Origin of the sequence: Streptomyces sp. NPDC057424 (assembly GCF_042803315.1) — a bacterium.
Taxonomy (GTDB): Bacteria; Actinomycetota; Actinomycetes; order Streptomycetales; family Streptomycetaceae; genus Streptomyces.
The window spans coordinates 83,201-196,370 of the sequence record NZ_JBHVCP010000004.1; the positions used below are offsets into that span (position 1 = coordinate 83,201).

General features: G+C 69.1%; 104 protein-coding genes, 3 tRNA genes, 3 pseudogenes and 1 riboswitch (2 of these 111 cut by a window edge). Of the genes and pseudogenes, 49 read left to right on the top strand and 61 right to left on the bottom strand.

The window, feature by feature from the left end; genetic code table 11:
- A protein-coding gene (gene paaN / locus ACFU3E_RS05500) for a phenylacetic acid degradation protein PaaN (RefSeq protein ID WP_384152455.1) crosses the window boundary here: on the top strand, positions 1-402 show its 3' end. 1,290 nt of this gene lie to the left of the window's left edge; the window shows 402 of its 1,692 coding nt (coding positions 1,291-1,692); its start codon lies off the left edge, out of view; its stop codon occupies positions 400-402.
- Between the two features lie 95 nt (positions 403-497).
- On the opposite strand, the gene ACFU3E_RS05505 is transcribed toward paaN, so the two are convergent.
- The 3 genes from ACFU3E_RS05505 to ACFU3E_RS05515 are packed head-to-tail and all read right to left on the bottom strand — an operon-like array spanning position 498 to position 3,372.
- Positions 498-1,247 carry a TrmH family RNA methyltransferase gene (locus ACFU3E_RS05505; RefSeq protein ID WP_384152458.1) on the bottom strand — a complete coding sequence of 250 codons (750 nt, stop codon included), beginning with the start codon at positions 1,245-1,247 and terminating at the stop codon, positions 498-500.
- Entirely contained in the window at positions 1,244-2,455 is a 1,212-nt protein-coding gene (locus ACFU3E_RS05510) for an HTTM domain-containing protein (protein WP_384152461.1), read from the bottom strand. Before ACFU3E_RS05510 ends, ACFU3E_RS05505 begins: the two co-directional genes overlap by 4 nt.
- A complete protein-coding gene (locus tag ACFU3E_RS05515; RefSeq protein WP_384152911.1) occupies positions 2,452-3,372 on the bottom strand; it encodes a DUF5819 family protein in 921 nt (306 codons plus the stop codon). The genes ACFU3E_RS05510 and ACFU3E_RS05515 overlap by 4 nt, the downstream gene beginning before the upstream one ends.
- 381 nt (positions 3,373-3,753) lie before the next feature.
- On the opposite strand from ACFU3E_RS05515, the gene ACFU3E_RS05520 reads away from it, so the two are divergent.
- The gene (locus tag ACFU3E_RS05520; protein WP_384152464.1) at positions 3,754-4,887 is read left to right on the top strand and encodes an acyl-CoA dehydrogenase family protein; all 1,134 of its coding nucleotides are present in this window, start codon (positions 3,754-3,756) and stop codon (positions 4,885-4,887) included.
- Between the two features lie 200 nt (positions 4,888-5,087).
- Here ACFU3E_RS05520 and ACFU3E_RS05525 read toward each other — a convergent pair whose 3' ends face one another.
- The 4 genes from ACFU3E_RS05525 to ACFU3E_RS05540 all read right to left on the bottom strand — a co-directional run bounded on the left by ACFU3E_RS05525 (position 5,088) and on the right by ACFU3E_RS05540 (position 8,743).
- A complete protein-coding gene (locus ACFU3E_RS05525; protein WP_384152914.1) occupies positions 5,088-5,417 on the bottom strand; it encodes a rhodanese-like domain-containing protein in 330 nt (109 codons plus the stop codon).
- Between the two features lie 53 nt (positions 5,418-5,470).
- A complete protein-coding gene (locus ACFU3E_RS05530; protein WP_384152467.1) occupies positions 5,471-6,298 on the bottom strand; it encodes a hypothetical protein in 828 nt (275 codons plus the stop codon).
- Between the two features lie 192 nt (positions 6,299-6,490).
- The gene (locus tag ACFU3E_RS05535; protein WP_384152470.1) at positions 6,491-7,930 is read right to left on the bottom strand and encodes a DUF2252 domain-containing protein; all 1,440 of its coding nucleotides are present in this window, start codon (positions 7,928-7,930) and stop codon (positions 6,491-6,493) included.
- A gap of 132 nt (positions 7,931-8,062) precedes the next feature.
- Complete coding sequence (locus tag ACFU3E_RS05540; protein ID WP_384152473.1) at positions 8,063-8,743, bottom strand: ScbR family autoregulator-binding transcription factor; 681 nt, start codon at positions 8,741-8,743, stop codon at positions 8,063-8,065.
- 159 nt (positions 8,744-8,902) lie between these two features.
- Here ACFU3E_RS05540 and ACFU3E_RS05545 point away from each other — a divergent pair, with 159 nt between their 5' ends.
- Both ACFU3E_RS05545 and ACFU3E_RS05550 read left to right on the top strand, forming a co-directional pair.
- On the top strand, positions 8,903-10,159 hold the full coding sequence (locus tag ACFU3E_RS05545; protein WP_384152477.1) for a ScbA/BarX family gamma-butyrolactone biosynthesis protein: 1,257 nt from the start codon (positions 8,903-8,905) through the stop codon (positions 10,157-10,159).
- Positions 10,156-11,079: an NAD-dependent epimerase/dehydratase family protein gene (locus tag ACFU3E_RS05550; protein ID WP_384152480.1), complete on the top strand. Its 924-nt coding sequence runs from the start codon at positions 10,156-10,158 to the stop codon at positions 11,077-11,079. The genes ACFU3E_RS05545 and ACFU3E_RS05550 overlap by 4 nt, the downstream gene beginning before the upstream one ends.
- On the opposite strand, the gene ACFU3E_RS05555 is transcribed toward ACFU3E_RS05550, so the two are convergent.
- The 3 genes and pseudogenes from ACFU3E_RS05555 to ACFU3E_RS05565 all read right to left on the bottom strand — a co-directional run.
- A complete protein-coding gene (locus tag ACFU3E_RS05555; protein WP_384152483.1) occupies positions 11,024-12,364 on the bottom strand; it encodes a cytochrome P450 in 1,341 nt (446 codons plus the stop codon). The two genes, ACFU3E_RS05550 and ACFU3E_RS05555, sit on opposite strands and share 56 nt — an antisense overlap.
- A 119-nt stretch (positions 12,365-12,483) precedes the next feature.
- Positions 12,484-13,152 (bottom strand): ScbR family autoregulator-binding transcription factor, encoded by a 669-nt coding sequence (locus tag ACFU3E_RS05560; protein WP_384152486.1) that lies wholly within the window; start codon positions 13,150-13,152, stop codon positions 12,484-12,486.
- Between the two features lie 116 nt (positions 13,153-13,268).
- Positions 13,269-13,587, bottom strand: a pseudogene (locus ACFU3E_RS05565) (sensor histidine kinase); the annotation flags it as partial.
- An 87-nt stretch (positions 13,588-13,674) separates the two neighbouring features.
- Between ACFU3E_RS05565 and ACFU3E_RS05570 the strand changes: the two are divergent.
- The 3 genes from ACFU3E_RS05570 to ACFU3E_RS05580 all read left to right on the top strand — a co-directional run bounded on the left by ACFU3E_RS05570 (position 13,675) and on the right by ACFU3E_RS05580 (position 15,422).
- The gene (locus ACFU3E_RS05570; RefSeq protein ID WP_384152489.1) at positions 13,675-14,067 is read left to right on the top strand and encodes an FtsX-like permease family protein; all 393 of its coding nucleotides are present in this window, start codon (positions 13,675-13,677) and stop codon (positions 14,065-14,067) included.
- Entirely contained in the window at positions 14,064-14,597 is a 534-nt protein-coding gene (locus tag ACFU3E_RS05575) for a winged helix-turn-helix transcriptional regulator (protein ID WP_384152492.1), read from the top strand. The genes ACFU3E_RS05570 and ACFU3E_RS05575 overlap by 4 nt, the downstream gene beginning before the upstream one ends.
- A 420-nt stretch (positions 14,598-15,017) precedes the next feature.
- Complete coding sequence (locus ACFU3E_RS05580; RefSeq protein ID WP_384152494.1) at positions 15,018-15,422, top strand: helix-turn-helix domain-containing protein; 405 nt, start codon at positions 15,018-15,020, stop codon at positions 15,420-15,422.
- 398 nt (positions 15,423-15,820) lie between these two features.
- On the opposite strand, the gene ACFU3E_RS05585 is transcribed toward ACFU3E_RS05580, so the two are convergent.
- Positions 15,821-15,904, bottom strand: a tRNA-Leu gene (locus ACFU3E_RS05585).
- A gap of 471 nt (positions 15,905-16,375) precedes the next feature.
- On the opposite strand from ACFU3E_RS05585, the gene ACFU3E_RS05590 reads away from it, so the two are divergent.
- The 7 genes from ACFU3E_RS05590 (at position 16,376) to ACFU3E_RS05620 (ending at position 24,950) form a co-directional block, all read left to right on the top strand.
- The gene (locus ACFU3E_RS05590) at positions 16,376-17,245 is read left to right on the top strand and encodes an FhaA domain-containing protein (protein ID WP_384152497.1); all 870 of its coding nucleotides are present in this window, start codon (positions 16,376-16,378) and stop codon (positions 17,243-17,245) included.
- Positions 17,246-17,255: 10 nt separating this feature from the next.
- Positions 17,256-17,768, top strand: coding sequence for an FHA domain-containing protein (locus ACFU3E_RS05595; RefSeq protein ID WP_384152501.1), 513 nt, complete (start codon positions 17,256-17,258; stop codon positions 17,766-17,768).
- A gap of 140 nt (positions 17,769-17,908) precedes the next feature.
- Positions 17,909-19,462, top strand: a complete 1,554-nt coding sequence (locus tag ACFU3E_RS05600) for a Stp1/IreP family PP2C-type Ser/Thr phosphatase (protein ID WP_384152505.1) — start codon at positions 17,909-17,911, stop codon at positions 19,460-19,462.
- Positions 19,463-19,484: 22 nt separating this feature from the next.
- Positions 19,485-20,942 carry an FtsW/RodA/SpoVE family cell cycle protein gene (locus ACFU3E_RS05605; RefSeq protein ID WP_384152508.1) on the top strand — a complete coding sequence of 486 codons (1,458 nt, stop codon included), beginning with the start codon at positions 19,485-19,487 and terminating at the stop codon, positions 20,940-20,942.
- Positions 20,939-22,417 carry a peptidoglycan D,D-transpeptidase FtsI family protein gene (locus ACFU3E_RS05610; protein WP_384152511.1) on the top strand — a complete coding sequence of 493 codons (1,479 nt, stop codon included), beginning with the start codon at positions 20,939-20,941 and terminating at the stop codon, positions 22,415-22,417. The genes ACFU3E_RS05605 and ACFU3E_RS05610 overlap by 4 nt, the downstream gene beginning before the upstream one ends.
- 169 nt (positions 22,418-22,586) lie before the next feature.
- Complete coding sequence (gene pknB / locus ACFU3E_RS05615; protein ID WP_384152514.1) at positions 22,587-24,614, top strand: Stk1 family PASTA domain-containing Ser/Thr kinase; 2,028 nt, start codon at positions 22,587-22,589, stop codon at positions 24,612-24,614.
- A 186-nt stretch (positions 24,615-24,800) separates the two neighbouring features.
- Positions 24,801-24,950 (top strand): hypothetical protein, encoded by a 150-nt coding sequence (locus ACFU3E_RS05620; RefSeq protein ID WP_384152517.1) that lies wholly within the window; start codon positions 24,801-24,803, stop codon positions 24,948-24,950.
- A 116-nt stretch (positions 24,951-25,066) separates the two neighbouring features.
- Here ACFU3E_RS05620 and ACFU3E_RS05625 read toward each other — a convergent pair whose 3' ends face one another.
- Entirely contained in the window at positions 25,067-25,492 is a 426-nt protein-coding gene (locus tag ACFU3E_RS05625) for a hypothetical protein (RefSeq protein ID WP_384152520.1), read from the bottom strand.
- 41 nt (positions 25,493-25,533) lie between these two features.
- On the opposite strand from ACFU3E_RS05625, the gene ACFU3E_RS05630 reads away from it, so the two are divergent.
- Complete coding sequence (locus ACFU3E_RS05630) at positions 25,534-25,830, top strand: restriction endonuclease (protein WP_384152523.1); 297 nt, start codon at positions 25,534-25,536, stop codon at positions 25,828-25,830.
- A 94-nt stretch (positions 25,831-25,924) separates the two neighbouring features.
- Here ACFU3E_RS05630 and ACFU3E_RS05635 read toward each other — a convergent pair whose 3' ends face one another.
- Genes ACFU3E_RS05635 through ACFU3E_RS05660 form a run of 6 tightly spaced genes read right to left on the bottom strand, consistent with a single transcriptional unit; the run spans position 25,925 to position 30,178 of the window.
- On the bottom strand, positions 25,925-26,674 hold the full coding sequence (locus ACFU3E_RS05635; protein WP_384152526.1) for a class E sortase: 750 nt from the start codon (positions 26,672-26,674) through the stop codon (positions 25,925-25,927).
- Between the two features lie 13 nt (positions 26,675-26,687).
- The gene (locus tag ACFU3E_RS05640; protein WP_384152529.1) at positions 26,688-27,851 is read right to left on the bottom strand and encodes a class E sortase; all 1,164 of its coding nucleotides are present in this window, start codon (positions 27,849-27,851) and stop codon (positions 26,688-26,690) included.
- On the bottom strand, positions 27,848-28,486 hold the full coding sequence (locus ACFU3E_RS05645; RefSeq protein ID WP_384152532.1) for an aminodeoxychorismate/anthranilate synthase component II: 639 nt from the start codon (positions 28,484-28,486) through the stop codon (positions 27,848-27,850). Before ACFU3E_RS05645 ends, ACFU3E_RS05640 begins: the two co-directional genes overlap by 4 nt.
- A complete protein-coding gene (locus ACFU3E_RS05650) occupies positions 28,483-28,680 on the bottom strand; it encodes a hypothetical protein (RefSeq protein WP_037668147.1) in 198 nt (65 codons plus the stop codon). The genes ACFU3E_RS05645 and ACFU3E_RS05650 overlap by 4 nt, the downstream gene beginning before the upstream one ends.
- 17 nt (positions 28,681-28,697) lie before the next feature.
- On the bottom strand, positions 28,698-29,375 hold the full coding sequence (locus ACFU3E_RS05655) for a class E sortase (RefSeq protein ID WP_384152535.1): 678 nt from the start codon (positions 29,373-29,375) through the stop codon (positions 28,698-28,700).
- A 20-nt stretch (positions 29,376-29,395) separates the two neighbouring features.
- Positions 29,396-30,178 (bottom strand): DUF881 domain-containing protein, encoded by a 783-nt coding sequence (locus ACFU3E_RS05660; protein ID WP_384152538.1) that lies wholly within the window; start codon positions 30,176-30,178, stop codon positions 29,396-29,398.
- A gap of 139 nt (positions 30,179-30,317) precedes the next feature.
- Here ACFU3E_RS05660 and crgA point away from each other — a divergent pair, with 139 nt between their 5' ends.
- Complete coding sequence (gene crgA, locus ACFU3E_RS05665) at positions 30,318-30,572, top strand: cell division protein CrgA (RefSeq protein ID WP_221755573.1); 255 nt, start codon at positions 30,318-30,320, stop codon at positions 30,570-30,572.
- Positions 30,573-30,826: 254 nt separating this feature from the next.
- Here crgA and ACFU3E_RS05670 read toward each other — a convergent pair whose 3' ends face one another.
- Complete coding sequence (locus ACFU3E_RS05670) at positions 30,827-31,717, bottom strand: rhomboid family intramembrane serine protease (protein WP_384152541.1); 891 nt, start codon at positions 31,715-31,717, stop codon at positions 30,827-30,829.
- Positions 31,718-31,806: 89 nt separating this feature from the next.
- Complete coding sequence (locus tag ACFU3E_RS05675) at positions 31,807-32,334, bottom strand: peptidylprolyl isomerase (RefSeq protein WP_384152544.1); 528 nt, start codon at positions 32,332-32,334, stop codon at positions 31,807-31,809.
- 338 nt (positions 32,335-32,672) lie between these two features.
- Here ACFU3E_RS05675 and ACFU3E_RS05680 point away from each other — a divergent pair, with 338 nt between their 5' ends.
- Entirely contained in the window at positions 32,673-33,374 is a 702-nt protein-coding gene (locus ACFU3E_RS05680) for a DUF5324 family protein (RefSeq protein WP_384152547.1), read from the top strand.
- Between the two features lie 156 nt (positions 33,375-33,530).
- Here ACFU3E_RS05680 and ACFU3E_RS05685 read toward each other — a convergent pair.
- A tRNA-Ala gene (locus ACFU3E_RS05685) sits at positions 33,531-33,603 on the bottom strand.
- Between the two features lie 182 nt (positions 33,604-33,785).
- Between ACFU3E_RS05685 and ACFU3E_RS05690 the strand changes: the two genes are divergently transcribed.
- Together ACFU3E_RS05690 and ACFU3E_RS05695 are read left to right on the top strand one after the other, a co-directional pair.
- Positions 33,786-34,334, top strand: a complete 549-nt coding sequence (locus tag ACFU3E_RS05690) for a DNA-binding protein (protein WP_175433579.1) — start codon at positions 33,786-33,788, stop codon at positions 34,332-34,334.
- Between the two features lie 246 nt (positions 34,335-34,580).
- Positions 34,581-36,068 (top strand): protein kinase, encoded by a 1,488-nt coding sequence (locus ACFU3E_RS05695; protein WP_384152550.1) that lies wholly within the window; start codon positions 34,581-34,583, stop codon positions 36,066-36,068.
- A gap of 50 nt (positions 36,069-36,118) precedes the next feature.
- Here ACFU3E_RS05695 and ACFU3E_RS05700 read toward each other — a convergent pair whose 3' ends face one another.
- Both ACFU3E_RS05700 and ACFU3E_RS05705 read right to left on the bottom strand, forming a co-directional pair.
- Positions 36,119-37,390, bottom strand: a complete 1,272-nt coding sequence (locus ACFU3E_RS05700) for a hypothetical protein (protein ID WP_384152553.1) — start codon at positions 37,388-37,390, stop codon at positions 36,119-36,121.
- A 229-nt stretch (positions 37,391-37,619) separates the two neighbouring features.
- Positions 37,620-37,748, bottom strand: a complete 129-nt coding sequence (locus ACFU3E_RS05705; protein WP_003999697.1) for a DLW-39 family protein — start codon at positions 37,746-37,748, stop codon at positions 37,620-37,622.
- Positions 37,749-38,085: 337 nt separating this feature from the next.
- Here ACFU3E_RS05705 and ACFU3E_RS05710 point away from each other — a divergent pair, with 337 nt between their 5' ends.
- Positions 38,086-38,451, top strand: coding sequence for a DUF6344 domain-containing protein (locus tag ACFU3E_RS05710; protein ID WP_384152556.1), 366 nt, complete (start codon positions 38,086-38,088; stop codon positions 38,449-38,451).
- A gap of 499 nt (positions 38,452-38,950) precedes the next feature.
- On the opposite strand, the gene ACFU3E_RS05715 is transcribed toward ACFU3E_RS05710, so the two are convergent.
- Positions 38,951-39,343, bottom strand: a complete 393-nt coding sequence (locus ACFU3E_RS05715; protein ID WP_384152559.1) for a hypothetical protein — start codon at positions 39,341-39,343, stop codon at positions 38,951-38,953.
- A gap of 542 nt (positions 39,344-39,885) precedes the next feature.
- On the opposite strand from ACFU3E_RS05715, the pseudogene ACFU3E_RS05720 reads away from it, so the two are divergent.
- The 3 genes and pseudogenes from ACFU3E_RS05720 to ACFU3E_RS05730 all read left to right on the top strand — a co-directional run.
- Positions 39,886-40,536, top strand: a pseudogene (locus ACFU3E_RS05720) (replication initiator); the annotation flags it as partial.
- Positions 40,533-40,721: a helix-turn-helix domain-containing protein gene (locus tag ACFU3E_RS05725; protein WP_384152562.1), complete on the top strand. Its 189-nt coding sequence runs from the start codon at positions 40,533-40,535 to the stop codon at positions 40,719-40,721. The pseudogene ACFU3E_RS05720 and the gene ACFU3E_RS05725, both read left to right, overlap by 4 nt.
- Positions 40,721-41,878: a tyrosine-type recombinase/integrase gene (locus ACFU3E_RS05730; RefSeq protein WP_384152565.1), complete on the top strand. Its 1,158-nt coding sequence runs from the start codon at positions 40,721-40,723 to the stop codon at positions 41,876-41,878. The genes ACFU3E_RS05725 and ACFU3E_RS05730 overlap by 1 nt, the downstream gene beginning before the upstream one ends.
- Positions 41,879-41,933: 55 nt before the next feature.
- On the opposite strand, the gene ACFU3E_RS05735 is transcribed toward ACFU3E_RS05730, so the two are convergent.
- The 9 genes from ACFU3E_RS05735 to dnaA all read right to left on the bottom strand — a co-directional run bounded on the left by ACFU3E_RS05735 (position 41,934) and on the right by dnaA (position 55,066).
- Positions 41,934-42,010, bottom strand: a tRNA-Ile gene (locus ACFU3E_RS05735).
- Positions 42,011-42,122: 112 nt separating this feature from the next.
- Positions 42,123-42,929 carry a DUF3566 domain-containing protein gene (locus ACFU3E_RS05740; protein WP_384152568.1) on the bottom strand — a complete coding sequence of 269 codons (807 nt, stop codon included), beginning with the start codon at positions 42,927-42,929 and terminating at the stop codon, positions 42,123-42,125.
- A 19-nt stretch (positions 42,930-42,948) separates the two neighbouring features.
- Entirely contained in the window at positions 42,949-45,543 is a 2,595-nt protein-coding gene (gyrA, locus tag ACFU3E_RS05745) for a DNA gyrase subunit A (protein WP_142161928.1), read from the bottom strand.
- A gap of 42 nt (positions 45,544-45,585) precedes the next feature.
- The gene (gyrB, locus tag ACFU3E_RS05750; RefSeq protein ID WP_384152571.1) at positions 45,586-47,658 is read right to left on the bottom strand and encodes a DNA topoisomerase (ATP-hydrolyzing) subunit B; all 2,073 of its coding nucleotides are present in this window, start codon (positions 47,656-47,658) and stop codon (positions 45,586-45,588) included.
- Between the two features lie 407 nt (positions 47,659-48,065).
- Positions 48,066-48,599, bottom strand: coding sequence for a DUF721 domain-containing protein (locus ACFU3E_RS05755; protein WP_384152574.1), 534 nt, complete (start codon positions 48,597-48,599; stop codon positions 48,066-48,068).
- Positions 48,596-49,717, bottom strand: a complete 1,122-nt coding sequence (gene recF / locus ACFU3E_RS05760; RefSeq protein ID WP_384152577.1) for a DNA replication/repair protein RecF — start codon at positions 49,715-49,717, stop codon at positions 48,596-48,598. The genes ACFU3E_RS05755 and recF overlap by 4 nt, the downstream gene beginning before the upstream one ends.
- A 54-nt stretch (positions 49,718-49,771) precedes the next feature.
- Positions 49,772-50,647 carry a phosphogluconate dehydrogenase (NAD(+)-dependent, decarboxylating) gene (gnd, locus tag ACFU3E_RS05765; RefSeq protein WP_384152581.1) on the bottom strand — a complete coding sequence of 292 codons (876 nt, stop codon included), beginning with the start codon at positions 50,645-50,647 and terminating at the stop codon, positions 49,772-49,774.
- 208 nt (positions 50,648-50,855) lie between these two features.
- The gene (gene dnaN, locus ACFU3E_RS05770) at positions 50,856-51,986 is read right to left on the bottom strand and encodes a DNA polymerase III subunit beta (RefSeq protein ID WP_384152584.1); all 1,131 of its coding nucleotides are present in this window, start codon (positions 51,984-51,986) and stop codon (positions 50,856-50,858) included.
- Positions 51,987-52,954: 968 nt separating this feature from the next.
- Entirely contained in the window at positions 52,955-55,066 is a 2,112-nt protein-coding gene (gene dnaA / locus ACFU3E_RS05775) for a chromosomal replication initiator protein DnaA (protein ID WP_384152588.1), read from the bottom strand.
- Between the two features lie 374 nt (positions 55,067-55,440).
- Between dnaA and rpmH the strand changes: the two genes are divergently transcribed.
- The 9 genes from rpmH (at position 55,441) to ACFU3E_RS05820 (ending at position 62,393) form a co-directional block, all read left to right on the top strand.
- Positions 55,441-55,578 (top strand): 50S ribosomal protein L34, encoded by a 138-nt coding sequence (gene rpmH / locus ACFU3E_RS05780; protein ID WP_005482975.1) that lies wholly within the window; start codon positions 55,441-55,443, stop codon positions 55,576-55,578.
- Between the two features lie 21 nt (positions 55,579-55,599).
- On the top strand, positions 55,600-55,971 hold the full coding sequence (gene rnpA, locus ACFU3E_RS05785; RefSeq protein ID WP_078625383.1) for a ribonuclease P protein component: 372 nt from the start codon (positions 55,600-55,602) through the stop codon (positions 55,969-55,971).
- Positions 55,968-56,342, top strand: coding sequence for a membrane protein insertion efficiency factor YidD (gene yidD, locus ACFU3E_RS05790; RefSeq protein ID WP_384152592.1), 375 nt, complete (start codon positions 55,968-55,970; stop codon positions 56,340-56,342). The genes rnpA and yidD overlap by 4 nt, the downstream gene beginning before the upstream one ends.
- Positions 56,343-56,345: 3 nt before the next feature.
- Positions 56,346-57,632 (top strand): membrane protein insertase YidC, encoded by a 1,287-nt coding sequence (yidC, locus tag ACFU3E_RS05795; protein WP_384152595.1) that lies wholly within the window; start codon positions 56,346-56,348, stop codon positions 57,630-57,632.
- A 15-nt stretch (positions 57,633-57,647) separates the two neighbouring features.
- Positions 57,648-58,160 carry a R3H domain-containing nucleic acid-binding protein gene (locus ACFU3E_RS05800; RefSeq protein WP_053670147.1) on the top strand — a complete coding sequence of 171 codons (513 nt, stop codon included), beginning with the start codon at positions 57,648-57,650 and terminating at the stop codon, positions 58,158-58,160.
- A gap of 125 nt (positions 58,161-58,285) precedes the next feature.
- Positions 58,286-59,002 (top strand): 16S rRNA (guanine(527)-N(7))-methyltransferase RsmG, encoded by a 717-nt coding sequence (rsmG, locus tag ACFU3E_RS05805; protein ID WP_384152598.1) that lies wholly within the window; start codon positions 58,286-58,288, stop codon positions 59,000-59,002.
- A gap of 289 nt (positions 59,003-59,291) precedes the next feature.
- Entirely contained in the window at positions 59,292-60,368 is a 1,077-nt protein-coding gene (locus ACFU3E_RS05810; protein ID WP_104779124.1) for a ParA family protein, read from the top strand.
- Complete coding sequence (locus ACFU3E_RS05815) at positions 60,365-61,465, top strand: ParB/RepB/Spo0J family partition protein (protein WP_384152601.1); 1,101 nt, start codon at positions 60,365-60,367, stop codon at positions 61,463-61,465. The genes ACFU3E_RS05810 and ACFU3E_RS05815 overlap by 4 nt, the downstream gene beginning before the upstream one ends.
- 310 nt (positions 61,466-61,775) lie before the next feature.
- Positions 61,776-62,393: a GNAT family N-acetyltransferase gene (locus ACFU3E_RS05820; protein WP_384152604.1), complete on the top strand. Its 618-nt coding sequence runs from the start codon at positions 61,776-61,778 to the stop codon at positions 62,391-62,393.
- An 89-nt stretch (positions 62,394-62,482) separates the two neighbouring features.
- Here ACFU3E_RS05820 and trxA read toward each other — a convergent pair whose 3' ends face one another.
- From trxA to ACFU3E_RS05855, 7 genes are all read right to left on the bottom strand, one after another.
- Entirely contained in the window at positions 62,483-62,815 is a 333-nt protein-coding gene (gene trxA, locus ACFU3E_RS05825) for a thioredoxin (protein WP_030847066.1), read from the bottom strand.
- Positions 62,816-62,860: 45 nt separating this feature from the next.
- Entirely contained in the window at positions 62,861-63,829 is a 969-nt protein-coding gene (gene trxB / locus ACFU3E_RS05830) for a thioredoxin-disulfide reductase (RefSeq protein WP_384152607.1), read from the bottom strand.
- A gap of 158 nt (positions 63,830-63,987) precedes the next feature.
- Positions 63,988-64,896 (bottom strand): anti-sigma factor family protein, encoded by a 909-nt coding sequence (locus tag ACFU3E_RS05835; protein WP_384152610.1) that lies wholly within the window; start codon positions 64,894-64,896, stop codon positions 63,988-63,990.
- Complete coding sequence (gene sigM, locus ACFU3E_RS05840; protein WP_384152613.1) at positions 64,893-65,618, bottom strand: RNA polymerase sigma factor SigM; 726 nt, start codon at positions 65,616-65,618, stop codon at positions 64,893-64,895. Before sigM ends, ACFU3E_RS05835 begins: the two co-directional genes overlap by 4 nt.
- Positions 65,619-65,645: 27 nt before the next feature.
- On the bottom strand, positions 65,646-67,343 hold the full coding sequence (locus ACFU3E_RS05845) for a protein kinase family protein (RefSeq protein WP_384152616.1): 1,698 nt from the start codon (positions 67,341-67,343) through the stop codon (positions 65,646-65,648).
- Between the two features lie 140 nt (positions 67,344-67,483).
- Complete coding sequence (gene murJ / locus ACFU3E_RS05850) at positions 67,484-69,778, bottom strand: murein biosynthesis integral membrane protein MurJ (protein ID WP_384152619.1); 2,295 nt, start codon at positions 69,776-69,778, stop codon at positions 67,484-67,486.
- Between the two features lie 43 nt (positions 69,779-69,821).
- Positions 69,822-72,206, bottom strand: coding sequence for a DUF6049 family protein (locus tag ACFU3E_RS05855; RefSeq protein WP_384152622.1), 2,385 nt, complete (start codon positions 72,204-72,206; stop codon positions 69,822-69,824).
- Between the two features lie 266 nt (positions 72,207-72,472).
- Here ACFU3E_RS05855 and ACFU3E_RS05860 point away from each other — a divergent pair, with 266 nt between their 5' ends.
- Positions 72,473-73,918: a CCA tRNA nucleotidyltransferase gene (locus ACFU3E_RS05860; protein WP_384152625.1), complete on the top strand. Its 1,446-nt coding sequence runs from the start codon at positions 72,473-72,475 to the stop codon at positions 73,916-73,918.
- Between the two features lie 100 nt (positions 73,919-74,018).
- Here ACFU3E_RS05860 and ACFU3E_RS05865 read toward each other — a convergent pair whose 3' ends face one another.
- The 4 genes from ACFU3E_RS05865 to ACFU3E_RS05880 all read right to left on the bottom strand — a co-directional run bounded on the left by ACFU3E_RS05865 (position 74,019) and on the right by ACFU3E_RS05880 (position 77,816).
- Complete coding sequence (locus ACFU3E_RS05865; protein ID WP_384152628.1) at positions 74,019-74,531, bottom strand: hypothetical protein; 513 nt, start codon at positions 74,529-74,531, stop codon at positions 74,019-74,021.
- Positions 74,532-74,653: 122 nt separating this feature from the next.
- On the bottom strand, positions 74,654-75,916 hold the full coding sequence (locus ACFU3E_RS05870; protein ID WP_384152631.1) for an MFS transporter: 1,263 nt from the start codon (positions 75,914-75,916) through the stop codon (positions 74,654-74,656).
- 89 nt (positions 75,917-76,005) lie between these two features.
- Positions 76,006-77,088 carry an inositol-3-phosphate synthase gene (locus tag ACFU3E_RS05875; RefSeq protein WP_384152634.1) on the bottom strand — a complete coding sequence of 361 codons (1,083 nt, stop codon included), beginning with the start codon at positions 77,086-77,088 and terminating at the stop codon, positions 76,006-76,008.
- Between the two features lie 44 nt (positions 77,089-77,132).
- Positions 77,133-77,816 (bottom strand): PadR family transcriptional regulator, encoded by a 684-nt coding sequence (locus tag ACFU3E_RS05880; RefSeq protein WP_384152637.1) that lies wholly within the window; start codon positions 77,814-77,816, stop codon positions 77,133-77,135.
- Positions 77,817-78,581: 765 nt separating this feature from the next.
- On the opposite strand from ACFU3E_RS05880, the gene ACFU3E_RS05885 reads away from it, so the two are divergent.
- Positions 78,582-80,852: a transglycosylase domain-containing protein gene (locus tag ACFU3E_RS05885; RefSeq protein WP_384152640.1), complete on the top strand. Its 2,271-nt coding sequence runs from the start codon at positions 78,582-78,584 to the stop codon at positions 80,850-80,852.
- Between the two features lie 127 nt (positions 80,853-80,979).
- The gene (locus tag ACFU3E_RS05890; protein WP_384152918.1) at positions 80,980-82,491 is read left to right on the top strand and encodes a glycosyltransferase family 87 protein; all 1,512 of its coding nucleotides are present in this window, start codon (positions 80,980-80,982) and stop codon (positions 82,489-82,491) included.
- 100 nt (positions 82,492-82,591) lie between these two features.
- On the opposite strand, the gene ACFU3E_RS05895 is transcribed toward ACFU3E_RS05890, so the two are convergent.
- From ACFU3E_RS05895 to ACFU3E_RS05905, 3 genes are all read right to left on the bottom strand, one after another.
- Complete coding sequence (locus ACFU3E_RS05895; protein WP_358280276.1) at positions 82,592-83,623, bottom strand: alanine racemase; 1,032 nt, start codon at positions 83,621-83,623, stop codon at positions 82,592-82,594.
- An 82-nt stretch (positions 83,624-83,705) separates the two neighbouring features.
- The gene (gene femX / locus ACFU3E_RS05900) at positions 83,706-84,827 is read right to left on the bottom strand and encodes a peptidoglycan bridge formation glycyltransferase FemX (protein WP_384152643.1); all 1,122 of its coding nucleotides are present in this window, start codon (positions 84,825-84,827) and stop codon (positions 83,706-83,708) included.
- Positions 84,828-84,995: 168 nt separating this feature from the next.
- Positions 84,996-85,301: a hypothetical protein gene (locus ACFU3E_RS05905; RefSeq protein WP_384152646.1), complete on the bottom strand. Its 306-nt coding sequence runs from the start codon at positions 85,299-85,301 to the stop codon at positions 84,996-84,998.
- A 264-nt stretch (positions 85,302-85,565) separates the two neighbouring features.
- Between ACFU3E_RS05905 and rpsF the strand changes: the two genes are divergently transcribed.
- The 4 genes from rpsF to rplI all read left to right on the top strand — a co-directional run bounded on the left by rpsF (position 85,566) and on the right by rplI (position 87,268).
- Entirely contained in the window at positions 85,566-85,856 is a 291-nt protein-coding gene (gene rpsF / locus ACFU3E_RS05910) for a 30S ribosomal protein S6 (RefSeq protein ID WP_104779105.1), read from the top strand.
- A 71-nt stretch (positions 85,857-85,927) separates the two neighbouring features.
- Positions 85,928-86,521: a single-stranded DNA-binding protein gene (locus ACFU3E_RS05915; protein WP_384152650.1), complete on the top strand. Its 594-nt coding sequence runs from the start codon at positions 85,928-85,930 to the stop codon at positions 86,519-86,521.
- A 45-nt stretch (positions 86,522-86,566) separates the two neighbouring features.
- Positions 86,567-86,803, top strand: coding sequence for a 30S ribosomal protein S18 (gene rpsR, locus ACFU3E_RS05920; protein WP_003949403.1), 237 nt, complete (start codon positions 86,567-86,569; stop codon positions 86,801-86,803).
- Positions 86,804-86,821: 18 nt separating this feature from the next.
- Positions 86,822-87,268 (top strand): 50S ribosomal protein L9, encoded by a 447-nt coding sequence (rplI, locus tag ACFU3E_RS05925; RefSeq protein ID WP_033309881.1) that lies wholly within the window; start codon positions 86,822-86,824, stop codon positions 87,266-87,268.
- 174 nt (positions 87,269-87,442) lie between these two features.
- On the opposite strand, the gene ACFU3E_RS05930 is transcribed toward rplI, so the two are convergent.
- The gene (locus tag ACFU3E_RS05930; protein WP_384152654.1) at positions 87,443-88,780 is read right to left on the bottom strand and encodes an MATE family efflux transporter; all 1,338 of its coding nucleotides are present in this window, start codon (positions 88,778-88,780) and stop codon (positions 87,443-87,445) included.
- Positions 88,781-89,240: 460 nt separating this feature from the next.
- Here ACFU3E_RS05930 and dnaB point away from each other — a divergent pair, with 460 nt between their 5' ends.
- Complete coding sequence (dnaB, locus tag ACFU3E_RS05935; RefSeq protein ID WP_384152657.1) at positions 89,241-90,722, top strand: replicative DNA helicase; 1,482 nt, start codon at positions 89,241-89,243, stop codon at positions 90,720-90,722.
- 444 nt (positions 90,723-91,166) lie between these two features.
- Here dnaB and ACFU3E_RS05940 read toward each other — a convergent pair whose 3' ends face one another.
- Complete coding sequence (locus ACFU3E_RS05940) at positions 91,167-92,183, bottom strand: RNA-binding protein (protein ID WP_384152660.1); 1,017 nt, start codon at positions 92,181-92,183, stop codon at positions 91,167-91,169.
- 101 nt (positions 92,184-92,284) lie between these two features.
- Here ACFU3E_RS05940 and ACFU3E_RS05945 point away from each other — a divergent pair, with 101 nt between their 5' ends.
- Positions 92,285-93,670: a serine hydrolase domain-containing protein gene (locus tag ACFU3E_RS05945; protein ID WP_384152663.1), complete on the top strand. Its 1,386-nt coding sequence runs from the start codon at positions 92,285-92,287 to the stop codon at positions 93,668-93,670.
- 56 nt (positions 93,671-93,726) lie between these two features.
- Here the strand turns inward: ACFU3E_RS05945 and ACFU3E_RS05950 are convergent, their stop codons facing one another.
- Entirely contained in the window at positions 93,727-94,179 is a 453-nt protein-coding gene (locus ACFU3E_RS05950) for a GNAT family N-acetyltransferase (protein WP_384152666.1), read from the bottom strand.
- A 68-nt stretch (positions 94,180-94,247) separates the two neighbouring features.
- The gene (locus tag ACFU3E_RS05955; protein ID WP_384152669.1) at positions 94,248-94,712 is read right to left on the bottom strand and encodes a MarR family winged helix-turn-helix transcriptional regulator; all 465 of its coding nucleotides are present in this window, start codon (positions 94,710-94,712) and stop codon (positions 94,248-94,250) included.
- A 141-nt stretch (positions 94,713-94,853) separates the two neighbouring features.
- Between ACFU3E_RS05955 and ACFU3E_RS05960 the strand changes: the two genes are divergently transcribed.
- Together ACFU3E_RS05960 and ACFU3E_RS05965 are read left to right on the top strand one after the other, a co-directional pair.
- Positions 94,854-96,062, top strand: coding sequence for an MFS transporter (locus ACFU3E_RS05960; RefSeq protein WP_384152672.1), 1,209 nt, complete (start codon positions 94,854-94,856; stop codon positions 96,060-96,062).
- 88 nt (positions 96,063-96,150) lie between these two features.
- A pseudogene (locus tag ACFU3E_RS05965) lies at positions 96,151-96,551 on the top strand (heme-binding protein).
- Positions 96,552-96,611: 60 nt separating this feature from the next.
- Here the strand turns inward: ACFU3E_RS05965 and ACFU3E_RS05970 are convergent.
- On the bottom strand, positions 96,612-97,475 hold the full coding sequence (locus tag ACFU3E_RS05970) for a GNAT family N-acetyltransferase (RefSeq protein WP_384152675.1): 864 nt from the start codon (positions 97,473-97,475) through the stop codon (positions 96,612-96,614).
- A gap of 568 nt (positions 97,476-98,043) precedes the next feature.
- On the opposite strand from ACFU3E_RS05970, the gene ACFU3E_RS05975 reads away from it, so the two are divergent.
- Complete coding sequence (locus ACFU3E_RS05975; RefSeq protein ID WP_384152678.1) at positions 98,044-99,681, top strand: globin domain-containing protein; 1,638 nt, start codon at positions 98,044-98,046, stop codon at positions 99,679-99,681.
- Positions 99,682-99,690: 9 nt separating this feature from the next.
- On the opposite strand, the gene ACFU3E_RS05980 is transcribed toward ACFU3E_RS05975, so the two are convergent.
- From ACFU3E_RS05980 to ACFU3E_RS06000, 5 genes are all read right to left on the bottom strand, one after another.
- A complete protein-coding gene (locus ACFU3E_RS05980) occupies positions 99,691-100,173 on the bottom strand; it encodes an NUDIX domain-containing protein (protein ID WP_384152681.1) in 483 nt (160 codons plus the stop codon).
- Between the two features lie 143 nt (positions 100,174-100,316).
- Positions 100,317-101,222: a LysR family transcriptional regulator gene (locus tag ACFU3E_RS05985; RefSeq protein WP_384152684.1), complete on the bottom strand. Its 906-nt coding sequence runs from the start codon at positions 101,220-101,222 to the stop codon at positions 100,317-100,319.
- 195 nt (positions 101,223-101,417) lie between these two features.
- Positions 101,418-102,770 (bottom strand): cystathionine gamma-lyase, encoded by a 1,353-nt coding sequence (locus ACFU3E_RS05990; protein WP_384152687.1) that lies wholly within the window; start codon positions 102,768-102,770, stop codon positions 101,418-101,420.
- Complete coding sequence (locus tag ACFU3E_RS05995) at positions 102,767-103,258, bottom strand: low molecular weight protein-tyrosine-phosphatase (RefSeq protein ID WP_384152690.1); 492 nt, start codon at positions 103,256-103,258, stop codon at positions 102,767-102,769. Before ACFU3E_RS05995 ends, ACFU3E_RS05990 begins: the two co-directional genes overlap by 4 nt.
- Positions 103,259-103,264: 6 nt before the next feature.
- Positions 103,265-103,642 carry a phage holin family protein gene (locus ACFU3E_RS06000; RefSeq protein ID WP_384152692.1) on the bottom strand — a complete coding sequence of 126 codons (378 nt, stop codon included), beginning with the start codon at positions 103,640-103,642 and terminating at the stop codon, positions 103,265-103,267.
- 60 nt (positions 103,643-103,702) lie between these two features.
- Between ACFU3E_RS06000 and ACFU3E_RS06005 the strand changes: the two genes are divergently transcribed.
- From ACFU3E_RS06005 to ACFU3E_RS06020, 4 genes are all read left to right on the top strand, one after another.
- Positions 103,703-104,020 carry a cupin domain-containing protein gene (locus ACFU3E_RS06005; protein ID WP_097217849.1) on the top strand — a complete coding sequence of 106 codons (318 nt, stop codon included), beginning with the start codon at positions 103,703-103,705 and terminating at the stop codon, positions 104,018-104,020.
- Positions 104,021-104,183: 163 nt separating this feature from the next.
- Complete coding sequence (locus ACFU3E_RS06010; RefSeq protein ID WP_030189024.1) at positions 104,184-104,396, top strand: DUF5326 family protein; 213 nt, start codon at positions 104,184-104,186, stop codon at positions 104,394-104,396.
- 321 nt (positions 104,397-104,717) lie between these two features.
- Positions 104,718-105,452: an IclR family transcriptional regulator gene (locus tag ACFU3E_RS06015; protein ID WP_384152921.1), complete on the top strand. Its 735-nt coding sequence runs from the start codon at positions 104,718-104,720 to the stop codon at positions 105,450-105,452.
- Positions 105,453-105,550: 98 nt separating this feature from the next.
- On the top strand, positions 105,551-105,985 hold the full coding sequence (locus tag ACFU3E_RS06020) for an SsgA family sporulation/cell division regulator (protein WP_033309865.1): 435 nt from the start codon (positions 105,551-105,553) through the stop codon (positions 105,983-105,985).
- Between the two features lie 143 nt (positions 105,986-106,128).
- On the opposite strand, the gene ACFU3E_RS06025 is transcribed toward ACFU3E_RS06020, so the two are convergent.
- On the bottom strand, positions 106,129-107,811 hold the full coding sequence (locus ACFU3E_RS06025; protein ID WP_384152697.1) for a YibE/F family protein: 1,683 nt from the start codon (positions 107,809-107,811) through the stop codon (positions 106,129-106,131).
- 72 nt (positions 107,812-107,883) lie between these two features.
- Positions 107,884-108,073: riboswitch (TPP riboswitch) on the top strand.
- Between ACFU3E_RS06025 and thiC the strand changes: the two genes are divergently transcribed.
- Positions 108,066-109,850, top strand: coding sequence for a phosphomethylpyrimidine synthase ThiC (gene thiC, locus ACFU3E_RS06030; RefSeq protein ID WP_384152700.1), 1,785 nt, complete (start codon positions 108,066-108,068; stop codon positions 109,848-109,850). It overlaps the preceding riboswitch by 8 nt.
- 75 nt (positions 109,851-109,925) lie before the next feature.
- Here the strand turns inward: thiC and ACFU3E_RS06035 are convergent, their stop codons facing one another.
- The 3 genes from ACFU3E_RS06035 to ACFU3E_RS06045 form a co-directional block, all read right to left on the bottom strand.
- On the bottom strand, positions 109,926-110,792 hold the full coding sequence (locus ACFU3E_RS06035; protein WP_384152703.1) for a hypothetical protein: 867 nt from the start codon (positions 110,790-110,792) through the stop codon (positions 109,926-109,928).
- 183 nt (positions 110,793-110,975) lie between these two features.
- Complete coding sequence (locus ACFU3E_RS06040) at positions 110,976-112,064, bottom strand: metallophosphoesterase (RefSeq protein ID WP_384152706.1); 1,089 nt, start codon at positions 112,062-112,064, stop codon at positions 110,976-110,978.
- A gap of 278 nt (positions 112,065-112,342) precedes the next feature.
- A protein-coding gene (locus ACFU3E_RS06045) for a LacI family DNA-binding transcriptional regulator (protein WP_384152709.1) crosses the window boundary here: on the bottom strand, positions 112,343-113,170 show its 3' portion. It continues 285 nt past the right edge of the window; the window shows 828 of its 1,113 coding nt (coding positions 286-1,113); the start codon falls outside the window, past its right edge; the stop codon is at positions 112,343-112,345.

The following is a 113,170-nucleotide window of genomic DNA, read 5'->3' on the forward strand; positions in this document are numbered from 1 at the left end:
GCGGTCGTCCGTACGCCGGTCATCGTGAAGCTGGACGGGGCCAAGCCGGACGCCGAGGCCGCCTACATGAGCGAGTGCTTCGGGCCGGTGTCCTTCGCCGTCGCGGTCGACTCGGCCGCGGACGCGGCGGAGCTGCTGCGGCGCACCGTCCGCGAGAAGGGCGCGATGACCGTCGGGGCGTACACGACCGACCCGGAGGTCGAGCAGGCCGTGCAGGAGGTCTGCCTGGAGGAGGCGGCGCAGCTGTCGCTGAACCTCACGGGCGGGGTGTACGTGAACCAGACGGCGGCGTTCTCCGACTTCCACGGTTCCGGCGGCAATCCGGCGGCGAGTGCGGCGCTGTGTGACGGGGCGTTCGTCGCCAACCGGTTCCGGGTGGTCGAGGTGCGGCGGGACGCCTAGAAGCCCGGGGGGTGCGGTGATCGCGCGAGCGCGGGTCGTTCGTGGCATTCGCGCCCACGCGGCGGAGCCGCACATCGATTTACAGCCCCGCGCCCCTAGCGAGGCGCTCCAGAGCCCGCGCTCCAGTGGTAGAGGGTCATCGCCACGCTCGTCGCCAGGTTGTAGCTGCTGACCTGGGGACGCATCGGCAGGGACAGCAAGTGGTCCGCGCGGGCGCGGAGTTCCGTCGACAGGCCCGTGCGCTCCGAGCCGAACGCGAGGACGGCGTCGTCCGGGAGCTTGACGCCCCGGATGTCGTCGCCCTCCGGGTCCAGGGCGAACAGCGGCCCCGGCGGCAGCTCGTCGGGGGTCAACCGCTCCACCGTCGTCGCGAAGTGCAGGCCCGCCCCGCCGCGTACGACCGTCGGATGCCAGGGGTCGACCGTCCCGGTCGTCACCACGCCCGTCGCGCCGAAGCCGGCGGCCAGGCGGATCACCGCCCCCGCGTTGCCCAGGTTGCGCGGATTGTCGAGGACCACGACCGGGGTGGTGCGGGGCATGTGTGCCAGCCGCGCGAGGTTGGACTCGCGGGAGGGACGTACGGCGAGCGCGGCCACGGCCGTGGGGTGCGGGCGCGGCACGAACGACGCGTACGTCTCGTGCGGCACCTCCGTCAGCAGCCCGGCCAGCACGTCCCGTACGTCCGGCGCCAGCTCGTCGGCGAGGGCGAGTGCGGCCGCCCGGTCGGCGGTGACCGCCACCGGCACCTCGGCGCCGAAACGCAGCGCGTGCTTGAGGGCATGGAACCCGTCGAGCAGGACGGTGTCACCGGCGAGCCGGTGCCAGACGGTCACGGGGTCGGTCATGCCCCGAAGCCTACGTGCGTGGCCTCGGCGCTCTCGGGGGCGCGTTGCCCGGGCAGGGGCACCCGCCCACCCCGGCGCGGCAGCCGGTCACGCGCGCGTGCCGCCCGGCCGCCCAGCCGGCGCAGGAAGCCCGTCGGCAGGAACACCGCGTCCGCCGCGATCATCGCCAGCGAGAAGAACGGCAGCCCCAGGACCACGGCGATCACGGCGTGCTCGGTCATCATCACCGCCAGCAGGACGTTCTTCACCCGCCGGTTGAACAGGGTGAACGGGAAGGCGACCTGCACGAGGACCGTCCCGTAGGTCACCAGCATCACCATCGTGCCGCTGGCGGACAGCAGGTCGGCGAGCGCCGGCCAGGGCGAGAAGTACTCCAGCTGGAGCGGGTAGTACACCGCGGTGCCGTCCTGCCAGCGCGATCCCTGGATCTTGTACCAGCCGGCCGTCGCGTAGATCAGACACGCCTCGGCCATGATCACGAGCAGGGCGCCGTTGTGCACGACGTTGGCGATCACGTCCAGCAGGATCCGCGGCTCACCGGTGGCGGCCCGGCGTCCGACCAGCCACCACAGGGCCTGCGCCGCCCACACCGTCCACAGCAGTGCCGGTATCAGCCAGTCGCCCTCCATCCGGCCGGCCAGGGTCACCGCGGCCAGCACGAACCCGAGCACGCACCACAGGGCCGGTCCCGTCCGGTCCGTGACCCGCTCGCCCCGCGCGCGGGCCGCCCGGTCCCGCACGCCCCGACGGGCGTCCAGCGACCACACCTGGGCGCACCGCGTGAACACCAGGTAGATCGACATCAGGTGCAGCACGTTGTCGCCGCCGTCGCCCATGAAGACGCTTCGGTTCTGCAGCGACAGCACACCGACCATGAACAGCACCGACATGGTGCGGGTGCGCCAGCCCAGCATCAGCAGGGCACCGGACAGGACGGCGAGCGCGTAGACGATCTCGAACCAGACCCGGCCGTCCGACCACATCAGGACGGTGAAGGAGCCGTTGGACGCGACCAGCTGCTGGGCGATATCCCAGCTCCAGGGGCCGCCGGGACCGTACAGTTCGTGGCGGTGGGGCAGCTCGCGGAGCAGAAACAGCAGCCAGGTGGCGCTGAAACCGATGCGGATGACGGCCGTCTGGTACGGGCCGAGGGCGGCCTCGGTGACGCGGGCGATAGCGCCCGAGACGGCCAGCGAGAAGCGGTTCACCGCACGCCTCCGCCGGTCTCGTCCTGCGGGACCTTCCACCACGGCAGTTCCCGGTAGGACGGCGTCGTGGAGACCTTCTCCCGGCTCCACGAGGGCGGCGGCACGTTGGCGGTCCGGGAGCGCACCTGCACCCGCTCGATGACACCGGCGCCCCCGGTCGCCGCCCGTACCGCGTCGTCGCGGCCGAGGCGCAGCACCATGATCCGGCGCAGATACGCCTCCGAGAGCGCACCGCGCAGGCCCACCGGCCGGTTCTCGCCGTCGTGCGTCGCGACGAAGAAGTCCCAGGCCCGGCGCAGCTCGTTCTGCTGGGTATGGCTGGGCAGCAGGTTGCCGTCGATGGCCCTGCCGTCCTCGGCGGACAGGTCGTACCAGCCGGTGGTCAGCGTCATGCCGTCCGGCCCGCGGACGCCGGCGCGGACCTGGATCGAGATGTTCTGCTGTAGCGGGTTCGGCGCGAAGAGCTTCCAGTTCTGCTCGAACTCCGGATAGATCCAGTCGTCCACGGCCTTGCCGTGCTCCCTGGTGACCGTGTTCGCCGGCGCGACGTGCAGGAACGTCATCCCCAGATGCGCACACACCCCGACGGCGACGACCGCGAGCGCCAGGGCGACCCCGATCCGGTAGCGGAGGGAGAGCCCGGCGACGCCCGCACGGGGCTCACCGGGCGGGTACGGCTCAGCCGCCCGCAGCGGCCCGACCGGCTCGGACGGCCCGGACGGCCCGGACGGCCCCACGGGCCCGGAGGGCACGCCCGGCGCGGGAGAGGCGGAGGGCACGCCCGGCGCGGGAGAGTCCGCCGGTGCGCCCTGTTCCGGGGGCGGGGGCGGAGGCAGGGCAGGGCGGCTCGGCACGTCCGGGCGGCTCGGCACGTCCGGGCCGTGCCGGGCGTTCGAGCCCTCGTCGTACGCGTCCATTCCGCCCCGTTCCACGATCCCGGTCCGTCGTTCCGTCCGCCCGGCCGCGAGGGCGTCGTGCCGCCCGCGCAGTGGTGCGCGGCGTCGGCACGGGCACGGTACTCAGGACGCCCACCCGGGCACAGCCCCTGTCCGCCGGTCCCGACGTGGCCGTCGCCACACCGAGGAAGGCCGACCGTACGGCGAGTGCGACCGTCCGAGAGCCGCGGTCCCCCTGGTCCACAGGGGACCCCCCGCAGGTTATCCACAGGGTGCCCCGGCCGGTCGTCCGCAGGAGTGACACCCTACGGCGCCCGCCCGTACACCCATTCCCTTCTTCTAGAACCTGTTCTATCTTGACGCCCCGTCAGCTCAACGGGATCCGCCGGAAGGACAGGCACCGTGGACTTCACCTTCACCGAGGAGCAGCAGGCGGCGGCCGAGGCGGCGAAGGGCGTGTTCGCCGGGGTCGCGCCCGACGCCGTGCCCAGCCCGGCCCTCACCCGGGGCGCCGTCGCCGAGACGTTCGACCGCGCCCTGTGGGCCAGGCTCGCCGACACGGATCTGCTGAGCCTGCTGCTCGACGCCCGGTACGGCGGGGCCGGCCTGGACGCCGTGGCGCTGTGCCTGGTGCTGCGGGAGTCGGCGCGGGTACTGGCCAGGGTGCCCCTGCTGGAGAGCAGCGCGGCAGCGGCGGCCGTCCAGGCATACGGCGGTGCAGAGGCGAAGGCGGACCTGCTCGCCCGGGCCGGCCGGGGCGAGACGATCCTGACCGTCGCCGCGCACGGCCGCACCGGCCACGACCCGGCCGAGCAGGCCGTGACCGCCCGGCAGGACGGCGAGAGCTGGGTGCTGGACGGCGTGCAGACGGCGGTGCCGTGGGCCTACGACGCGGACGTCACGCTCGTCCCCGCACACACCGGGACCGGCCGGACCGTGCTGGCCCTGGTGCCGCGCGGGCACGAGGGTGCCGTCCTCGCCGAGCAGTTCTCCACCAGCGGCGAGCGGCTCGGCGAGCTGCGGCTGGAGTCGGCTCGGCTGGCCGCCCGGGACGTGATCGACACCGACGGGGCCTGGGAGTGGCTGCGGGATCTGCTGGCCACCGGGACGTGCGCGCTGGCCCTCGGGCTCGGGGAGCGCGTGCTGCGGATGACCGGGGAGTACACGGGGAAGCGGGAGCAGTTCGGGTTCCCGATCGCGACCTTCCAGGCCGTCGCCGTGCAGGCCGCCGACCGCTACATCGACCTGCGCGCGATGGAGGCCACGCTGTGGCAGGCCGCGTGGCGGATCGCCGCCGGGGCCGCGGGGCCGCTGCCCGCCGCCGGGGACGTGGCCGTCGCCAAGATCTGGGCGGCGGAGGGCGTCCGCCGGGTCGTGCAGACCGCGCAGCACCTGCACGGCGGGTTCGGCGCCGACGTCGACTACCCCCTGCACCGGTACCACGCCTGGGCCAAGCACCTGGAACTGTCACTCGGCCCGGCCGCGGCACACGAAGAGACCCTGGGCGACCTGCTGGCGGCCCACCCGCTGGCCTGACCGCGCGGACCGCGTGGGCCGGGGGCGGGTGGGTGCTGGTGCCGCGGCAGGCAACGTCTGCCCGTCAAGGAGCGGCGTCCGGAGCGTGCTCTCGGCGTGCCGGCCGGAAGTCCTCGGACTGGTTGTACCCGGGCTTCCGGCCGGTGCGGCGAGAGTGCGTGCCGGGCGTCGCGACGGGGCGAACGTTGCCTGACGCGGCACTAGAGGACGAACCCCTGCTGCCCGTCGTCCGTCACGACGGGACGGCCCGCCGCCTCCCACACCTGCATGCCGCCGTCGACGTTCACGGCGTCGATGCCCTGCTGGGCCAGGTACATCGTGACCTGGGCGGACCGGCCACCGGAACGGCAGATCACATGGACCCGGCCGTCCTGCGGGGCGGCCTCGGCCAGCTCGCCGTACCGGGCGACGAACTCGCTGATGGGGATGTGCAGCGCGCTTTCGGCGTGACCGGCCTTCCACTCGTCGTCCTCCCGGACGTCCAGCAGGAAGTCGCCGTCCTTGAGGTCCGCGACCGCGACCGTGGGCACACCAGCTCCAAAACTCATGCGTCCGACGCTACCGGAACCGGCCGGGGCACGGCTCAGCCCTGGCCCTCGCCCTGGCCGAGCAGCGCGGCCAGCTCCGTCTCCCGCTCCGTGACCTGGGCGAGCAGCCCCTGCCCGATCTCGTCGAGGAGCCGGTCCGGGTCGTCGGGGGCCAGCTGCAGCATGTGGCCGATGGCGCTGTCCTCCAGTTCCCTGGCGAGCAGGCCGAGCAGTTCCTTGCGCTGGGCGAGCCATTCGAGGCGGGCGTAGAGCTCCTCGGCACGGCTCGGGCCCCGCTTCAGCTCGGGTCCCTTGGCCCATTCCTCGGCGAGTTCGCGCAGCTCGGCCTCGTCGCCCCGGGCGTAGGCGGCGTTGACCCGCGTGATGAACTCCTCGCGCCGCGCGCGCTCCTTCTCTTCCTGCGCCAGGTCCGGGTGGGCCTTGCGGGCGAGGTCGCGGTAGAGCTTGCGGGCCTCCTCGCTGGGGCGGACCCGCTGCGGGGGCCGGACCGGCTGGTCCGTGAGCATCGCGGAGGCCTCCGGGAACAGACCGCTGCCGTCCATCCAGCCCTGCAGCAGCTCCTCGACGCCGGGGATGGGGGCGAGCCGCGCTCTGGCCTCCTCCGCCCGCTGCCGGTCGGCGGGGTCGCCGCTGCGGGCGGCTCTGGCCTCCAGGATCCGGGCGTCCAGCTCCTCGAGCCGGGCGTACAGCGGACCGAGTTTCTGTTCGTGCAGCCGGGAGAAGTTCTCGACCTCGACGCGGAAGGTCTCCACCGCGATCTCGTACTCGATCAACGCCTGCTCGGCGGCCCGCACGGCCCGCTCCAGCCGCGCCTCGGGCCGGGCGGCGTCGCCACCATCCTGCTCAGCTTCCGGGGTCGTCACCCGTCCAGCCTAGGTGACGAAGCGACCGCGCCCGCGCCCCGGAGGGCAGGGCCCGCTCCGTGGCAGCTCCGGGCGGCGCCGGCCGCGCCCCTGCGGCACGAGTGGCTCGATGTGGCGGGATCGGCACGGACGCCCAGCAGGCGCGGGTGGCCGGCAGCACAGGGCGCAGCCCGGAGCAGCCCTCAGGCGCCCCTACACACCCGTCTCCGCCGCGATCTTCCCCGCCCGCACGGCCGCCACCAGCTCCGCGTGGTCCGCCTCGGTCCGGTCCGCATAGGCCATGGCGAAGTCCGCCATCGCCTCGTCCAGCTCCTCGTTCTTCCCGCAGTACCCGGCGATGAGCCGAGGATCGGCGCTGTGCGCGTGCGCGCGGGCCAGGAGCGCGCCGGTCATGCGGCCGTAGTCGTCCAGCTGGTCGGCGGCCAGGGCGGCTGGATCGACGCTGCCCTTGCGGTTGCGGAACTGGCGGACCTGGAAGGGCAGCCCGTCGACCGTCGTCCAGCCCAGCAGGTTGTCGCTGACGACCTGCATCCGCTTCTGGCCCCGTACGACCCGCCGGCCCTCGTGACCGGCCTCCGGCGTCGCGAAACCGGCCGTCACCAGATGCGGCACCAGCGCCGACGCCCGCGCCTCCTTCACCTGGAGCACCAGCGGCTCGCCCCGGTGGTCCAGGAGCAGCACGACGTAGGAGCGGGTGCCGACACTGCCCGTGCCGACGACCCGGAAGGCCACGTCCTGCACCGCGTGCCGGGCGAGGAGCGGCAGGCGGTCCTCCTGCAGGGTGCCGACGTACTCCTCCAGGGACGCAGCCACCGCCGCGGCCTCCGCGTGCGGGACGCGCCGCAGCACCGGCGGGGCGTCGACGAAGCGGCGTCCGCCGTCCTCAGTGGCCTCGGTCGACTTGGCCGCGAAGCGGCCGCTGGTGTTGTGGCGGGCCTTCTCGGAGACACGCTCCAGGGTGCCGAGCAGATCATGGGCGTCCGCGTGGGAGACGAGCTCCTCGTCCGCGATGGCGTTCCACGCGTCCAGCACCGGGAGCCTGGCCAGGAGCCGCATGGTCCTGCGGTAGGCGCCCGCCGCGTCGTACGCCGCCTTGCGGCACTGGTCCTCGTCGGCGCCCGCCACCCGGCCCGCGAGCACCAGGGAGGCCACGAGCCGCTTGAGGTCCCACTCCCAGGGGCCGAGCACCGTTTCGTCGAAGTCGTTGAGGTCGATGACCAGGCCGCCGCGCGCGTCGCCGTACAGGCCGAAATTGGCCGCGTGGGCGTCGCCGCAGATCTGGGCGTCGATCCTGGTCATGGGCGTGCGCGCCAGGTCGTACGCCATGAGGCCCGCCGCGCCGCGCAGGAACGCGAACGGGGTGGCGGCCATGCGCCCGACCCGGATCGGGGTCAGCTCGGGCAGCCGCCCGCGTCCCGACTCCTCGACGGCGCCCAGCGCGTCGGGACGGGTCGCGTCCAGGTCGAGCGCGGCGTGCGAGCTGCGCGGGATCCGCTTGCGCAGGGCCTTGCCCTCGTCCTTGGGTGAGCCCTCGGCAGGCCATTCGGCGAAGCCACGCACCCTGGGCAGCCTGCGCGGCCCGCCGTCCCTCACCGTGGCACCGCCCTCGTCCTGAGCTCCAGCCCTGGTCATCCCGGCCGCCTCCCCCGCACGCGCACGAACATCAACTCGTGCCGACCGTACAACCGGCGGCCCGGAACACGTCAGCCCCTGTGGAGAACTCCACAGCTGTGGACAACTCGTGCCAGGCGGATCCGGCGGTGGCTACGCCCCCGAGGCCACGGAGGCCTGCACCGGAACAGTCGCGTCCTGCTCCCTCCGCACCTGAGCCAGCACCCGCTCGGCCCGGTCCGCCGAGATGTCGAGCCGGGCCAGCACCGCCGGCACGGTGATGCTGGGCAGGAAGTGCTCGAACAGTACGACGACACGGCGCTCCAGGTCCTGCCGCTGGCAGCGCAGCTGGGACAGCAGCTGCACCCCGGAGAAGCTGCCGACCAGCAGCTCCGCCGTCTCCACCACGTCGACGTGCTGCAACAGCTCGCCCCGCGCCTTCGCCTCGGTCAGCACCTGCGTGTTCTGGTCGATCCACATCCGGAAGGCGGGGCTGCGGTCGAGGTCCATGGCCCCCTGGTCGAGGGCGAGCCCCACACTGGCCCGCACCAGCGGTTCGGACCGCAGGCGGCGGGCCATCACCAGACCGGAGTCGACGAGTTCCTGGAGTCTGCTCGACTGCGGCGGGAGCGTGATCGCGAGCTGCTCCTCGAACACCCCTACCGCCAGCTCCTCCTTGGAGCCGAAGTGGAAGTACAGCGCGCCCTTGGTGACGCCTGCCCGGTCCAGGATCTCGCCGATGGTCGCCGAGGTGTAGCCGCGTTCGTCGAAGACGGCCGCTGCCGCCTCCAGGATGGTCCGCCGGGTGCGGATCGCGCGCTCCTGTCGCGCCATCGGGTGCCTCCTGATCTCCGTCGATCCCTGTGAAGTCGCTGTGTGGCGAGGGCGCGAGAGCCTGTCCCAGCGGCTTGGCCCACTCTTTGAAAAAAACCGGCTCGTCCGTATCTTAGTCAAGAGTCGACCGCGGCCAGGCAGCCGATCCTGGGGGTTCTCATGCCACAGACAGGGCCTTTAAGCGCACTCACCGAGGATCAGACCGGACGTGGGGGCCACCCGGCAAACGGAACCGCTACGACCGTCGAGAACTCGCCACAACCCGCCGCCCCTCCGGAGACCGCGCCCCCGAGTCCCCTCGCCGGAGAACCCGCGCCCCCGGCCGCTGTCACCGACGAAGCCGCGGCACCGTCCCCCGACGCCGACGATCCCGCGGCACCGGCCACCCTCACCGAACCACCCGCGTCATCGACGACCGTCCCCGACGAACCCGCACCACCCTCCCCCGTCACCGACCGCCCCGCCCCCCACTCCCACTCCCACTCCCACTCCCACTCCCACTCCCACTCCCACTCCCACTCCACCGTCACCAAGGAACTCGCCCATCGCACCACCGACACGGACGTCTTCCCCTCCCGGTGGACCCGAATCTCCGACACCCGCTTCCGGTTCACCGCGCACTGGCCGGCCGCCCACGCCTTCTTCGGCCCCGTGGACGACCGCCACCAGGATCCGATGATCGTGGGCGAAACGTTGCGGCAGGCCTCGATGGTGCTGGCGCACGCCGAGTTCGGGGCCCCGGCCGACACGCACTTCGTCATGTGGGACATGACGGTCCGCGTCGACCCGTCCGCGCTGCTGCTGGCGGACGCCGCCGAGCCGGTCGAGTTCGACGTCGTGTGCTCCGAGGTCCGCCGCCGCGGCCGCGGGCTGCACAGCATGCGGACCACGATGGAGTTCCGCCGTGCGGGACGGTTGGTCGCCCGCGGCACCGGCAGCACCGGCTGCACCTCACCGCGCGCCTACCGCCGTCTGCGGGCGGACCAGTTGAACGCCCAGGACCAGCCCGTTCCCCTCCTGGCGGGCATCGCGCCGCAGACCGCGGGACGGGCCCGGGCCGAGGACGTCGTCCTCGCCCCCACAGGCCGCCCCGGCGTCTGGAACCTGCGCGTCGACACCGGCCACCCGGTCCTCTTCGCCCGGCCCAACGACCACGTCCCCGGCATGGTCCTGTTCGAGGCGGCCCGCCAGGCGGCGACCGCCGCGTCCGGCCTGCACCCCTTCCTGCCGAGCACGATGACGGCCGGCTTCGCCCGGTACACCGAGCTGCACAGCCCGTGCCGGATCGAGACCGAGGTCTTCGAGGAGCACCCCGGGGAGGTGACCGTACAGGTCTCGGGCCGGCAGGACGGCGTGTCCGTGTTCACCGCCGGCCTGACCTCCGCCGTGTCCGCGCGGGTACGGTCCCTGTCGTGACGGTCAACCTTCTGATCACGGGCGCGAGCGGCTTCGTCGGCAGCCGGGTCGCTGCCACGGCGCAACGGCAACCGGACGTCCGGGTCCGCCTGTTGTCCCGGCACGCACCGCACGGCCCCGAGTACGTCCACGGCGACCTCTGCGCCCCGCCCTCCCTGCGCGGCGTCTGCGCCGACACCGACGTCCTGGTGCACTGCGCCACGCGGATCGGCGGCGACGCCGAGACCGTCCAGGCGGTCAACGACCACGGCACCCGCGCCCTGGTCGAGGAGGCCGTACGCGCCGGAGTGCGCCGGATCGTGTACGTCAGTACGGCCGCCGTCCACGGCCGGGGCCCCTTCCACGGCGTACGCCCCGGGGAGGTGCCGGTCGCGCCCGACTCACCCACCAGCCGCACCCGCGCCGCCGCCGAACGGTACGTCCTCGACGCGGGCGGCCTGGTGCTGCGCCCCCACCTCGTGTACGGCGAGGGCGACCGCTGGGTGATCCCCGGGCTGGTGTGGCTGATGAACGAACTGTCGGCCACCCTGACCGGCTGCGACGCGCTCCAGTCGATGATCGACGTCGACACCCTGGGCCGTGCGGTGGTGGCCGCCGCGCTCTCCCCGGCGCCCGGCGGCGGTGTGCACCACGTCGACCACCCCGAGCCGGTGGCGGTTGCGGACCTGCAGGCGGCCGTGGTCCGGGAGCTGGGGGAGCCCGGCGGCGGTGCGGCCGTGGACGTCGCCACCGCCCTCGACCGGGCCGCCGGGTCACCGCTCGCCCTGCACCACCTCGGCATGCTCACGGTCGACCACTGGTTCGCGGACGACGCGTTCTGGAAGGACGTCGACTGCTCGCCCGGCGAGGGTTTCGCGGCCGCGTTCAGCCGCGCGGCACCCTGGTACCGCGCGTTCCTCCAGGGCCGGAAGGTTTCCTGACCGCCTCGGCCTCGGCCTCCTCCGGGCACGGGCCGCCGTCCGGACCCCGGCCGTGCAGCAGCACCGGCAGCTCCTCGTGGCCGGTGGAGATGATGGACCGCAGCCGCTGCGGCGGACGCGACGGGTCGGCCAGGGCCAGCCGTGGGAAGCGCGCGAACAGCGATGTCAGGGCCACGGTCGCCTCGGCCATGGCCAGGGGCCGCCCCAGGCAGTGGTGCACGCCGTGGCCGAAGGACACGTGGTCGCGGCTGGTGGCGCGTGTGACGTCGAACCGTTCGGCGTCCGGCCCGTGCCGCTCGGGGTCGCGCCCGGCACCGGCGAAGGAGACCACCAGCGGGTCGCCCTTGGGGATGGTCAGGCCCGGCTCGATCTCGATGTCCTCGACGGCGTAGCGCAGGCCCGACATGGCGCCCGGCGCCTCGAAGCGCAGCGACTCCTCCAGGGCGTCCTCCCACGTCGCCTGCCCGGAGCGGACGAGCTCGAGCTGGCCGGGGTGGGCGAGCAGGCTGTGCACGGTGTTGTCGATGAGGTTGACGGTCGTCTCGAAACCGGCGGTGAGCAGCAGGATCAGGTTGTCCATCAACTCCTGTTCGCTGAGGCTGCCTTCGTCGCGCGCGGCGATGAGCGCCGTCGTCAGGTCGTCGGCGGGGTGCTCGCGCTTGTACTGGAGGAACGCGGTCAGCGTGCCGTAGAGGTCGACGGCGTTGGCCTGGGCGTCCTCCAGGGTGATCGCCGTGTCGAAGAAGCGGTTGATGATGCGGTAGAGGGCCGCGCGGGGGCCGCCCTCGCCGGGCGGTACGCCGAACAGCTCGCACACCACCTCGTGCGGGATCGGTGCAGCGAACGCCGCCCGCAGGTCGACGACTTCGCCCTCGGGGATGTGCTCCAGGGCGTCCAGCGCCCGGTCGACGATCTCCTGGACGCGCGGCAGCAGCGCGTCGACGCGGCGCTTGGTGAAGGCGGCGGCCATCGGCTTGCGCAGCCGGCTGTGGTCGGAGCCGTAGGCGGTGACCATGTTGCGTACCGAGACCCAGATGGCGAGCGGCCAGGTGCGGGAGATGTCCCCGTTGATCCAGGCCGGCCAGTGCTGGTAGGCGTCCTTGCTCGTCTCGGGGCCGGCCAGGAGCCGCTTGTTCAGCTCCAGGCCTGTGATCCACCACACCCTTACGCCGCCGGGGAGTTCGACCTCCACGGCCGGGCCCTGGGCACGGATGCGGGATATCTCGCCGTAGAGGTCCTGACCTGACGGGTCGACCGACAGGAAGGGGCAGGCCTGCTGTGCCATGACTCATCGCTCCTTGGTCCAGAGGCTGGGGATCCATGGTGCGATCCGATCGGCGGCAGAACTTGCCAACCGGTTTGTTTTGGCCACTGCTTCACGCCTTGTTGGCCAAGGGTGGGTGGCTACCGCAGCGCGAGACCCATCCGGCCCGCCTCCGCCGATACGCCCGGGGCGACCCGCTCACTCCCCGCCGGATCCAGCGCCCCGGCCAGACACGGCGCCGCCAGGCAGGGCAGCAGCAGCCGCCACAGGTCGGTCAGCGAGGGCCGGGCGAGCCAGCCGTGATCCTCCCTCGCCAGCACCTCGATGCCGGTCGTGGCGGCGAGGACGACGGCGCTGGTGCGCTGCGGCGTCACCCCGGCGGCGAGTTCACCCCTGCGCTCCGCCTCGGCCAGCAGCCCCTGTACGCACTCCCGCCATTCCCGGCGCAGGTCCCGCACCCGCCCGACGCCCCCCTCGGCGTTCAGCCGCAGCCCCGCCCGCACCACGACGTCGGCACACAGCAGCCGGGCGACGTGGTGCGTGACGTCCACGAGGCGTTGCAGGGCGCAGCAGTCGCCACCGTGGCTGCGGGCAGCGGCCTCACGCAGGGCACGGGCGGCTGCGTCCTCGACGGCTTCGGCGACGGCGGCCTTGTTGGCGAAGTGGAAGTGCAGCGCGCCGGAGCTGACGCCGGCTCCCGCGCTGATCTCCGCCAGGCCGGCCCGGACGTACCCGCGCGCCTCGAACTGCGCGGCCGCCGACCGGATCAGCGCGAGACGGGTCCGGACGGCCCGGTCCTGTTTGGTCACCCGTGGCTCCCCTGCAGGGCTCTGATGGCGACGCAATGAAACCAACTCGCTGGTTTTTATACAACGCGTCGACAGCCCAGGGGGCTCGGGGAGGCCCCCAGGCCCGCAGATACGCCCGCGCCGCTGTGCCTGCCCACGTTGGCGAGCGCCTCGCACACCACGCAGTACGCGGCGGCCTCGACCGCCGGGGAGAGCCGCCCCGGGCAGCTCCGGGTCGACATCCACGGGCACGGCCGAACGGTCGGCGGCGTCGGCGACGGCGGCTTCGAGGCCGTAGTCGGCGAGGACCTTGGGGTGGATGCCGTGGACGAGCTCGCGCGGTTCCGTGAGGGCCGCGCCCGCCTCCTGGCGCGCCTTGGCGAGCTGGTCGGCGAGCGGGCCGGGCGGGGCGTCGAGGCGCGCCAGCCCGAGCGTCATCGTCAGGGCGGCGAGCCTGAACCACTGGCCGCCTGCCGTGCCGATCGCCTGGCGCCCGGCATCGCCCTGCTCTACACGGGCATCTCCGCGGCCGACACCACGGTCATGGCGGCCTCCGGCCGGGTCCGCCACCTGGCCGTGCTGCGGCTGGCCGGAGCCACCCGCCGGCAGGTCCTGCGGCTGGCCGCCGCCGAGGCCCTGACGGCCGTCGCGGTCGGCGCGCTCCTCGGCCTGCTGGTCACCGTCGTCAACCTGGCCGGGATGTGGGGCGCCCTCGCCCTGCTGTCGGTCCGGCCCGCGGTCACCCTCCCGTGGCAGGCCCTCGGCACGACGACGGGTGCCTGCGCCCTCCTGGCCGTGGCCGCCGCGACGGCCCCGCCGCCCTCGCCCTGCGCCACCGCCCGGCGGACGTGGCCGGGATCCGCGAGCAGTCCCTCCGGACCGGGTCGATCTCATCATGAGACCAACCGGGGAAGGCCGCCTACAGTGGGGCCATGAGACGGACCTCGTTCGGCGCCTGGCCCTGCTCGATCGCCCGCACCGCGGACATCCTGGGCGACGCCTGGACCCTGCTGGTGCTGCGCGAGGTCTTCTACGGCGAATCCCGCTTCGACGGCTTCATCGGCACCCTCGGCATCGCCCGCAACACCCTCACCGACCGGCTGCGGCGCCTGGAGGCCGAAGGCCTGCTGCGGCGGCGCGTCTACCAGAACGACCCGGTCCGCCACGAGTACCTGCCGACGGACAAGGGCCGCGACTTCTTCGGCGTCCTCGCCGCGATCAACGCCTGGGGCGACCGCTGGCTGGCCGGCGACGAGGGCGCCCCGGTGGTCCTGCGCCACACCCCTTGCGACCACGACACCGAGGCCCGGGTCGTCTGTTCCGCCTGCGGCGAGCCCCTGCACGTGCGGGACATTTCCGCCCGCACCGGCCCGGGCTACCCGGCCCGCCTCCTCGACGACCCGCTCGTACGGGAACGCTTCGCCCCGGGGCGGCCCCTGGGGGACGACGGGGCCGACCAGGCCTGAGAGCTTCCTCGTACGAGAAAGCCCGGCCGAGCCGGAGACAACCCTCACATCCACAGAAACGAAGAACGGGCGGGTTCTCCCGCGGCCCAGGCCAGAGGCCGGTTCAGGGATTCAGGGGCTTCGGTGACGTGAACTCCGTACGGGGTCCGTCGTGACGACGTCCGACGGGGCCATGGTTCTGTTTCTCCTGGTTGTCAGGTGTTCGCTCGGCCATGAGAGCGCCCAGGCGGGACCGACCCCGGCCACCCGGGAGTTGTCAGCCGTCCCCCCTCTCATCAGGGAAAACAAACTCGGTACCGCTGGTACGAACAACTTCTCCGGCGAACATCACAGTCGAGAAGGGTTCTCGCCCGAGGAGGACGAAAAGTACCTTGTGCTGCTGATCAGCATGTTCTTCAGGTATGCGAAAGAGGCTTCGCCATGGGGCGTCCCGAACTACCGGTCGACCCGGCGGCCGGTCCCGTGCAGCGACTCGCCCATGATCTTCGGGAGCTGCGCCGTTCGGCGGGTGGCGTGTCGTACCGGGCCATGGCGAAGAAGGCCGGCTTCTCGGTGACGACCCTGGCGAAAGCGGCGAGCGGCGAGCGGCTGCCGTCGTTGGCCGTGCTCCAGGCCCTGAACGGGTTCAGCCTTGAGAACAGCCTCGGGGACGTCGGCATCCGCGGCACCGACCGCACCGCCCAGGCGCGCGGCATGCTGCGCTTCATCATCGCCATCACCGAGGCCTCCCGGTCCCGCCCCATCGCCCACCGCATCGCGAACGGCATGGACAACGGGTCCGACGTCTTCGTCACCGCACAGCAGGTCGGCCTGATACGGAACTAGTGCCGCCATCAGCGATGTCTTCATCGGCCACACCAACCGCACCGACCTCTCCGCCAGCACCAGCGTCGCCGGCACCACCGTGGCGGACGGCCACGTCACCGCGGGCACCGGCACCGGCGACGAGCACCCCCGCCGACGAACCCACCACCGCCGCCCGAAAGAAGAGCAGAGGAGCTGGGCCCCGACCGGCCACCCGGCATCAGCGGCACAGATCAATCTGACCCCGGCACCGCAGCACCACGAAGACAGGCCCCCACCCGTGAGATAGCTCACGCGTCGGGGCCTGCCGTGTGATCTGGCCAGGCTGTGTGATGCCTCACAGCGATCATGGAAACGAGAAACGGGCCCCTGCGGTGACTTCCGTCACCTGCAGAGACCCGTTTCGTCGGTTTCTCACGTGCGCGAGGGGGGAGTTGAACCCCCACGCCCTTGCGGGCACTGGAACCTGAATCCAGCGCGTCTGCCTATTCCGCCACCCGCGCATTGGGTGTGTCCCGGGCGTCTTCCCCTGGGGGTCGGCGCCTTCCGACACCCAGAACATTAGCACGCTGGAAGGGGTGGGTTCACATCCCTTATCCCCGCAGGCAGACCCCCCGCCGAACCTTCGATGTCCCTGCCACGTATCAGCGCGTACCGGTTCACGTATCAACCTCGTACCGGTACCCGCTGTCTCCGCAGAGGGGGTCGGGGTCCACAGTCAGGTGCGGGACACTGGTCTTCGGCCGCCTCTACGATCCTTGCCAGGCATACAGGAGGCGGTTACGCGCAGCAGTACCGGCGGAGGAGTTCGAAGGGGAGCTCCACAGGGAACTTCGTCATGCGTCGACACCCGTCGGCGGTGCTGACAGGGGGAACCAGCCGATCGAGCGGCGCGTGGATACGATCAGTAAGCAGTACCAGGCAAACGGCCCGCAGGGCAGTACACAGGACGGCAGCGACGGAGGAGGTGCCCCATGGGAGTCCTGAAGAAGTTCGAGCAGCGTCTCGAAGGTCTGGTCAACGGCACCTTCGCCAAGGTGTTCAAGTCCGAGGTCCAGCCCGTGGAGATCGCGGGAGCTCTCCAGCGTGAGTGCGACAACAACGCCACCATCTGGAACCGCGACCGGACCGTCGTGCCCAACGACTTCATCGTCGAACTGAGCACACCGGACTTCGAGCGGCTCAGCCCCTACTCCGGCCAGCTCGGCGACGAGCTCGCCGGCATGGTGCGCGACTACGCCAAGCAGCAGCGCTACACCTTCATGGGCCCGATCAAGGTGCACCTGGAGAAGGCGGACGACCTCGACACCGGCCTGTACCGGGTGCGCAGCCGTACGCTCGCCTCCTCCAGCAGCCAGCAGGGCGGCCCGGGAAGCGGCGGCGCCGCACCCGCCGCCCCGCAGGGCGGACGTCCCGGCGGCTACGGCTACCCGCCGTCCGCCGCGCCCGCCGGCGCCCCGCCCATGCCGGCCGCGCCGCCGCCCGGCGGCCGCCCCGGCGGATACGGCTACCCGCCCGCCGCGAGCGGCCAGCAGCGCCCGGCCGCCCCGGCCGCAGGCGGACGCACCCGCCACTGGATCGAGATCAACGGCACCCGCCACCAGATCTCCCGCGCGACGCTCGTGCTGGGCCGCAGCACCGACGCCGACGTGCGGATCGACGACCCCGGCGTCTCCCGCCGGCACTGCGAGATCCGGACCGGAACGCCCTCGACGATCCAGGATCTCGGATCCACCAACGGCATCGTGGTGGACGGACAGCACACCACCCGCGCTACGCTCCGCGACGGCTCGCGGATCGTCGTGGGCAGCACCACCATCATTTACCGGCAAGCCGAAGGGTGAAGCGGGGGCAATGTCAGAGCTGACCCTCACGGTCATGCGGCTGGGTTTCCTGGCCGTTCTGTGGCTGTTCGTGATCGTGGCCGTGCAGGTCATCCGAAGCGACCTGTTCGGCACGCGTGTCACGCAGCGCGGAGCGCGCCGAGAGGCAGGCCGGCAGCAGCAGGCCGCCGCCCGCCAGGCGCCACCACAGCAACGCCAGCAGCCCGCCGGCGGCCGACGCGGCCGTAACGCCCCCACCAAGCTGGTCGTGACCGAGGGCACCCTCACCGGCACCACGGTCGCGCTCCAGGGCCAGACCATCACCCTGGGCAGGGCGCACGACTCGACGATCGTGCTGGACGACGACTACGCCTCCAGCCGCCATGCCAGGATCTATCCGGACCGCGACGGCCAGTGGATCGTCGAGGACCTCGGCTCCACCAACGGCACATACCTGGACCGGTCCCGGCTGACGACTCCCACACCGATTGCGCTGGGCGCGCCGATCCGCATCGGCAAGACCGTCATCGAGCTGCGGAAGTAGTGCTACATCATGGATAGGCGCGAGCGGAGCGAGCACGCAGTGGCGGGCCCCACCCCGGCCCCCCGCGCGCTCCCGACCGGAGGGTGGGCAGTGTGGCTCGACACGACCGGCTGTACCCGGAGCCGACAGGCGAGGTGCGCATGAGTCTGTCACTGCGCTTCGCGGCCGGATCGCACAAGGGCATGATCCGGGAGGGCAACGAGGACTCCGGATACGCGGGACCGCGCCTGCTCGCCATCGCCGACGGCATGGGCGGCGCCGCCGCCGGTGAGGTCGCCTCCTCCGAGGCCATCTCCACCATCGTCGCGCTCGACGACGACGTCCCCGGCTCCGACATCCTCACCTCACTCGGCACCGCGGTGCAGCGCGCCAACGACCAGCTGCGCTCGATGGTCGAGGACGACCCCCAGCTGGAGGGCATGGGAACCACCCTGACCGCCCTGCTGTGGACGGGCCAGCGCCTCGGCCTGGTCCACGTCGGCGACTCCCGCGCCTACCTGCTCCGCGACGGCGTCCTCACCCAGATCACCCAGGACCACACCTGGGTGCAGCGCCTGGTCGACGAGGGCCGCATCACCGAGGAAGAGGCGACCACGCACCCGCAGCGATCACTGCTGATGCGCGCCCTCGGATCCGGCGACCACGTCGAACCGGACCTGTCCATCCGCGAGGTCCGCGCCGGCGACCGCTACCTGATCTGCTCCGACGGCCTGTCCGGCGTGGTGTCCCACCAGACCCTGGAGGACACCCTCGCCAGCTACCAGGGCCCCCAGGAGACCGTCCAGAACCTGATCGAGCTGGCGCTGCGCGGCGGCGGCCCGGACAACATCACGGTCATCATCGCCGACGTCCTCGACCTCGACACCGGCGACACCCTCGCGGGACAGCTGTCCGACACCCCCGTCGTGGTCGGCGCCGTCGCCGAGAACCAGCACCAGCTGCACGACAACGGCATCATGCAGACCCCCGCGGGCCGCGCCTCCGGCCTCGGCCGCCACGGGCACGGCCAGGGCGGAGGCGGCGAGTTCGGCCCGCCCGGCTCCGGCGACACCACCGGCTACATCCCGGCGGCCGGCTTCGACTACGGAGACGACGACTTCGCCAAGCCCCGCCGGAAGGGCCGCTGGCTGAAGAGATCCCTCTACGGCGTCCTCGCACTGGCCGTCATCGGCGGCGGCCTGTACGGCGGACACCGCTGGACGCAGACGCAGTACTACGTCGGCGCCGAGGGCGAGCACGTCGCGCTGTACCGGGGCATCAGCCAGGACCTGGCCTGGGTCTCGCTCTCGAAGGTCGAGAAGGACCACCCCGAGATCGAACTCAAGTACCTGCCGCCCTACCAGCAGAAGCAGGTCAAGGAGACCATCCCCGAGGGCGGACTCGAGAACGCCCAGGCCAAGATCCAGGAACTGTCGGTACAGGCCTCCGCGTGCAAGAAGCAAGCGCAGCGGCGCGAAGCCGAGAGCCAGAACAACTCCAAGACCGGCGAAGGCGAGGCCGGGGGCACCACGGGAACCACTCCCGCCTCCTTCACGTCCAAGGCCACACCGACGCCGAACCCGTCCAGCCCGTCGGGTTCACCGTCGGCACCGGAGAAGTCCACGCCCCCGACCACGACCGCACCCACTCCCAGCCCCGGCCCCAGCCTCTCGGAGGAAGAGCAGAAGGTCGTCTCGCTGTGCGGTAAGCAGTAGCCGTGAGAGGCCCTGTCACACGATGAGCGGTACGAATACGTCGCACTCGCCGACGCACCACACGTCCACGATCGGCGCCATCGGCGCGCCGAGTCGGCGCAACACCGAGCTCGCGCTGCTGGTGTTCGCCGTAGTCATCCCGGTGTTCGCCTACGCCAACGTCGGCCTGGCCCTCAACGACTCCGTGCCTCCGGGCCTGTTGAGCTATGGGCTCGGGCTCGGCCTGCTCGCCGGCGTCGGCCACCTCGTCGTCCGGAAGTTCGCGCCGTACGCCGACCCGCTGATGCTGCCGCTGGCGACGCTGCTGAACGGGCTCGGTCTGGTGGCCATCTGGCGCCTGGACCAGTCCAAGAAGCTCCAGGCAAGCAACACCTTCGTCGAAGCGGCACCGCGCCAGCTGCTGTACTCGGCGATGGGCGTCGCACTGCTGGTGGCCGTGCTGATCTTCCTGAAGGACCACCGGGTCCTCCAGCGGTACACCTACATCTCCATGGCCGCGGCCCTGCTCCTGCTCGTGATGCCGCTGATCCCCGGCCTCAGCGCCCCGACGTACGGCGCCAAGATCTGGATCAAGATTCCGGGCCTCGGCACGCTCCAGCCCGGCGAGTTCGCGAAGATCGCCCTCGCGGTGTTCTTCGCCGGCTACCTCATGGTCAAGAGGGACGCCCTGGCCCTGGCCAGCCGTCGCTTCATCGGCCTGTACCTGCCGCGCGGCCGCGACCTCGGCCCGATCCTCGTCGTCTGGGTGATGTCGATCCTCATCCTGGTCTTCGAGACCGACCTCGGAACGTCCCTGCTGTTCTTCGGGATGTTCGTCATCATGCTGTACGTCGCCACCGAGCGGACCAGCTGGATCGTCTTCGGTCTGCTGATGTCCGCGGTCGGCGCCGTCGGCGTGGCGAGCTTCGAGCCGCACATCCAGACGCGTGTACAAGCCTGGCTCGACCCGATGCGCGAGTTCGAACTCTCCCGCGCCGGCGTCCAGGACGGCGTCGTCCACTCCGAACAGGCCATGCAGGCCCTGTGGGCCTTCGGCTCCGGCGGCACGCTCGGCACCGGTCTCGGGCAGGGCAACTCCGACCTCATCGGCTTCGCCGCCAACTCCGACTTCATCCTCGCCACCTTCGGCGAGGAGCTGGGCCTCGCGGGCGTCATGGCGATCCTGCTGCTCTACGGCCTGATCGTCGAGCGGGGCGTCCGCACCGCGCTCGCGGCCCGCGACCCGTTCGGCAAACTGCTGGCCATCGGCCTGTCCGGCGCCTTCGCCCTCCAGGTCTTCGTCGTGGCCGGTGGCGTGATGGGCCTCATCCCGCTGACCGGTATGACGCTGCCGTTCGTGGCGTACGGCGGTTCCTCCGTGATCGCCAACTGGGCCCTGATCGGCATCCTGCTGCGCATCAGCGACACCGCCCGCCGACCGGCCCCCGCCCCCGCCGCCAACCCCGACGCCGAGATGACCCAGGTGGTCCGCCCGTCATGAACAAACCCCTGCGCCGGATCGCGATCTTCTGCGGCCTGCTCGTTCTGGCACTGCTGATCCGCGACAACTGGATCCAGTACGTCCAGGCCGACGAGCTCAGGACCGACAAGAACAACCGCCGCGTCATCATCGAGCGCTACGCCTCCCCCCGCGGCGACATCATCGTCGACGGAAAGCGGATCACCGGTTCCGCCGAGACGCCGGGCAGCGACTTCAAGTTCAAGCGCACCTACAAGGACGGCGCCATGTGGGCGCCGGTCACCGGCTACGCCTCGCAGGCCTTCGGCGCCAGCCAGCTCGAGAACCTCGAGGACGGCATCCTCACGGGCAACGACGACCGGCTCTTCTTCCGCAACACCCTCGACATGCTCACGGGCAAGAAGCAGCAGGGCGGCAACGTCGTCACGACCCTGAACGCCGCCGCGCAGAAGGCCGCCTACAACGGCCTGAAGAGTCAGGGCGGCAAGGGCGCCGTCGCCGCGATCGAACCGTCGACCGGCAAGATCCTGGCGCTCGCCTCCTACCCGTCGTACGACCCGTCGTCCTTCGCCGGGAACTCCACGACGACGGACACCAAGGCCTGGCAGAAGCTGCAGAAGAAGAGCAACCCGAACGATCCGATGCTCAACCGGGCGCTGCGCGAGACCTACCCGCCCGGCTCCACCTTCAAGGTGGTCACCGCGGCCGCTGCGCTGGAGGACGGGCTGTACCCGACCGCCGACGGCAAGACCGACTCGCCGGACCCGTGGACCATGACGGGCACCAACACCAAACTCCCCAACGAGGGCGACATCCCCTGCAAGAACGCGTCGCTGCGGGTGGCCCTCCAGTACTCCTGCAACACCGTCTTCGGCAAGATCGGCGCCGACCTCGGCAACGACAAGATGCTCGACATGGCCAAGAAGTTCGGCTTCGGCGAGGAGCAGTTCACGCCGGTCCGCTCCAACGCCTCCGTCTTCTCCGACGACATGAACCCCTCGCAGACGGCACTGTCCTCGATCGGCCAGTTCAACACCGCCGCGACCCCCCTGCAGATGGCCATGGTCGCCTCGGCCGTCGCCAACGACGGCAAGCTGATGAAGCCGTACATGGTCGACGAACTCCAGTCGCCCGGCCTCGACCCGATCGAGAAGACCGAGCCCGAGGAACTGAGCCAGCCGCTGTCGGCGGAGAACGCCCAGATCCTCCAGTCGATGATGGAGACGGTCGTCGACGAGGGCACGGGCTCGAACGCCAAGATCGAAGGCGTCAAGGTGGGCGGCAAGACCGGTACCGCCCAGCACGGCGTCGACAACAGCGAAAACCCCTACGCGTGGTTCATCTCGTACGCCAAGGGCGACGACGGCAGCGCGCCGGTCGCCGTGGCGGTCGTGATCGAGGACGACAACGCCGTCCGTGACGACATCTCCGGCGGCGGCCTCGCGGCACCGATCGCGAGGAACGTGATGGAGGCGGTCATCGACAGCAAGAAGTGACCCCGCTCACGCCTGCTACACATCGGCGCACGTTGCGATACCGGTCCTGTATCGGCTGTCGGGCTTGGCCAGGTCACACAAAGCGAGCCGGGTACGGTAGGCCCGGACGGCAGCCTCCGACCGTACAAGCGTGCCGGTCGGGACCGACGGAGAGGGCTGGTAGGTAGCTATGGAAGAGCCGCGTCGCCTCGGCGGCCGGTACGAACTGGGCCAGGTGCTCGGGCGTGGTGGCATGGCGGAGGTCTACCTCGCGCATGACACCCGCCTCGGCCGCACCGTGGCGGTGAAGACGCTGCGCGCGGATCTCGCGCGTGACCCTTCCTTCCAGGCCCGGTTCCGCCGGGAGGCCCAGTCGGCCGCCTCGCTCAACCATCCCGCGATCGTCGCGGTCTACGACACGGGCGAGGACTACATCGACAACGTGTCGATCCCGTACATCGTCATGGAGTACGTGGACGGCTCGACACTGCGTGAGCTCCTGCACTCCGGCCGCAAGCTGCTGCCGGAACGGTCCATGGAGATGACCATCGGCATCCTCCAGGCTCTCGAGTACTCCCACCGCGCCGGCATCGTCCACCGCGACATCAAGCCCGCGAACGTCATGCTGACGCGCAACGGCCAGGTCAAGGTCATGGACTTCGGCATCGCCCGCGCCATGGGCGACTCCGGCATGACGATGACCCAGACCTCCGCGGTCATCGGCACCGCCCAGTACCTCTCGCCGGAGCAGGCCAAGGGAGAGCAGGTCGACGCCCGCTCCGACCTGTACTCCACCGGCTGCCTGCTCTACGAGCTGCTGACCGTCCGCCCGCCCTTCGTCGGCGACTCCCCGGTGGCCGTGGCCTACCAGCACGTGCGCGAGGAACCGCAGTCGCCGAGCGTGTTCGACCACGAGATCACGCCCGAGATGGACGCGATCGTACTGAAGGCGCTCGTCAAGGACCCGGACTACCGCTACCAGTCGGCCGACGAGATGCGCGCCGACATCGAGGCCTGCCTCGACGGCCAGCCCGTCGCCGCCACCGCCGCGATGGGCGCGGCGGGCTACGGCGGCTACCCCGACGACCAGCCGACGACGGCCCTGCGCGCGGACTCCGGCGCGGGCGCCACCTCCATGCTGCCCCCGATGAACCCGGACGACGGCGGCTACGGCTACGACGACCGCCCCGACCGGCGCCGCGGCCAGCAACGCAAGTCCAACACCTCCACGATCCTGCTGGTGGCGGCGGGCATCCTCGTCCTGGTCGGGGCGATCCTGATCGGCCGGCTGGCGTTCAGCGGCGACGGAGGCGCGAGCAACGACAAGGTGGCGACGCCGATCTTCGTCGGGGAGAGCAAGGAATCGGCCGAGAAGCTGGCCGAGAACGCTGACCTGAAGCTCGCCTTCGAGAACAAGCCCTGCGAGGAGCAGAGCAAGGGCAAGATCTGTTCACAGAACCCGGAACAGGGGCAGAAGGTCGACAAATTCTCCACCGTCACGCTGGTGGTGTCGACGGGGGCACCGAAGGTGACGGTGCCCAGCGTCACCGGCCTGACTCTCGACGAGGCGAAGGAAAAGCTGGAGAGCGACAAGTACCAGTTCGTGGTCGAGACGAAGACCCGGACGTCCCCCGAGGAACCGGGCACCGTCCTGGAGCAGAACCCCACCACGGGTGAAGAGGCGGAGAAGGGCTCCACGATCACCCTGACCGTCGCCAAGGAGGCGGAGAAGTCCACCGTCCCGGACGTGCTCGGCCAGAGCTGTGACGCGGCCAAGCAGCAGATGCAGGCCAGCAACCTGGTCGGCAACTGCACCGAGGTGGAGACCGACGACGACAACCAGGTCGGCAAGGTCATCCAGACCACACCGCAGGCCGGCACGTCGGCCGACAAGAACTCGTCGGTCAACATCCAGATCGGCAAGAAGAAGAAACAGCAGAAGGTCAAGGTCCCGCAGGTCGTCGGCCAGACGGTCGGCCAGGCCAAGCAGATCCTCGCGCAGGCCGGCTTCACCAGCATCCAGTTCGCGGGCGGCAGCGACCAGAGCGACAACGCCCTCGTCGCCGGCCAGAACCCCGGCCCCAACCAGGAGGTCGACGACCCGGCAGGGACGACGATCACCCTCCAGACCGTCGGCTTCGGGGACAACAACGGCGGCAACAACAACGGCGGCGGAAACGGCGGCATCTTCGGCGGCCTCAACGGCGGCGAGGACTGACCCCACCCGCACCGCACCCACGCGAGCCCCCGGCCTCCAAAGGCCGGGGGCTTTGCTCTTCCCGCCCGACAACAAACCCGCACGAGCGTGCGCCCATCGATCGTGTCTTCATATGTCCCGACTCGTTCACCGGGTGGGGTGGGACATCAGAACCCCGCCCCGGTCCCACGAACCGAAGGGCAGAACATGATCAACGAAACGGCCTTGCTGGAATCGCAGACTCTGCGCGGCAGCGTGCTCGACCGCACAGACGTACTCGACAGGGTCAAGGCACTGTCGCTGCTGCCGGATGGAATGCATGTGACGACCGCCATGGTGGCTCGTACTTCTCGGTGACGGTGGAAGTCATCCGTGCCCTCGTGCACGATCACCGTGCCGAACTCGAAGCGAGCGGGTATCGAGTTCTGACAGGGACAGAACTGAGTGACTTCAAGCAACCCAGTGGGATCCAGTCACGCACCCGCTCCCTGGCCCTCTTCTCCCGGCGCGCCGTCCTCAACATCGCCATGCTGCTCCGAGACAGCGAAACCGCACGTCAGGTCCGTGTGTACCTCCTCGACATGGAGTACCTGGCACGCACACAGCCTGTGGAAAACCCGGCCCCGGCCGACTCCGCCTCCCTCGACGCCCGCATCGACCAGCGCATCACCCACATCCTGGGCACGACCGTCGTCCCCATGTTCAACGTCCTGATCGAAACCTCGGGCGAACACCGGCGAGAGCTCATCGCCCTCCGGGCAGGCGTCCAGCGCATCGAGAAGCGGCTCCGCCAGCACCACACCCGGCTGCAACGGCTGGAAGGCCCACGACAGGACCGGCCCCTCGCCGGAGTCATGGCCGCCATGGACGCCATGAACGGGCGCGAGTTCGAAGAACACGTCGCCGGGCTGCTCGCCGCGACGGGTGCACCAGCGTCGTCGTGCAAGGCGGCGGAAGGGACCGGGGCATCGACATCACCGCGCTCACAGCCGGTGGGAAACGCCTCGTCGTCCAGTGCAAGAGGTTCGCGCCTCACCTCTCCATCACCAGCCCCGACGTCCAGAAGTTCATCAGAGCCGCCAAGGTCCTGCACGACTCCGACGTGGCCCTGTTCGTAGCGACATGCCCCTTCACCCGCGACGCCCTCGACATCGCCACCGAGAGCGGCATCACCGCCGTACACCGGGGGCTGGTGGAGGAATGGAGCGCCGGGGCGGTCTTGAGCATCCTGGAATAGCGACCGGACCGCGCCAAAAGGCCCGAAGCCGCAAGAGATGGTTGCGGCTTCGGGCCACCGTCATGTTAGCGACCGGCCGTCACAAAATCGGCAGTCAGCGCAGCTCCTCCGGCGGCGTCCGCTCGCTGTCCACCTTCTCCACCCGCTCCAGCTCACCCCACACGACGTACCGGTACGTGCTCGTGTACACCGGCGTGCAGGTCGTCAGCGTGATGTAGTGGCCCGGCTTCTTCCTGCCGGACTCCTTCGGGACCTTCGAGAGGACCTTGACGTTGTACTTCGACGTCTCGGGAAGGATGCCGTAGACCTTGTAGACGTACCACTTGTCCTTCGTCTCGAAGACGATCGGGTCACCCTTCCTGATCTTGTCGATGTTGTGGAACTCGGCACCGTGGCCGTCGCGGTGGGCGGCGAGGGAGAAGTTGCCCTCCTTGCCCGACATCGGCAGGGTCGCCTTGACCGGGTCGGTGTAGTAGCCGGCGACACCGTCATTGAGGACCTTGTTCGACGTGCCCTTCTCCACCAGGACCTCGCCCTTGCTCATCGCGGGCACGTGCAGGAAACCGATGCCGTTCTTGGTGTCCAGCACACCGGGACCGCCCCGGCCATGAGCCCAGTCCTCACGGACCTTGTCCGCCTGCTTCCCGGCCGCACGGTCGGCGACCACGTTCGTCCACCACAGCGAGTAGGCGACGAACAGGCCGAGGACCAGGCCCGTGGTGATGAGAAGTTCCCCGAAGAAGCTGACCGCCATGGCGACCGGCCCCGGCCTGCGGCGTGCCGCAGGCGGCCGGGACGCCCCGCCGGTGTACTTCTCGTGATCCGTGTCGGTGGTCGCTGCCACTGGTCATCTGCCCTTAACTGACGAGCGCATCCGGCTTGCCCTTGCTGCGCGGCCGTTCCTCGACCATCTTGCCCCAGACGATCATCCGGTACTTGCTGGTGAACTCCGGCGTGCACGTGGTCAGCGTGATGTAGCGGCCGGGCTTGGTGAATCCGGACCCCGTGGGCACGGGATTCAGGACGCTCGTGTTGCTCGGCGGCGTCACCGGCAGGATCGACGCCATCTTGTAGACGAAGTACTCGTCCTGCGTCTCCACGACGATCGGATCGCCCGGAGCGAGCTTGTTGATGTAGCGGAACGGCTCTCCGTGGGTGTTGCGGTGACCCGCGAGCCCGAAGTTCCCGCTCTTGTCGCCGGGCATCGCCGTCTTCAGCGCGCCCTCGGCGTAGTGCCCGACCATGCCCCGGTCGAGCACCCCCTTGCTGTTGGTGCCCTCGGCGATCGGAACCACCACGTCCAGCTTCGGAATGTGCAGGATGGCGAAGCCCTGCCCCGGTTCGAACGCCCCCGGGTTGCGCTTGCCGCTCGCCCAGTCGTTCTGGAGACTGCTGGCCTCCTGGCCGGCCTGGGCATGCGCCCGGACATTCGTCCACCACAACTGGTAGGTGACGAACAGCAGCATCAGCACACCGGTGGTGATGAACACCTCACCTATCGCCCGGCTCGCGACGACCGCCGCACCGGGCTTGCGCGCCCGAGCCTGCCGCCGCGCCTCGACCCGCGACAACGGCGCCCTGGACCGGCCCCCGGTGTCGGTATCGGTGACTGCGGCCGCCGGGGTGTCCGATGCACCGCCATGACGCCCGTGACGGCGTTTGGCGGCCTTTCTGCGGGCCGCTCGGCCACCCTGGGCGGTTCCGTCCAGCCGTGAGGCCGAAGAAGCCCGAGAGCCCGCCGTGGAGTCGCCGGTCTCCGGCGGCGGCTCCGGTATCCGCAGCGCCACCGTCTCCTCGTCGGCAGGGGGCAGATACGTCTCGTCCCGGGCGGGCTCGTACGACGCGTACGGCTCCGACTGCGGCACGTTCGACTGCGGCCGCGCTCCCGGCGAATACGGCTCCGACTGCGGGGACGCGCCGTACTCCCCTCCACCCGACCAGTCCTCGAACGCACCCGGCACCCCGTACGACTGCTGCCCGTACGAGGTGTCGGACTCGCGCTCGGGGCGCAGCGCGGTCACGCCGAGGCCCTGCCCACCACCGGGGCGAGCCCGGTCGACCTCGCCACCGCGCCCTGGTCGCCGCACTCCACCAGCCAGTTGGCCAGCATCCGGTGCCCGTGCTCGGTCAGCACCGACTCCGGATGGAACTGCACGCCCTCGACAGGCAGTTCACGGTGCCTGAGGCCCATCACGATGCCGTCGTGCGTACGGGCCGTGACCTCCAGCTCCGCCGGGACCGTGGCCGGCTCGGCGGCCAGCGAGTGGTAACGCGTCGCCGTGAACGGCGAGGGAAGACCCGCGAAGACGCCCCCGCCGCCATGCTCGACCAGCGAGGTCTTGCCGTGCAGCAACTCGGGCGCACGATCCACCACACCGCCGTACGCCACCTGCATCGACTGCATGCCGAGACAGACACCGAAGACCGGGACACCCGTGCCGGCACAGTGCCGGACCATGTCGACGCAGACGCCGGCCTGCTCCGGCGTCCCCGGGCCCGGGGAGAGCAGAACCCCGTCGAAACCGTCCTGTGCGTGCGCCGTCGACACCTCGTCGTTGCGCAGGACCTCGCACTCGGCACCCAGCTGGTACAGGTACTGGACCAGGTTGAAGACAAAGCTGTCGTAGTTGTCGACGACGAGAATGCGCGCGCTCACTGGTTGTCCACCGTCACATCGTTGAAGGGCAGCAGCGGCTCCGCCCACGGGAAGACGTACTGGAAGAGGACGTAGACCACGGCCACGACCAGGACGAGTGAGATCACTGCCTTCGCCCACGTGTTCCCCGGCAGATGCCGCCAGATCCAGCCGTACATGCCGTCCCTTCCGTCGTACCACGGCACCAGACCCACGCCGTACAGCCACCAGACTAACGGCGCAGCGCCTCCGGTTTCCCGGCCTCCACGGGCTGGGTGGAATCCAGGTGCGCCCAGACGATCAGCCGATGACTGTGTCCCCATTCCGGCTCGCACGTGGTCAGCGTCAGATACCGGCCCGAACGGGTGTACCCGGATGTACGTGGAACAGGGCCGATCACCTCGATGTCCGAGGGCACTGTTTTGTACGGGCCTTTGTCGATCCGGTACGTGAACCAGGTCGTGCCGTCGGTCAGCACCACCGCGTCACCGCGTCTGAGCTGAGGAAAATCCTTGAAGGGATCACCATAGGTACGGCGATGACCTGCCACCGCGAAGTTCCCCCTCTGCCCGAGCTGCGCGGTCTCGGCGTAGTGACCGAGGCCCTTCTTCAGCGTGCCGGTGGCGGTGCCTTCGAGCACGGGCTTGTTCCACGTGAAACCAAGCCGCGGGATGTACATGATCGCGAAAGGCCGGCCCTTGGCGTAGGGCGCGGGCTTCTCAGGGCCCGCAGGAGAGCCACCGGCCGGCGGACGGGGCTTCGACCACTCCGTCCGCAGCAGGTCGATCTGGTCGTCCATGACGCCGTCGGCCCGCACACCGGTCCAGAAGAGCACATAGACGACGAACAACACGATCACGCTGCCGACGGTGATGCACAGCTCGCTGACGGTCCTGACGATCACGCGCACCGGCAGCTCCCCCGGTCCGGCTACTGCTCCACGGGCTTCGCGTAGTGCAGATCCACTGTGCCCGAGTAGCCGGGCAGAGTCACCGGGCCGTTCTCCTCGACTTTCCATCCGAGCCCGTAGACATTGACGTAGACCATGTAGTTCTGGATCGCCGGAGACGCCGCGAGCGCCTTCTGCAGCCTGCTCGGGTCACCGACCGCCGTGATCTTGTACGGCGGCGAGTAGACGCGGCCCTGCAGGATCAGGGTGTTGCCCACGCAGCGCACGGCGCTGGTGGAGATCAGCCGCTGGTCCATGACCTTGATGCCCTTGGCCCCGCCCTGCCACAGCGCGTTCACCACAGCCTGGAGGTCCTGCTGGTGGATGACCAGGTAGTCGGGCTGCGGCTCCGGGTAGCCGGGGAGCTTGGCGGTGGCGTCCGGCGGGGCGTCGTTGAGCGTGACCGTGAGCGAGTCGCCCTTGAGCCTCTGCGTGCCCGCGCGCTTCTCCAGAGCCGAGAGCTTGTCGTCCTCCGCCTTGGTGCTGCCGTCGTCGCGTTCGGCGAGCGCCTCTATGTCCTTGCGCAGGGCCCCGTTGTTCTCGTCCAGCTCGCCGTTCTCCCGGCTGCGCTCGTGGATGAGGTCGGACAGCTTCAGCAGCGAGGTGTCCGTGCGGATGTTGGTGCCCTTGGCGGTGTTGAAGCTGGTGAAGAAGATGAGACCCGCGAGAGCGAACACGGCAGCCGTGAGGACGCGCACAGGCCGAAAACGCCGCACGCGCTCAGGGGTGGATCCCGTCCCGGGGGAGTCGGCAGAATTGCTCAACGTACCCTTATCTCCTTCGGCGCGGCGGAAGCACTACGCTAACGGACGCCCGGAGGAGCAATCGGAGTCCCCTTACGCTGCCCCGAGACCGACCCAGTTACCTGCGCGGCCACGCAGCGCATCGACAGGAGAGACCCTCGTGCCGAAGTCACGTATCCGCAAGAAGGCCGACTACACGCCGCCGCCTGCCAAGCAGACGACCGCCATCAAGCTGACCAACCGTGCCTGGGTCGCGCCCGTCATGCTGGCCATGTTCCTCATCGGCCTGGCCTGGATCGTCGTCTTCTACGTCACCGACGGCTCGCTGCCCATCGACTCGCTGGGCAACTGGAACATCGTGGTGGGCTTCGGCTTCATCGCTGCCGGATTCGGTGTCTCGACCCAGTGGAAGTAGCGGTCACCGGACGGTGAACGCAGCTCTGCCCAGGGCTGTTCGCTGAGTTATCCACAGCAGTTATCCACATGGGGATAATGAAGACGATCTGTGGATAACCCGTTGGACGTTGACGCCGGTATGACGGAAGTACCGGCACTCGAAAACCCGTTCGCCCCCTGCCTGACCTGCGGAAACGCAGGTCAGCGACAGGGGGCACATGTGTTCCCGCACCGTATGCACAAGATCCGGCACCCGCTGTGGACAACGCCTGGTCAGGCGAGCTGCGCCGTCCTCAGAACAGTCATGAGCACGACCACTCCCAGGACCAGGGCGCAGGTGCCGTACTGGACCAGTGCGCGGCGCTCGCGCGGGGCGTGGACCAGGGCGTATCCGATGACGGCACCGGCGACGAGGCCGCCGATGTGGGCCTGCCAGGAGATGTTGAATCCTGGGCTGAAGGTGAAGATCAGGTTGATCACCAGCAGCGCGATGATCGGCCGCATGTCGTAGTTGAGCCGGCGCATCAGCACGGCCATCGCGCCGAAGAGGCCGAAGATCGCGCCGGAGGCACCCAGGGTCGCCGTGTTCGGAGCGGTCAGCAGGTAGGCCAGCGCGCTGCCCGCGAGTCCGGAGATGAAGTAGAGCGCGAGGTAGCGGACGCGGCCGAGCGCCGCTTCGAGCGGGCCGCCGAGCCACCACAGGCTGAGCATGTTGAACGCGATGTGCCAGATCGCCTGGTGGGTGAACATCGACGTCACCATGCGGTACCACTCGCCTCCCGCCACGCCCTGTGTGGGGGTGAAGGGTGCGGGCGGCCAGGCGCCGAGCAGGACGATGTCGTTCAGCAGTGACTCATGGACCTGGACGGCGATGAACACGGCCAGGTTGATCCCGATGAGGATCTTGGTCAGCAGCCGGGGGTCGGCGGCGATGGAGCCGCCGGCGATCGTCCGGGGCATGGCGGCCGTGGGCGCGTGGCCGGTGCCGGAGCCGGTGCGGACGCATTCGGGGCACTGGAAGCCGACGGAGGCGTTGACCATGCACTCGGGGCAGATCGGGCGCTCGCAGCGCGTGCAGCGGATGCCCGTCTCGCGGTTCGGGTGGCGGTAGCACATGGGGACGCTGTGGGCGTCCTGCGGGCTGCCCGCAGCCTGGTCGTCCATGGTCTCCCCTAGGTCGTGTGAGAAAAGCCCGCCCCGCTCATCCTTACGGATGAGCGGGGCGATTGGTTCCCCTGTGGGAGCCTTCGCGCTCAGCGGGTCTCGATGACGACCGACTCGATGACCACGTCGTTCAGCGGGCGGTCGGTGCGCGGGTTCGTCTGGGCCGTGGCGATGGTGTCCACGACCTTCTGGCTGGCCGCGTCGGTGACCTCGCCGAAGATGGTGTGCTTGCGGTTCAGCCAGGCCGTCGGGGAGACGGTGACGAAGAACTGCGAGCCGTTGGTGCCCGGGCCGGCGTTGGCCATCGCCAGCAGGTAGGGCTTGTCGAAGCGCAGGTCCGGGTGGAACTCGTCCTCGAACTGGTAGCCGGGGCCGCCGGTGCCGTTGCCCAGCGGGTCACCGCCCTGGATCATGAAGCCACTGATCACCCGGTGGAAGACCGTGCCGTCGTAGAGCTTGTCCGTGGACTTCTGGCCCGTCTCCGGGTGGGTCCACTCCCGCTCGCCCTGGGCGAGCTCGACGAAGTTCTTGACCGTCTTGGGCGCGTGGTTCGGCAGAAGCCGGACCTCGATGTCGCCGTGATTGGTCTTCAGGGTGGCGTAGAGCTGCTCAGCCACGATCTGCCTTCCGTTGTCTTTCCGTGCCTCCCTGATCCTCGCATGGACGGGCCTCCGCGTCGCCCGACCTCGGTGCAGCGGGGGGAAACCCTCGGCGTGCGTGCGCAGAAAACCAGTCGAGTAGTCCCGGGGCGGGGGCGGCGCGAGGAGATCCGTGGCATTGTCGACGACAAGCTCCTGTTGCCCCCTATTCATCCGCTATTGCACGTGATCCGCGCTTGATGCCGGCTCCCGTGACCCGGATGCCCTTCCGCGCATGCCTGGTCTTGCACCAGGAGGCATGATCCGTAAAAGGGTGGAAAGTCGAAATACCGTACGCCACCGAGGAGGAGGAACCCGTGACCCGCATCGACAGCGTGCGCGCCGCGACTGGTTCGGCGAAGGACAGCGTGCTGCACGCCGCGGAAGTGGTGGCGCCCTACGCCGACACGGCCAAGGACAGGGCCGCGCACTACGCACACGAGGCACGCGTACGGCTAGCGCCCAAGGTGACGCAGGCCGCAGGGCAGGCGCGTGTCCAGTACGGCGCCCATGTGCAGCCGTATCTGGAGCAGGCCCGCACGCATGTGCCGCCGAAGGTCGACCAGGCCGCCCAGGACGCCGCCGAACGCACCCGCAAGGCCGCTCGCCAGGCGGCGGTTTACTCCAGGCCGAGGATCGAGCAGGCGATGGCCGCGGCCGTGCCCGTCACGTCCGAGGCCGCGGCGCGGAGTGCGGCCGCTGTGGCCGCGCTGCGCGGCCAGGTCTCGTCCAAGGAGATCCAGAAGCTGGTCCGCAAGCACGAACGGCGGGCCAAGGCCGGCAAGGCCATGAAGACGCTGGCGCTTCTGGGTGCCCTCGCCGGTGGTGCTTTCGCCGCGTGGAAGTGGTGGGACAAGCAGGCCAATCCGGACTGGCTGGTGGAGCCGCCGGCCGCGACGGAGGTCCCCGAGTCGGGGCACCTGTCGTCCGTGGACGGCACGGGCCCGTCGGTTCTGGACCCGGAGGTCGAGGCCAAGCAGGCCGAGGACGAGGCCGCCAAGCGCGACGACCGTTCCTGAGGGCGCCGGATTCAACAGCATGGCGGGGCAGGAGACTTGAGGGTCTCCTGCCCCGCCGTGCTGTTTCACGTGAAACACGCGTCACCGGCGTCCGCCCGGGTGCGCGAAAATGCCCTCCAGTGCCACGTTTTCGCAGCTCGGAGGGCATTTCCAGGGTGGAGCCTAGGGGAGTCGAACCCCTGACATCTGCCATGCAAAGACAGCGCTCTACCAACTGAGCTAAGGCCCCGGAAGGGGACGTCCGACCGGAGAAGCGATGTCTCCGGCGGGCGTCGGAGACCAGAGTACCGGGTCACCCCCGTGGTTCCGCAAAAAGATGGGGGGTCCCCGTCGCCGACCACTCTCCGTAAGATGCTCGGCGTGGTTCGCTACCGCGAACCGCCGTACATGGGGCAGCGATGGGGAGACGCAATGGACGCCGCACAGCAGGAAGCGACCGCAAGAGCGCGGGAACTGCAGCGGAACTGGTACGGGGAGCCGCTGGGGGCGCTCTTCCGTAGGCTCATCGACGATCTTGGTCTCAACCAGGCTCGTCTCGCGGGGGTTCTGGGACTGTCCGCACCGATGCTGTCGCAGCTGATGAGCGGTCAGCGGGCGAAGATCGGCAACCCCGCTGTGGTGCAGCGGGTGCAGCTGCTGCAGGACCTGGCGGGGCAGGTCGCGGACGGCAGCGTGAGCGCGGCCGAGGCCACCGAGCGCATGGAGGAGATCAAGAAGTCACAAGGGGGTTCGGTGCTCAGCAACACCACGCAGACGACGAGCAGTTCGGGGGCGCCCACGGTCAAGCGGGTCGTCCGTGAGATCCAGTCGCTGCTGCGGTCGGTCGCCGCGGCGGGCGACATCATCGACGCCGCCGACACCCTCGCCCCGACCCATCCGGAGCTGGCAGAGTTCCTCCGGGTCTACGGCGCCGGCCGCACCTCGGACGCCGTCGCGCACTACCAGTCCCACCAGAGCTGATCCCACTGCCCGACCGCCGAAGGGGGTTCGGTAGCGGGCGTGGGTGAAGTGACGGGGGACGCGTCACGGTACGGACGGGCACGAGGGGGCGTGTTCCGTACGGGGGACCGGTCGACGCGAGGGGATGTATCGCTCATCGGGGGAGCCAGGGGATTCGGGGGAGTCGTTTCGCCCGTCGGGGAGTCGCAGCGCTCGCCGAGGGGGAAGCAAGGGGGGAAGCCGCAGGGGGAGGAGCGACGTACAGCCATGGGTGAGGTCTTCGCCGGCCGGTACGAACTGGTCGACCCGATCGGACGCGGCGGGGTCGGCGCCGTCTGGCGCGCCTGGGACCACCGTCGCCGTCGCTACGTGGCCGCCAAGGTCCTGCTCCAGAGCGACGCGCACTCGCTGCTGCGCTTCGTCCGGGAGCAGGCGCTGCGGATCGATCACCCCCATGTGCTCGCGCCCACCAGCTGGGCCGCCGACGACGACAAGGTCCTGTTCACCATGGACCTGGTCGCGGGCGGATCACTCGTGCACCTCGTCGGGGACTACGGCCCCCTCCCGCCGGCCTTCGTGTGCACCCTGCTCGACCAGCTGCTGGCGGGCCTGGCCGCGGTGCACGCGGAGGACGTCGTGCACCGGGACGTCAAACCCGCCAACGTGCTGCTGGAGGCCACCGGCACCGGACGGCCGCGGCTGCGGCTGTCCGACTTCGGCATCGCGATGCGGCTGGGTGAGCCCCGCCTGACGGAGACCAACCTCGTGGTGGGGACGCCCGGATATCTCGCGCCCGAGCAGATGATGGGCGCCGAACCGGACTTCACCGCGGACCTGTTCGCCGTCGGGCTGGTCGCGCTGTATCTGCTGGAGGGTGCCAAGCCGGACAGCAAGGCGCTCATCCAGTACTTCGCCGAGCACGGGACGCCGGGTGCGCCCAAGGGCGTCCCTGAGCCGTTGTGGCAGGTGGTGGCCATGTTGCTGCAGCCGGATCCGGAGGCCCGGTTCCGTACGGCGACGGGGGCGCGCAAGGCGCTCGCCGCCGCCGCGGAGCTTCTTCCGGAGCCGGGTCCGGACGACGAGCTGATCGAGATCTTCGACCAAGTCGGCCCGCTTCCCCGGGGGTTCGCCCTCGAGGGGCCGCTGGAGAGAGCGAAGGGGCTGGGCCCGAGAGTGGGGCCGACCGGCCCGGGGGCGGGGGCGGGCGAGGAGCACTCTCGGCAGGGAGAGGACGAGAGTGAGCCGTCGGTGCCCGGCGAGCAGCACGCCGAGCCCCACCGGCAACGCGGCACGACGAGTCCGGCCGACCCCCGTGGGACCACCGGCCCGTCGGGCGGCCCCGCCCAGCCGCCCTCCATGTCGGACACCGGCAGCTTCCATCTGCCGCCTCCGCAGGCCACCGTCACCTCGTCGCCCGCTCCCGGACCGCCCCAGCCCGCCGCCCCGGCTCACGTCCCGCACCAGCAGGCGCCCGTCTCCCCCTACGACCCCACACACCGGCTGTCCCCCGCCCAGCCACTGCCACCGGTGTACTCGGGACCGCCCCTGCCCCCCGCGGAGCAGTACCGCACGGACGCCTCCACAGCCTCGTACACCGCCCGGACCCCGCAGGCCCCGCCGGTCGGCCAGACGCCGTCACGGCACCGGGCACAGCGGCCTTCCCGCCCCGGGCCTCCGGCTTCAGTGGTGGTGCCGCTGCTGTTCCTCGCGCTGGCCTGCTACGCCGTGGGCTTCTGGGCCCTGACTCGCATCTGAGCACGATCATGCGGCCGGGCCAGGCAGCGGCCGGGCCCGTCCGGCTCTCTCTACGCGGCGCTCTTCCGCCGGGCCACCACGGTCCACACCCCGAGTCCCACCAGCAGGGCGCTCCCGGTGCCGATGCCGCCCACGGCGAGCGCCCTCATGGCGGTGTCATCGCCCGTGGCCACGCCCTCCGCGGCCGCCTCCCGGTCCTGGTCCGACACCTCGAAGGAGCCCTTCGGCTCGGACTCCCCCGCGTACTCGGGGCCGCTCCGCGGCTGCCCGCTCACCCGGACGCGCAGTGTCATCGTGAACGGCCCGTTGCCGAAGGTCGGGGCGACGTCCTCGGAGAGATGGGCGACGAGGTAGTGGGCGCCGGCGAAGCGCAGCGCGTTCACCTGCGCGGTGGGGGCGTAGCGGTTGGCGTGGTCGACCGGTGGCAGGGGAGGCAGGCTCCGGGACTTCTGGCCGCCGTCGTAGCCGATGCGCACGTCGGCGATGTGACCGCGTACGGGGTTGTAGAGGGCCAGGTCCAGCGCGTCGGGTGTGTAGCCGGTTCTGCCGGATCCTGAGCTGCCGAGGTCCGCGGTGACGGAGATCTGCTGTCCCCAGTCGACGGGCACCTCGTAGAAGAGTGTCTGGCCGGGCAGGATGTCGTCCCGCCAGACTCCTTGGCCGAGAGGGGTCGCCCCGGTGAATCCCGCGCCGCCCTTCCGGCGCTCGGCCTCTCCCAGGAGCGGCTGGGGTGTGGTGGAGTTCCACACCTCGGGCGCGCTGGTCGCCCCGGGCTTCGCCGTCCGCGGTTCCGTCATGGCGACGAGTTCCAGATCCCAGGCGTCCGGCGAGGATCCCTCGCCCTCGGGGTCGACGCGCTCGACGGACACGAAGTACGCACCGGCCTTCCGGCACGGCGACTTGCCGGTCTCGCGCATGCCCCACGCCGCGATGGGGTGGGGGCTACGGGAGGCCCCGAAGCTCTCGGTGTCGACGGAGCAGGTGTTGCCCTCGGCGTCCTGCACGGACACCTTGACCCCATCGATGACGGAGACCGTGCTGCCGGGGGAGGGAACGGCGGTGACGGAGACGTACGCGTTCGACGCGGCGTCGAGTTCGAGGCGGTAGCTGACCTCGCCACTGCTCGGCAGGGAGCTCTTGTAGGCATGGCCGGGCCTCAGGAGGGCGGCGTCCCCGGTGCTCCTCGCTCCCTCGACGCTCTGCGCGCCGTCGGCGAAGGCGTACGGGCTCGGCGTGCCGGAGGCCTCCCGGGCAGCGGCGGCCTGCCCCGGCACCACGGCCGCTGTGGCCCCCAGCACCACGGCCGCGGCGCCGACGCGCACGGCCCGTGCCGGACGGTGGCGCCACGCCCCCGAGCGCCGCCCCCACGCCGTACGGCACCGTCCCCTCACGCGCCACCCCTCACCGTCGCCGGACCAAAAAGCCGTGAAGCCTTCAAGCCGTGAAGCCATGGCCCATCCTGCCGCGCCGGCCAGGTTCGCGACCGGCCCTCGGCACACAAAACCCCGACCGCGAGGCGGCCGGGGTGTGCTCGGTCTGAGTTGTCGTGACTCACGAACCCGTGGGCACGGAGTCAGTCGCCTCCGTCCACAGATCCTGCTCGGCGCGATCCGCCTGGATCTGGCGGTACACGAGGAGCCCGCCGATGGCGGCCAGTGCGACCAGGAGAAGCTTCTTCACCGCGCGACCTCGTCTTTCCTTGACGTAGGGGACCTCTGGCGCCCGACTATACACACCGACCGATACCGATCGGTGACCTGAGTCGGCCCTCAACTCCCGTCCCGGGAAACGGGATAGAAGCGGAGTACACCGCTCCGATCGGAGGGTGATCACACCCCGACGGACGGTTATTTTGACCCCCCTTCGTCGCTCTCTCCACCTTATGCCCCCTCTTGCGCCCATCCGAGTGGTGTTCATCTGAACATCGACGCGCCACGGGCGGAGATCCACCACTTCTCGACCCTCATACACATGATGAGGAAAGTACGCAAATCGCCCAACCCGAAAGTGAGGGGCCATGGCCCGGAACAAGGTCATGACGCTGTGGACCGCCATCGTCACCGCCTTCCTCGCGCTGTGCACGGCGCTCGGACTCGTCACCACGACCGCCGCCGCGGCCGTACCCCAGACCGAGCAGAAGAGCAACAGCAAGGGCGCGAGCATCCCGCAGCAGCGGACGGCGGCACCGGCGACGTTCCCCTGGTCCTCCCCCAGGGCCCTTCCCCCCACGATGAAGCAGCGCATCCGCGCCGAGGCCCACGGCAAGACCCCTCGCTGCCGGCACCGCTCGCCCGCGGACACGGCGGCGGCCTCCCCCGGGTCGGACTGCACCGACGAGGACCCCGACGCAGAGACGGACCATCTCACGCCCCTGCAGCGCTGAACCCCCGGAACACCACGGCGACCCTGCGTACAAAGCCCGGCGGCTCGAAAGAGCGGCCGGGCTTACGCATGCCCCAGGGCGCTCCGCGCGCCAAGAAGGCCTGACCGGCGATCAACACCGGCCACCCCCACCTGCCACGGCCCGGCCACTGCTGAGCTTTCCGCCGTCCGCCCGGGCGGCAGCTCCCGACGTCAGCCGCAGATGCCGAAAACCCCCAACCATGACTGGCTGGGGGTTTCATGCTGGTGGGGCTAACAGGATTTGAACCTGTGGCCTCATCCTTATCAGGTCGATCACGGGGACTGCCAACGTCGACTAGCCACCCCTGCGCCTCGGCCGATCGTCCACCGGGGTCCGGCGTCGACCGCTGCTGTTCGGGCTTGTTGGTGTCAACTACTGGTGTCAGCCGCCGCACTCGGTCTTGACAAAGGAAGCCTCCCCGTTGGACATGACTTGGAAGACCGTGGCGTGATGTCTGAGTCAGAGTGTCAGGCACACATCACTTCGGCGTCGCGTCTGCGCAGCTCTCCGAAACTTCCACCACCTCGAAGACCACCGGGTACTCGGTGATCTGCTGGTTCGGGCCAGGCTTTGAGTCGCAAATCTTCCACGCGGAGGGGTCGTCCACCGCACGCCCTTGTCCGCTCGCGTCTTTGAAGACCATGTCGAGTTCGGAGCTCATCTGCTCGAACGCCCGCCCGGCATTGCCGCCGATGACATCGGGCATGACGGCGGCGACGGGCTCGGGGTTTGCCGAACGACGCGTCTCGGCGGCCTCCGAGCTGGCCGTGGTGCTCGCCGATACGTCCGGCACGGATGACGCTCCGCAGGCAGTGACTGACGCCAGGAGAGTGGCGGCAAGGGCGGGTCTTAGAAACTTGGTGACGGTCATGTCATGTTCCCCCCAGCGTGACGGCAGTTCCGAACAGTATCCATCCGATGATCGTGTCCAGTCGCAGCTCGGCCAGCAGAACGGTTCGGGACCGAGTGATCGCGATCAGGCCTGTTCCCTGCCACCCTTCCCACCACCCACCCCAGCTCCCATCCCGTCCGCCGTCGACCCACACACCGTGGAGCGGGCGTGGTTCATGGCGTCCAGGTGGAGCGCGCCACTGTACGAACGACCTGGACGCCATGGGCCGCGTCTGCTCGGCTCTGCCTGGGTCGGCGGTGGACGGGATGGGAGCACTCCGCGCACGCCACTACGGGCCCGCAGTCGGGAACGGCGCCCCCTCCATCCCGGTGCCGGCCGATCCCCCGCCGGAGGCATCGTCTTGACCGTGGGCCGCGCACTGCGGTGCTCGACTCATGGCCACCGGCCCTATCCACATGTGGGCGCGCGTCGGCGGCGGCGGCGCCGAGCGGGCCGAAGGCAGGAGCGCGGGCGCAGCCAGAGCCGGGAAGCGCGCCCGGCGGAGCGGAGCGCAGCCGGGGCTTGACCTGCTCACCGACTCCATCCATGCCGCCGCTGCTCGAGTAACGGTCGACGTGCCCGCCGCCGGGGACCAGCCCGCCCGCACGCTCCACTGGGGCACGCAGCTCGACGTACAGCCGATTGGCGCCTTCGGCCACGGTGAGGAGATCACCGAACAGGCCGTCGCCTCCTACGTCGCGAAGTACGCCACCAAAGCAGCCGAGACCACCGGAACCGTGGACCGCCGCATCGGCAACAAGGAAGCCCTGGTCCTGCTCGGCGTGCCCGACCACCCCGCCCGGCTCATTGAGACCTGCCTCGACCTGCACGCGCTCTACCCGGACCGCAAGCTCCGCGACTGGGCTCACATGCTCGGCTTCCGCGGCCACTTCTCCACCAAGTCCCGCCGCTACTCCACCACCCTCGGCGCCCTGCGCCAGACCCGCGCTGACTATCGCGCAGCCCAACAACGCGAAGCCCTCGGCCTGCCCGAGCCCGACGACGAGGAAGCAACCACGCTCACTCTCGCCCACTGGTCCTACGCCGGCCACGGCCACACTCCCGGCGAATCCTGGCTCGCCGCCAACATCCGCCGCGACATCCAGCACAACCGCGAGATCGCACGCGAGGAACTACCCGCTCTGCTCAACCTGGAAGGAGCTGCACCATGACCACCGCCACCTCCGAGCTGCTCACCGTGTCCGAAGTCATGGCACGGCTCAAGGTGGGCCGGACCAAGGTCTATGACCTGATCCGTACGCACCGCCTGGTGTCCATCAAAGTCGATGGGTGCCGGCGCATCCCGGCTCATGCGCTCGGCGACTTCATCGCGAGCCAGATCGGGGAGGCTGCCTGATGGCCAAGCGTCGGCCCAACGGCGGCGGCACGATCACTAAGCGGTCTGATGGCCGCTATCAGGGCGCCGCGTACGTGACGGACACCGACGGCAACCGGGTCCGCAAGTACGTCTACGGCCGGACCTGGGACGAAGCCAACGAGAAGCTCAGCAAGCTCCAGGACCAGGAGCGCAACGGCATCCCGGTGCCCTCTCGGTCCTGGACGCTCGGCGAGTGGCTGGCCTACTGGCTGGAGCACATCGTCAAACCGGAACGCGAGCACAACACGTACGTGAAGTACGAGTCCAAGGTCAGGCTGTACCTCCTGCCCCACCTCGGAAAGAAGTCTCTGGTCAAGCTCACTCCGGCACAGATCCGTGTCTTCATGGCGACCCTGACCCGGGAGAAGGTCGGCGCCTCGGCCCGCTTCGAGGTCCTCCGCGTCCTCCGCAACGCCCTCAACCGGGCCATGCGCGAGGAGCTGGTCACGCGCAACGTCGCGCTCCTGGTCGACATGCCCAAGGTCACCAAAGACAGGGGCACCGCATGGAACGCCCGGGAAGCCATCGCGTTCCTGCGGTCGGTCCGCGCTCACCGGCTCTACGCGGCCTGCGTTCTCGTCCTGGTGCTCGGGCTCCGTCGCAGTGAGGTGCTCGGCCTGCGCTGGCAGGACATCGACTTCGAGGCCGGCCGCTTCACCCCGGTCAAGCAGGTCCAGCGGGTCAAGGGCGTCGGCCTGGTCCTCAAGGACCTGAAGACGGAGTCCTCACAGGCCGTGCTCCCGCTTCCCGAGTTCTGCGCCCGCGTCCTGGAGGAGCGGCGCGAGCTGCAAGACCTGGAACGGAAGATCGCCGGTGAGCACTGGTCCCAGGAGCCGGACCATGACCTGATCTTCTCCTCCGAGCACGGCGGCATGATCGACCCGGTGGGCTTCTCGCGCACCTTCGATCGGCTCGTCAAGCGTGCCGGTGTCCGCCGCATCACGGTCCGCCTGGCCCGGCACACCTGCGGCACGCTTCTCGCCTTCCTGAAGGTGCACCCCAAGGTGGCTCAGGCGATCCTCCGACACAGCCAGATCAGCATGACCATGGACGTCTACACGCATGTGGTAGGGGATAGCGAGCGGGAAGCGGTCGGCATGCTTGCCGAACTCCTGGAAGATCCACTCATCGGCTGATGTCAGCTATGGATGTCAAAGACCCCCAGCCGGTATCGACTGGGGGTCTTTTCGCTGGTGGGGCTAACAGGATTTGAACCTGTGGCCTCATCCTTATCAGGGATGCGCTCTAACCAACTGAGCTATAGCCCCGCCGCGCTCTGCGGTGTGTGTCCCGCGCGCTGACTCCTGAAGATTAGCGCACGACATGGGCAGTCCCAAAATCGGTTGTCGTGGCAACATCAGGGCAACGACGAAGGTGACGTCACTCGTCCTCGGCGAGCGTCAGCTCGACGCCGCCCACGAAGCCCGCGGACAGGTTGTAGATGAACGCGCCGAGCGTCGCGAGGGCCGTCGCCAGGACGACGTCGATGACCGCGATGATCGACGTGAACAGCAGGACGTTGGGCAGCGACAGGAAGGCCTGCAGGTCGAAGCCGTTGGACTCGTTCGAGCCGGTGGCCTCGGAGATCGTGCCGCCGACCGTCGAGAAGACGCCCATCGCGTCCATGACCATCCACAGCACGGCGGACGCGACGATCGTGCAGATGCCCAGGGCGATGGAGAGCAGGAAGCTGACCTTCATCACCGACCACGGATCGGCCTTCGCCACCCGCAGCCGCGCCTTGCGGACGCGCGGCGTGGTGCGCGCCCCCGTACGCGGATGCCGTACGGCGCCGGCACCTGCGCCCGCTGCCGCCCCGGCCGCCGCCTGCTGCGCCGGGTAGGCCTGCGGCGGGTGGTACGGGCCGGCCTGCTGCTGCGCCTGCCGCTCCCCGGGCAGGGGCGAGGCCGTGCCCGGCTCCTGCGCGGCCGGCTGCGGCTGCGTGCCGGAGGCGGACGGGCCCGCGCCGGCCTTGTGCTGCTGGGTCTGCGGACCTCGGGTGTCCGTCACAGTTCCCCCCTGGGATCCATGCGAGTCAGGCGAGGGAGCGTCCTTGGCCGGGGACTTGATCGCCTTCAGGTTGGTCGTGTGCGGGTCCGCCGCACGCGCGGCGGAGCCACGGCCGCCGTCGTCCGCTTCCGTACCCCTCGAGGTACCGGTCGGTCCGGCGCCCGTGGCTCCGCTCACGCTGACTCACTCCTCGTGCCTACTCGGCCGAGGGCACCTCACCCTCGTCCGTGCCGGTGGTCGCGGCACCTTCGGCGGTCTCGTCGACGACCACATCGCCGTCGACCTCCTCCGCCTCGCGTCCCGCCTCGGCGTTGCGTGCGATGCCCACGACGGCATCGCGCTTGCCCAGATTGATCAGTTGGACGCCCATGGTGTCACGGCCGGTTTCCCTGATCTCGTTGACTCGCGTACGAATCACACCGCCCGACAGCGTGATGGCGAGGATCTCGTCGGTCTCCTCGACCACCAGCGCGCCGACGAGGGATCCACGGTCCTCGACGATCTTGGCAGCCTTGATGCCGAGGCCGCCGCGACCCTGGACGCGGTACTCGTCGACGTTGGTCCGCTTCGCGTACCCGCCGTCTGTGGCAGTGAACACGAACGTACCGGGTCGAACAACATTCATCGAGAGCAGCTCGTCACCCTCGCGGAAGCTCATGCCCTTGACACCGGAGGTGGCGCGGCCCATGGGGCGCAGTGTGTCGTCCGAGGCCGTGAACCTGATCGATTGTGCCTTCTTGCTGATCAGAAGCAGATCGTCGTCCGCCGAGACCAGTTCGGCTCCGATCAGTTCGTCGTCCGAACCGTCCTGGCCCTCACGCAGGTTGATCGCGATCACACCGCCGGAACGCGGCGAATCGTAATCCTTCAGAGGCGTCTTCTTCACAAGTCCGGCCTTGGTGGCGAGCACGAGGTAGGGAACCGCCTCGTAATCGCGGATCGCCAGGATCTCGGCGATCGCCTCGTCCGGCTGGAAGGCGAGCAGGTTCGCGACGTGCTGACCGCGCGCGTCCCGGCCGGCGTCGGGCAGCTCGTAGCCCTTGACGCGGTAGACGCGGCCCTTGTTGGTGAAGAACAGCAGCCAGTGGTGCGTGGTGGACACGAAGAAGTGGTCGACGATGTCGTCTTCCTTGAGCTTCGTGCCGCGCACGCCCTTGCCGCCGCGCTTCTGGGCACGGTAGTCGTCGGTCTTGGTGCGCTTGATGTAGCCGCCCCGCGTGACCGTGACGACGATGTCCTCCTCGGCGATCAGGTCCTCGATGGACATGTCGCCCTCGTAGGGGATCAGCGTCGTCTTGCGGTCGTCGCCGAACTTCTCGACGATCGCGGCCAGTTCCGCGCTGACGATGCCCCGCTGACGGACCGGGGAGGCCAGGATCTCGTTGTACTCGTTGATCTTCGCCTGGAGTTCGTCGTGCTCCTGGACGATCTTCTGACGCTCCAGGGCGGCCAGTCGGCGCAGCTGCATCTCGAGGATGGCGTTGGCCTGGATCTCGTCGATCTCCAGCAGGCTCATCAGGCCGCCGCGGGCGATCTCGACGGTGTCGCTGCGCCGGATCAGCGCGATGACCTCGTCGATGGCGTCCAGGGCCTTCAGCAGACCGCGCAGGATGTGCGCCCGCTCCTCGGCCTTGCGCAGCCGGAAACGCGTCCGGCGGACGATGACCTCGATCTGATGCGTCACCCAGTGGCGGATGAACGCGTCGAGCGAGAGCGTGCGCGGCACGCCGTCCACCAGCGCCAGCATGTTGGCGCCGAAGTTCGTCTGCAGGTCGGTGTGCTTGTAGAGGTTGTTCAGCACGACCTTGGCGACCGCGTCCCGCTTCAGCACGATGACCAGGCGCTGGCCCGTGCGCGAAGAGGTCTCGTCGCGGACGTCCGCGATGCCGCCGATCTTGCCGTCCTTGACCAGGTCGGCGATCTTCTGGGCGAGGTTGTCGGGGTTGACCTGGTACGGGAGTTCCGTCACCACCAGGCACTGGCGGTTCTGGATCTCCTCGACCTCGACGACCGCGCGCATGGTGATGGAGCCGCGGCCGGTGCGGTACGCCTCCTCGATGCCCCGGCGGCCGACGACCAGGGCGCCGGTCGGGAAGTCCGGGCCCTTGATGCGCTCGATCAGCGCGTCCAGCAGCTCCTCGTGGGAGGCCTCGGGGTTCTCCAGGTACCACTGGGCACCCGCGGCGACCTCGCGCAGGTTGTGCGGCGGGATGTTGGTGGCCATGCCGACCGCGATACCGGCCGAGCCGTTGATCAGCAGGTTCGGGAAGCGGGCCGGCAGGACGGTCGGCTCCTGGGAGCGGCCGTCGTAGTTGTCCGTGAAGTCGACGGTCTCCTCGTCGATGTCGCGGACCATCTCCATCGACAGCGGCGCCATCTTGCACTCGGTGTACCGCATCGCCGCAGCCGGGTCGTTGCCCGGGGAGCCGAAGTTGCCGTTGGAGTCGACGAGCGGCATGCGCATCGACCACGACTGCGCGAGGCGGACCAGCGCGTCGTAGATCGAGGAGTCGCCGTGCGGGTGGTAGTTGCCCATGACGTCACCGACGACGCGGGCACACTTGTAGAAGCCGCGCTCGGGGCGGTAGCCGCCGTCGTACATGGCGTACAGCACACGGCGGTGGACGGGCTTGAGGCCGTCACGGACGTCCGGCAGCGCACGCGAGACGATGACGGACATCGCGTAGTCGAGATACGAGCGCTGCATCTCCGTCTCGAGCCCGACAGGCTCGACGCGCATGGCCAGGGCGTCACCCTCGGGCGTCGTCACGGGAGTGTTCTCGTCGGTCATTGCTGGTGAAGATCCTTCCTGGTGCGGTCAGCTGAGACCGACTCAGATGTCGAGGAAGCGGACGTCCTTGGCGTTGCGCTGGATGAACGCGCGGCGGGCCTCGACGTCCTCGCCCATGAGGACCGAGAACAGGTCGTCGGCCTGGGCGGCGTCGTCGAGGGTGACCTGGCCGAGGACGCGGTGCTCCTGGTCCATGGTCGTGATGCGCAGTTCCTCGGCGTTCATCTCTCCGAGGCCCTTGAAGCGCTGCACGGAGTCGTCCTTGATGCGCTTGCCCGCGTTGCGGCCCATCTCGATCAGGGCGTCGCGCTCGCGGTCGGAGTACGCGTACTCGAAGTCGTCCTTGCCCCACTTGATCTTGTAGAGCGGCGGTCGGGAGAGGTACACGTGCCCGGCCTCGACCAGGGGCCGCATGAAGCGGAACAGGAAGGTCAGCAGCAGGGTGTTGATGTGCTGGCCGTCGACGTCGGCGTCAGCCATCAGGATGATCTTGTGATAGCGCAGCTTCTCGATGTCGAAGTCCTCGTGGACTCCGGTGCCGAAGGCCGAGATCAGCGCCTGGATCTCCTGGTTCTGCAGGATCTTGTCGATCCGCGCCTTCTCGACGTTCAGGATCTTGCCGCGGATCGGGAGGATCGCCTGGTACTGCGGGTTGCGGCCGGACTTGGCCGAGCCGCCGGCGGAGTCACCCTCGACGATGAAGATCTCGCACTTGGTGGGATCGTTCGACTGGCAGTCGGAGAGCTTGCCCGGCAGGGACGCGGTCTCCAGCAGACCCTTGCGACGGGTGAGGTCACGGGCCTTGCGGGCCGCCACGCGCGCGGTGGCCGCCTGGATGCCCTTGCGGATGATGTCCGCGGCCTCGTTCGGGTTCCTGTCCAGCCAGTCCGCGAGGTGCTCGTAGACGACCTTCTGCACGAAGGTCTTGGCCTCGGTGTTGCCCAGCTTGGTCTTCGTCTGACCCTCGAACTGGGGCTCGCTCAGCTTCACCGAGATGATCGCCGTCAGACCCTCGCGGATGTCGTCACCCGTGAGGTTGTCGTCCTTCTCGCGCAGCAGCCTCTTGTCGCGCGCGTACTTGTTGATCAGCGAGGTCAGCGCGGAGCGGAAGCCCTCTTCGTGCGTACCGCCCTCATGGGTGTGGATGATGTTGGCGAAGGAGTACACGCCCTCCGTGTAGCCGCCGTTCCACTGCATGGCGACCTCGAGGGACAGCTGCCTGTCCTTGTCCTCGGCCTCCAGGTCGATGACGGTGGGGTGCACCGCCTCGCCCTTGCGGGAGTTGAGGTACTTCACGAAGTCGACGATGCCGCCCTCGTAGTGGTACGTGACCGTCTTGACCTCGGCGGTCTCGTCCGCGCCCGCCTCGTCCGCCCCGGAGGTGGCCTTCGCGGACTCGCGCTCGTCGGTGAGCCTGATGGTGAGGCCCTTGTTGAGGAACGCCATCTCCTGGAAGCGCCGCGAGAGCGTCTCGAAGGAGTAGTCGGTGGTCTCGAAGATGTCCGGGTCGGCCCAGAAGGTGACCGAGGTGCCGGTCTCCTCGATGGCCTCGTGCTTGGCGAGCGGCGCCGTGGGGACGCCCATCTTGTAGTCCTGCGTCCAGCGGTGGCCGTCGGTCCTGACCTCGACGGCGACCTTCGAGGACAGCGCGTTCACGACGGAGACACCCACGCCGTGCAGACCGCCGGAGACCGCGTAGCCGCCACCGCCGAACTTGCCGCCCGCGTGCAGCACGGTCAGCACGACCTCGAGGGCCGGCTTGCCCTCGGAGGCGACGATGCCCACCGGGATGCCACGGCCGTTGTCGACGACCCGGACTCCGCCGTCGGCGAGGACCGTCACGTCGATGGTGTCCGCGTGACCGGCCAGCGCCTCGTCGACCGAGTTGTCGACGACCTCGTACACGAGGTGGTGCAGTCCTCGCTCACCGGTCGAGCCGATGTACATACCGGGTCGCTTGCGGACCGCGTCCAGACCCTCGAGGACGGTGATGGCACTGGCATCGTACGACGCCGTTACGGAGGCCTCGGCGACTCCGGCCGGGGCCTCGGTGGACGGGATGTTCTCGTTGGGGTTGCCGGAATCGGCCACGAAGCGCCCTTTCTGGCACAGCACGAGCCAGGCTCGTCGGCGGGTTGCCGGAGCGGCTGCGGCATGTTGCGTTGGTAAGCCTTGATCAGCGTTGCTCAGCTTTTCCCGGACGGTCCCCACGATTGGGGCGGGATTGCTTCCAGTCTACCGGTAGCACTGACACTGATGGGGGTTTGCCGGTACCTGAGTCCGCATGTGCCGCCCTCGACGGGTCTCGTCCGACTCCCGATATACGGATGGGGGCTCCAAGAGGCTCACGGCGGCACTCAGCGCTTCCGACCGTCAACCCTTGGCTACTTCGGAGTCAGGTCGCGATTCGCAACCGTGTGCGGGCACACGACGAGCGGGCAGCCACCCCTCCGAAAGGGCAGACGGAAGCCCTGAATGTGAAGTCAGTCACGCACTGTCGACGCGTGGGAAACCGGTGCCGGTCAGCCGTAAGTATCGCCCGGACCGGTACTGCCGGGGGCACGCAGCGGACCGTAGCGGCGAGCGGGGCCGCCCGGGCCCTGCACCTTGATCAGCTTCACCCTGCCGTGGCCCAGGTCCTCGTTGAGGCGCGCGACCAGCGTGGGCGCGAGCAGCCGGAGGTTCGTCGCCCAGGCCGTCGAGTCACAGCGCACCGTCAGGACGTGCTCGTCCTCGTCGTACCTCTCCGGCACACAGTGCTTGGCCACGTCCTCGCCGACGATCTGCGGCCAGCGGCCCATCACACCGCCCACCGCGGCCGGCGCCTCCCAGCCGCGTTCCGTGATCAGCCGGTTGATCGCGGAGCCGAGCGCCATGGGGTCGCGCCCGTCGGCACGCGCGCCGGAGCGCAGACCGCCGCGGCGCGCCTGCTTCTTCTGCTGCGCCGCGTCCCCCCGCGCACGTGCGGCTTCCTTGGCGGCGCGCAGCGCCACACGCGCGAGGTCGACACCGGAGGGCTCGGGGGGCTTCGGGGCACCAGGTGTGTTCTCCGTCATACGCGCTCCACCGTCCCCTCGGACACGGCGAACCGCGCCCCGGACAGCACATGCGGCACGTCGTCGTCCACCGCGGCCGTCACCAGGACCTGCTCGCCGGGCGCGACCAGTTCGGCAAGACGCTCACGGCGGCGGGTGTCCAGCTCGGCGAAGACGTCGTCGAGCACCAGCACCGGCTCGTTGCCCTCAGCTCGGAGCAGGTCGTACGAGGCCAGGCGCAGCGCCAGCGCGTAGGACCAGGACTCACCGTGGGAGGCGTAGCCCTTGGCGGGAAGCTGGCCGAGCTTGAGCTGGAGGTCGTCCCGGTGCGGGCCGACCAGGGTGACGCCGCGCTCGATCTCCTGCTTGCGGGCCTCGGCGAGCGCGGCCATCAGCTGCTCGAAGAGATCCTCGCGCGTGTGCGCCTCGCCCGGCGCGGACGGCCTGTACTCCAGCGCGATCGGGCCGCCGCCGGGGGCGAGTTGCTCGTAGGCCTTGTCGGCCAGCGGCTGGATCGTGGCGATCAGGTCCAAGCGCTGGGCGAGCAACTCGGCACCCGCGCGCGCGAGATGCTGGTCCCACACGTCCAGGGTGGACATGTCCATGGCGCGGCCGCCGTGCCGTCGCGCCAGCGCGGCCGACTTCAGCAGGGTGTTGCGCTGCTTGAGGACCCGGTCGTAGTCGGAGCGCACCCCGGCCATGCGCGGCGAGCGCGCGGTGATCAGCTCGTCGAGGAAGCGGCGCCGCTCACCGGGGTCGCCCTTGACCAGTGCGAGATCCTCGGGCGCGAACAGCACGGTCCGCACGATCCCCAGCACGTCCCGCGGCCTGACCTGCGAGGACCTGTTGATACGGGCCCGGTTGGCGCGCCCCGGATTCAGCTCCAGCTCGATCAGCTGCTGCCGTTCGCCCTGGCGGACCTGGGCCCGGATGATCGCGCGCTCGGCGCCCATGCGGACCAGGGGGGCGTCGGAGGAGACCCGGTGGCTGCCCAGAGTGGCGAGATAGCCGACGGCCTCGACGAGGTTGGTCTTGCCCTGCCCGTTCGGCCCGACGAAGGCCGTCACACCGGGATCGAGCGGGACCTCGACCCCGGGGTACGAGCGGAAGTCGGCCAGCGACAGATGCGTGACGTGCATGGTCGTTTCGCCGACCTCCCCGGACGTTCGTGGACTGCCGTGCAGCCCTGTGGACTACTTCTTCTCGACCGCGTGGCCGCCGAACTGGTTCCGCAGCGCCGCGATCATCTTCATCTGGGGCGAGTCCTCCTGGCGGGAGGCGAACCGCGCGAACAGCGACGCGGTGATCGCCGGCAGCGGCACCGCGTTGTCGATGGCGGCCTCCACAGTCCAGCGTCCCTCGCCGGAGTCCTGTGCATAACCCCGCAGCTCGTCCAGGTGCTCATCCTCGTCGAGCGCGTTGACCGCGAGGTCGAGCAGCCAGGAGCGGATGACCGTGCCCTCCTGCCACGAGCGGAAGACCTCCCGGACGTCGGTCACGGAATCGACCTTCTCCAGGAGCTCCCAGCCCTCGGCGTAAGCCTGCATCATCGCGTACTCGATGCCGTTGTGGACCATCTTCGCGAAGTGGCCCGCCCCGACCTTGCCGGCGTGCACAGAGCCGAAGTCACCCTCCGGCTTGAGGGCGTCGAAGACCGGCTGCACCTTGGCGACGTTCTCCTTGCCACCGCCGTACATCAGCGCGTAACCGTTCTCCAGGCCCCAGACGCCGCCGGAGACCCCGCAGTCGACGAAACCGATGCCCTTGGCGGCCAGCTCCTCCGCGTGCTTCTCGTCGTCGGTCCAGCGGGAGTTGCCGCCGTCCACGACGACGTCACCGGGCTCCAGCAGCTCGGCGAGCACGTCGATCGTGCTCTGCGTGGCCTCACCGGCCGGGACCATCACCCAGATCACGCGCGGGGCGCTGAGCTTGCCCACAAGCTCTTCCAGGCTGTGGACATCGGCGAGGTCCGGGTTGCGGTCGTATCCGAGGACGGTGTGACCTGCGCGGCGGATCCGCTCGCGCATGTTGCCGCCCATCTTGCCGAGGCCGACGAGACCGAGCTCCATCAGTTGTGTTCCTTAGGTTCTGCGACGTGGCGTGGCGGCACGTGCGTACCGCGAGGCACTCTCGTACCCGCGTCCGAGCCTAAACCCGGACGCTCGCGCACATCTGTGGGCATACGCGCTCACTCGTACGCCCCCACCTGCGGATTTGCCCTCAGCCTGTGGACAACCGACCGGCGATCCTCGGCGCCTCACCCGCCCTCGGACGGGATCAGCCGCTGAGGCGCACCGGCATGATCAGGTACTTGTAGGCCTCGTCCGCCTCGGCGTCCAGCGCCGGCTTGCCGCTGAGCAGCGCGGGCTTGGTGGACGTCGTGAACGACAGCTGGGCCACCGGGGAGTCGATCGCGCTCAGGCCGTCCAGCAGGAACGTCGGATTGAAGGCGATCGAGATGTCGTCGCCCTCGAGCTGCGCGTCAACCCTTTCCACAGCCTGTGCGTCGTCGCTGGAACCTGCCTCCAGGATGAGCACGCCCTGCTCGAAGCTGAGCCGCACCGGGGTGTTGCGCTCGGCGACCAGGGCCACGCGCTTGACAGCCTCCACGAAGGGGGCGGTCTCGATGACGGCGACGCTGTTGAACTCCGTCGGGAACAGCGTGCGGTACTTCGGGAGGTCGCCCTCCAGCAGACGGGTCGTCGTACGGCGCCCCGCGCCCTCGAAACCGATCAGGCCCTCGCCGGAGCCCGAGCCGGACAACGCCAGGATCACCTGGTCACCGCTGGTCAGGGCCTTGGCCGTGTCCAGGAGCGTCTTGGCGGGCACCAGGGCGACCGCGGAGGCTTCCGGGTTCTCCGGCTTCCACAGGAACTCGCGGACCGCGAAGCGGTAGCGGTCGGTGGACGCCAGCGTGACCGTGTCGCCCTCGATCTCGATGCGGACACCGGTGAGGACGGGCAGCGTGTCGTCACGGCCGGCCGCGATGGCGACCTGGGAGGCGGCGGAGGCGAAAACCTCACCGGGGACCGTGCCCGTCGCGTTCGGCATCTGGGGCAGGGCCGGGTACTCCTCCACCGGCAGCGTGTGGAGTGTGAACCGCGACGAGCCGCAGACCACCGTCGCCCGTACACCGTCTGTGGAAATCTCCACCGGACGGTTCGGGAGCGCCCGGCAGATGTCCGCGAGCAGGCGGCCGGAGACCAGGACCGTGCCCTCCTCGTCGACCTCGGCCTCCACGGACACCCGTGCGGAGACCTCGTAGTCGAAGCTGGACAGGCTCAGCTGGCCTTCCTCGGCCTTCAGCAGCAGGCCGGCGAGGACAGGCGCCGGCGGACGGGCCGGGAGGCTGCGTGCCGCCCAGGCCACTGCCTCCGCGAGTACGTCGCGTTCCACCCGGATCTTCACTGTTGCCGCCTCCTGCTGTTGCCGGCGCTTCTCGCTCTGCCTGGCCCTCGTCGTCTGTCTCGGTGCCGACGGTCCCTGTGACGGGGAGGACACCGGGGACCAGTCTGACGCACCGCACTGACAGTAGGTGCCTCTCGGGGTCAAGTCGTGACGAGGTGCGGTCGGGCACCGGAGAGCGAGTTGTGCACAGGGCCCCCTTCGAAACGGATTCCCAGCTCTCTCTAGTCGGGAGTAGTAGTAGGGCCTGTGGATACCGTGGATAACCTCGTTTGCCCAGCTCAGGGCAGGAATTTTGTCCACGGGGCCTGTGGGTGGAGGCGGTGGACAACTGGGCGTATCTGTGGAGAACAGAAAGTTCTGCACACGCCGTGCACAGGGTGAGGCGAGTTCTCCCCAGCGCCGTCCCCAGCTTTACCCAGCTTTCCCACAGCCCAACCCGGCACCTTTGTGTGACGCCTTTCACTCGACCCGGTGAGGAGGTGCGTCGCGTTGCCGAACAGTGGACAGGCATGTGGAGAAGGAGCCGCTTGCTGGGGACAACTCCCCCCAGCCTGTGGGTGGCCGGTGGACAACTCGGTGCACAGCCTGTGGATCATCTCGTCGTCCACAGTCTGTGGAGATCCTTTGTCCACGAATCCACAAGGACCTGAGCTGGTCTGATGGTCTTTCAACAGCGGCCGCTGTGGACACGATCTGGACAACTCCCCGGTCCCCAGGATGTGGACGGCAGAAAGTCCCCGAATCTGTGGAGGGAGGCCGTAACCCGGCGATTAATCGAACAGCGGGTTGCGGCTGGGTGCCTGGGGTGAGGGCCGGTGATCCGCCTTGGCGGGCTCGGCGCGGGCTCGGCGGAGCCGGAAGTCCCCTCCATACGGAGACCTGGCGGGGTCTTGGAAGCCCCCTGCACAGGGAGAAAGGGCGCCCCCGAAACCTCAGGGAGCGCCCTCAGCGGCGTACCGGCGTCGCCGTCAGCCGTTCTTGATGCGGTTGGTCAGCTCTGTGACCTGGTTGTAGATGGAGCGGCGCTCGGCCATCAGGTTGCGGATCTTGCGGTCCGCGTGCATGACCGTCGTGTGGTCGCGGCCGCCGAACAGCGCGCCGATCTTCGGCAGCGACAGGTCGGTGAGCTCACGGCACAGGTACATGGCGATCTGCCGGGCGGTGACCAGGGCGCGGCCGCGCGAGGTGCCGCACAGGTCCTCGACGGTCAGCCCGAAGTAGTCCGCCGTCGCGCCCATGATGGCCGTGGAGGTGATCTCGGGGGCCGAGTCCTCGCCGCCGGGGATGAGGTCCTTGAGGACGATCTCCGTCAGGCCCAGGTCCACCGGCTGCCGGTTGAGCGAGGCGAAGGCCGTGACCCGGATCAGTGCGCCCTCCAGCTCGCGGATGTTGCGCGAGATCCGGGACGCGATGAACTCCAGCACCTCCGGCGGCGCGTTCAGCTGCTCCTGCACCGCCTTCTTGCGGAGGATCGCGATCCGCGTCTCCAGCTCGGGGGGCTGGACGTCCGTGATCAGGCCCCACTCGAAACGGTTCCGCAGCCGGTCCTCCAGCGTCACCAGCTGCTTCGGCGGCCGGTCGCTGGACAGCACGATCTGCTTGTTGGCGTTGTGAAGTGTGTTGAAGGTGTGGAAGAACTCCTCCTGCGTCGACTCCTTGTCCGCCAGGAACTGGATGTCGTCGACGAGCAGGATGTCCATCTCGCGGTACCGCTTGCGGAAGCTGTCGCCCTTGCCGTCGCGGATGGAGTTGATGAACTCGTTGGTGAACTCCTCCGAACTCACGTACCGCACCCGCGTGCCCGGGTAGAGGCTGCGCGCGTAGTGCCCGATCGCGTGCAGCAGGTGCGTCTTGCCGAGACCGGACTCCCCGTAGATGAACAAGGGGTTGTACGCCTTCGCCGGCGCCTCGGCCACAGCGACCGCGGCCGCGTGCGCGAAGCGGTTGGAGGCGCCGATCACGAACGTGTCGAAGAGGTACTTCGGGTTCAGACGCGCGGTGGGCTCACCCGGGCCGGTCGCCGGTGCGGGCTGCGCGGCCAGCGGCCCCGGCGCACCGGTCGTCGGCAGGTTCGGGCCGACCGGGCCGCCCCGGTGCACGTGCCCCGAGCCGGCCGGTGTCTCGGGCGGCTCCCGGCGCACCGGGTCGCGCTGGTCGTAGTCGGGGCGTGGCGCGTCGTAGTCGGAGCGCTGCTGCTCGTAGGAGGGACGCTCCATGGCCTGCGGGCGGTAGTCCTGCGAGGGGGAGCCCCCGTATGCGTCGGGGGAAGGCGGGCCGTAGGAGGGGTCCTTGGACCCGTAGGTGTCCTTCGTCCCGTAGGCGTCATGGGAGCCGGAGCCGGAGCCGGAGCCGGAGCCGTATGCATCCTGCGGGTTGTACTGGTCCTGGGTGCCGTACGAGTCGTGCGCGGGTGACGCGTACGGGTCACGCTCGGGAAAGCCGAGGCGCTGCTGCTGCCAGCCGTACTCGTCCTGCTGCTGCGGTCGCGGCCAGGCGCCGGGCTCGGGGCGCTGGTACTCGGACGGGTAGGCGGGCCGGGCTGTGGGAAGTTGATCTGCGCGCGTAGGAGGAAGCTGATCGCCGGTTGGTCCGGGCAGTTGATCGGCGCGGTGGCGGCCGTAGCCCTCGTATCCGTCGCGGTCCTGGCGGTCCTGGCGGTCATAGGCATCGCGGTCGGGGCGGTCGTATCCGTCGCGGTCGGGGCGGTCGTATCCGTCGCGGTCGTGGCGTGCGGCCGGAAGCTCGGGCTCCTCGTAGCGCGGCTGGGGGCGGGCCGGGGGCGCCGGCGTGGCGGGGGGCTCGCCCGCAGAGTCGTCGACGGTGATCGCGATCCGGATCGGGCGGCCGCACTCGCGGCTCAGCGTCTCGCTGACGATCGGCGCCAGCCGGCCCTCGAGTACGCCCTTCGCGAATTCGTTCGGTACGGCGAGCAGGGCGGTGTCCGCGACCAGCGCGAGCGGCTGGCAGCGCCGGATCCAGTGCTCGTCCTTCCCTTCGACCCCTTGGCCGCGGCCCTCCCCGAGGAGCTGCTCCAATACGCGTGGCCACACTGCGGCAAGATCGGCAGGTACGTCAGCCACAGGGCACGCTCTCTCACAGGTCCCACGAACGTGTGGTTCTGGGACGGCTCGGGATGTAAATCGGGTGGGGCAGGGATAAGGGAACGAATCGGAGTTCCGTCACGGTAGTCAGGGCGGCCACTGCGGTTCAAGTCGTTGTCCCCAGGCTGTGGACAAGTGTCTCCCGGCGGCTCCTGGTTTGACCGGATGGCGTAGCCGCGCGTACCGTAACCAGGTCGAGTTGTCGATGGCTGCTGCCGCCTGCCTCCGATGGGCACAGATCATTTGGGTGATCGGTCAGCGGTGCACTCGGGCGTAACTGCGAGCTACTCGTGGGCGCACGGTGACAGCCAGGACGGCACCCCGCAACCACCGATTCTTTCTGGAGCCCCCGAGTGAGCAAGCGCACCTTCCAGCCGAACAACCGTCGTCGCGCGAAGACCCACGGCTTCCGCCTGCGGATGCGTACCCGTGCCGGCCGCGCGATTCTCGCGAACCGTCGCAGCAAGGGCCGCGCCAGCCTGTCCGCCTGATCCCGATCAGGTCATGACGTCGTGCTGCCCACCGAGAACCGGCTGAGGCGGCGCGAGGACTTCGCGACCGCGGTACGGCGAGGCCGCCGGGCAGGACGCCCGCACCTCGTCGTCCACCTTCGAAGCGGTGCCACGGACCCGCATGCGCCTGGGGAGAGCGCTCCCCCGACGCGTGCGGGTTTCGTCGTGAGCAAAGCAGTGGGTGGCGCGGTCGTGCGCAACAAGGTGAAGCGCAGGCTTCGCCACCTGATGCGCGAGCGAGTCGCCCAGCTGCCCCCCGGTAGCCTGGTAGTCGTACGAGCGCTGCCCGGATCGGGCGACGCCGACCATGCACAGCTGGCCCGAGACCTGGATGCCGCTCTCCAGCGGTTGCTGGGAGGGGGCGCGCGATGAAGTACCCGCTGCTGGCTCTGATCAAGCTCTACCAGTGGACGATCAGTCCGCTGCTCGGGCCGGTCTGCAAGTACTACCCGTCGTGCTCCCACTACGGCTACACGGCCATCGACCGGCACGGTGCCGTCAAGGGCACGGCGCTCACGGCCTGGCGCATCCTGCGGTGCAATCCGTGGTCGCTGGGCGGTGTGGACCATGTTCCTCCGCGTAAGCGTCCGCGGTGGCACGAAATGTTGCGTCACGCGTGGCGTGCACGCAAGGGCGGGCCCTCCGCCGCCGACCCGGCCACCGAGGGACAGACTTCTCCCACGAGACCGTCGAGTCCTTCGAGCCCGGCCGCAGAGACACCGTCCCATGCCCAAGGAGCATGATTAGTGGACACGATTGCCAGCCTCTTCAGCTTTATCACCACACCCGTCTCCTGGGTCATCGTCCAGTTCCACTCGGTGTACGGCGCCCTCTTCGGCCCCGACACCGGCTGGGCCTGGGGCCTGTCGATCGTGTCCCTGGTGATCCTGATCCGTATCTGCCTGATCCCGCTCTTCGTGAAGCAGATCAAGGCGACCCGGGCGATGCAGACGCTCCAGCCCGAGATGAAGAAGATCCAGGAGCGCTACAAGAACGACAAGCAGCGTCAGTCCGAAGAGATGATGAAGCTGTACAAGGAGACGGGCACCAACCCGCTCTCCTCGTGCCTTCCCATCCTGGCGCAGTCCCCGTTCTTCTTCGCCCTGTACCACGTGCTCAACAGCATCGCGTCGAACGACACCATCGGCGTGATCAACGACAGCCTGCTGCAGAGCGCGCAGAAGGCGCACATCGTCGGTGCGCCGCTGGCGGCGAAGTTCACCGACAGCTCGTCGAAGGTGGAAGCACTCGGTGCCTCCCTCACCGACGTCCGCGTGGTCACCGCCATCATGATCGTCCTGATGTCGGCGTCGCAGTTCTTCACCCAGCGCCAGCTGATGACGAAGAACGTCGACACCACGGTGAAGACGCCGTTCATGCAGCAGCAGAAGATGCTGATGTACGTCTTCCCCGTCATGTTCGCCGTCTTCGGCATCAACTTCCCCGTGGGTGTCCTCGTCTACTGGCTGACCACCAACGTGTGGACCATGGGCCAGCAGATGTACGTCATCCACAACAACCCGACCCCGGGTTCCAAGGCTCAGGCCTCGTACCTGGAGCGCCTGCACAAGTACGTCATGGAGCACAACAAGGTCAGCCGGCGCCGTGACAAGGCCGTCGTGAAGGCGATCGTCGCCAAGGGCCGCGACCGCAACGAGTACGAGCGCAAGTTCATCAACGGCCTGAGCAAGGCCGGCCTCGCCGCCCAGGCCGACGGCACCGTGATCAAGAGCGACACCGCGGCCGCAGCCCAGGCCGAGGACGGTACGCCGACCACCGCCACCGGTACACCGAAGCGCCAGCAGCCCAAGCGGCAGAGCAAGTCGCAGCGTCAGCACGGCGGAGCCGGCGCGAAGGCAGCCGGTGAGGACGAGCCGAAGACGTCGCTGACCAAGTCCGACGAGCCCGAGGACGCCAAGCCCGCCGCCGCTGCCAAGAAGGGCGGCGCGAAGCCCGCCGGCGGTACCCGCAGCAAGGCCCAGTCCGGACAGCGCAAGGGTCCGCAGCGGCCCAAGTCCCCGTCCAAGAAGTAAGAAGGAGTCCATCCCGTGACGGAAGGCACCACCTCCGCCGCTGCCGAGGGTGCAGACACCCTGACTCGCCTGGAGCAGGAAGGCGAGATCGCGGCGGACTACCTGGAGGGTCTGCTCGACATCGCCGACCTCGACGGCGATATCGACATGGACGTCGAGGCCGACCGGGCCTCCGTCTCGATCATCAGCGACACGGGCGGCCGCGATCTGCAGAAGCTGGTCGGCCGTGACGGCGAGGTGCTGGAGGCGCTCCAGGAGCTCACCCGTCTGGCCGTGCACCGGGAGACCGGTGACCGTAGCCGGCTGATGCTCGACATCGCGGGGTACCGGGCACAGAAGCGCTCGGAGCTCTCCGAGCTGGGCGCCAAGGCCGCCGCGGAGGCCAAGAGCAGCGGTGAGGCCGTCAAGCTGAAGCCGATGACGCCCTTTGAGCGCAAGGTCGTGCACGACGCGGTCAAGGCCGCGGGCCTGCGCAGCGAGTCCGAGGGCGAGGAGCCGCAGCGCTTCGTCGTCGTGCTGCCCGCCTGATCGGCCCTTACGTTCCCCGGCCCCGTCTGTTGCGCAGGCGGGGCCGAACTTTGTCAGCCTGATAGTTCTGGTGGTTTCGGTGTCGGCGCCGGGTGCGCCGACGCGGTACGGAAGGACGGTCCCCCGTGACGGAGGCAGCGGAGCTTCCCCCCGCGCCCGAGCAGGCGCGCGAGGTGTTCGGTGATCGCTTCGCGGATGCGGTGCGGTACGCCGAGCTGCTCGCTGAGGCGGGCGTGCAGCGCGGTCTCATCGGCCCGCGTGAGGTGCCCCGCCTGTGGGAGCGGCATTTGCTGAACTGCGCCGTGCTCTCGGAGGTCGTGCCCGACAGCGTGACGGTGTGCGATGTCGGCTCGGGCGCCGGTCTCCCCGGCATTCCGCTGGCGCTGGTCCGTACCGACCTGAAGATCACGCTCCTGGAGCCGCTGCTGCGGCGCACCAATTTCCTCTCCGAGGTCGTGGAACTGCTCGGGCTCGATCATGTCACCGTCGTGCGTGGCCGGGCCGAAGAGGTCATGGGCAAGATCCAGCCTGTCCATGTGGTGACGGCCCGTGCTGTCGCGCCGCTCGACCGGCTCGCCACCTGGGGCATCCCGCTGCTGAGGCCGTACGGGGAGATGCTCGCACTCAAGGGTGACACCGCCGAGGAGGAGCTGAAGAGCGCGTCGGCTGCACTCAGCAAGCTGGGCGCGGTGGAGACATCCATCCTGCATGTGGGTGAGGGCGTTGTGGAGCCGATGTCCACTGTCGTACGGGTCGAGGTCGGGGAGAGTCCCGGCGGTGTGCGCTTCGCCGCGAAGCGCGCCAAGGCGGCTCGCACGGGGCGGACGCGTCGTCGACGCTGAGCTGAACCGTATCGAACGCACTGATCCGTCCTGAGGACGAGACGTACTCCACACAAGCTGTCAAACCTATGCGTGCCGGAGTGTCGCGACATTCCGGCCTCCGCGGCTGTGCATCGTGTTTCACGTGAAACGTCGCTCACTGCTGCACGGCATCATCAGTCGTGGCCGCGCTGCGGCCGAACCCCGCGACCGAAAGCCTCTTGGTTCACTCGATGAGGGGCCTGAGGTATCCACAGAGGTGGATTTCTCCACAGAACGCCAGGCCTCACTGGTTCACGACCCCGAAGACATGGGAGGCTCTGTTCATTGCGAGCCTGAAGTCGAGGAGAGTGAATCCTTGCGGTCCGACGCCAACATCGCGGGACCGATGACCGATCCGGTCCCCGGTCCCCGTACCGAGTCGATGGGGGCGGATGTTTCACGTGAAACACCGCCTCCGATGGACGACACTCCCATCGGTCGTGCTGCCCAACTGGCGGTGGAGGCTCTGGGTCGTGCCGGCGAGGGCCTGCCACGGCCCGAGCAGACCCGAATCATCGTGGTTGCCAACCAGAAGGGCGGTGTGGGCAAGACGACGACGACCGTCAACCTTGCCGCATCGCTGGCACTGCACGGTGGCCGGGTCCTGGTGGTCGACCTCGACCCACAAGGCAATGCGTCCACCGCGCTGGGGATCGACCACCACGCCGAAGTTCCTTCCATCTACGACGTGTTGGTGGATAGTAGGCCTCTCTCCGAGGTCGTCCAGCCGGTCCCCGATGTCGAGGGTCTCTTCTGCGCCCCTGCCACGATCGATCTCGCCGGTGCGGAGATCGAGCTGGTGTCCCTGGTGGCGCGAGAGAGCAGGCTTCAGCGCGCGATCCAGGCGTACGAGCAGCCGCTGGACTACATCCTCATCGACTGCCCGCCCTCACTCGGTCTCCTGACGGTCAACGCGCTCGTGGCGGGCCAGGAAGTTCTGATCCCCATCCAGTGCGAGTACTACGCACTGGAGGGTCTCGGGCAGCTGCTGCGCAACGTCGACCTGGTGCGGGGGCACCTCAACCCCGCCCTGCACGTATCGACGATTCTGCTCACCATGTACGACGGCAGGACACGCCTCGCGTCGCAGGTCGCGGAAGAGGTGCGCACCCACTTCGGTGACGAGGTACTGCGGACAAGCATCCCCCGCTCCGTCCGTATCTCGGAGGCGCCGAGTTATGGGCAGACGGTACTGACTTACGATCCAGGATCGAGTGGTGCCCTCTCCTACCTTGAGGCGGCACGAGAGATCGCGCTGAAGGGCGTCGGCATCAGCTATGACGCGACGCACGCCCATATCGGCGTACAGCAGAACGACCCGAGCATGGTGGAGGGCATCCAGTGAGCGAGCGACGGAGGGGGCTGGGCCGTGGTCTCGGCGCACTGATCCCTGCTGCACCGACGGAGAAGTCGGTGGCCCAGGCCGCGGCGGGAAACACTGCATCCACGTCCCCCGCGGCAGTGCCCGCGCTGCCGAATGATCGTGGTGTGGCCGCGGCGAAGGTGGCGACTCTGCCGTCTGTTTCACGTGAAACAGAGGAGCCGACGCCGCTGAGTGCCCCCGCCGCGCCGGCGGCGCCGATGGGTGCGCACTTCGCCGAGATCCCCCTCGACTCCATCACGCCGAACCCACGCCAGCCTCGTGAGGTATTCGACGAGGACGCGCTGTCCGAGCTGATCACCTCCATCAAGGAAGTGGGGCTCCTCCAGCCGGTCGTGGTACGGCAGGTCGGTCCCGCCCGGTACGAGCTCATCATGGGTGAGCGCCGCTGGCGAGCCTGCCGCGAGGCTGGGCTGGAGGCGATCCCGGCGATCGTGCGGGCCACGGAGGACGAGAAGCTCCTTCTGGACGCCCTGCTGGAGAACCTGCACCGCGCCCAGCTGAACCCGCTGGAAGAGGCAGCCGCCTACGACCAGTTGCTGCGGGACTTCAACTGCACGCATGACCAGCTGGCGGACCGCATCGGCCGATCCCGTCCGCAGGTCTCCAACACCCTGCGTCTGCTGAAGCTCTCGCCGGCCGTGCAGCGCCGGGTCGCCGCCGGGGTGCTCTCTGCCGGTCATGCACGGGCGCTGCTCTCTGTCGAGGACTCGGAGGAGCAGGACCGGCTGGCTCACCGCATCGTGGCCGAAGGTCTCTCGGTGCGGGCCGTCGAGGAGATCGTGACCCTGATGGGATCGCGGCCCCAGAAGGCTCAGAAGCCCAAGGGCCCGCGTGCCGGTGCCCGGGTCTCTCCTGCGCTGTCCGATCTGGCGACGCGGCTCTCGGACCGCTTCGAGACGCGAGTGAAGGTCGACCTGGGGCAGAAGAAGGGCAAGATCACTGTCGAGTTCGCCTCGATGGAGGATCTTGAGCGGATCCTCGGCTCACTCGCTCCTGGCGAGGGGCCGGTCCTGCAGAAGAGTCTTCTGGAGGGTGATACCGAGGACGACGAGTCCTGAGTCTCTGCTGTGCAGGAGACAGAGCGGGCCGTGTCCGGTGTGTGCCGGAACATGGTCCGCTCTTTCCTTTCTGGCGGTATCGATGGAATCGCATCGTGGATACGATGCGTTCGGGTACGGCGCAACCACTCGGCAGCACCTCTGAGAGGTAGGCAGGGGCCATGCGAACCATGAGCCGCACCGGACTGGTGAGCGCCGGTTTGGGGCTGGGAGCGGTCGGTGGGTTCATCGGCAGTCTCCTCAGGGAACGGAGCGCTCTGACAGCCGCCCGCGACGCGGCGGCGGGCGAAGGAAGCGAGGATCAGCCTTCATGGGCCGCCGGCTCGTACCGCTCACGCTGGACAACCTCCAGGACCTTCCCAAGCGTTGCCGCTCGTGCGTCTTCTGGGAACTCGACCCGGTCAGCGGTGAGGCCGCGCTGAAGGCGGGTACATCGGCTCCGGAGAAGGAAGCCTGGATCTCAGCGGTTCTACTGGACTGGGGATCCTGCGGGCGGGTCGTGTACGTCGACGACGTGCCGGTGGGCTTCGTTCTTTACGCCCCACCCGCTTATGTCCCCCGCTCCACGGCGTTTCCCACGAGTCCCGTGTCGCCTGACGCGGTGCAGCTGATCACCGCGTTCATCGTGCCGGGCTACCAGGGGCAGGGACTGGGCCGGGTGATGGTTCAGACGGTCGCCAAGGATCTGCTGCGGCGCGGGTTCAAGGCGATCGAGGCCTTCGGAGACGCGCGCTGGAAGGAGCCTGCTTGTGTGCTGCCCGCCGATCATCTTCTGGCTGTCGGCTTCAAGACGGTCCGCCAGCACCCCATCCATCCCAGGCTGAGGCTGGAACTGAGGTCGACGCTCTCCTGGAAGGAAGATGTCGAGATGGCGCTGGACCGGCTTCTGGGAGCCGTGCAGAAGGAGCCGGCCCTGCGACCGCTGTAGCGCTGGCAAACGAATGGGCCAACCCGTCCGGGTTGGCCCATTCGTGTTTCACGTGAAACATGACCCGTCGGGGCGACGGGTCAGTCGATTCACTCGGCGATGAACTCCTCGAGGTCGCGAACAATCGCGGCCTTCGGCTTCGCGCCCACGATGGTCTTGGCGACCTCGCCACCCTGGTAGACGTTCAGGGTCGGGATGGACATGACGCCGTACTTGGCGGCCGTACCCGGGTTCTCGTCGATGTTCAGCTTGACGATCTCGATCTTGTCGCCGTACTCGGAGGCGATCGCCTCGAGGGACGGCGCGATCTGGCGGCAAGGGCCGCACCAGGCGGCCCAGAAGTCCACCAGAACAGGCTTGTCGCTCTTGAGGACGTCCTGCTCGAAGGAGTCGTCGGTCACATTCTTCAGGGTGCCGGCCACGGCGGGCTCCTTAACTGGTTGGTGCGTGGGGCGGGTAGGGAGAGGTCAGACAGAGGTCTTCTCGGGCTCGGGCTGCTCCTCGCCCGCCAGGGCGGCGAGGTAGCGCTCAGCATCGAGGGCTGCGGAGCAGCCGGTCCCGGCCGCGGTGATCGCCTGACGGTAGGTGTGGTCGACCACGTCGCCGGCAGCGAAGACACCAGTCAGGTTCGTGCGCGTCGACGGCGCGTCCACCTTCAGATACCCCTCTTCGTCCAGGTCGAGCTGGCCCTTGAAGAGCTCGGTGCGCGGGTCGTGGCCGATGGCGATGAACAGTCCGGTCACGGGCAGGTCCGAGATCTCACCGGTCTTGAGGTTGCGCAGCTTCAGACCCGAGAGCTTCGGGTCGCCCTGGATCTCGGCGACCTCGCTGTCCCACACGAACGAGATCTTCGGGTCGGCGAAGGCACGCTCCTGCATGGTCTTGGAGGCCCGAAGGGTGTCGCGACGGTGGACGACGGTCACGGACTTGGCGAACCGCGAGAGGAAGGTGGCCTCCTCCATCGCGGTGTCGCCACCACCGATCACGGCGATGTCCTGGTCCTTGAAGAAGAACCCGTCACAGGTGGCGCACCAGGACACGCCACGGCCCGAGAGAGCGTCCTCGTTCGGCAGACCGAGCTTGCGGTGCTGAGAGCCGGTGGCGACGATGACGGCCTTCGCCCGGTGCACCGTGCCGGACGTGTCCGTGACGGTCTTGATCTCACCGCTCAGGTCGACGTTCACGATGTCGTCCGGGACGAGCTCGGCTCCGAAGCGCTCCGACTGGGCGCGCATGTTGTCCATGAGCTCGGGGCCCATGATGCCGTCCTGGAAGCCCGGGAAGTTCTCGACGTCGGTGGTGTTCATGAGCGCACCACCCGCGGTGACGGCGCCCTCGAACACCAGTGGCTTCAGCGACGCGCGCGCGGTGTAGAGCGCCGCCGTGTAGCCGGCGGGCCCGGAGCCGATGATGATCACGTTACGGACGTCGCTCACGGCTGGATTCCTCGTCTCTGGACTGCGTCGTTCGACCGGTGGGAGCCTTCTAGGAGCTCTCACCCCACCCAACGGATCCTAAGGGGCGCGCATTCCCACTGTGTCCGGGCACACGGAGATGCGGCACCAAGCCCCCGTGGCGAAGGCGAAGCGCTCGCTCAGGTGGACGGGTAGGTGCGCTCCAGGAGCACCTCGCCGACGGCGGTGGAGGCCGCGTGATCCACACAGGTGGCGTCGACAATGTAGGCGGTGACCCGACTGGCGTCGGAAGCGTCGGGAAGCAGCACGAGCATGGCCTTCTTCCCTTGATAGGTGCCGTTCTCGGTGGCAAGGGCCGCATCGTCGCGCCCGATGCCGGCGCGGACGCAGCCGGGCACCACGGCTTCCCTGAAGACCTTGGGCTGGTTGGTACCGGGGGCCGTCGCCGCGCCGAAGGGGGTGCGGGAGCCGCCGCCCTCGGTCTTGTTCTCGGCCAGGAGACCGGTGACCTGCTTCTGCAGTTTCCCCTCGGAGAAGGTGTCCGTGGCGGTCGTCTGCCGTTCGCCCGCGGTGTCATCGCCGAGCGACGAGAGCAGGACGGAGCCCAGCCCCAGGGCGGCCACCGTGAAGACGGTCCCCAGAACGGCGATCCTGCGGCGTCCGACGCGCGTGCGGCCCTTGCGGCCCGGCCCGGTTGTGGAAGCGCGGGGGCGGCCGACAGGCCGGTCAGGGGGCGACGATGTTTCACGTGAAACATGCGTACCGCTGTCGTCTTCGGAAGAGGAACGGAGAGCACTCACCGGCTCGGGGCTCTCCGTGGACTCCGAGCCCTTGGCGTTCAGCAGTGTCTCGGCGGCGAGAGCGGCATCGATGCGGCCCGCGACATCGGCGGGCATGCGCGGCGGACCCGGCAGCGTGCCGAGCAGGTCGCGGATCTCCGCCAGGGAGGCGTACACGTCCGCGCAGAGCTCGCACTCGTCCAGGTGCCGGCGCAGATCGGTGGTTCGGGCCGGCGGGAGGAGTCCCTCGGCGAGGTCGGAGATCTCCGCGACGTCCGGGTGCCCGGCCATGTCTGTCGTCGACGTCACGCTCGTCCACCTCCGCCCTTCACTGCAGCTGAGTCGCTCGGTCCTGTGTCCGGGGGTCCCGCTCGGCGCGGCCCCGCTGCGGGTGGGACGGCTGGCCCCTGCGTCCGGTTCCGTTCTCCGCCGGGGTTCTTGCCCTCACCACTGCTGTCCGGCCGTAGGTGGGTGAGCAGCGGCAGGAGTCTGGCTCTTCCGCGCGCACATCTGCTCTTCACCGTGCCGGTCGGCACGTCGAGAATGCGGGCCGCTTCTGCGACCGGGTAGCCCTGCATGTCCACCAGGACGAGCGCGGCACGCTGGTCGGCCGGCAGGGTTCCCAGGGCTTCGATGAGCTGCCGGTGGAGATCGTTGCGCTCGGCGGGGGCCGAGGCCGACTCGTGCGGCTCCAGCAGCTGTTCCAGGCGCTCGGTGTCGTCGACGGGAGAGGTCTTCCGGGAGCTCGCCTTGCGGGCGCGGTCCAGGCAGGCGTTCACCGTGATCCTGTGCAGCCACGTCGTGACGGCCGACTGGCCCCGGAAGGTGTGGGCGGCCCGGTAGGCGGACACGAGGGCGTCCTGCACGGCGTCAGCGGCCTCCTCGCGGTCGCCGAGCGTCCGCAGCGCGACGGCCCAGAGCCGGTCGCGATGCCGCCGCACGATCTCACCGAAGGCGTCGGGGTCGCCTTCGACGTGCCGGGCGAGCAGATCCTGATCGCTCACTCCGTCATATCCGGTGCCGTCTGCCATCGGCCTCCTTCCTCGAGGCAGATGCCGTCAGCTGGTCACCTTGATGTCCGCCACCCTGCCGCGCCACTTGCCCTCATCCGGCTGCAACGGCAGCTTCGTCAGCCACACCAGGAGGTACCGGCTCTTGAGCGTCTTGCCGGGTTTGAGCTGGACGGTCGTCCCCGAACCTTCGGCCACCGTGGAGTAGTCGTCGAGGGATGTCGGCTCCGAGCCCGCCTTCGCGCTCGCGCTGCGGAGCTCGACTGAGGTGTCCCCCTCGAACGTGACGGTCACCTTCCCGACGTTCTGGGTCTTACCGAGGTCGAGGATGATGCCGACGCCCGACTTCAGACGGCCGAAGTCCGTGCTCAGGTAGAAGTCCGTCTGCCAGTAGGTGGCCGTGCTGTTGTCGTAGACCTTCCCTATGTCCGACGGCTTCTCTCTTTGATCCCCGAGAGGATCGAAGTCGCGGGCACCGCTGATGGCGATGGGCTTGCCGGATGCAGGCTTCTTCGGGCTCTTGTCGTTCCCGTCGTCCGTCTGCGTCTGGCCCGGGCCCTCGTTCTTGCCGCCCTGGTCCATCAGCGCGTCCGCCAGCTGCCAGCTGCCAAGGCCCAGCGCGGCGATCAGGAGCGCGGAGACGGCCCACTTCAGGGCCTTGCCCGTGCGGCTCTGGAGCGGGGGCGGCGGCGTCGGGACCGGCTGGGTGGCGCCGGGATGCGGGGCCTGGCGGCCGTACGTGCCCTGCTGGTACGTCGTGCGCTGGTACTCGGGCGGGGCGGTGAACGCCGGCTCCGGCGGGCGGATGCGGGGCATCTCGCCGATCGCCTTCACCAACTCCTCCGGCGTGGTGCACGGCGACTCGTGCCGGGAGGCGGTGGCGCCGTCGTTGGCGAGCGCGCGCATGGAGAGCTCGGACAGGCCGCGGTGCACGCCGGCCCGCACCTGGTCGGGCGCGATCAGGCCGATGTCCTTCGGCAGGCCCGACAGGCCGTAGGCGTCGCTCTCGTACGGCCAGCGCTGCGTGAGCGCCGCGTACAGCAGGGCGCCGATGGCCTCCGTGTCGGTGCGCTGCGGGGTGTCGGATGCGACGCCGCGCAGGGCGGCGTTCACGGCGAGGCCGCGGATGCGCCACTGGCCGGTCGAGGCGCGCAGCACGGCGTTGGGGTTCAGCCGGAGATGGGCGAGTCCCTCACGATGGGCTGCGGCCATGGCGGAGGAAACCTGACTGACCATCTGGTAGGCGTCGTAGGGCTCCAGAGGGCCGGAGGCGAGGAGCGTCGTCAGTTCCGTCGCGTCGGGAAGCCACTCGTGGACGACGTATACGACGTCGTTCTCCTCCACGGCGTCCAGCACTTGGACGAAACGCGGGTCACCCAGGAGGGCGGAGGAGCGGGCGGCCGCCAGTACGGAGCGGGCCCGCGAGTGGTCGGCGGGCAGGATGTGCACGCCGACGGCACGGCGGAGCTTCTCGTCCACGGCACGCCAACTGCTGAAACCGTCCAGACGGGTGACGCACTCCTCGAGGCGGTAGCGTCTGGCGAGCTTGTGACCACTGTGCAGTTCGGGCGGCGAGGTCGTTCCGGCACCGTCGGTCCGGGTGCTCTCCTGTACCTCGTCGCTGTCCGTGTCCCGCTCCCGGTTCTTGGCCACCCCGTCGGCCGTGGACTGGTCCGCCTGTGCGGTCAGCGACGTCTCGTCGCTGTTGTCTGCCACGTCGACGGCAGCCGTACTCCGTTCCGCCACCGTCGTTCCTGCCTCCCCATCCATTGCGCGCCGGCCGGCATCCAGTGCGTGCCGTCCGAAGCCGAAACCAATTGTGCCCACAGTCCGCCGCTATGCACGACACACGGTGGCTGACGATGGTTGTGCGCCTACCCCCCGACTCACCGTCCCAGGCGTCCGCGGACCATGCCGACCAGCGAGTTGAGTTCCTCGATGCGCATGCGGCGGGCAGCGATGAAGAAGACCCCGAGCAGCACGGCGCTGCCTGCCAGAACCGCGGCGAGCGAGCCCGCGGGGCCCTGGCCGAGGGAATGCCCGATGCCGTAGCAGGCCGCGCCGCTGAGCAGGGCGGCCGGGACCGACGCGATGCACAGCCGGGCGTACGTCCGCAGGACGCGGGCGCCGTCGAGGTCCCCGCCGAGCCGCTTGCGCAGCCGGCGCCAGGCGACGCCGACGCCGATCGTGTAGGCCAGGCCGTACGAGGCGGCCATGCCGACCACAGCCCAGCGGGACGGGATGACGAAGAAGCAGAGCGCCGATGCGCCCGCGTTGACCGCGGCCACGATAACCGTGTTGTAGAAGGGAGTTCGGGTGTCCTCGTAGGCGTAGAAGGCGCGCAGGACCACGTACTGCACGGAGTACGGGATCAGGCCGAGACCGAACGCCATCAGCATGAAGCCCATGTTGGTGGCCTCGCTGGTGCCCGAGGAGCCGAACATCAGCGTGCACATCGGGATGCCGAGGGACAGGAACCCGAACGCGATCGGCACGATCGCGACCGCCGTGGTGCGCAGACCCTGGGAGATGTCGTCGCGGACGGCGCCCCCGTCGCCCTCGGCCGCCGAGCGCGACAGGCGCGGCAGCAGGGCGGCCATGAGGGAGACCGTGATGATGGCCTGCGGCAGGCCCCAGATCAGCTGTGCGTTGGCGTAGGCGGCGAAGCCGGTGCCGTCGACCGGTGAGGCCTTGCCCGCTGCGGTGGACAGCTGGATGACGATCATGGCACCCGCCTGGTTGGCGAGGACGAACAGGACCGTCCACTTGGCGAGTGTGATGGCCTTGCCGAGGCCCTGGCCCTTCCAGTCGAAGCGCAGCCGCAGGCGGAAGCCGGTCTCGCGCAGATAAGGGATCATCGCCAGCGCCTGGACCACGAGGCCGAGCAGGACGCCGATGCCGAGCAGGCGCTGGCCTTCCGGCGGGATGGTCGTGGCCTTCATCCCCGAGTCGGCCGCGGTGCCGTAGACGTAGATGAACATGCCCAGCGTCACGATGATGACGATGTTGTTCAGGACCGGCGTCCACATCATCGCGCCGAACTTGCCGCGGGCGTTGAGGATCTGGCCCATCACCACGTGGATGCCCATGAAGAAGATCGTGGGCAGGAAGTACTGGGCGAAGGTGACCGCGACCTGGTTCGCCGCCGGGTCGCTGGCGACCGGATCGGACAGCGCATGGATCAGGAGCGGCGCGCCGAGGACCGAGAGGGCGGTGAGTGCGCCGAGCGTCACGATGACCAGGGTGAGCAGGCGGTTGGCGTAGGCCTCGCCGCCGTCGTCGTCCTCCTTCATCGCGCGCACGAGCTGCGGCACGAAGACGGAGTTGAGACCACCGCCGACGGTGAGGATGTAGATCATCGTCGGCAGCTGGTAGGCGACCTGGAAGGTGTCACCGAGAAGGCCGACGCCCAGCGCCGAGACGATCAGCGCGGAGCGGATGAAGCCGGTGAGGCGGGAGACCATCGTGCCCGCCGCCATCACGGCACTGGACTTCATCAGGCCCGCGGCGCGGCCGCCCTTCTTCGGGGCGGATGTGGCAGCGGGCTCAGGAGCCGGCGCCTCGTCCACGAGGGGCGGTGTCGCAGTGGTCTGGCCGGTAGCCGCGTACTGGTCCTGCGGTGCGTACGGGCCCTGTGCCATCTGCCCCGGTGCCGGGGACGGGCCGGGGACCGACGGCGACTCGTACGACGGGTGACCACTGCTCTGCTGCTGGTCCCGGAAGAGGTGCGCGAACGCGTCCGGCTCCTGGCGGGGCTCGCCCGCCTCGGAGACGAGGTCGTCCACGCCCACGAACCGGGTGGTGCGGGGGTCGTCGCCGTACGGCAGATGCCGCGTGGGACCCTCCGGTTCCGGTGCCGGCGTCTGCGCCCACACCTGCGGGTCCGGTGCGTACGGCGACTGCGGCGGCCGGCCGTACAGCGGCTGCTGCGGCTGGTACGAGCCGGGTGCGGGCGGCGGGTGCGCGGCACGGTCGTAGAGCGCCTCGCCGACAGGGTCCTGGGCGGAGAGGTCCTGTGCCCGGTAGGGGTCCTGGCCGTAGGCGTCCTGGAGGTACGTGTCCGCGGGCGGTTGCGGCGGCACCTGGCCGTGCTCGGGCGGTGAACCCTCGGGCCCGCCCGCATCGGGGTAGCCCGAGCTGCCCGCGGCACGGCCGCGGTCACCGTCGTACGGCGCGTTCATGCTTACCCCACCTCATCGTCCCGGGCCCACCGGCCACGACTTCTCAACGGTCCACTCTCTCACCCGTGCCGGACGGGTCGGCGCTTTCCGCTGCGGTGTCCGGGGCCGGGTCACTCGGCTGCTCGGGGGCGTCTGCCCGTGAGCCTGCCTCGGACTCCCCCTGGAGACGTGCGCCGGAGGCCTCCGGGTTCTGCGGGCCGTCGATCACGTCGTCCGCCTCGGCGGTGTCGTCCTCGGCGGCCTCATGGGCGGCGGCGCGCTTGCGCTGGGTGTACATCCGGAAGCCCGCGAGGACCAGGAGCAGGACGCCACCGCCGATGACCAGCATCACCGTGGGCGTGATCTCGGTGACCTTCACGTCGAAGGTGACCGGGGCGCCGTACTTCTGGCCGTCCTCCGTGTACAGCTGGGCGACGACTTCCGCCCGGCCGTTGGCGTTGGCCGACGTGGTGAACTTCACCGACTGGGCGTGGCCGCCGTCGACGGTGACGCGCTGCACCTCGTAGGCGTCTCCGCCGATCTTGAGTCGCGTGGGGTTCTTCGACGTGAGCCGCAGCTCCAGGTGCTCGACGCCCTGGACCAGGTTGTTCTGCACCGTCACGGGGATCGTGGCGCTGCGGCCGGAGAGCTTGGTCTCCGACTTCTGGATCAGCTTGACCCCGTCGATGAGTCCGTTGAGGTACGACTCCATGCCATCGCGGTAGCCCACCGCCGCGACGCCCCGGCCGCGCCACGACGTCGACATCTCGCGGTTCATGGCCCGCCCGAACGGGGTCACCACCCGGGACTGACGGGTAAGGATCACCTTGAACTTGTCGAGCTTGTCCTGGGTCCTGGCGATCTGCTCGAATGCGGCCCGCGGCAGCTCCTGCTTGCGCAGCGAGGAGGGATACGCGGAGGCCGACGGCACCCTCGTGTTGGCAGCGGGGTCCGGCTTGGCCTTGGCGGCGGCCGTGAGGTCCTGCGACTCGGACCAGTTCCCGCCCTGGAGGGCTCCCAGGGCCTCAGCCATGGCCTGCGCCTGACTCACGGAGGGCATGCGCTGCGGGGCGACGACGACGCTGCGCTGCTTGCCGGTCTGCAGGCCGAGCGTCAGGCTCTGGGCCAGGAAACGCTGCACGGCGAGTGTGGAGGCGGAGGCCTTCGTCAGGTCGCCCTGGAAGGCCGTGGACATCCGGGAATCCGCGACCACCGCTGTGGTGCCGCCGCCGATGGGACGGGCAGCGGACGGCGTGTAGGACAGGTTGTCCTGGAGGCTGTCGCTGCGGGTGATCACCTTGTCCGCGCCCGCGGACGTGGCGACCTTCACGATCGACGGGTCGATGGCGCCGTCCACCGGCCAGACGAAGTCCGTGGAGGGTTTCACGTGGAGGATCGTGTCCACTGTCTCCTCGGCGACGTCGGTGGCCTCCTTGAGGTGACTCAGTGAGCCGGCGACGTTCGTGCCGTTGTGGGCGAGGGAGGCCAGGTCCGGGTCGCCGAACGGCAGGGCGGCCACCTCTTCACCCGTGACCGCCTGCTGGAGCTCGGCCAGCCAGTTCTTGGCGACCTCCTGGTTCCGGCCTGGGCTGGTAGTGCCGTCCGCACCGCGGACCTGGTAGCTGTCCGTCATCGCGTCGACGGATGCCAGCAGGTCCGGGTCGACCACCCAGGTGACGTCGAGGCCCTTGCCCAGCGACACCATCTGGTCGAGACGGCCGCCCGGGGCGATCTCCTCGGCGAGCTCGTCGTCGCGGAAGACCGGCGTCTGCTGCTCGTTGGACCCCGTCTCGGCCGCCATGTGGGCGCTGGAGACGAGGGGCCACAGGAACGTGGTCTTCGTCCTGGTGCCGGGCTCTTCCGGCTGCCACGGCAGGAACGTGCGCTGGATGCCGAGAAGCTGGTCCCAGGGCTGCGCCGAGGTCTCTCCGGAGAGTGCGACGGCCAGCTGGTAGACGCCGTCGCGGCCGAGATCCAGCTTGTCGGCCGGCACGGAGATGCTGAAGGGCTCCGCGACGCCGGGAGTGAGCGCGGAGAACTTCTCGGTGTACTTGCCGCCGACCTTCTCGCCGGAGGCCCCCTGGAGGTCGTCGCTCTTCTTGGCCAGGGTGTCGATCGCCGAGCGGGTTTGGAGTGGGGGCCCCACCCGCAGGTCGACGTGGGCGCCGGTGACCGTCTGCTTGCCGTTGTTGGTCACCGTGCCCGACACGGTGACCGTGTCCCCCTCGGAGGGGGTGCTGGGACTGAGTGAGTCGATCGCGACCGACACCGAGCCCGCGCTGGAGGCAGCCTGCAGGGACTCCTGACCGGCCGCGTCCGCAGGCGCTGCGGCAGGCAACTGGAAGATTCCGGCCAGCAGGGGCGCGCCGGCGAGCAGTGCTCCGGTGCGCCGCAGCCAGCGGCGGGCAGGTGAGGCACTGGCCCCCTGGAAGTCTGCCGCCTCGGCCACGCGCTCGTCCGTCCCTCGTCGTCGTCAGTGGTCGTCGGAATGTGCGTCCACGCATGGTAACGATGCCCGCTGAGGGGAAGTGCCGCGGTCCGCTCCACAAGATCGCGGGCGGACACCGCGGTATCCGTTATGTGACCCTATCGAGGGTGGCAGCTCCTTATGGCTCAAGAGCTCGGCTTGTGCACGTATAGCGGACGTGTCCCCAAGGTTCTGCGTACGGAATAAGAGGAGCTCGCGGTGGCCCGGGCCACGTACCCTCTTCTGTTGTGCCGAACGTCAACGAAGAAACGTCCAGTGCCCTGAGCCAGGTGCAGCACCGCGCCGTGAGTGAACTGCTGCGGGTCGCTCCTGTCGCCGACGACCTCGCCCGCCGCTTCCAGGAGGCCGGGTTCTCACTCGCCCTCGTCGGCGGCTCGGTACGGGACGCGCTGCTGGGCCGGCTCGGCAACGACCTGGACTTCACGACCGATGCCCGCCCCGAGGACGTCCTCAAGATCGTGCGCCCGTGGGCGGACGCCGTCTGGGAGGTCGGGATCGCCTTCGGCACGGTCGGTGCCCACAAGGGCGGCTACCAGATCGAGGTGACCACCTACCGCTCGGAGGCCTACGACCGCACCTCGCGCAAGCCCGAGGTGTCGTACGGCGACTCTATCGAGGAGGATCTCGTCCGCCGCGACTTCACGGTGAATGCGATGGCGGTGGCGCTGCCGGAGAAGGAGTTCGTCGACCCGCACGGCGGGCTCGAGGATCTCGCTGCGCGTGTGCTGCGCACTCCCGGTACACCGGAAGAGTCGTTCTCGGACGACCCGCTGCGGATGATGAGGGCCGCGCGCTTCGCGGCTCAGCTCGACTTCGAGGTCGCCCCCGAGGTCGTCACGGCGATGACGGAGATGGCCGGGCGCATCGAGATCGTCTCGGCCGAGCGGGTGCGGGACGAGCTGAACAAGCTGATCCTCTCCCCGCAGCCACGCAAGGGCCTGACGCTGCTTGTCGAGACGGGCCTCGCCGAACGCGTGGTGCCCGAGCTGCCGGCCCTGCGCCTGGAGCGTGACGAGCACCACCGCCACAAGGACGTCTACGACCACACACTCATCGTCCTGGAGCAGGCGATGGCGCTGGAGGAGGACGGTCCCGACCTCACCCTCCGCCTGGCCGCCTTGCTGCACGACATCGGCAAGCCGCGCACGCGCCGCTTCGAGAAGGACGGCCGGGTCTCCTTCCACCATCACGAGGTGGTCGGCGCCAAGATGACCAAGAAGCGCATGACGGCTCTGAAGTACTCCAACGAGCTGGTGAAGGACGTCTCACGTCTGGTCGAACTGCACCTGCGCTTCCACGGCTACGGCACCGGCGAGTGGACGGACTCGGCGGTCCGCCGCTACGTCCGTGACGCCGGCCCGCTCCTCGACCGCCTCCACAAGCTGACCCGCTCGGACTGCACGACCCGCAACAAGCGCAAGGCGGCGGCTCTGTCGCGTGCGTACGACGGGCTGGAGGAGCGGATCGCCAAGCTGCAGGAGCAGGAGGAGCTGGACTCGATCCGCCCGGACCTCGACGGCAACCAGATCATGGAGATTCTCGGCGTGGGTCCCGGCCCGGTCATCGGCCGTGCATACCAGCACATGCTGGAGCTCCGCCTGGAGAACGGGCCGATGGGGCAGGACGCCGCGGTGGCCGCGCTCAAGGAGTGGTGGGCCGGGCAGGAGAGCTGAGGCTGTGAAACGGGGTCATGTTTCACGTGAAACATGACCCCGCTGCAGACATGACGAAGGGCGGTGTTTCACGTGAAACACCGCCCTTCGTCATGTCTGACTACTTCTTGTAGTCCTTCAGGCAGAGCAGGAAGTCCTTGCCGTCGCCGCTCTCGGTGTACGTGTACTGGAAGTCCTTGGCCTCGGCCTCGCACTTGCTGGAAGCCAGCGTGTCCGTGAGATACGAGCCCTCGATCTTGGCCAGCACCTTGTACTGGGCCTTCGCGTCGTCGCACTTCACGACTTCGAGGTCCGGGTTGTTGTCGCTGCTGCTGCCGCGGTGCATGCAGTCGCCGACGGCGGCCGTGTTGGCGTCGTCCCGGCTGGTCACGTAGCCGACGATGGCGATGGTCGCCACGGCGATGACGATGACTATGTTCTTGATCATCTTGAAACTGAGCTTGCGACCCGACGGCTGTGGGGGGACCGGCGCGTACGGAGCGGCGCCCTGGGGCGGGAAGCCGGGCTGCCCGGGCTGTTGCGGGTAACCGCCCTGAGGCGGGAACGGAGCCTGGGGCGCAGCCGCGGGCTGGCCCTGTGCGAACGGATTGCCCTGGGGCGGCGGAGTAGTCACTTGGGGTCCCCCTGGAACATGGTGAGTGACGCGAACATGTCGCGAGATAAGACCCACGTAAGGTAGCGGTCGCCACTGACAACGCAGTAGTCAGAAGTGGCTCTGTGTCATTGATGTGACACTTACAGACGCCCAAACCGTGCCATACCGATAGCTACTGCCGCGTAGGTAACGGCGATCGTGATCACCAGCGGCACGGATCGGCCGTCCGACGGCAGCATCAGGGCGGCCACAGCGGCCGCGCCGACGAAGAACACGTTGTAGAGGACGTCGTAAACCGAGAAGATCCGGCCACGGAAGCCGTCCTCGACGGAGGACTGGACGATGGTGTCCGTGGCGATCTTCGCGCCCTGAGTGGTCAGTCCCAGGACGAAGGCCGCGGCCAGCAGCGGGGCGGTGGCGAACGGCAGCCCCAGAGCGGGTTCCAGCAATGCCGCGGCCCCCGCGCAGACGACGATCCAGCGGCCCGGACCGAGCCGCCCCGCGGTCCAGGGCGTCACCACGGCCGCCGCGAAGAACCCAGCGCCGGAGAAGCCCAACGCCAGGCCGAGCAGGGCGAGTCCGTCGTCCGTGGTCGAGGTGAGGGCGTACCGGCACAGCATCAGCAGCATGACCAGCAGGGCGCCGTAGCAGAACCGCATCAGCGACATCGCCACGAGGGCCCAGGCGGCTTCACGGCGTTGCGGAGCGGCCAGGTGACGTACCCCGGCCGCCAGGTCGCGGGCGGTGCCCGTGAGAGCCGTCCCGATCCGCTTGCGCGCCAAGGGGCGGTCGGGACCGAGGAGTTCCCGCGCCATGCTCAGCGATGCCAGGGCGGCGCACAGATACAGCCCGGCTCCCACCAGTACCACCGCGGCATCCGAGTCCGCCACCGCCAGACGCACGACGAAGGCGAGACCGCCACCCGCGGTCGCCGCCAGGGTTCCGGCGGTCGGGGAAAGCGAATTGGCGATGACCAGGCGGTCGGCGTCGACCACGCGCGGCAGGGCGGCGGACAGGCCTGACAGGACGAAGCGGTTGACCGCGGTGACGCACAGGGCCGAGACGTAGAAGAGCCAGTCCGGAGCCGGACTGAGGATCAGCAGGGCCGTCGCGGAGGCCAGCAGGGCGCGCAACAGGCTACCGAACAGCAGGACCTGACGGCGCCGCCAGCGGTCCAGCAGGACACCGGCGAACGGGCCGACGAGCGAGTACGGGAGCAGCAGCACCGCCATCGCGGAAGCGACCGCGGCCGCCGAGGTCTGCTTCTCCGGCGAGAAGACCACGTAAGAGGCGAGCGCGACCTGATAGACGCCGTCGGCACCCTGGGACAGCAGACGTACGGCGAGCAGGCGCCGGAAGCCCTGGAAGCGCAACAGGACGCGCAGGTCACGGACGACGGCCATGGGGCCCAGCCTCACATACGGGGAGGGTCCCCGGGTCATACGACCCGGGGACCCTCCCAGCCCTGGCAGGAGCGATCAGTTGCGGAGCGTCAGCGCTCGACCTCGCCCTTGATGAACTTCTCGACGTTCTCGCGGGCCTCGTCGTCGAAGTACTGCACGGGCGGGGACTTCATGAAGTAGCTCGACGCCGACAGGATCGGGCCGCCGATGCCGCGGTCCTTGGCGATCTTCGCGGCGCGCAGGGCGTCGATGATGACGCCGGCCGAGTTCGGGGAGTCCCAGACCTCGAGCTTGTACTCCAGGTTCAGCGGGACGTCACCGAAAGCACGGCCCTCGAGGCGGACGTAGGCCCACTTGCGGTCGTCCAGCCAGGCGACGTAGTCGGACGGGCCGATGTGGACGTTGCCCTCGCCCAGCTCGCGGTCGCGGATCTGGGAGGTGACGGCCTGCGTCTTGGAGATCTTCTTCGACTCGAGGCGGTCACGCTCGAGCATGTTCTTGAAGTCCATGTTGCCGCCGACGTTCAGCTGCATCGTGCGGTCCAGGATGACGCCCCGGTCCTCGAACAGCTTAGCCATCACGCGGTGCGTGATGGTGGCGCCCACCTGCGACTTGATGTCGTCACCGACGATCGGGACGCCCGCCTCGGTGAACTTGTCCGCCCACTCCTTGGTGCCGGCGATGAAGACCGGAAGGGCGTTGACGAAGGCGACCTTGGCGTCGATGGCGCACTGGGCGTAGTACTTCGCCGCGTCCTCGGAACCGACGGGCAGGTAGCAGACGAGGACGTCGACCTGCCGGTCCTTGAGGACCTGGACGACGTCGACCGGCTCCTCGGCGGACTCCTCGATGGTCTCGCGGTAGTACTTGCCGAGGCCGTCGAGGGTGTGGCCGCGCTGCACCGTCACACCGGTGCTGGGTACGTCGCAGATCTTGATGGTGTTGTTCTCGGAGGCGCCGATGGCGTCCGCGAGGTCGAGACCGACCTTCTTGGCGTCCACGTCGAACGCGGCGACGAACTCGACGTCGCTGACGTGGTACTCGCCGAACTGGACGTGCATCAGGCCCGGCACCCTGGACGCCGGGTCGGCGTCCTTGTAGTACTCGACTCCCTGCACCAGCGATGCGGCGCAGTTGCCCACACCGACGATGGCTACGCGAACCGAACCCATTCCGGTTGCTCCCTGTGTGTACGAGTGAGGCCCTGAGCGGGCTCTCACGTGGCGGTGTCGTCGGGCGTATCCGGCCGGGGGTCGCCCCCCGGCCGGGGCAGGCCGCCCGACGCTCCAGATGTGGTGTCACGCGAGGCGGGCTCCCCGGTGGCCGGACCCTTGAGGTCCCGCCCTGCCCGCTCGCTCTCGATCAGCTCGTTCAGCCAGCGCACCTCGCGTTCCACGGACTCCATCCCGTGGCGCTGGAGCTCGAGCGTGTAGTCGTCGAGGCGCTCCCGGGTCCGGGCCAGGGAAGCGCTCATCTTCTCCAGCCGCTCCTCCAGCCTGCTGCGGCGGCCCTCCAGCACGCGCATGCGAACCTCGCGTGAGGTTTGACCGAAGAAGGCGAAACGGGCTGCGAAGGTTTCGTCCTCGTATGCGTCGGGCCCGGTCTGCGAGAGCAACTGCTCGAAGTGCTCCTTACCCTCTGCCGTCAACCGGTAGACGATCTTGGCGCGGCGCCCCGCGAGGGGGGCGGCGAGGGCTTCCTCGGCGGTGTTCCCCGGTTCCTCGATCAACCAGCCGTTGGCGACCAGCGTCTTGAGGCAGGGGTAGAGCGTCCCGTAGCTGAAGGCACGGAACACGCCGAGTGACGTGTTGAGCCGTTTACGCAGCTCGTACCCGTGCATCGGCGACTCGCGGAGCAGGCCGAGTACGGCGAACTCGAGGATCCCGGAACGCCGGCTCATCGTCGCCTCCTCTCGCCGCGGTGCGCATGTATCAGTCCGATGTGTCGGGCCGATGTGTCGAGCTGATGTATCGACTCGATACATCACGACGATAGAACGGCCTTCCGGATGCGACAAGAGGGGGTCGGGTGAACGGGATCACATCACCGATTCGTCGGACACGAGTTGCCTGATTTGAGGTGAACTTCGGGGCTCGGCAGGTTTTGGCGGTGCGTAGTCTGTGCGCCATGCACATCACCGGGAACCGAGTGACGCCTGAGAGCGTCGTCGTCTTCGGTGTGGTACGGGTGCATGCGGGACCGATGAATGCGGAGCCGACCGCATCCGTACTTCGGGGGGACCGGAAACCAGCCGCCGTTTCCAGGCGCGCAGGGGTGCGCCTGCCCGAGGAGTAGTCGTTCGATGAGCGAGCACCGTCGCAAACCGCCGCAGCCGCAGGGAGGCGGACGTGCCGCGGCCCGACGCGGCCAGTCCGGCTCGTCTTCCGGCCGCCGCGCGGCACCGCGAGGCGCCACCGGGTCTCCGTCCGAGTCCTATGGGTCGGACTCCTACGACTCGGGGGGTGAGGAGCGTCAGTACGGTGGCCGTGCCGAGGCCCGGCGTGCGGCGCAGAGAAGTACGGGTGGCGGCCGCCGCAGAGCGGCCGAACCGACCCGTGGTGGCCGGCGTGCCGGCCCTGCCGGGAGAGGACGCGCGGCCGCCGTCCCCGACAGGAAGCGGCTGATCGACTATCCGCGGGCCGGAAAGTACGGCTGGCGGCGCTGGATGCCGTCCTGGAAGCTCGTCTCCGGCCTGTGCATCGGCTTCTTCGGCAGCCTGGTGGCCGTGGCGGGCATCGGCTACGCCATGGTGGGCGTCCCCAACGAGGAGAACGCGGCCGCTCTCTCGCAGAACAACGTCTACTACTGGGCCGACAACACCCAGATGGTCGCGGCGGGCAGCGGTCAGAACCGGCAGAACGTCACGATCGACCGGATCCCGAAGGCCATGCAGTGGGCGGTGATCTCGGCCGAGAACAAGAGCTTCTACCAGGACAACGGCATCGACCCCATGGGCATCGCCCGTGCCCTGGCGAACATGGCCCGGGGTGGCGACACCCAGGGTGGTTCGACGATCACCCAGCAGTTCGTGAAGAACACCTACCTGAGCCAGGAACAGTCGCTCACCCGTAAGTTCAAGGAGATGTTCATCTCCATCAAGGTGGGCACGACGGTCGACAAGCCGGTGATCCTTCAGGGCTACCTGAACACCTCGTACTACGGCCGTGGCGCCTACGGCATCCAGGCCGCTGCCCAGGCCTATTACGGCAAGGAAGCGAAGGACCTCAAGCCGAGTGAGTGCGCCTTCCTCGCCGCTCTTCTGAAGGGCCCGACCTACTACGACCCTGCGGGTAACAAGGACATCGACTCTGCGGCGACTAAGGATGCCAACCGTAAGCGTTCCGAGGCCCGTTGGTCATGGATCCTCGAGCAAATGCACAACGACAAGAGGATCACGGACAAGGAGTACCAGGACGCGATCAAGAAGTACCCCTCGCCCCAGGATCGCAAGGCGTCCAAGGGCATGTCCGGCCAGATCGGGTACCTGGCGGACACCGCCAAGAAGTACGTCCTGAGTCACTCCAACATCTCCGAGAAGCAGTTCGACCTGGGCGGCTACCAGATCAAGACGACCTTCGAGAAGGACAAGGTCGAGGCACTGGCGAAGGCCGTCAAGAAGGTCGAGGACGAGAAGCTCGATCCGAAGAAGCGTGAACGGGACAAGCACGTCCAGTTCGGTGCGGCGTCGGTGAAGCCCAAGGACGGCGCGATCGTCGCGCTCTACGGCGGTGCGGGCTACGAGAACGGCCACTTCAACAACAACGCGGACACCTCGGGTGTCCCGGTCGGTTCGACGTGGAAGCCGTTCGTGCTCGCCGCCGCGATGGAGCATGGCACCTACCGGAGCGACGGTCCCCTCTCGCCGCTGAGCAAGTACAACGGCAACGACCATCTCAAGGTCATGAACAACGACGGCTCCTACGTCCTGAAGAAGGACAACACCCCGTTCTTCCAGGAGAACGAGAGCGACTACCCGTGGGGCTACATCTCCCTGCGCAAGGCGATGGAGCAGTCGGTCAACACCCCGTTCGTGCAGCTCGGCATGGACGTGGGGATGAGGAACGTGCGAGACGTGGCCGAGAAGTCCGGCATCCTGGACGCCAGCTTCGCCACGCTCAACCCGTCGTTCGCGCTCGGTACGTCCACTCCCAGCGCGATCCGCATGGCCGACGCCTACGCGACGTTCGCCGCGGCGGGCAAGCAGGCCGCCCCGTACTCGGTCACCAGCGTCAAGTTCAACGGCGAGAAAGTCGAAGGCTTCAAGAAGCCGAGGATCACGCAGGCCATGCCTGAGAACGTGGCCAACAACGTCACGGCCACTCTGGAGAACGTCATCCAGAACGGTACGGGTAAGAAAGCGCTGGCCCTGGGCCGTACAGCGGCCGGCAAGACCGGTACCACCGACGAGAACAAGTCCGCCTGGTTCGTCGGCTACACACAGCAGCTGTCGACCTCGATCGCGATGTTCCGCGAGGATCCCAAGAGCGCCACGCTGCTCTCCATGAACGGCACGGCGGGTGAAAAGTCCATCCACGGTGGTGACACTCCCACCCAGGTGTGGACCGAGTACATGAAGGCCGCACTGAAGGGCAAGTCCGATCCCGGCTTCCCGGACGCCGAGAAGATCGGCGAGATCCAGGACGCGGTGGGGGCTCCGACGCCGACCCCGACGCCCAGCGTGGAGCCCAGCGAGACCGTGACCGAGTCGCCGAGCGCTACGCCCAGCGAGACCCCGACGCTTCCGTCGCCCTCGCCGAGTGACACCTGTGGGTTCTTCGGGTGCGAGAACGACGGTGGCGCACAGAATGGCGGTACCGGCAACGGGGGCACAGACGGAGGGGCGTCCACTGAGCCCACACCAACCGATACCAACCTGGACGGCGGCAACAGCAGAGGTAATGGCAACGGAGGCATCTTCGGAGGCCCCGAGGGATAGCCGCAGCCGACAGATCGCCCGGCTTGGGTGTTTCACGTGAAACGCGAGGGTGTTTCACGTGAAACAAGGGCCGCCGTCCCACGGGGGTACGGCGGCCCTCGGCGTATTGCTGGACACGTACGGCAGGATGTGCGGCATGCCCAGTGCAGAATCGACGCAAGCGAGCGTCCATGAGCCGGAGCCGGTGCGGCCGACCAAGGAGGACGAGGTCGCCGCGGCCGGCAGCGAGCTGATCGGCGGCCCGCTCGGGCGGCGTGCCCTGCTCGGGGCGTCCTGGTGGACTCCCGTGCGGGTGATCGCGCTGGTGGCGATCGGCATGTTCGCCCTCGGCCTGGTCCAGAAGGCGCCCTGCTACAACGGCGCCTGGTTCTTCGGCGCCAGCTCCCAGTACACGCACGCGTGCTACTCGGACATCCCGCACCTCTACCAGGGACGCGGTTTCGCCGACGGGCTCGTGCCGTACTTCGACAGGCTCCCCGGCGACATGCAGTACCTGGAGTACCCGGTGCTCACCGGTGTCTTCATGGAGGTCGCCTCCTGGCTCACTCCCGGCAGCGGCAGCATCCAGTACCAGGAACAGTGGTACTGGATGGTCAACGCCGGAATGCTGATGGTGTGTGCGTCGGTCATCGCCGTCTGCGTGGCCCGCACCCACACCCGGCGCCCCTGGGACGGCCTGCTGGTCGCCCTGGCGCCTGCCGCCGCCCTGACGGCGACCATCAACTGGGACCTGCTCGCGGTCGCCCTGACGGCCGCGGCGATGCTGATGTGGTCACGTGGCCGCTCCCTCGCCTTCGGTGTCCTGCTGGGGCTTGCCACGGCCGCCAAGCTCTACCCCTTCCTGCTCCTCGGGCCGCTGATGGTGCTGTGCTGGCGTGCGGGCAGGTGGCGCGAGTTCGGGACGGCTCTAGGGGGAGCGATCGTCGCCTGGGTCGTCGTGAACGGGCCGGTGATGCTCTTCGCGTTCGAGGGCTGGTCGAAGTTCTACACGTTCAGCCAGGAGCGGGGCGTCGACTTCGGCTCCTTCTGGCTGATCATGGCCCAGAACTCGGACGACCCGCTCAGCACCGACACGGTCAACACACTGGCGACGCTGCTGATGCTGGTGAGCTGTGCGGCTGTCGCTGCCCTCGCACTGACCGCCCCGCGCCGCCCGCGGTTCGCCCAGCTCGCCTTCCTGATCGTCGCGGCGTTCATCCTCACCAACAAGGTCTATTCGCCGCAGTACGTTCTGTGGCTGGTGCCGCTGGCGGCCCTCGCCCGGCCGAAGTGGCGGGACTTCCTGATCTGGCAGGCCTGCGAGGTGGCGTACTTCCTCGGCATCTGGCTGTACCTGGCGTACACGACCAGCGGAGACGCTCACAAGGGACTGCCCACCGACGGATACCACTGGGCCATCGGCCTGCATCTGCTGGGGACGCTGTACCTGTGCGTGATGGTCGTGCGTGACATCTTCATGCCGGAGCGGGATCCGGTGCGGTGGTCCGGTGACGACGATCCCTCGGGTGGGGTGCTCGACGGCGCCGAGGATGTCTTCGTTCTTGGCCCCGCGGCTCGCCCCCGACGCCATGTGACCACCCAGTTCGACAGGCCACCGGTCGAGTGGGGCAGGCCGGGTCCTACCGGCGGTTCGCTCTGAGTGAACGGCCCGTGGTGGCGTAGCCGGGAGCACAGAAGGCCGTACACGGGAAGCGTGTACGGCCTTCTTGCTGTGTGCTGCGCCGGTTTGCGTCGCGTCGTCAGCGGTCCATGATCCGGTCGAACTGAGTGGTGGTGTGCCGCAGATGAGCCACCAGCTCATCGCCGACCTTCGGCTCCGGTGCGTCCGTCGGCACGAACAGGATCGAGACCTGCATGTGCGGCGGTTCCGCGAACCAGCGCTGCTTGCCGCCCCAGACGAACGGAGAAAGGTTCCGGTTCACCGTCGCGAGGCCGGCGCGGGCGACGCCCTTGGCGCGCGGCATGACGCCGTGCAGCGCCTTGGGGGCCTCCAGACCCACTCCGTGCGACGTCCCGCCCGCCACGACCACCAGGAAGCCGTCGGAAGCCGCCTTCTGCTGCCGGTAGCCGAAGCGGTCGCCCTTGGCGACGCGTGTGACGTCCAGGACCGCGCCGCGGTATTCCGTGGCGTCGTGGTCCCCCAGCCACAGCCGGGTGCCGATACGGGCCCGGAAGCGGGTCTGCGGGAACTGCTGCTGGAGCCGGGCGAGTTCCTCGGCCTTGAGATGGCTCACGAACATGGTGTGCAGGGGCAGTCGGGCCGCACGCAGCCGGTCCATCCAGCCGATGACCTCCTCGACGGCGTCCGAGCCGTCGGTGCGGTCCAGCGGCAGATGGATGGCGAAGCCCTCCAGACGGACGTTCTCGATGGCGGCGTGCAGCTGGGCCAGGTCCTGCTCGCTGATGCCGTGCCGCTTCATCGAGGACATCACCTCGATCACCACGCGGGCACCGACCAGCCCGTACACGCCGTCTATCGACGAGACGGAGCGGATGACCCGGTCCGGCAGCGGCACCGGCTCCTCGCCGCGCCGGTACGGCGTCAGCACCAGCAGGTCCCCGCCGAACCAGTCCTTGATCCGGGCGGCTTCATACGTCGTGCCGACGGCGAGGACGTCCGAGCCCAGCCGTGTGGCCTCCTCCGCAAGCCGCTCGTGCCCGAAGCCGTAGCCGTTGCCCTTACAGACCGGCACGAGGCCCGGGAACTGCTCCTGTACGTGCTTGTGGTGCGCACGCCAGCGCGCGGTGTCGACGTAGAGCGTGAGCGCCATGGCCGGACCTGGAACCTTTCTCGCGGTTGCCGTGAATCGGCGGTTGCCGTGTATCAGAGGTATAGAAGCACTGAACGGGACATCAGCGGCGCGACATGTAGATGTCGAGCGCCTTGTGCAGCAGCTTGTTCAGCGGGAAGTCCCACTCGCCGAGGTACTCGGCCGCCTGGCCGCCGGTACCCACCTTGAACTGGATCAGACCGAAGAGGTGGTCGGTCTCGTCCAGCGAGTCGGAGATGCCACGCAGGTCGTAGACGGTGGCGCCGAGCGCGTAGGCGTCACGCAGCATCCGCCACTGCATCGCGTTGGAGGGCCGGACCTCACGGCCGATGTTGTCGGAGGCACCATAGGAGTACCAGACGTGCCCGCCGACGATCAGCATCGTCGCGGCCGACAGGTTCACGCCGTCGTGCCGGGCGAAGTACAGCCGCATGCGGTTGGGGTCCTCGGTGTTGAGGGCCGTCCACATGCGCTGGAAGTACGACAGCGGGCGCGGCCGGAAGTGGTCGCGCACGGCCGTGATCTCGTACAGCCGCTGCCATTCCTCGAGGTCCTGGTAGCCGCCCTGGACAACCTCGACGCCCGCCTTCTCGGCCTTCTTGATGTTGCGGCGCCACAGCTGGTTGAAGTTCTTGTGGACCTCTTCCAGGGAGCGGTTCGCCAGCGGCACCTGGTACACGTAGCGGGGCTGGACGTCGCCGAAGCCGGCGCCGCCGTCCTCGCCCTGCTGCCAGCCCATGCGGCGCAGCTTGTCGGCGACCTCGAAGGCGCGCGGCTCGATGTGGTCGGCCTCGATGTCACGCAGGCGCTTGACGTCCGGGTTCTGGATGCCCTGCTTGATGGAGGGAGCCTCCCAGCGCCGGATGATCACCGGCGGGCCCATCTTCACCGAGAAAGCGCCCTGCTCCTTCAGATGCGCCAGCATCGGCTCGATCCAGTCCTGCAGATTCGGCGCGAACCAGTTGATGACCGGGCCCTCGGGCAGGTAGGCGAGGTAGCGCTTGATCTTGGGAAGCTGCCGGTACAGCACCAGACCGGCACCGACCATCTCGCCGGTGCGGTCGTCGAACCAGCCGAGGTTCTCGGAGCGCCACTCCGCCTTGACGTCAGCCCAGGCCGGGACCTGCATGTGGCTCGCCGACGGCAGGCTCTGGATGTAGGCCAGATGCTGCTCGCGACTGATGGTCCTCAGGGTCAGGCTCATTTCGGGGCGCTCCTCGGGCTGGTGTGTCCCCATGGGTTCAGGGGCTCCGGCTCTCGCGCGAAGCCTACTGCGCCTTGGGAGCGCGCCGGTTGGGCGTACGGGAGCTTCGCCCCGGCCCGAGGCCGGCCGGGGCGTGGCCCGGTGTTCGGATGAAGGGGTGTCCCGGCGTCAGCCGATGAGGCCGCCGTGCGCCATGCCCAGGAAGAACCCGACGCCCGATGCCCCCAGGCCCAGGATCAGGCCGAAGCGCTCCCGGGTCGTCTCCGAGATCCACTGGCCGTACGCACCCGTGAGGATGCCCACCAGGCCGGCCCAGGAGCTGAGCAGATGCAGGTCCTCGTCGATGATCGCCGTGAGGAACGACGTGAGGCCCAGCACCAGGGTCACCGCGAGCAGAGCGTCCTGGAGGGGATGGGGCTTGCCGTCCGTGGCGAAGAGACCGCCGGCGGCGTTGGGTCGCAATGCCTGTGCCATAGGGCACCTCCTGCGAAAGGCGGCGCATCGTAGCGCCGTACACACCCGATGCGTACAGATTGGCTGCCCTGAAGGCCGGATTTCAACCGCAAGCCGCTGTGCGGGTACTCTGTACCGTCCGCACCGGTGTCTGCCCATGTCATGTCAGGGGCTTCTGTTCAGAACCCCCGGCTGTCAGTGGTGGCCGATACCGTTGCCTACGCATCACAACCCTCCTGCCACGGAACGACCGTGGCCGCTGAGTCCAAAGGAGGTGGGTTCCACATGCGTCACTACGAGGTGATGGTCATCCTCGACCCCGAGGTCGAGGAGCGCGCTGTCTCTCCGCTGATCGAGAACTTCCTCTCTGTCGTCCGTGACGGCGGCGGAAAGGTCGAGAAGGTCGACACCTGGGGCCGTCGTCGTCTCGCGTACGAGATCAAGAAGAAGCCCGAGGGCATCTACTCGGTCATCGACCTGCAGGCCGAGCCTGCGGTCGTCAAGGAGCTCGACCGCCAGATGAACCTGAACGAGTCGGTCCTCCGGACCAAGGTCCTCCGTCCCGAGATGCACTGAGCTTCCACGCTCAGCCGATTCCGGGATTCGAGTAGCAAGCAGCCAGAGCAAACCCGCCGAGAGGTTCCCCCATGGCAGGCGAGACCGTCATCACGGTGGTCGGCAATCTTGTCGACGACCCCGAGCTGCGCTTCACCCCCTCCGGTGCGGCCGTCGCGAAGTTCCGTGTCGCGTCCACTCCCCGCACCTTCGACCGCCAGACGAACGAGTGGAAGGACGGCGAGAGCCTGTTCCTGACCTGCTCGGTCTGGCGTCAGGCGGCGGAGAACGTCGCAGAGTCGCTCCAGCGAGGCATGCGCGTCATCGTGCAGGGCCGGCTGAAGCAGCGGTCCTACGAGGACCGTGAGGGTGTAAAGCGCACGGTCTACGAGCTGGACGTCGAGGAAGTCGGCGCCAGCCTGCGCAACGCCACGGCCAAGGTCACCAAGACCACCGGCCGCGGTGGCCAGGGCGGCTACGGCGGCGGCGGTGGCGGCGGCCAGGGTGGCGGCGGCTGGGGCGGCGGCCCCGGTGGCGGCCAGCAGGGCGGCGGCGCTCCCGCCGACGACCCGTGGGCGACCGGCGCTCCCGCCGGTGGCAACCAGGGCGGTGGCGGCGGCTGGGGTGGAAACCCCAGCGGCGGCAGCGGCAGCGGCGGCGGCTACTCGGACGAGCCCCCCTTCTAAGGGCGGGTTCGCACCCACACTTCTTGATCACACAGGAGAATCACCATGGCGAAGCCGCCTGTGCGCAAGCCGAAGAAGAAGGTCTGCGCATTCTGCAAGGACAAGGTCACGTACGTGGACTACAAGGACACGAACATGCTGCGGAAGTTCATTTCCGACCGCGGCAAGATCCGTGCCCGCCGCGTGACCGGCAACTGCACGCAGCACCAGCGTGACGTCGCCACGGCCGTGAAGAACAGCCGTGAGATGGCGCTGCTGCCCTACACCTCCACCGCGCGATAAGGGAAGGGTGACCGACTCATGAAGATCATCCTCACCCACGAGGTCTCCGGCCTCGGTGCCGCGGGCGACGTCGTCGACGTCAAGGACGGTTACGCTCGCAACTACCTGATCCCGCGGAAGTTCGCTATTCGCTGGACCAAGGGTGGCGAGAAGGACGTCGAGCAGATCCGTCGTGCTCGCAAGATCCACGAGATCCAGACCATCGAGCAGGCCAACGCTGTGAAGGCCCAGCTCGAGGGCGTCAAGGTCCGTCTGGCCGTTCGCTCCGGCGACGCCGGTCGTCTCTTCGGTTCCGTCACCCCGGCCGACATCGCTTCCGCGATCAAGGCCTCCGGTGGTCCCGAGGTCGACAAGCGCCGTATCGAGCTCGGCTCGCCGATCAAGACGCTGGGCGCTCACGAGACGTCCGTGCGTCTGCACCCCGAGGTTGCCGCCAAGGTCAACATCGAGGTTGTCGCGGCCTGAGGCCTGCGCTTGCTGAAGCAGTAGGCGATGGGGCCGCACCCCGCGGGGTGCGGCCCCATTCGTGTCACTACTGGACGCCGTCCGCCGAGTGGCGTCCGTGTTTCACGTGAAACACCGCGTTCTGTGAGGCACCCCGTGTTTCACGTGAAACAGAGAGCATTTCACGTGAAACCGTCAGCGGGTCGCGCCGGTCACGATCCAGCGACCCGATCGGCTGCGAAGCCACAGGGTCAGCATCCGCACGGTCATCATCAGCGTCATCGTGGCCCAGAGGGCGGGGAGCCCACCACCCAGTACCGGGACCAGCAGTGCGACCGGCGTGAACACCGCCAGGGTGACCAGCATCGCCCAGGCGAGGTAAGGGCCGTCGCCGGCTCCCATCAAGACACCGTCCAGGACGAAGACGATGCCGGAGATCGGCTGGGAGAGGGCGACGATGATCAGTGCGGGTAGCGCCACATCCTTGACCGCCGGGTCGCTGGTGAACAAGGAGAGGAAGGCCGGTCGGGTGATGACCACCAGAACGCCGAGAACGACGCCGACTGCGATACCCCACTCGACCATGCGGCGGCACGCATCCCGGGCGCCCTGGGCGTCACCGGCTCCGAGGTAGCGACCGATGATGGCCTGCCCCGCGATGGCGATGGCGTCGAGGGCGAAGGCCAGCAGGCTCCACAGGGAGAGGATGATCTGATGGGCGGCGATGTCGGCGTCCCCGAGGCGGGCGGCGACAGCCGTGGCGATCATCAGGATCGCCCGCAGGGACAGGGTGCGCACCAGCAGGGGTACACCGGCTTGAGCGGAAGCCCGGATCCCGGCGGCATCCGGACGCAGCGAGGCACCATGCTTGCGCGCTCCTCGCAGAACCACCACGAGGTAGACCGCGGCCATGCCGCACTGAGCGATGACGGTGCCCCAAGCGGAACCGGCGATCCCCAGGTCGGCGCCGTAGACGAGCCCGGCGTTGAGGGCGCCGTTGGCGACGAAGCCGGCGATGGCGACGTAGAGCGGGGTCCTCGTGTCTTGCAGGCCGCGCAGGACACCGGTCGCGGCAAGGACGACGAGCATGGCCGGTATGCCGAGCACGGAGATACGCAGATACGTGATCGCGTAGGGGGCCGCCGCGTCCGAAGCACCGAAGAGGTCCACGAGATGGGGTGCCGTCGGCAGCGCGATGGCGACGACGGCCGCGCCGAGGAGCAGGGCCAGCCAGATACCGTCCATGCCTTGCCGGATGGCCGCTTGGAGGTCGCCTGCTCCCACACGACGGGCAACCGCAGCCGTGGTGGCGTAGGCGAGGAAGACGAAGACGCTTACGGCGGTCATCAGCAGGGCCGAGGCGACGCCGAGACCGGCGAGCTGGGTGGTGCCCAGATGGCCCACGATGGCGGTGTCGGCCATGAGGAAGAGGGGCTCGGCGACGAGGGCGCCGAAGGCCGGCACGGCCAGCGCGACGATCTCTCGGTCGTGCTGTCTCCGGCCGGTTCGGCGGCGCGCGGGGGCCTGTGTCATGTGCACCAATCTAATCGTCCACAGGTAAGAGATGTAAAGCCTTTGTGACCCTTACCTCGTGTCTCGTGGTGCGCACTGCTGTGCACAGTTCGAAGCGATCTTGGGCCGGTTGGGAAACTTTTTCTTCTGCACAGCCAGTGGATGGCAAACGTGCAGGTCAAGACGGCTTCCCTCGAGAGAGTCACTGCTTGTTCACAGGCCTGTCCACCGGGTCGTGCACAGGTTTCGCGGAGTTCTCCACAGCATCTGGGCCGTCGTCCACATGGCCTGTGGATAACCAGATTGGCTGACGGTGCCGACAGGCCTACGGTGGTCCGGCGCCCGCTCCGTCCGCCGGTTTTCAAAACGCCACAAAACCGGCGCATGCCAACCGGAGTTGGGCCCCTTATTTGTCAGTGCCGTGCCGTAGAACAGAGAGGCACGGCTAGGTCTGCTTCGGCGGACGGGAGGAGGTGGCTCGGTGAGCATTTCCGAGCCCTTGGACGACCCGTGGGCCGACAGCGGTCCCAGTGATCGTCTGCCCGCCTCCCGCCGACGTGGTGACGGAGCCCGGAGCCGCGACGAACAGCATGAACGCGGCAGGGACAACGGGGCGTGGGACGGTGGCTCGGCCCCGTCGTTCGAGCGGGTACCGCCGCAGGACATCGACGCCGAGCAGTCCGTCCTCGGCGGCATGCTCCTGTCCAAGGATGCCATCGCCGACGTCGTCGAGATCCTCAAGGGTCACGACTTCTACAAGCCGGCCCACGAGACGATCTACCAGGCCGTCCTGGACGTCTACGCCAAGGGCGAGCCCGCCGACCCCATCACGATCGCGGCCGAGCTCACCAAGCGCGGCGAGATCAACAAGGTCGGCGGCGCCTCGTATCTGCACACCCTGGTCCAGACGGTTCCCACGGCGGCCAACGCGGCGTACTACGCGGAGATCGTCCACGAGCGGGCCGTCCTGCGCCGCCTGGTCGAGGCCGGTACACGCATCACACAGATGGGATACGCGGCCGACGACGACGTCGACGAGATCGTCAACCGCGCCCAGGCAGAGGTCTACGCGGTCACCGAGCAGCGCACGAGCGAGGACTACCTGCCGCTCGGCGACATCATGGAGGGCGCGCTCGACGAGATCGAGGCGATCGGCTCCCGCAGCGGCGAGATGACCGGCGTGCCCACGGGGTTCACCGACTTCGACTCGCTCACCAACGGCCTGCACCCCGGCCAGATGATCGTCATCGCAGCGCGTCCGGCCATGGGTAAGTCCACGCTCGCGCTGGACTTCGCGCGGGCCTGCTCGATCAAGAACAACCTCCCGAGCGTGATCTTCTCGCTCGAAATGGGGCGCAACGAGATCGCGATGCGTCTGCTGTCCGCCGAGGCCCGGGTCGCCCTGCACCACATGCGGTCCGGCACGATGACGGACGAGGACTGGACGCGGCTGGCCCGGCGGATGCCGGACGTCTCGGCCGCCCCGCTCTACATCGACGACTCGCCGAACCTGTCGATGATGGAGATCCGTGCCAAGTGCCGTCGCCTCAAGCAGCGCAACGACCTCAGGCTGGTGGTCATCGACTACCTCCAGCTGATGCAGTCGGGTGGCTCCAAGCGGGCAGAGAGCCGTCAGCAGGAGGTCTCTGACATGTCCCGTAACCTCAAGCTGCTGGCCAAGGAGCTGGAGATCCCGGTCATCGCGCTCTCCCAGCTGAACCGTGGCCCCGAGCAGCGCACGGACAAGAAGCCGATGGTGTCCGACCTCCGTGAGTCCGGCTCCATCGAGCAGGACGCCGACATGGTCATCCTGCTGCACCGCGAGGACGCCTATGAGAAGGAGTCGCCCCGTGCGGGCGAGGCCGACCTGATCGTGGCCAAGCACCGAAACGGTCCGACGGCGACGATCACGGTCGCCTTCCAGGGTCACTACTCGCGGTTCGTGGACATGGCGCAGACCTGATGCGACCCGATGCCGGGCCTCAATTCGACTTGCTGTAGCCCTTGTCCCTGACTGCTTGCTGATCCCTGGAAAGGGTCCGGTCGTCATTGCACGGCGCGACGGTCCGCGACAGGGGAGGGGGCATCATGGCGCTGAACAAGAAGGGGCCCCGTCGCATAACTGTCGACGGGAGCGTGTACCGCTGGCGGATCCGCAGGAAGTCCTCCTACGGGCAGGGGCTCTGCTGGACACGGCTGACCTACGCGGTCGAGGCCGCCAACGCCGACGAGCCGGGCACGACCTGAGTAGTCACTACCGGGCAGGCCCGTTCGAGTAACTGGTTGGGTGTTGAAGCAGAGCCGATTCGCCCAGCTCACAGTGCTGCGAGCATGCGGGAAGCGCGGATCCAGGGCTGGGATCCCACGCAGGCCGGTTCTCCGTTCGAGCTCGATCGATCCGTGGGACTCACCCCCAAGCCGTGAGGCATATCGGAGAACTCGGGTATGTCCCGCCCGGTCTCGGCGTCGGCTCGGTCTGCCAGCGGGCTCGTATCACTCCGTCGCTGTCGGGCATGACAGCGGTGAACAAGGGTGCACGGTCATCGGCGTACACGGGCAGGAGCACTGTGGCCTCGGCGCCGGATATGCGGGCGGTCAGCTCCGAGAACTCGCTCTCGTCAGCGACAGCGCTGTGGATCCGGCCGTCCTTGTCCTGCCAGACGCCTTCGATGAGCCCCTCGGCGGGAAGGGCACCGAGGACTGCGTCGATGTCGGAGGACAGGCCGGGCCACACGGCCAGCCGGGCCCGGGGAGCGAGTCCGGCGCGAACGGTGTCGATGGTGTCGCGGGTGAGGCGGTGCCATCGTGAGGCGCCTTCGAGATGCATCTCTTCCAGAAGTCCCGGGCGGCCGGCTGCGACGACCCGGTGCAGACCGGCCCAGAAGTCGTCGTCGCCGGGACGCTGGACATTTTCGTCGGTCTCCATGTCGTACGGGGAGGCGTCTATGCGCTCCGGGAACAGCCCCAGCGCGCGGGTTCGGGCCAGTGCCTCGTCGCAAGGCCGGACACTGCTGATGAAAACGTACTGGTCCCATCCCACGTGGACCGCGAACGTGCCTTCCACCTCCAGCCGGCACCAGGCGCCGTTGTCACGCAACATGGCTCGCACCAGTTCCAGACCGATTCCGAGCGGTACTTCCGCCCCGTCATGGAAACCGATGGGGCCGGCGGGGAAGAGTCCGTTCAACCCAAAGCCGTCCACCGGAGGCTCCACGCCGAACCCCACGAAGGACGGGACCTGCGGTTCACGTACGGCCAGGTGGTCGACGCCGGTGTCCCCGGCGAACGCCGCGACCGCCTGAAGGTAGGCAGCCTCGACCTCACCGTGGTCGCTGAATTCGCCCTGGGAGCCCGCGTAGTAGCCGTGCTCGTCACGGTCGGCGGGGTCGTACTTGGTGACGCGGTAGACGTGAGGGAGTTGCACCTTTCCATCATCCAGCGTGTTCCTGTCACTCCGCGAGGAAATGCCAGTCTGGCCGCCCATGGTGCTCGACGTGGGGGCGCCGGGCCGGGTGGACTGGGCCCATGACGTCATCTCAGGGAGAGCTGCTGCCAGGAACCCGTCGCGCTCTGCTGCACCGGATCGCCGTCGCGCAGGCCGAAGGGCGGGCTCCGTCGCTCGTCGCGGCCGTCGTGCGGGACGGGACAACGGTGTGGTCCGGCGCGCGGACCTCAGTGGAAGGGCACGAGCCGGATGAGAACGTGCAGTACCGGATCGGCTCGATCACCAAGATCTTCACAGCGGTTCTCGTGCTGCGGCTGCGCGACGAGGGCGTAGTGGATCTCGGGGATCCGCTCGAGAAGCATCTGCCGGGCACCGGCGTGGGGGAGGCGACCGTCGCCGAACTCCTCGCGCACACGGGTGGGCTGGCGGCTGAGACGCCGGGGCCGTGGTGGGAGCGGAGCCCCGGCTCCCTGCGGCCCGAACTCGCCGACGTACTGGGTGAGCGGCCCCTGCTGACTCCGCCCGGCCGCCGGTTCCACTACTCGAATCCGGGCTACGCACTGCTCGGCGCACTCATCGAGAAGCTCCGCGGGGCTTCCTGGGAGGACGTCCTTCGGCGTGAAGTGCTCGAACCCCTGGGGCTGCATCGCACGAGCGTGCGGCCTCAGGCTCCCCATGCGGGTGGCTGGGCCGTGCACCCCTGGGCCGACGTGATGCTTCCCGAGCCCACCGAGGATCTGGGGCGCATGGCGCCGGCCGGTCAACTCTGGTCGACCGCAGGTGACTTGGCGCGGTTCGCGGTCTTCCTGGTCAACGGTGACGAGCGGGTGCTGAGCGCCGAGTCGCTGCGGGAGATGAGGACACCGGCCGCGCCCCACGAGGCGGCGGATGTGGCGGGCGGCTACGCCTACTGCCTGGGCATGGAGATCCGGCGACGGAACGGGCGGTCCCTCGTCGGCCACACCGGTTCGCTGCCCGGGTTCCTCGCGTGCCTCATGATCAGCGTTGATGACGACGTGGCTGCGGTCGCCCTGGCCAACTCCACGGCCGGGCCACTGTTGTTCCCTGTCGCCGCCGACCTGGTCCGCATCGTCGCCGAGGCGGAGCCGCGGATCCCCGCACCGTGGAAGCCGCTGGGGCATGTCGAGCCGTCGCTGCTGGAGCTGACGGGGCAGTGGTACTGGGGGACGCATGCCTTCGTTCTGCGACTGACGGCCGACGGGCTCGTCTCTCTGGGGCCGTTGACCGGCGGCGGCCGCCGCTCGCGGTTCCGCGCTAACGGCGACGGCACATGGACAGGTCTGGAGGGGTACTACGCCGGCGAGCTCCTGAAGGCCGTACGGCGGCCTGACGGATTCGTGAGCCATCTGGACCTCGGCTCGTTCGTGTTCACGCGTCAGCCGTACGACGAGAGGGCTCCCGTACCGGGTGGTGTCCACCCCGAAGGCTGGCGCGGCATCGGTTAGGCGGTGGATGCGCGGACGCCCTGTTTCACGTGAAACGGGGCGCCCGGACACATCGGTCACAGCTGGAGCTTGAAGCCCGCGTGGGAGGCCGTGAAGCCTAGCCGCTCGTAGAAGCGGTGGGCGTCGGTGCGGGTCTTGTCGGACGTCAGCTGGACCAACTGGCATCCCTGGTTCCGGGATTCGTCGATCGCCCACTCGATGAGCTGTGTCCCCAGGCCGCTGCCGCGCTCGTCCGCGTGGATGCGCACCCCTTCGATGATCGACCTGGTCGCACCGCGTCGGGACAGCCCAGGAATGATCGTGAGCTGGAGTGTGCCGACGACTCGGGTCTCCCGGACCGCCACGATCAGGCGCTGGTTCGGGTCGGCGCTGAGACGCTCCAGCGCGGCCAGGTACGGGGCGAGGTCGTCCGGTGACTCGCGCTGTGCGCCCAGCGGATCGTCCGCGAGCATGGCGACGATCGCCCGGATGTCGTCGGCGACGGCGGCGCGTATCTCAAGATCTCCCATGGACGCACCCTACGCAGAGACGGCCGGTGCACAGCTGCCGTGTGCGGTGACGCCTGGACGGAGGCGCGTCAGGCGGGAACCGGAGCTTTCAGTGTCTCCACGACCCGTACCAGCGGAGCCAGTTCGGGGTTCTTCGCCGCTTCGTCCAGGGCCTCGCGCAGGGCGGCGTCATTGGTCGGCCGCGCCGCTTCGAGCAGTTCGAGGCCGGCTTCGGTGACGTTCGTGTAGATGCCCCGGCGGTCGGTGGGGCACAGATAGCGCTCCAGGAGCCCGCGGTCTTCCAGCCGGGTGACCAGGCGTGTGGTGGCGCTCTGGCTGAGGACAACCGCGTCGGCGACCTGTTTCATCTGCAGATGGCCCCCGTCCCCGTCGTGCTGCCGGCTGAGCACGTCGAGCAGGGAGTACTCGCGCGCGCTGAGGTCGTGCCCAGCCTGCAGGGCGCGCTCGATCTGGGCCTCGATCCTCCCGTGGAGCAGGGAGAGGGCACACCAGCTCTGGGCGAGAGCGGTGAGCGCGGGGTCCGTCGCTGTCATGGGCGTTTCCTCCGTCCCGGAGCGGCTGTCCCCAGGATAGAGCAGAGCCGCAATTGACGGCGGTTGCATGTAGCCCGCGTCTGCAAGTATTGTGAACGCAGGTAAAGGGCTCCTGCAATCGTCTGGGAAGGTATCCCCTCCATGCCTCTCGCGCTGCTGGCCCTCGCGATCGGGGCCTTCGGGATCGGAACGACGGAATTCGTGATCATGGGATTGCTGCCCGAGGTCGCGGGCGGCTACGGGGTCTCCATCCCTACGGCCGGGTACCTGGTGACCGGCTATGCGCTCGGTGTCATGTTCGGCGCCCCGTTGATGACCGTGCTCGGCACCAAGATCTCCCGCAAGCGGATGCTGATGCTGCTGATGGGCCTGTTCGTCGTCGGCAACCTGCTCTCCGCGCTCGCCCCGGCCTTCTCCGTCATGCTGATCGGCCGGATCATCGCCTCACTGGCCCACGGCGCCTTCTTCGGCATCGGCTCGGTCGTCGCGGCAGACCTCGTCACCCCGGACAGGAAGGCCGGAGCCATCGCGATGATGTTCACCGGTCTGACCGTCGCCAACGTCGTCGGCGTCCCCCTGGGCACTCTGGTCGGACAGTCCGTCGGCTGGCGCGTGACCTTCGGCATCGTCGCCGCCCTCGGTGTCGTAGGCCTCGCCGGCATCGCCCGGCTCGTCCCCGACATGCCCAAGGCGGAGGGCGTGCGTCTGCGCCATGAGCTGGCCGCCTTCAAGAACGTGCAGGTGCTGCTCGCGATGGCCATGACCGTCCTCGGCTTCGGCGGTGTCTTCGCAGCCATCACCTACATCGTGCCGATGATGACCCACGTCGCAGGCTTCGCGGACGGCTCCGTCACCTGGCTGCTGGTCCTCTTCGGCCTCGGCATGGTCGGCGGCAACCTCGTCGGCGGCACATTCGCCGACCGCGCCCTGATGCCCATGCTGTACGTCTCCCTGAGCGCCCTGGCCGTCGTCCTGGCCCTGTTCACCCTCACCGCCCACAACAAGCTGCTGTCGGTGATCACGATCGTGCTGATCGGTGCCTTGGGCTTCGCCACCGTGCCGCCGCTCCAGAAACGGGTCCTCGACCAGGCGCACGGCGCCCCGACTCTGGCCTCAGCCGTGAACATCGGCGCCTTCAACCTCGGCAACGCGTTGTCCGCCTGGCTCGGCGGCCTCGTGATCGCGGCGGGCCTCGGCTACACCGCTCCCAGCTGGGTCGGTGCCGCCCTGGCCGCCGGAGCCCTGGTCCTGGCCTTCCTTTCGGCTGCCCTGGAGCGCCGTGCCGGTGGCCCCAGCGCCGTCGTCACAGGTTCCGCACCGGCCGAGCAGCGGGCCGCTGTCCACCGCTGAGCAACCGGACCCCACCGGCCGACCCCACGGCGCACCACCAGCACCTCTTCCGGAGAACGCTCGTGAGTACCATCAGCGCCGTCGCCCGCTGACCACCCAGGACGCCGACATCCTCGTCTCCGCGGCCCACCGTGCCGCCGAGGCCGCAGGAGTCACCGTCAGCGTCACCGTTCTGGACGCGGGCGGCAATCTGCTCGCCTTCCGGCGGGACGACCGCGCCGTGCTGATCTCCGGCGAGACCAGCGCCCGCAAGGCCTACACGGCCCTCCAGCTGAACGTGCCCACCGCCGGCCTGGACGACGCGGTGCAGCCCGGAAAGGCCTCTTCCACACGCTGCCGACCGCGCTCGACCGGCCGCTGCTGTTCATCGCCGGCGGCGTGCCGGTGCACCGCGACGGTCGCCTGATCGGCGCGATCGGTGTCGGCGGCGGTGCCCCGGAGCAGGACCATGGTTTCGCCACAGCCGCCGTGAGACGCTCGTCTGACTGACCCCTACAGACGACGCCGGTTCCCTGATCGAGGGAGCCGGCGTCGTCGTATCGAGGCTCTTCAGCCCGCCGCGACCGTGACCGGTGCGAACCGCCGGCTCCAGTCTCCGGGCAACTCGGTGATCCCGTACGTCATCACCGAGTTGAAGGCGACGGGCTCCAGGCCGCGCTCCTTCACCCACGCGAGGAGCTCTTCGTGCCGCACATCGATGTCGGTGCGCAGCGGACGGTCGGTGTGGGCGGCGAGAGAGGCGATGAGCGCCTGGGCCACCGATGTGTCGCGTGCGATGAGCGGGCCGACGACGTGGGTGTCCATGTTGGGCCAAGCGGCCCCGTACCCGATGATCCGCCCGCCCTCCTCGGCCACGCGCAACTGATCGGCGAAGGCTGGAAGTCGGGTGACGATGTGCGTGCGGTCGGTCCCGAACACCTGCTCGTCGAGCCGGAGGATCGCGGTGAGGTCCTCGGCGGTCGCGGCGCGGGTGGCGACCCTCGGCTCCGGCCCGCCGGGAGCGAAGCGCCCGAGGACCATCTCGGCCCGCCCGGTGACCTTGAAACCGAGTTCCTCGTAGAGGGGGCGGCCGTTCGGCGTCGCGTGCAGAGTGAGGGGTGTCGTGCCCATCGCCGAGACGACATGGCGCATCAGCCGGCGTCCCACGCCCTGCCGAGCGTGCCGTCCGGCGACCAGGACCATGCCGATCGCGGCGAGGGCGGGGTCCTGGGGCCCGTACTCGGTGACGACACATGCGCTCACGAGGCCGCCGTCAGGGTCGTCGATGCCGTAGCCCTTTCCGGCTGTGAGGAGGAAGCCCCACTTGTGCTCCTCCCGTGGCCACCCCCGGTCCTCGGACAAGTCGGCGCAGGCAGCTTGATCGCGGAGCGTCAGACGACGGATGGGCAATGAGGCAAGGGAAGGAGTCGGCACGCAGGCCAGGCTGTCCGACAAAGCCCCCTGACGTCCACCTCTTTCAGCTGAGACATACGAGCTTTTGGCCAGTTGTCGTCGACCGCAGGGGTGCGTGCCGCGCTGGATGTTTCACGTGAAACACGTAAGAACACCGTGCGTCCATCGAGGGCCCCAACGGGGCTTTATCGGCCACTAGTTGACGTACTGGAGGCTTCGCGCCGTGCCCGCATTCGTGATGAGGGAAGGGGAGACTTGTGTGCACGGCGGCGGCCGGTAGGGTCGACTCCGGTTCGCATCCTGGACGGGACGACTCGTCCCGTGCGGGCCGAGTGCAAGGCAAGGCAGCCTAACGGGACGGAGAGATCGAAGACCCGCCTTTCCGGCTATGCGACGGAAGTGTCCAGGCGAGTGAGAAGCTCGATGAGAGTTACTGCGGCCAATGTCACACTCTCGCCTTACTTGTCCGTACGGAGCTGGAATGCGGGTTGAATGTGGCCGCATTGGCCGCGACAAGGATGGGAACGCAGACCGTCCACGGGGGAAAGCAGGCACCTTCCGACCGAGGAAGTGCGCAGACCGACCGAAGATGCTCGAGGCGAGGCACAGCATGGACGCTCCGACCACCAAGTCGGCCGACAACGGCACTTCTGGCGGCGGGGGCGGCTGGTTCACACCCCGCAAGAACCCGACGACGGCGCCGGACAGCGACGCCAGGACGGCGGACAGGACGGCGGAAGGGCGTCGACCGGCCGCGATACGCCCGGTGGGCAGGCCCGGGGCCGTCCCGGACGCTCCGGCAGCCCGCACATCCGCGCGGCCCACCTCGACGCCCGGCAATGTGAGCACCGGTGGGCCGGAGCGGGGGCATGAAGCCCCGGACGCGATACCCACGCCCGCCCCTCAAGCCGCACAGCACGCTCCTGATTCCGCAGTCTCGAGCCTCGCCACTGCCTCGTCGCCGGGCCCCGCACCGACAGCGCTCACCCCGATGCCCTTCGCCTCCACCCTGGCTGCGCCTCCGACCGCCGCTGCCGAGCAACATCTCCCCGCACAGCGGCACGCGCCGGTGTCGCCCCCAGAGGAAGCAGCCACCGCCCCGGTCGAAGCAGGATCCCCGGACGCCCTGCTCATCCGCCGCACCATGGCCGAGGTCTCCCCGGTCTCCGACAAGGTCACGTCGTACTTCTACGCCTTGCTCTTCGTCCGCCATCCCGACCTGCGGTCGCTGTTCCCGGCCGCGATGGACACCCAGCGGGACCGGCTGCTCAGGGCGCTGCTCACGGCCGCCGAGCACATCGACAACAAGGACGTCCTCGTCGGCTACCTGCAGAACCTCGGCCGGGGGCACCGGAAGTACGGGACACGGGCCGAGCACTACCCGGCCGTCGGCGAGTGCCTCATCGGTGCGCTGAGCAAGTACGCCGCCGGGGTCTGGAGCCCGGAGATGGAGGCGGCCTGGGTCCGGGCCTACACCACGATCTCCCAGGTGATGATTGACGCGGCGGCCGCGGACGAACTGCGCGCTCCGGCCTGGTGGTACGCCGAGATCGTCACGCACGAACTGAGAACGCCGGACGTCGCGGTCGTCACCGTCCGCCCCGACCAGCCGTACCCCTTCCTCGCGGGGCAGTACACGAGCCTGGAGACGCCCTGGTGGCCCCGGATATGGCGGCACTACTCCTTCGCCTCGGCTCCCCGCTCCGACGGTCTGCTGTCGTTCCACGTGAAGGCCGTCCCGGCAGGCTGGGTCTCCAACGCCCTGGTGCACCGTGCCCGCCCCGGCGACATCATCCGGCTCGGTCCGCCCGCCGGTTCCATGACCGTGGACCACACCACCGACAGCGGTCTGCTCTGCCTGGGCGGCGGCACGGGCATAGCGCCCATCAAGGCTCTGGTCGAGGATGTCGCCGAGCACGGGGACCGCCGGGCGGTCGAGGTCTTCTACGGCGCTCGCACGGACCACGACCTGTACGACATCGACACCATGCTCCGCCTCCAGCAGAGCCACCCCTGGCTCTCGGTCCGGGCGATCATCGACCAGCAGGCCCACCAGCAGCTGCCGGACGCGATACGTGCCTACGGGCCGTGGAACGAGTTCGACGCCTACATCTCGGGCCCGCCCGGGATGATCCGCAGCGGTGTGGACGCCCTGAGGGACAGCGGCATCCCGTCGGACCGCATACGGCACGACTCCGTCGAGGAACTGGTCGCGGCCGGAAGCTGATCCGGCGCCTCAGCCCAGGTCGGGCGCGTGCATGGCGAGTACGCCCTCGATGTTGCCGTCCAGGTAGTGCCGCAGCGACAACGGCACGAGATGAACGGACGCGATCCCGACCCGGGTGAAGGGCACGCGCACGATCTCGTACTCGCCGACCGGCTCGTCCACCTCGGGGCCGTGGCGCAGGGAGGGGTCCATGGACTCCAGGCGGCAGACGAAGAAGTGCTGCACCTTCACGCCGGTCGCGCCGCCGTCCTCCCCGATGTGCTCCATGGTGTCCACGAAGCAGGGCACCACATCGGTGATCTTCGCTCCGAGTTCCTCGTACACCTCGCGGTGCAGGGCGTGGACGACGGTCGAGTCGCTGGGCTCGACCCCGCCGCCGGGGGTGAGCCAGTAGGGGTCCACACCCGGCTTGGTGCGCTTGATCAAGATCAGGTCGGCACCGTCCAGCAGAACGGCGCGGGCGGTGCGCTTGACCACGGGTCGGACGGTCATGAGTGAAATGTGGCCCGGCTGGTTCCACGTGAAACATCGCGGGACGTCACCGGCCGAGCTCCCAGAGTGAGGCGCTGTCCCGAGTGCCCCTGCGCCCACGCCGGGGCACCCTCTGCGCCCCACGTCACAGGCCGAGTGGGACCTCAGCACCAGTCGGCCGAGGCCTGCTGCAGCCACTCGTGAGCCCGCGCGATATGGGGCATCGCCAGCGTCCCGGTGCGGACCACCAGGAAATACGTCCGCAGCGGCGGTACCGCCGGCTCGTGCAGGGCGACGACATCGCCCCGCTTCAACGCCGCCACGCACAGATAGCGGGGCAGCACCGCCAGGCCGGCGCCGGCGGCCGCGCAGGCCAGGACCGCACGCAGGTCGGGGACGATCACCGTGCCCGGGGCGGCCGGGTGCGAGTCGAAGACGGAGGCCCAGTAGCGGGAGACGAACGGCAGCGACTCGTGCACCTCCACCACGGGCATCTTCTCGAGGGCCGGTTCCGGCTTGCGGTCCGGACGCCCGGTGTCGATCTGCTCGGCCCAGCGCGGGGAGGCGACCAGGATGTGCTCCTCGTCGCAGAGCGCAGTCGCCGTGAGCAGGGCCCCGCGTGGCTGGGCCGTGCTGATGGCCAGATCATGATGTCCGGCGGAAAGCCCTTCCAGCGTTTCCTCGGCATTCCCGAAGGAGGCGCGCAAGGCGAAGCCCTGGCCGTCCTCGCCGGTCAGCTCTGTGAGGGCGGGCAGGGCTCGTTCGGCAGTGAACTCCGGTGGGCCTGCGAGGTGGAGCGTCCGTAAGGAGGAGTCGTCGTCGAGGCCGGTCTCGGTGATCTCCATCAGGGCGTCGAGATGGGGCGCGGCCTTGTGGGCGAGTTCGTCGCCGATGCTCGTCGGGGTCACGCCGCGGGCCTGCCGCAGGAACAGGGGGCGGCCCAGTTGCCGTTCCAGCGTCCGTATCTGCGAGGTGACGGCTGGCTGGGAGAGGCCGAGCAAGGCGGCGGCGCGGGTGAAGGAGCCGGCCCGGTGCACGGTCACGAAGGTCCGCAGCAAGGCCAGATCCACCGCACACACTCCCCTCTTCGGCCCTGCTCCCTGCCCCCGGCCGTGCCAACTATAAATAAGTCGATAGGTCTCTGTCGTTACTGTGATTGGACACTGACAGAGAGTCAACTAGCCTTGGTCGCGCGGTTCTTGCCCGCGGAACCGGGGGACGGTCCGAGCCACGAGGGGGGAGGCTCGGACCGTCCGTGGGAATGGTCAGGCGGACGACGCGTCCAGCGCACGCAGCACATCCGCCACCAGGTCCTCGGGGTCCTCGGCGCCGACCGAGAGGCGGATGAAGCCCTCCGGCACCGCGTCCCCGCCCCAGCGTCCACGCCGTTCGGCCGTGGACCGCACCCCGCCGAAGCTCGTCGCGTCGTCCACGAGCCGCAGCGCGTCGAGAAAGCCGTCGGCACGCGCGCGCGTGGGCAGCGTGAACGACACCACGCACCCGAAGCGCCGCATCTGCCGCGCGGCGATCTCGTGCGAGGGGTCGTCGGGAAGCCCCGGATAACGCAGCCCCGCCACCTCGGGCCGCTCGCGCAGCGCCTCGGCGACCGCCAGGGCCGTCGCGCTCTGCCGGTCGACCCGCATCTGGAGCGTCGCGATCGAGCGGTGCGCGAGCCAGGCCTCCATGGGCCCGGGAATCGCACCGACGATCTTCCGCCAGCGGCGTACGGCGGCCATGGCCTCGGCGTCCCGGCCCACGACATAGCCCAGGAGGACATCGCCGTGGCCGGTGAGCTGCTTGGTCCCGCTGGCCACCGCGAAGTCGGCGCCGAGTTCCAGCGGACGCTGGCCGAGCGGTGTCGCAAGGGTGTTGTCGACGGCCACCAGGGCACCGCGCGCGTGTGCCGCCTCGGCGAGCCGCCTGATGTCGCACACGTCGAGTCCGGGGTTCGACGGGGTCTCGATCCACAGCAGCCTCGCGCCGTCGAGGACGTCGAGCTGGGCGTCGCCGCCGGTCGGTGCGGTGCGCACCTCGATGCCGTACGCCTCCAGCTGGGCGCGGACCAGCGGCAGCACCTGGTAGCCGTCGTCGGGCAGGACGCACACGTCACCGGTTCGCAGCTGGGAGAAGAGCACTGCCGAGATCGCGGCCATACCCGAGGCGAAGACAAGCGTCTCGGCACCGTCCTGGCCTGGTGCCTCCAGCTCGCCGACGGCGCGTTCCAGCAGCGTCCAGGTCGGGTTCTCGTCGCGGCCGTAGGTGTAGGGGCCGGTCGGGTCGCCCGGCAGGTGGAAGTGGGCGGCGAACACGGGGCCGGGCAGGGTGGGCTCGTGCTTGACCGGCTCGGGCAGTCCGGCCCGCACCGCGCGCGTGCCGTCACCGGCGCCCACGGCCACCCGGCCCGCGGTGTCCGTCACCTCGTCCTCGGTATCCGGCACCTTGTCCAGGGCTTTTGCCGCGTCGTCCACGGCGTCCGTCACCTCGTCCACGGCCCTCGTCGCCCGGCTCGCCGCACCCGTCGCCCGGCTAGCGGCGTCTTTCGCCTCGTCCGCGTCGCCTGTCGCCCGGGTCGGGTCGCCCGCCGCTCCGCCCGCGTCACTCGTCGCGGAATCGCTCATGCCGCTTGTCCCTCCACGTCCTCACGCACTGCGGCGAGCAGACCGGTGCTCGCCGCCTCCACCATCTCAAGGCATTCCTCGAAGCCGTCCATGCCCCCGTAGTAGGGGTCCGGTACGTCGAGGTCGTCGCCGGCGGCGGGGTCGTAGGAGCGAAGCAGCCGTACCTTCTCCGCGTCCTGCTCCGTGGGTGCGAGACGGCGCAGGGCCCCGAGGTGGCCGGAGTCGAGGGCGATCACCAGGTCGAGACGGGAGAACCAGGACGACTGGAACTGCCTGGCCGAATGGCCGCCGGTGTAGCCGTTGCCCTCCAGGACGGCCACCGTGCGCGGGTCGGCTCCGTCGCCCTCGTGCCAGCCGCCCGTGCCGGCGCTGTCGACCTCCACCAACTCCTCGAGACCGGCCTCCGCCACCCGCGCGCGGAAGACGATCTCGGCCATCGGGGAACGGCAGATGTTGCCCGTGCAGACGAAGCAGACCCGGTACGTCATGTCTGCTCAGTCCCCGTCGGGCAGGATGACGTGCAGCGCCCAGGAGACGACCGAGATGATCAGGCCGCCCAGGACAGCCGTCCAGAAGCCCTCCACGTGGAAGCTCAGGTCGAGCTTGTCCGCCAGCCATGAGGTGAGCAGCAGCATCAGTGCGTTGACGATCAGCGTGAACAGACCGAGCGTCAGTATCAGCAGCGGCAGGCTGAGGAGCTTGACAAGCGGTTTGACCAGGAAGTTCACCAAGCCGAAGAGCAGCGCCACGATGATCAGGGTGCCGATCTCCTTGCCCGTGCTGTCGCCGGTCAGGGTGATCTTGTCGAGCAGCCAGACGGCGACCGCAAGGGCACCCGCGTTGGCGATCGTCTTGACTACGAAATTCTTCATGTGTCTGATCGTGGCAGACCTGATCGGACACGGGCACAAGAGGCAGGGGCGGACAAGGCGATGAAGGCATTCCGGCTGGATGAACTGGAGGCGGAGCGCGCCGCCAACGAGGGTGCCTACCTGCAGTTTCTGCGGGAGCAGAACATGTCGGTCGGCTTGTACGCCCTCGACGCGGGCGAGCAGGATCCACAGAAACCGCACAATCAGGACGAGGTCTACTTCATTGTGAGCGGCCGTGCCGCGATCACCGTCGGCCTGGAGACGACACAGGTGGCGCGCGGCAGCGTGATCTACGTGCCGGCGGGCGTCGCGCACAAGTTCCATCACATCACCGAGGACCTGAGGGTGCTGGTGGTCTTCTCTCCGCCCGAGAGGTGACGGACGCCTCAGGGTTCCCTAGGGGGTCGGTCAGGGGAGGACAAGGGATGCGAGGCCCCCGTTCGGGCCCTCCCGGACCTAGCATCGAGTGCAGGACATCAGAGTTCCAGAAGGACCGACAGGACCCGGCACTCGAACGGGCGGAGAGGTAAGGACGAGGGCGATGCGAGAGATCTTCACGGGACTGCCGTGGTGGGTGAAGTGGATCGCGGTGCCGGTCATCGCCCTGGTCGTGTTCGGCGGGCTGATCGCCAGCGTGGTCGGCTTCGTCATCGGACTGCTCTTCAAACTGCTGGTCTTCGTGGCGCTGGTCGGTGGACTGATCTACGTCGTACGGAAGTTCACGTCGAGCTCCTCGTCGCGCAGCGACTGGTGAGACCGGTGGGAAACCGGTGGGGGTAGCGGGAAACACCTGGAATCACCGGTTCCCTCGGGCGAGGGAAGTTTCCCGGCGGGGCCGCCTGCACGCGGTGGCAGGCGAATAGAGTCCGGAACTCGACGCGGGGACTTCCCCGCGAGCGGCATTCACCCCCACCCGTGTTCCTCCGCACGGGTCTGCCCCCTCGCGCTTCGGGAGAGCCCCTTGGTCCCGGCTGACACCGCACCCGTCCACCTCCACACCGTCCCCGCGCAACCCCGCTCGGCGACACCCCCCGGACCTCCGCCCCCCTCCACACCACCGCCCCCACCGACCCTCATCGGATCCGTGCAGCGCGCGATGCGCCTGCTGGAGACCGTCGCCGCGCACGAGTACGGAGCCCCCGCCAAACAACTGGCCCGCGAGACCGGGCTGGCGCTGCCCACGACGTACCACCTGCTGCGCACGCTCGTGCACGAGGGCTATCTGCGCCGGGACAAGGGCCTGTTCTTCCTCGGTGAGGCGGCCGAGCGGCTGAGCAGCAGCGGGGCGCGGCAGAAACGTCGCAGCACTGTCGTCGACGCGCTCGCCCACTGGCGGGACGTCCTGGGCGTACCCGTGTACTACGCGGTCTACCGCGAAGGCGAGATCGAGGTCATGTGCGTCTCCGACACCCCCGGCAACCCGGCGGTCGAGGAGTGGGCCGACTTCCGCGAGACCGGGCACGCGCACGCCATCGGGCAGTGCCTGCTGTCCCAGCTCGACGAGGAAGCACGCCGTGACCATCTCGACCGCTACCCGGTGCAGCCCCTCACGCCGTACACGGTGCGCGACAACCACAGCCTGCTGAGGCGCCTGGAGCGCATCCGGCGGATGGAACCCGTGACCGAGCGTCAGGAGTACGCCCTGGGCGCGGTCTGCGCCGCGATTCCGCTCACCCTCGGCACCACGGCCGCCACGATGGCCCTCTCGTTGCCCGCACACCAGGCCGACCGGTTGCTGCCCGCGGCCCGGCAGTTGCAGACCGAGATCGGGCGGCTTCTTGGCTCGCTCGCGCTCTCTATCAGTATGTGAAAACTCACTCCTTGTGATCTGCTGTGTACGTTCAGCAAGATTCCACCAAGTGTCAGAGGTTCGTTCCCGGCCAGTCACGGCGAATGACGGGGTTATCGATGCGCGAGTCCGTACAAGCAGAGGTCATGATGAGCTTTCTCGTGTCCGAGGAGCTCTCCTTCCGCATCCCGGTGGAGCTGCGCTATGAGTCCAGTGATCCCTATGCCGTCCGGCTGACTTTCCACCTGCCCGGTGATGCCCCGGTGACGTGGGCTTTCGGGCGGGAGTTGCTGATCGACGGTGTCGGCCGGCCGTGCGGGGAGGGCGATGTAAGGGTCACACCCGTCGAACCCGACGCGTTGGGCGAGGTGTTGATCAGGCTTCAGGTGGGCAGTGACCAGGCGTTGTTCAGATCGTCGACGGCACCGCTCGTCGCTTTTCTCGACCGTACGGACAAGTTGGTGCCGCTGGGCCAGGAGGGCTCGCTCGCCGACTTCGACGCGCACCTCGACGAGGCCCTGGACCGCATCCTCGCCGAGCAGGGCGCTGGCTGAGACATGGGCCCGGCGGCACGGTGGAGTAACGCTTCACCGGGTGCCGCCGAGCTGTGCAGGAACGCTTCTTCCTGCGATCGTCCTATGACCGGGCGATCTTCCTGCGGCCGGAGCCAGTCGAAGACGGTCAGGGCGAAGAGGCGTCAGCGCTTGCGGCGCCGGCCCCTCCCCCCGCGCGCCGGGACCGCGGAGGCCTCGACGGCGGGCTCCGCGCCGGGACGGTCGGCCGAGACCACCAGCGCCGCCAGGGCCGTGGTGACCGGCACCGAGGCGACCAGGCCGATCGAACCGACCAGCGTGCGCACGATCTCCTCCGCGACCAGTTCGCTGTTGGCGACCGTCCCCACACTGCTCTGCGCGATCGAGAACAGCAGCAGCAGCGGCAGCGCGGCACCCGCGTAGGCGAGGACGAGCGTGTTGACCACCGAGGCGATGTGGTCGCGGCCGATCCGGATGCCCGCGCGGTAGAGCCCGCGCCAGCCCATCGACGGGTTGGCCTCGTGCAGCTCCCAGACCGCAGAGGTCTGCGTGACCGTCACGTCGTCGAGTACGCCCAGCGAGCCGATGATGATGCCCGCGAGCAGCAGGCCGCTCATGTCGATCGTCGGGTAGAGGCCGTGGATCAGGCCGGTGTTGTCGTCGGTGTTGCCGGTGAGCGCGGCCCAGTCGATGAACGCCGAGCCGAGGATCCCGATCAGCAGCAGCGAGATGAGGGTGCCGAGTACCGCCACGGATGTCCGGGCGGACAGGCCGTGACAGAGGTACAGGGCGACGAGCATGATGGCGCTCGCGCCCACCACCGCCACGACCAGCGGGTTCGATCCCTGCAGGATCGCGGGCAGGATGAAGAAGTTCAGCACCATGAAACTGATGGCCAGCGAGACCAGTGCCATGACGCCCCGCAGTCGCCCGACGACTACGACGGCGACGGCGAAGATGCCCGCGAGCAGCCCCAGGGGCAGCCGACGGTTGATGTCGGTGACCGAGTACTGCAGGTCCTTCGGTGCCGAGGGCTCGTAGGCGACCACGACCTTCTGGTCCTCGTGCAGCTGGCGGGACTGGTCGGGCTGGACGATCTCGGTGAACGTACGGCCCTTGTCGTCGCCGCTGTCGACCCGGATCGTCGCGCGCTTGCAGGTGCCCTTCTCCTGCTGCACCGCGGAGGAACCCTCGGCGGTGGAGGTGTCGCCGGTCGGCGGGACGCCCGAAGCGCCGGCCTCCTTGCAGCTCACCTCGATCACCTTGGTGACCGTGGCATCCTGCGTCTGACGGTCGAAGCCGACGCCGGTGCGCTCGTGCGACGGGGCGCCGCCCGGCCACAGGACGACGAGACCGACGAGCACCGCCGTGGCGAACGGGATCAGGACCGCCGCGATGACCTTGCGCAGATGGCGGGAGACGGGCGTGGCCGGACCGTGGCTGTGTGAATGCCCGTGCCCGCCGCCCGGGGCGGAACCGTGCCCGTGCCCGTCATCTCCGCCGTGGCCGCTCCCGTCGCCTCCACCGTGACCGTGGCCGCTCCCGTCGCCGCCACTGGGCCCTGATCCGTGCGCACCACCGTGGCCGTGGCCGGGGCCCTGTTCACCTGTGGGAGCACCGTGACCACCGTGAGGACCGGCGCCCTGGCCGCCACCGAAGCCCGATCCGTACTCACCACCGCTGCCGTGACCGAAACCAGCCTCCCGCCCGAACCCGGGTCCGGGGCCCTGCCCCTGCCCGCCTCCGGCGGCGAAATCATGGCCGTCACCACGGCCGTTGCCGTTTCCGGCACCGGATCCGCGGGGCGGCTCGGGCGGTGGGTAGGGGGGGCGCTGCGTCGTGGTCACCGACCGATCATCGCAAGAACGAGGGGGGCCCTCTGTTCACCGCGCCAGAATTGCCGCTAGCGTGGGGGCACCTTTTGTACACGCGGGAGCTCGGAGCACCGGGCTGAGAGGGCGCTGACCTCCGTCCCAGCGATGTTTCACATGAAACGTCGCCGGAGTCGAGTGATGTTTCACACGAAACGTCGCCGGACGGAAACCGCTGCGTCGACCGCCGAACCTGTTACCGGGTAATGCCGGCGTAGGGAGTAGGTCTGATGACCAACAAGGACGCACGCACGCCTGCCTCCGCTCAGGACGAGAAGTCCGAGGAGGCCGGGAAGTCCATCGGCTGGCACAAGGCGTACATCGAGGGCACACGCCCCGACCTACGCGTGCCGGTCCGTCAGGTGCACCTCACCAACGGCCAGGCGGTCACGCTGTACGACACGTCGGGCCCGTACACCGATCCACTCGTCGACACCGATGTCCGCAGGGGTCTGTCTCCGCTGCGCGAGAACTGGATCATCGCCCGCGGTGACACAGAGGAGTACGCGGGCCGCCCCGTCCGTCCCGAGGACGACGGCATCAAGCACACCTCGCCCCGCGGCGGTCTGCGCAACCTCGACGCGGTCTTCCCCGGCCGCCCCCGCCAGCCGCGCCGCGGCAGGGGCGGACAGGCGGTCACGCAGCTCGCGTACGCACGCCGGGGTGAGATCACGCCCGAGATGGAGTACGTCGCCATCAGGGAAAACGTGTCGCCGGAGGTCGTGCGCGACGAGATCGCGGCGGGCCGGGCCGTGCTGCCGGCCAACGTCAACCACCCGGAGATCGAGCCGATGATCATCGGCAAGCGGTTCCTGGTGAAGGTCAACGCCAACATCGGCAACTCGGCGGTGACGTCCTCCATCGAGGAGGAGGTCGAGAAGATGACCTGGGCGACCCGATGGGGCGCCGACACGGTCATGGATCTGTCCACCGGCCGCAACATCCACACCACACGCGAGTGGGTGCTGCGCAACTCCCCCGTTCCCATCGGCACCGTGCCGCTCTACCAGGCCCTGGAGAAGGTCGACGGCCGGGCCGAGGAGCTGACCTGGGAGATCTACAAGGACACGGTCATCGAACAGGCCGAGCAGGGCGTGGACTACATGACGGTCCACGCGGGCGTGCGCCTCGCCTATGTGCCGCTGACGGCGAACCGCAAGACCGGCATCGTCTCCCGCGGCGGCTCGATCATGGCCGCCTGGTGCCTCGCGCACCACAAGGAGTCGTTCCTGTACGACAACTTCGAGGAGCTCTGCGAGATCCTCGCCGCGTACGACGTCACGTACTCACTCGGAGACGGCCTCCGGCCCGGATCGATCGCCGACGCCAACGACGAGGCCCAGTTCGCGGAGCTGCGCACGCTCGGGGAACTCAACCGGGTCGCGAAGCGTTTCAACGTTCAGACCATGATCGAGGGCCCGGGGCACGTCCCGATGCACAAGATCAAGGAGAACATCGACCTTCAGCAGGAGATCTGCGATGAAGCTCCGTTCTATACGCTCGGACCGCTGACCACGGACGTCGCACCGGCGTACGACCACATCACCTCCGGCATCGGTGCCGCGATGATCGCCTGGTGGGGCACGGCGATGCTGTGCTACGTCACGCCCAAGGAGCACTTGGGCCTCCCGAACCGTGACGACGTCAAGACCGGTGTCATCACCTACAAGATCGCCGCCCACGCAGCCGACCTCGCCAAGGGACACCCGGGTGCCCAGGAGTGGGACGACGCGCTGTCCGACGCCCGTTTCGAGTTCCGGTGGGAGGACCAGTTCAACCTGGCCCTCGACCCGGACACGGCACGGGAGTTCCACGACGAGACCCTGCCCGCGGAGCCGGCCAAGACGGCTCACTTCTGCTCGATGTGCGGTCCCAAGTTCTGCAGCATGAAGATCTCGCAGGACATCCGCCGTGAACACGGCGGCACCAAGACCGAGATCGAGGAGGGCATGGCCCTGAAGTCGAAGGAGTTCGCGGCGAGCGGGAACCGCGTGTACCTGCCCATCGCGGACTGACCGGGCCGCGCACAGGCCCGGGGGCCGATGGTCCCCCGGCCTGTGGGAGGTGCCTGCTCGGACGGACTCCGACGGCTACTCCGGCTGGTGCTCCGGCCCTCCGAAGTCCGGGCTGGTGTAGTCCGGGCTGCTGAAGCTGGGGCGCGAGCCGCGGTCGCCGTCGTCCGGGCTGGTGAAGCCCGGGCGGCCGTAGCCGAGGTGCGGCATGCGGCTGACCGGTGTGGACGAGGGCGTGTGGTGCAGCGCGGCGGCCGCGCCGGGGTCGACGAGGGCCTCCCTCAGGAAGGGCAGGATGCCGCGTTCCAGCAGGGCCTCGTGCCAGGATTCCTTGGCCTGGGCCACCTCGCCCTGCAGTTCGCCGTACGGCCTGCCTTCGGCGGTGGGCTTGTTGCGCAGGGCGGTGAGCAGCAGCCCCACCGCGGCGACGAGGATCGCGACCGCGGTCACGGCACCGAAGACCCAGCCCGTGGTGAGCATGGTCCGGGCGAAACCCTGCTCGGGGTCGAGCATCTGCAGAATGTAGCCGACGAGCAGGAAGATCGCCGCGGCGGTTCCGGCCAGGACGGGTGCGAGCACGGCGACGACGGCGACGGCGCCCGCGCCGGCGGTCTCGGCGACCCCACCCATGGTGGCGGCGAGCCCCGACGCGCCCGTACCCGGCTCGGAGGAACCGGACTCGCGCACGGCCGACTCGTCGGCCGACGCCGGGTGACGCAGTTCGTCGCGGACCTTGACGTAGTGCTGGTACTCGGTCGAAGCGGCCGCCGCGATGAGCGCGGTGGCGTTCAGTGCCATGGTGCGCAGTTGTTCGGCGTTGAGCCGCTGTCCGACAGCGGCCAGTTCCGGACGGTGTGGTGCGGAGCGCAGCGCCTCATCGAGGATCCGCTCGTAATCCTGGCGGTCCTCGCTCAGCAGGTGCTGCGGAACGCTGTTCATGTGCATCCCCCGATGCTCCGTAGGGCTTGGGGCTCGGCATGCTGACGAGCCGTCGGGCAGAAACGGAGGGGAGCCTGCTACGGATAAGCCGATGGTAGAGCGGTGACGGTATGCGGTGACAGGGGGTTTACCGAAATTGACCCGTCACCGGCCCGGTCCTCCGAGGGGGGACGCCTGCCCGGTGAACGTTCACGTATCCAGCGGCAATTGCTGGACCAGCAGCTTTCCGGCCATGGTCACGCCGCCGTCCATCGCGATGGCGAGTCCGCCGGCGTAGACGTGCGGTCCCTCGATCACGGGGTCGCGGTTGTCCTCGTCGTCCTCGGAGCCGACCTCGCCCAGCAGATACGGAATCGGGCTGTGCCCGTGAACGATGCGGGTGCCCCCGTACGTATCGAGTAGGGAGCGCACGGCGTCCGCGCCGCCCTCGTCGCGGAAGGAGAACCGCTTGGTGAACTTGCGGAACAGGTCCCAGACCTCGTCCGCGTCGTTTCGTGTGATCGTCTCGCGGACGGTGTCGTTGACCTCTTCGATGGAGCGGCCGTAGTCGAGGTAGGCGGTGGTGTCGGAGTGGACGAGCAGGTGGCCGTCGACCTCCTCGATGGCGTCCAGGCGCGACATCCACTGCAGGTGGTGGTCCTGGAGGCGGTCCATGTCGGTCTTCTGGCCGCCGTTGAGGAGCCAGGCCGCCTGGAAGGTGGCGGTGCCCGCGCCGGAGTTGACGGGGGTGTCGCCGAACCGCTTCGCCCCCAGCAGCAGCAGCTCGTGGTTGCCCATGAGCGCCTTGCAGTAGCCGCCGGCTGCGGCGGCCTCGGCGGACAGCCGCATCACCAGGTCGATGACGCCGATGCCGTCCGGGCCGCGGTCGGTGAAGTCGCCGAGGAACCACAGCCGGGCGGTGCCCGCGCACCAGTTACCGGCGGTGTCGAGCAGGCCCTTCTCCTGGAGGGCCGACACCAGCTGGTCGAGGTAGCCGTGTACGTCGCCCACGACGTACAGCGGGCCCTGCCCGGTGGTGGCCTGCGGGGCGGCGGCGGTCTCGGGGTCCACGGTCACCTGGACAGTGTCGCCCCGGTTGACGACGGGGAGGTCGCGCTGGGTCGGCGTGTACCCCTCGGGATAGGTCTCCTCGGGCGGTGCGGCCTCGCCGGGATGGACGCTGTGGACGTACGGACCGGTCTCGTGGACGTACGCGGGCACTCGGAAGTCGCGCAACGTCGCCGTCCGCTCCACCTCGGGTCCCTGACCGGCCCCCTGAGTCATCGACCCCTCCACCATCGCGCCGCATTGCACCGCATCGGACTGCCTGGTCGTAGCGGCCCGCGGGTGTCGTGGGCCCATCATAGGAATGCGGATCGCGCCATGTGATGACCCAGGGGTGGTGAATCAGAGCAAGAGTCCAGTTCACCGCGGCTTTCGCCCCGATTGAGCCGGGCTTTGACCACCGTGTGACCGTCCTCGCTCTTCTGCTCTTCGCGAGAACGGTCCTTCTCTGCGGGGGACCGGCCCCGTTTCTCCCCAGGAGTACGACCTTCCCTTTACCCGGGGCGCGGGTCCTACGTCCCCTCGGGCGATCGCGGCGGGCTGACCGTCGTGCGCGGCGGGCGTCGCTGGGACGAGGTGCGCACGATCAGCTCCGTGGGTATCACCTGTTCCACCGGGCGGTCGGAGTCCAGTCCCTCGATGGCGTCGATCAGGAGCTGCACCACCGCCGTGCCGATGCGGCGCGGCTTCAGGGAGAGCGTGGTGATGGGCGGCTCGGTGTTGGCGTACACCGTGGACTCGCTGCAGCAGACCAGCAGCAGGTCGTCGGGGACGCGCAGGCCGTAGCGGCGGGCGGCTGCGAGCAGGTCGGTGCCGTTCGGGTCGAACAGTCCGTAGACCGCGTCGGGCCGGTCGGGCCGGGCGAGGAGCCGGTCGGCGGCGACGGCCCCCGCGCACGGATCGTGCGCCGGGTAGGCCTCGTACACCGGGTCCTGGCCGACGCGCTCGCACCAGCGCAGGTACGCGGTGGTCGACAGGTGGGTGTACGTGTCCGTCGTCGTGCCGGTCAGCAGGCCGATGCGGCGGGCGCCGGCATCGGCCAGGTGGTCGAGGATGCCGAGGACGGCGGCCTCGTGGTCGTTGTCGACCCAGGCCGTGACCGGCAGCGCACCGGCCGGGCGGCCGTCGGAGACGACCGGCAGCCCCTGCCGGACGAGTTCGCTGACGACCGGGTCCTGGTCGGAGGGGTCGATGACGACCGTGCCGTCCAGGGCGACGTTCGACCACACGTCGTGGCGGGAGGTCGCGGGCAGGATGACGAGGGCGTAGCCCCGGGCGAGCGCGGCGGAGGTGGCGGCCCGTGCCATCTCCGCGAAGTACGCGAACTCCGTGAAGGTGAA

Coding starts and splice junctions, on each gene's coding strand:
- ACFU3E_RS06020 (WP_033309865.1), top strand. CDS start 105,551: ATGCGCGAGTCCGTACAAGCAGAGGTCATGATGAGCTTTCTCGTGTCC.
- ACFU3E_RS06005 (WP_097217849.1), top strand. CDS start 103,703: ATGAAGGCATTCCGGCTGGATGAACTGGAGGCGGAGCGCGCCGCCAAC.
- ACFU3E_RS05885 (WP_384152640.1), top strand. CDS start 78,582: ATGCCGTCCTGGAAGCTCGTCTCCGGCCTGTGCATCGGCTTCTTCGGC.
- ACFU3E_RS05950 (WP_384152666.1), bottom strand. CDS start 94,179: ATGGGAGATCTTGAGATACGCGCCGCCGTCGCCGACGACATCCGGGCG.
- rpsF (WP_104779105.1), top strand. CDS start 85,566: ATGCGTCACTACGAGGTGATGGTCATCCTCGACCCCGAGGTCGAGGAG.
- ACFU3E_RS05590 (WP_384152497.1), top strand. CDS start 16,376: ATGGGAGTCCTGAAGAAGTTCGAGCAGCGTCTCGAAGGTCTGGTCAAC.
- ACFU3E_RS05505 (WP_384152458.1), bottom strand. CDS start 1,247: ATGACCGACCCCGTGACCGTCTGGCACCGGCTCGCCGGTGACACCGTC.
- ACFU3E_RS05515 (WP_384152911.1), bottom strand. CDS start 3,372: ATGGACGCGTACGACGAGGGCTCGAACGCCCGGCACGGCCCGGACGTG.
- rpsR (WP_003949403.1), top strand. CDS start 86,567: ATGGCGAAGCCGCCTGTGCGCAAGCCGAAGAAGAAGGTCTGCGCATTC.
- ACFU3E_RS05875 (WP_384152634.1), bottom strand. CDS start 77,088: ATGGGTTCGGTTCGCGTAGCCATCGTCGGTGTGGGCAACTGCGCCGCA.
- ACFU3E_RS05810 (WP_104779124.1), top strand. CDS start 59,292: ATGGGAGGCTCTGTTCATTGCGAGCCTGAAGTCGAGGAGAGTGAATCC.
- yidD (WP_384152592.1), top strand. CDS start 55,968: ATGAAGTACCCGCTGCTGGCTCTGATCAAGCTCTACCAGTGGACGATC.
- ACFU3E_RS05755 (WP_384152574.1), bottom strand. CDS start 48,599: ATGACGGAGAACACACCTGGTGCCCCGAAGCCCCCCGAGCCCTCCGGT.
- murJ (WP_384152619.1), bottom strand. CDS start 69,778: ATGAACGCGCCGTACGACGGTGACCGCGGCCGTGCCGCGGGCAGCTCG.
- ACFU3E_RS05575 (WP_384152492.1), top strand. CDS start 14,064: ATGAGACGGACCTCGTTCGGCGCCTGGCCCTGCTCGATCGCCCGCACC.
- ACFU3E_RS06010 (WP_030189024.1), top strand. CDS start 104,184: ATGCGAGAGATCTTCACGGGACTGCCGTGGTGGGTGAAGTGGATCGCG.
- ACFU3E_RS05915 (WP_384152650.1), top strand. CDS start 85,928: ATGGCAGGCGAGACCGTCATCACGGTGGTCGGCAATCTTGTCGACGAC.
- pknB (WP_384152514.1), top strand. CDS start 22,587: ATGGAAGAGCCGCGTCGCCTCGGCGGCCGGTACGAACTGGGCCAGGTG.
- ACFU3E_RS05715 (WP_384152559.1), bottom strand. CDS start 39,343: ATGACCGTCACCAAGTTTCTAAGACCCGCCCTTGCCGCCACTCTCCTG.
- ACFU3E_RS05870 (WP_384152631.1), bottom strand. CDS start 75,916: ATGGCCGTCGTCCGTGACCTGCGCGTCCTGTTGCGCTTCCAGGGCTTC.
- ACFU3E_RS05695 (WP_384152550.1), top strand. CDS start 34,581: ATGGGTGAGGTCTTCGCCGGCCGGTACGAACTGGTCGACCCGATCGGA.
- thiC (WP_384152700.1), top strand. CDS start 108,066: ATGACCAACAAGGACGCACGCACGCCTGCCTCCGCTCAGGACGAGAAG.
- ACFU3E_RS05960 (WP_384152672.1), top strand. CDS start 94,854: ATGCCTCTCGCGCTGCTGGCCCTCGCGATCGGGGCCTTCGGGATCGGA.
- ACFU3E_RS05980 (WP_384152681.1), bottom strand. CDS start 100,173: ATGACCGTCCGACCCGTGGTCAAGCGCACCGCCCGCGCCGTTCTGCTG.
- ACFU3E_RS05600 (WP_384152505.1), top strand. CDS start 17,909: ATGAGTCTGTCACTGCGCTTCGCGGCCGGATCGCACAAGGGCATGATC.
- ACFU3E_RS05710 (WP_384152556.1), top strand. CDS start 38,086: ATGGCCCGGAACAAGGTCATGACGCTGTGGACCGCCATCGTCACCGCC.
- ACFU3E_RS06035 (WP_384152703.1), bottom strand. CDS start 110,792: ATGCACATGAACAGCGTTCCGCAGCACCTGCTGAGCGAGGACCGCCAG.
- ACFU3E_RS05605 (WP_384152508.1), top strand. CDS start 19,485: ATGAGCGGTACGAATACGTCGCACTCGCCGACGCACCACACGTCCACG.
- gnd (WP_384152581.1), bottom strand. CDS start 50,647: ATGGAGCTCGGTCTCGTCGGCCTCGGCAAGATGGGCGGCAACATGCGC.
- sigM (WP_384152613.1), bottom strand. CDS start 65,618: ATGGCAGACGGCACCGGATATGACGGAGTGAGCGATCAGGATCTGCTC.
- ACFU3E_RS06000 (WP_384152692.1), bottom strand. CDS start 103,642: ATGAAGAATTTCGTAGTCAAGACGATCGCCAACGCGGGTGCCCTTGCG.
- ACFU3E_RS05890 (WP_384152918.1), top strand. CDS start 80,980: ATGTGCGGCATGCCCAGTGCAGAATCGACGCAAGCGAGCGTCCATGAG.
- ACFU3E_RS05690 (WP_175433579.1), top strand. CDS start 33,786: ATGGACGCCGCACAGCAGGAAGCGACCGCAAGAGCGCGGGAACTGCAG.
- ACFU3E_RS05580 (WP_384152494.1), top strand. CDS start 15,018: ATGGGGCGTCCCGAACTACCGGTCGACCCGGCGGCCGGTCCCGTGCAG.
- femX (WP_384152643.1), bottom strand. CDS start 84,827: ATGAGCCTGACCCTGAGGACCATCAGTCGCGAGCAGCATCTGGCCTAC.
- ACFU3E_RS05905 (WP_384152646.1), bottom strand. CDS start 85,301: ATGGCACAGGCATTGCGACCCAACGCCGCCGGCGGTCTCTTCGCCACG.
- ACFU3E_RS05725 (WP_384152562.1), top strand. CDS start 40,533: ATGACCACCGCCACCTCCGAGCTGCTCACCGTGTCCGAAGTCATGGCA.
- ACFU3E_RS05930 (WP_384152654.1), bottom strand. CDS start 88,780: ATGACACAGGCCCCCGCGCGCCGCCGAACCGGCCGGAGACAGCACGAC.
- ACFU3E_RS05880 (WP_384152637.1), bottom strand. CDS start 77,816: ATGAGCCGGCGTTCCGGGATCCTCGAGTTCGCCGTACTCGGCCTGCTC.
- ACFU3E_RS05670 (WP_384152541.1), bottom strand. CDS start 31,717: ATGGACGACCAGGCTGCGGGCAGCCCGCAGGACGCCCACAGCGTCCCC.
- ACFU3E_RS05610 (WP_384152511.1), top strand. CDS start 20,939: ATGAACAAACCCCTGCGCCGGATCGCGATCTTCTGCGGCCTGCTCGTT.
- ACFU3E_RS05730 (WP_384152565.1), top strand. CDS start 40,721: ATGGCCAAGCGTCGGCCCAACGGCGGCGGCACGATCACTAAGCGGTCT.
- ACFU3E_RS05555 (WP_384152483.1), bottom strand. CDS start 12,364: ATGGCACAGCAGGCCTGCCCCTTCCTGTCGGTCGACCCGTCAGGTCAG.
- ACFU3E_RS05570 (WP_384152489.1), top strand. CDS start 13,675: ATGGCGGCCTCCGGCCGGGTCCGCCACCTGGCCGTGCTGCGGCTGGCC.
- ACFU3E_RS05955 (WP_384152669.1), bottom strand. CDS start 94,712: ATGACAGCGACGGACCCCGCGCTCACCGCTCTCGCCCAGAGCTGGTGT.
- ACFU3E_RS05945 (WP_384152663.1), top strand. CDS start 92,285: ATGACGTCATCTCAGGGAGAGCTGCTGCCAGGAACCCGTCGCGCTCTG.
- ACFU3E_RS05620 (WP_384152517.1), top strand. CDS start 24,801: ATGATCAACGAAACGGCCTTGCTGGAATCGCAGACTCTGCGCGGCAGC.
- ACFU3E_RS05975 (WP_384152678.1), top strand. CDS start 98,044: ATGCTCGAGGCGAGGCACAGCATGGACGCTCCGACCACCAAGTCGGCC.
- rplI (WP_033309881.1), top strand. CDS start 86,822: ATGAAGATCATCCTCACCCACGAGGTCTCCGGCCTCGGTGCCGCGGGC.
- ACFU3E_RS06040 (WP_384152706.1), bottom strand. CDS start 112,064: ATGGTGGAGGGGTCGATGACTCAGGGGGCCGGTCAGGGACCCGAGGTG.
- ACFU3E_RS05990 (WP_384152687.1), bottom strand. CDS start 102,770: ATGAGCGATTCCGCGACGAGTGACGCGGGCGGAGCGGCGGGCGACCCG.
- ACFU3E_RS05535 (WP_384152470.1), bottom strand. CDS start 7,930: ATGACCAGGGCTGGAGCTCAGGACGAGGGCGGTGCCACGGTGAGGGAC.
- ACFU3E_RS05820 (WP_384152604.1), top strand. CDS start 61,776: ATGGGCCGCCGGCTCGTACCGCTCACGCTGGACAACCTCCAGGACCTT.
- ACFU3E_RS05995 (WP_384152690.1), bottom strand. CDS start 103,258: ATGACGTACCGGGTCTGCTTCGTCTGCACGGGCAACATCTGCCGTTCC.
- ACFU3E_RS05540 (WP_384152473.1), bottom strand. CDS start 8,743: ATGGCGCGACAGGAGCGCGCGATCCGCACCCGGCGGACCATCCTGGAG.
- ACFU3E_RS05595 (WP_384152501.1), top strand. CDS start 17,256: ATGTCAGAGCTGACCCTCACGGTCATGCGGCTGGGTTTCCTGGCCGTT.
- ACFU3E_RS05545 (WP_384152477.1), top strand. CDS start 8,903: ATGCCACAGACAGGGCCTTTAAGCGCACTCACCGAGGATCAGACCGGA.
- ACFU3E_RS05895 (WP_358280276.1), bottom strand. CDS start 83,623: ATGGCGCTCACGCTCTACGTCGACACCGCGCGCTGGCGTGCGCACCAC.
- recF (WP_384152577.1), bottom strand. CDS start 49,717: ATGCACGTCACGCATCTGTCGCTGGCCGACTTCCGCTCGTACCCCGGG.
- gyrA (WP_142161928.1), bottom strand. CDS start 45,543: ATGACCGACGAGAACACTCCCGTGACGACGCCCGAGGGTGACGCCCTG.